Origin of the sequence: Streptosporangium sp. 'caverna' (assembly GCF_003203775.1) — a bacterium.
GTDB lineage: Bacteria > Actinomycetota > Actinomycetes > Streptosporangiales > Streptosporangiaceae > Streptosporangium > Streptosporangium subroseum.
In genome coordinates, this window is the sequence record NZ_CP029711.1 from 10,752,427 (window position 1) to 10,867,769 (window position 115,343).

Sequence of the window (115,343 nt, forward strand, 5' to 3'; positions counted from 1 at the left end):
GGGCGCCCTCCTCCATGCTGAGCTCGACGAGCTCCTCGGAGCTCACTCCCAGGTCGTTCAGGAGCTCGAAGTCACCCGCCGGCCGTACGCCCAGCTCGGGGGTGTCCTTGTCCAGTGCGACCCCGGCCAGCTCGGTGAAGAGCTCCCCGAGATCGTCGGAGAGACCGGCATGCGCGTCGGACAGGAACGTGCGGGGCTCCAGGTCGCCCTGGTAGCGGACGATCGCGAACCACTCGTCCTCCACCTCCACGCACAGCAGGGCGAGTTCGTCACCGGTGAGCCCGAGATGCTCCTGAACGGCGTCGCCGATGTCGTCGACGATCTCGACGTGGCCGAGATCGACCTCCGCGCCGTTCCATCCGCCGGAGGTGCGGACGAAGGCTGCGGAGAACACGCTGTTGCCGGATGGTCTGGAGGGCATGGCCGATCTCCCGAGGTCAGCCGAACACAGAGTCGATGGCGCGCTCGAACGGCTCGGAGAATCCCAGCCGCGCGGCGATGCTGGACAGAACGTCTTCGGGGAGCAGGTCGATGTCCCCGGAGAGGATCCCGAGCTCCATCTCGTCGAGTCCCAGGTCAGCGAAGATCGACAGGTCCCCGGCGGGGAGCGCCGTCTCCTCCTCCTGGAGGATCTCGTCGAGCTCGTCCTCGTCGGGCACCGGCACGTCGAGGTATTCCAGCGCCTGCTGCGCGAGCGGGAAGTCCCAGGACGCGGCGATGTCGGAGAGGAAGACCTCCACCCGCTCGCCAAACACCCGTAGCGCCACGAAGAACTCATCCCCCACCGCAACCAGACCAATCGTGCCGTTCATGCTCGGCTGCTGGCGCAGTGCGTGGATCAGGCCGTCGAGATCCGAGGTGAGTGCCACCGGGAGCATCTCCGCTTCCCAGCGGCCCTCCTCGCGGTAGATCACGATGGCAAAGTCCAGCGAGTCTTCGTCCGACATGCCCATCCCCACCGATGTGTTCTCTACGGATGTCAATGCTTTCAGAAGCAGCTCACGGACGTAGGCCTCTCCTACCAAATTGTGATCAAATCCGAGTGAGCGGGCGATGTCGCGCAGGTGTCGCGCAGGGTTCCCTGAACAGTAGTCCAAGGCAGAAATCGCCCGTTATCCCCTGAGCGGCCATCCGGGATACCGTGGGCGTCCATGGAGACCCTGGTCGTTGACCATCCACTCGTAGCTCACAAGCTGACCGCGCTGCGGGACGCCAACACGGACTCACCCACCTTCAGGCGGCTCGCCGACGAGCTGGTGACGTTGCTCGCCTATGAGGCGACCCGGCAGGTCCGCGTCACCAAGGTCACCGTGCAGACCCCCGTCGCCCCGGCCCAGGGCGTACGGCTGGCACAGCCGTACCCGCTGGTGGTCCCGATCCTCCGCGCCGGTCTGGGCATGCTGGACGGCATGACCCGGCTGCTGCCGACGGCCGAGGTCGGCTTCCTCGGGATGGTCCGCAACGAGTCCACGCTGAAGGCGGAGACGTACGCCACCCGGCTTCCGGAAGACCTTTCCGGCCGGCAGGTCTACGTGGTCGACCCGATGCTGGCCACCGGCGGCACCCTCGCCGCGGCGATCGAGTTTCTCTTCGAGCGGGGCGCGGACGACGTGACCGCGCTGTGCCTGCTGGCCGCCCCGGAGGGAATCGCCCACCTGGACAAGGTCTTCGCCGGAAGCGGAAAGCCGATCCGCCTGGTGACCGCGGCCCTGGACGAGCGCCTGAACGAGAACGGTTACATCGTCCCCGGGCTCGGCGACGCCGGCGATCGCCTCTACGGCGTCGTCTAAAGCACCCACTATCCCCACGTTTTCGCCAAAAGGACGAGCGTTCCGGCGATCTCTAGTTACATACTGTGCTTACCTGGGTACGAAGAGTTGCGACAACATCTCTTCTGTGTTCCCGATCCGCAGGGACCGCGGGCGCACACCAGGGAGAACCATGAGCGAGCGAAGCATCCCGGACACGGAGCCAGACCCCTACGCGGATTTCAGCGCCGCGTTGCGGGACGAGTTCTCCGAGGTCCATCCGGCGACCACGGTGGCCCGCTGCATAGAGGCGGCACACTACGGCGCGCTGGAGGTCACCGGCCATGCCCATCCGGGCCTGGTCGAGCGGATCGCCCGCAAGCATCTCGAAGTCCTCGCGCTTGTCGCGAGCGAACGAGGGTGACGAGCGGCGATCACGCAGGTGATTGAGGGTTACATCAGCCGGAGCAGGCATCCATAAGAAGTCGAGACCGGATGAGCTGATGCGCTTTACCTCGCGATTGGCGTGGGTAATGTATACGTCGGGTGCAGTGGGTAAGTGGTAGAAGGAGACCGCAATGCAGGTTAAGCAGGTCCTAAAGTACGCAGGGGTCGGTTTTGTCGTGTTTTTCCTGTTCACGCGACCAAACGATGCCGCGAACACTACGGAGAACGTCATGAACGGAATACGTAAGGGAGCCGACTCCATGGCCCAATTCGTTTCCCATATGTCGTCATGAGGCTAGTGACCCACGGGGACTCAGCTCCCTCGTCGGTCAACCGCTACCTACTCCCCCACGAACACCAAGTCATCATGGTGCGGCGCCACCCAGCCGTGCTGCTTCGTCCGGTCGCCGAGGTCTTCGGCGGCCTGATCCTTGCCGGACTGCTCAGTAAGTGGTTCGGCTCCCAAGCAGGCGAAGGCGGTGGCGGCGCGCTCGTCGTCGTCTGGTGGGCCTGGCTCCTGCTGTTGATCCGCTTCGTCTGGAAGGTCGCGGAGTGGTCGGTCGACTACTTCGTGGTCACCTCCAAGCGCATGCTGCTCACCACGGGCCTCATCACCCGCAAGGTCGACATGATGCCGCTCGGCAAGGTGACCGACATGAGCTTCCAACGCTCGCTGCTCGGTCGCATGCTGGGATACGGCGAGTTTGTGCTGGAGTCGGCCGGCCAGGACCAGGCCCTGTCACGGGTCAACTACATTCCGTATCCGGAGACCCTCTACCTGGAGGTCTGCCAGATGCTCTTCCCCGGATCCAACGATTCGGATGATTGATCCCCCTACGGCATAGGGGTTGGCAAGAGTTCCGTCTGAGGATTTTTCACCTGGGGTTACCCGATTCGACTGCTTCATGCAATCATGGCGAGAACATATTGACCATCCCCCGCCCTGAGAGATCAGATGCCGAGTCAGGGAACCATCGGTGACCGCGTCCGCGGACTGCGGTTGAGTAGGCGCATGTCCCAGGCCCAGCTGGCTGGGCCTGACCTTTCCGACAGCTACGTCTCCCTCATTGAGTCCGGCAAGCGCACGCCGACCCCCGTGGTCGCGCGCCTCCTCGCCGAACGCCTGGGTTGTACCACCGAGTTCCTTCTCCATGGGATCGAACCGCGTCAGCGGATCGACACCGAGTTGGGCCTGCGCCACGCGGAGCTGGAGCTGTACCACGGCGACCCGGCCGTCGCCGCGGAGCGGTTCGGCGAGATCGTCAAGGTCGCCGGTGAGGAAAACGCCATGCTGGCCGCGCACGCGCGGCTCGGCCGAGCCCGGTCCCTGGAGTCCCAGGGTCGGATCGGTCCCGCGGTGGAAGCGTTCGAGCGACTCCGTCGCGAGGCCGCCGCCCACCCCGAGCGTCTGGCGGACCTGCCGCTGACGGTGGCTCTGAGCCGCTGCTACCAGCGCGCCGGAGACACCCTGCGTGCCTACGACCTGGCCGTTCACGCGCTCGCACAGGTCAACCGGCTGGGCCTAGCCCAGGGCGAGATCGCCGTGGACCTGGCCGCGTCCCTCGTGGAGAGCGAGGCCGCGCGCAAGCCGAACTCGCAGGCGATGTCCTACGCCCGGCATGTCCTGTCGGTCAACGGCGTCCCGACCGAGCTCAACCGCACCGCCGAGGTCCAGGCCCTGTGGCAGGCGAGCATCACCGCCGCCGAGGGTGAGGACTCCGCGCTGGCCGTTCACCTCGCCGACGACGCGATCGCGACCGGCCGTCCGGCACGGATGGCGTTCCGGCTCGCCCTGATCGCGATGGACTGGGCTCGGCTCACCGCCTCCATCGGCGGCGAGTCGCTCGACGAGGCCCACGAGTTCGCGACCGTCGCGAGCAAGGTCTTCACCGCGTTCCCCGAGCACGTTCACGAGCACGCCAAGAGCCACGTCGTGCTCGCCTACGTCCGGCTCAGGAGCGGCGACGCGGAAGGCGCGGCCAACCTGGCCGGGTCCGCCCTCGACGTGCTGAGGGACCAGCCGGGCACCGCCTTCGGGGCGACCGCACATCTGGTCCTCGCCGAGGTCGCGCTCACGCGTGGCGACACGAATGTCGCGGCCATCCTGCAGAGTGCCAGGGAAGTCCTCGGCGATCAGCCGTACGACCTCTCCGGCCCCGACCGGGAGGTAGCGCGGGTCTGGCGCGAACTGGGTGATCTGTACGGTCGGATCGGTGCGGGTGACGAGCAGATGAGCGCATATCGCAGGGCGCTTGAAGCTGCCGGAGTGCGCGGTGCGATGGTTGGCGTGACGGTCGATTCAGCACTGGTCCGGTAAAACACCCCGGCTTCTGGAGTTCCAAATTTGTTTTTGCTCCTCCGGAATATTTAGGGTCTACCAGTCATTGAATCGTAGGATGATTGGTTTCTCCGGAGGAGGCGGACTGTGAGTCTGCGTACGGCGCAGCGCGCATCCCTCGTCGACCAAGTGATCGATCAGCTCAAAGAGCAGATCACTTCGAACTCCTGGCAGATGCACGCGAAAATCCCGACCGAGACCGTGCTGGCCGAACAGCTCGGAGTGGGCCGCAACACCGTCCGTGAGGCGGTGCGTGCGCTCACCCATGCGGGTCTGCTCGAATGCCGCCAGGGCGACGGGACATACGTCCGTGCCACGAGCGAGCTCTCCGGGGCCATGCTGCGGCGGCTGCGCACCGCCGAGCAGCTGGAGATCCTGGAAGTACGGCGCGCGCTGGAAGTGGAAGCCGCTCGGCTCGCCGCGACCAGGCGCACCGATGACGACATCGTCCGGATCGAGGCCGCCCTGGCCGAACGAGAGCGGGCCTGGGAGCGCGGCGAGCCCAACGCGTTCGTCGAGGCCGACCTCGCCTTCCACATCGCGGTCGTCCACGCCACACACAACCTGGTCCTGATCGACCTCTACGAGGACTTCTCCGCCGCTCTGCGCGCCAGCATCACCGCGGCGGGCACCTCGCTCAACAGCACCTACATTCCCCACGAGGCCATCGCCCGTGCGATCGCGGCCGGCGACGCCGCGGCGGCCGAACACGCCGGTCACGCGTGCATGGAGCACATTCTGATCGCCCTGACCGATGCGCAGGAGCTCTCGGTCTAGAGCATTCGTTTCTCATTGAAAGGGCCTCACCCCCCGCGGGGGGTGAGGCCCTTTCAATGTCCTGCCGGATTCTTTTGATGCTCTGCCCCCAGGGGAGCGGGGACTCTCAGGGCAGGCGCAGGGACATCACGAGATAGCGGAAGGCGGGGTCGGCGTCACCGGGAACCTCGGCGACGAGGGCCGGACGGCTCGGGGACTCCATGTTGAGCCGGACGAGCTCGGTCTCGATCCCGCTCAGGCCGTCCAGCAGGAACTGGGACTGGAAGGCGATCTGGATGTCGTCACCGGACAGCTCGGCGTCCACCGTCTCGGTGCCGCGGCCGAGATCGCCGCCGCCCGCCTGGATGAGCACCTGGCCCTGGCTGAACGACAGCCGGATCGGGGTGTTGCGCTCGCCGACCAGCGCGACCCGCTTGATCGCCTCGACGAACGGCGCCACGTGCAGGTCGGCCCGGATCGACCAGTCGTCGGTCAGCCGCGCGCGGTAGTCGATGAACTGCTCGTCGAGCAGCCGGACCGTGGTGCTCCGGCCGACGCTCTCGAACCCGGCGACACCCTCGCCCAGCGCCATCGACACCTCGCCACCGCGCAGCGACCTGGCCACCTCCACCAGCACCCGCGCGGGCACCATGGCGGCGGCCGTTATCTCGGGCTGCTCGGGACGCCAGCCGAACTCCCTGGCCGCGATGCGATAACGGTCGGTGGTGGCCATGGTCACGGTCTCGCCGGAGATGTCGACCCGGATGCCGGTCAGCATGGGGAGCGTCTCGTCACGGCTGGCCGCCGGAGCCACCTGGCCGACCGCGCTCGCGAAGATCCCACCGCCGATGGCACCGATCCTGGGCGGCATCGTGGGCAGGGTCGGAAAGTCTTCCACCGGCATGGTGAGCAGGCCGAACTCCGCGCTTCCGCAGGTCAGCACCGCCTCGGAGCCGCTGGTGACGATCTCCACCACCTCGGCGGGCAGGCTGCGGGTGATCTCGGCGAGGATCCGGCCCGGGATCAGCACCCGGCCGGGCTCGGCCACATCCGCCTCGATCGAGGCTCTGGCCGAGACGTCGTAGTCGAAGGCCGACAGCACGAGACCGTCGTCGGCCTCCAGGAGCAGGCCGGAGAGCACAGGCATGGCCGGGCGGCTCGGCAGCACCCGGGCGGCCCAGGCCACAGCGTCGGCCAGGACATCACGGTTAACCCGGAACTTCACCTGATCATCCCTTCGTCCTGAACGGCATCACCACATGCGGGAACCGTATTCCAACAGACGTTAGCCGGTCTGACCGACAGAACGTCAGACAGCCACACATCCCCGGCGCGAACGCGTCCTCGTGGGCGGTTTCGGCCCGGCCCCGGGCGGGATCGAGGCGGGCGAGGACAGAGCCCTGCGGGCCGGTGTCCAGCGCCGACCTCGAGGATTTTCGGCCTCGGCCTCGAAGGCGGGGGCACGACCTCGCGGGCCGGCTCCGGCGCTAGCCGCGGGCGGCGTTGAGGTAGGTGAGGACGGCGAGGACGCGGCGGTTGTCGTCGTCGGAGGGGACGAGGTCGAGCTTGCCGAAGATGCTGGCCGTGTGCTTGCCGACCGCGCTCTCGCTGAGGAAGAGTCGCTGGGAGATGGCCGCGTTGGAACGGCCTTCGGCCATCAGCTCCAGCACCTCGCGCTCGCGCGGCGTCAGCGCGGCGAGCGGCTCGTGCCTGGCGGTGCTCACCAGGAGCTTGGCGATCACCTCGGGGTCCATCGCGGTGCCGCCCCCGGCGACCCTGCGGACCGCGTCGACGAACTGCTCGGCGTTGAAGACGCGGTCCTTGAGGAGATAGCCGATCGCCCCGGAGCCGTCGGCCAGGAGCTCTCGTGCGTAGAGCTGCTCGACGTGCTGGGAGAGCACGAGCACCGGCAGCCCGGGGACCGCCTTGCGTGCGGCCAGCGCCGCCTGGAGCCCTTCGTCGGTGAACGTCGGCGGAAGCCGTACGTCCACCACGGCCACGTCGGGCCGCTTCTCCATCAGCGCGTTCAGCAGCTCGGGCCCGGACTCGACGGCCGCGACGACCTCGAAGTCGTGTGCCTGCAGCAGATGGACCAGGCCTTCTCGCAGCAGATAGAGGTCTTCGGCGATGACGACTCTGAGGCTCACCTGCAGAACCATAGGCGGGACGGGGTGGCCTCCGCCATCCAGCGCTGATGCGAGTGCCGTATGGGGATCAGCAGGGCCGTGGCGTACAGGGAGACGCCGAGGACGATATTGAAGATGATCGCCGGCCACTGCCACGGCTCGGGCAGGTAGAGCGCGTAGAACCAGCTGAAATCCTGCTGGCCGGCAAGCTTCGCGACCATCGTGACCAGCCCCTGCGGGAAGAGGGGAAGCCAGCCGATGCCCCAGCCGATCCCGACGATGATGCTCTTCCAGAGGGGCAGTTTCGGCTTCTTGTCCTCGTCGCCCCCGATGAGCAGCGCGGTCGGCAGGTCGAACGTCGCCGTGGTCGGGCCGCCCGGCGGGCTGCTGACCGCGAGCACCCCGTCGAAGGCCACCAGCCTCCTCTCGATGCCGCGCAGGCCACTGCCCAGGGAGGGGTCGGCGCCGCCGGAGCCGTCGTCGGTGACCGTGACGCGCAGCGCCCGGTCATGGCCGCTGATGTCGATCCACACGCGGTCCGCGCCACCGTGGCGGGCCGCGTTGGCGAGCAACTCGCTGATCGAGAAGTAGGCGGCCGACTCCACCGGCGACTCCGGACGCGCGTTCAGATCGACGGTGACCGTGACCTTCAGCGGGCTGTCCAGCGCGAGGGCCCGTACGGCGTCGCCGAGGCCGCGCTCGGCCAGGACCGGCGGATGGATGCCCCTGACCAGCCCGCGCAGCTCGGTGAGCGCCGTGGACGAGGCCTCCCTGACCTTGCCCAGCAGCGCCTTCGCCGCCAGCGGATCCTTCTCCATCAGCTCCTCGACCGCGCCGAGGGTCATGCCCATGGCGACGAGCCTCGCCTGTGCCCCGTCGTGCAGGTCGCGCTCGATCCGCCGCAGCTCGGCCGCCTGGGAGTCGACCGCGTCCATGCGAACCTGGTCGAGCCGCTGGACCCGGTTGGCCAGCACGGACCTCGCCGTGGGCGCCAGCAACAGGTGGTTCCACCGTCCGTACCCCCGCAGCGACCAGGGCATCGCGGCCACCGCGGCGATCGCGGCGCCCAGCCCCAGGGACATGGCGACCGGGTTCGACTGCCACGGTGTCACCAGGCAGTATCCGATCACAGCGAAGGGCAGCAGCAGGAGCGTCCCGCCGACCACCGGGTTCAGGAGCAGCCAGAGCCCGTCCCGCCAGGTGGCCGGGTCGCTGAACATCCACAGCCAGCGCTTGTTCCAGTCGGGCCATCGCGGTGTCTTGTAGAGCCGGCGCTCGTGGCGGTACCAGCCGTCGGCCTGGGGCCGGGTCGGCAGCGGCTCCGGCCGGTACGGGGCCTGCGTTTCGACACCGAGCAGGGTGCCGTTCAGCCTTCTTGCGAGCCTCGTACGGTATCTGATCAGCCAGGCCATCGGGGGGAACAGGAAGATCATCCCCAGCCCGAAGCTCAGTGCCAGGGCCACCGCGGCCAGTGTCACCAGGACGACGTCCGACAGGGCGAGCATCCCCAGGGCGAGGGCCCGTCCGATCGTCGTCGCGTGTTTCCTCATGCCCATCAGTTTCGACGATCGGACCGGATGCGCCCAGTGTCGCTGGGTGCCGTACCGCAGTGGAGGTAACTACACCCCTGCCGGGTGCCCAGGTGGATTCTCCGGCGGCGGCGCGGCTCCTACCGTCGTTGAACATGAAGGTCATCGAGGTCAGCAACCTCCGCAAGCAGTACCGTGACCAGCTCGCGGTGGACGACGTGTCGTTCACCGTCGAGGAGGGCGAGATCTTCGGCGTTCTCGGCCCCAACGGCGCCGGCAAGACGACCACCGTCGAGTGCGTCGCCGGCCTGCGCACCCCCGACTCCGGCACCGTCAGGGTGCTCGGCGGCCTCAGCGGCACGAAGCTCAAGAACCAGCTCGGCATCCAGCTCCAGAGCTCCATACTCCCAGGAAAGATCAAGGTCTGGGAGGCGCTCGACCTCTATGCCTCCTTCTACCGGGTCCCCGCGAACTGGGTCACGCTGCTGGAGCGGGTGGGGCTCGCCGACAAGCGGAACACCCCCTACGGCAAGCTCTCCGGCGGTCAGCAGCAGCGGCTCTCCATCGCCCTGGCCCTGATCGGCAATCCCCGCGTGGCGATCCTGGACGAGCTGACCACCGGCCTGGACCCGCAGGCCCGCCGGGACACCTGGAACCTCATCGAGCAGATCCGCGAGGACGGGGTGACGATCGTGCTGGTCACCCACTTCATGGAGGAGGCCGAACGGCTCTGCGACCGGCTCGCCCTGATCGACTCCGGCCGGGTGGTCGCCGTCGACAGCCCGCCGGGGCTGATCGCGATGATCGACCGGCAGCAGACCGTCACGTTCCGGCGCTCCCGCTCGTTCGACGACGCGGTGCTCAGGAACCTGGCGGAGGTGACCGGGGTGAGCCGCACCGGCGAGCAGGTCACGGTCACCGGCACCGGCAACCTGCTCCTGGCGATCGCCACTGCCCTGACCTCCGTCGGCGTCGTCCCCGCCGACCTGCGGATGGAGCAGGCGACCCTCGACGACGCCTTCCTCGCCCTCACCGGCAAGCAGATCTCCGCCTGACCTCCGCCCCGGGCCGAAGCCCGGGGCCTTCGCACCAGAAGGACTCAGATGAACAAGATGCTCTTGATCGAGGCCAAGCTCCTCCTCCGGGAGCCGGGCGGTCCGATCTTCGCGATCCTGCTCCCCCTGGCGCTCCTGCTCGGGCTGGGCAGCACCTCCGGGCTCCAGGAGACCATTCCCGAGCTGGGCGGGGAGCGGATGATCGACACCCAGTTCCCCAGCATGATGGTGCTCCTGTCCGTGGTGACGATGGCGCTGACCATACTTCCCGCCACGTTGGTGACCTATCGGGAGAACGGCGTGCTGCGCCGGCTGTCCACCACCCCGATCAGACCGGTCCGGCTGCTGGTCGCCCAGGTCGTGAACAACCTGGCGATGGCGGTCGTCGCCACGGCCCTTCTCATCGCCTTGGGCCGGCTCGTCCTCGGCTCGGCCCTGCCGAAGAACGCCCTGGCGTTCACGGGGGTGTTCGTGCTCGGCACCGCGTCGATGTTCGGCCTGGGACTGCTGATCGCCGCCGTGGCGCCCAACGCCAAGGTCGCGCCCGCCATCGGCTCGCTGCTGATGTTCCCGCTGCTCTACGTATCCGGCATGTGGACCCCCCGGGAGACGATGCCCGAACTCCTCCAGCGGATCGGCGACTTCCTGCCGATGGCTCCTTTCGGCGACGCGCTCCGCGCGACCTGGGCGGGTCACGCGCCGCAGCCGCTGCACCTGGTGGTCATGGCGGCCACCGTACTGATCACCGGGGTGGCGGCCTCGCGGCTGTTCCGGTGGGAGTGATCCGCGTGTGCCACGCTTGGACGATGCTGACACTGGCTCATGTGAGCGACACCCATCTCGACGACTCCCCCCGCAGCATCGACAGGACCCGAGCCGTCATGCGGCACCTGGACAGCCTGCCCGGCCCCCTGGACGCGGTCATCGTGACCGGGGACATCGCCGACAACGGCCTGGCCGAGGAGTACGAGACCGCGCGCGAGCTGCTGGCCTCCCGCTATCCGACGGTGATCTGCCCGGGCAACCACGACGTCCGCCAGGCGTTCAGGAAGGTCCTTCTCGACCAGGACGGCGACGGCCCGGTCAACCAGGTCCTCCGGCTCGACGGCCTCACCGTCGCCCTGTGCGACTCCAGCGTCCCCGGGCGGCCCGAGGGCTTCCTGGAGGACGAGACGATCGCCTGGCTGGAGGCCCTGCTCGCCGAGTCCCCGGGCACCCCGGCCCTCGTGGGCATGCACCATCCGCCGGTGACCCTCGGAATCCCCTACGTGGACGAGATCAGGCTGCGGAACCCGGAGCGACTGGAGGAGGTCCTGCGGCGGCACCCGCAGGTGGCGGCCGTTGTCACCGGCCACGCCCACACCGCGGCGAGCACCACTTTCGCGGGCCTGCCGCTGGTCGTCGCCCCCGGCGTCATCTCCACCCTGATGCTCACTCCGGAGCTCGCCTCACCGTCCCCCGTCGACTTCGGCCTGCCGCCCCAGATCGCCATGCACGTCTTCGAGGACGGCCGCCTCACCACCCACTTCCGCCCGATCATCTGATCGCGGGAGTCTCACCCCGCCGGACCGGCGGGGTTCAAGGACAGCCACCTCACCCCCCCACGGCCACCCGCCGTCTGATCGCGGGATCTCCCCACCGAACCGACGGGATTCTCGCGGGTCAGGGCTGCGAACCTGCCTGCCGGAGCCCGCTTCCGAGAGCCGCCGGAGCCGTTTTCCGGAGGCTGCCGGGGCCACTTTCCGGGGGCTCACATCCGGGAAGACGTCCGGGAGAGATCCTCCTTCTTCGAAGGTTTCCCCAGGTCATCGAAAATTCCCTGAGATTTGTTGAACCCTCCTCGGTTCCCGCCCCGTACTGACTGCCGAAGGCGGAATCGCCCGGCCGCCGACGCGGGGACGAGAGGGGTGACCATGAACATCTGGGGGCAAGCGGTTCCGGCCGGCACCGTACCCACCGTGGAATCCCCGCCCAGCACCCGTGGCCGCGAGGTCATGAACGGCAACCGTGCCCGTGAGGCCGCGGACTGTGGCCGTGAGGCCGTGAACAGCACACGCAGCCGTGACGCTGCGAGCCGTGGCCGCAAAGTTGTGAAATATGTCCGGTTTGTCGCAATTGCGAGCCACGCGGCGATTCAGCGTGCGGATAAGATCCAAGTTCACAATCAGGACGACCGCGCGTTCGCGCGGACCGAGGGATGCGGGCCATGATGAGACAGAGCACCTGTCCTCCTCTGCCGGCCGATCCCCTCGGAGCCAGACCTATTGTGAACGCCTCCCGCAAACCGGGTGGGCGACGGAGCTGGCTCCGTCACCTGAGCCCGGTCGACAACTCGAACGACGAGCTGATCGTCTCCGAGCTGTATCGCGAGTACCACCGGCCGCTGCTCGCCTTCGTCGTACGGCTTACGTGGGGCGATGTGCAGTGGGCCGAGGACGTGGTGCAGGAGACCATGCTCAGGGCATGGCGAAGCGCGGACCAGTTCGACTCCGAGGCTCCCTCCCTGATGCCCTGGCTGGCGACGGTGGCCAGACGTATCGTGATCGACGACCAGCGCCGCAGGGATGTGCGTCCCCACGAGGCGGATGAGGGACCTCTGGAGAGTGTGCCTATGCCCGATCAGATGGAGGGCCTCCTCCATCAGGTCGTCGTGTCGGACGCGCTCACGTCGTTGTCCCCCGCCCACCGCGAGATCCTGAACGAGACGATCCTCCGTGACCGGTCGGTGAACGAGGCCGCCGAGCTGCTCGGCATTCCCGTGGGCACCGTGAAGTCACGGGTCTACTACGCCCTTCGCGCTCTTCGCGTCGCGCTGGAGGAGCGGGGGGTGACGGCATGACCCCGGAGGTCGAACACACCGACGTGGGCGCCTACGCCCTGGGACTCCTTGAGGAGGACGACCGGCGGGCCTTCTCCGCGCACCTCGCGGACTGCCCCTCCTGTACGGCGGAGCTGACCGAGTTGTCCGGCATGGCGAATGTGCTCGCCGGCATCGACCCCGTCGAGGACGAGAAGGACCAGAAGAACGAACACACCGGCGGGGTCCCTCACGCAGAGGTGATCGACCTGCTCCGGCGGAAGAAGGCCGCTGACCGGCGCGCCCGCAGGGGGACGTTCGTCATCGGCGCCGCCGCCGCCGTCACCCTGGTGGCCGGTGGGATCACGGTGGGCTCCGTGATCTCGGGCGGCGAAGGGACCGCTCCAATCGCCCACTCCACACACAGCCCCGCGCAGGAGTCCTTCGAGGAGGGCACGCCGATCGCGGGGACGGGCGCCGACGGCGTCTCCGGCGGCCTGGTGCTGGAGGCGAAGGGCTGGGGCACCCACGCGGCTCTCGAACTCAAGGGCGTCAAGGGTCCCCTGGAGTGCGAGCTGGTCGCCGTCTCCAAGACCGGCGAGAGGCGGACCGTCACCGGATGGGCGGTGCCGGCAAAGGGATACGGGGTCCCCGGCTCTCCCAGAGCGCTCTACGTGCACGGGGGAACAGCACTCTCATCCGGGGATATCGACCACTTCGAGGTGAGCACGACCAGCGGAAAAACGTTACTCACTGTAAAAATTTGAGCGGCCATCATAGCCCTCCCATTCAGTGGGAGGGCACATTTATGACCGTTCGGCAGTGTGTAATTTTACGGATTCCCGAATTGAACCGGTATGGCCTCTCACCCCGTATAACGTGCGGAAAGCCTGACGGCTTTACCTATTCCGCACGTCAATGAGAGGTAGATCCATGTTCAAGCCCACCGTCGCACTCCCCGGCGTGGCCCTCGTCACCGTCGTGGCCGCCGCCGCCCTGGCACCGGCCGCGTCCGCGTCCGTCTCGACGTCCGCTGACGCCGCGCAGACCGCCACCGCGAGCACCGCGGACAGCTACTACGCCGCCACCCTTGTCGGCAGGAACGAGGTGCCCGTCAAGGGCGGCCCGAAGGTCGGCGACAAGAACGGCGACGCCTACGCCGTGATCCGTATCCACGGCAACGAGATCTCCTACGCCGTACGGTGGGATGGCATCGCCACCCCCACCGCGTTCCACATCCACAGCGGCAAGGCCGGTAAGAACGGCGACGTCAAGGTCCCCTTCTTCATGGAGGCACTGCCCGGCAGCGCGAAGGCCCTCGCCGGCACCGTCAAGGCCGACGGCGGCACCGTGTCCGGGATCAAGAGGAACCCGAGCAACTGGTACTTCAACGTGCACACCGGCGAGTTCCCCGGCGGCGCCGTGCGCGCCCAGCTGCGCAAGATCCGCCCGATCCAGCTGGCCGCGATCCTCGCCCAGGACACGCACGCCTCGTTCCACGCCCTGGCCAACGGCAAGAACGAGGTGCCCTCGCCCGGCAAGAAGGTCGGCGACAAGAACGGCAGCGCCGAGTGGATCGTCGGCATCCGCGGATCCAAGCTGTACTACGCCACCATCTGGGACAGGATCGCCGCTCCCACCAACGGCCACATCCACAGCGGCAAGAAGGGCGTCAACGGCCCCGTCGCGGTTGACCTGTTCGCCGACTCGAACGGCCTGCCCAAGGGCGTCACGGGAATCGCCGGCTCCGCGTCGGTGAAGTCCAGCGTCGCCGGTGGGATCAAGAAGAACCCGAAGAACTGGTACACCAACCTGCACACCTCCGAGTTCCCCGACGGTGCGGTGCGCGGCCAGCTCTACAGCTCCCACGCCGGCTGGTAAAAGATCGCATGATGGTCGCGAGCGACCAGGCCGGCCACGGGAGTCACCGGGCCGACCCCGAGACGACGCCCGCCGTACGGAGCAGAGGCTCCCTGCGGCGGGCGTCCGCATGACAGCCCCCCGGCTGTGATTCTGCACCCGTCACGCTTCGGAGAAGCCGACCGTCTCCCTCCACCGCGAGCGAGTGCGGCGCGGCGTGAACGGGCCGCCCGGGGTCGGCGACCCCGGACAGACGCTCAGGCAGCGCCCCCGTCAAGGCGCCGATCAGGCCGCGTATCGTCAGGCCGGATCCGCCCTTTGGGTCGGACACCCCGAAAAAATGTCCGGTAATGTACCGTTTCCTGATGCTGTAGATCCCACTAAGCCCTGACGATCACATCACCTTGTCATCCGTCGAGAGGACCATTCCCATGGACACCACCGCCCGGATCACGGAGCCGATCTTTCGTATCGCCACCATCGCCGACGTTCCCGCGCTGGTGGCCCTGATCGATTCGGCATATCGCGGGGAGTCGAGCCGAGCCGGCTGGACGAGCGAGGCCGATCTGCTGCACGGGCAGCGGACGGACGCCGGGAGTGTGGCCGCGGCGGTCGAGGAGCCGGACGGCCTGGTGGTGGTCATGGAGGCGGACGGTGAGGTCGTCGCCTGCTGCCAGATCCAGAGCAGGCGCGAGCACGCGTACTTCGGAATGTTCGCCGTACGTCCCACGCTGCAGGGCGGCGGCTTCGGCAGGGCGGTCCTCGCCGAGGCCGAGCGCTTCGCCCGCGACGAGTGGGGCCTGGACGAGATGCAGATGACGGTGATCTCGGCCCGCGAGGAGCTCGTGGCCTGGTACGTGCGCCGCGGCTACGCCCGCACCGGCCAGATGATCCCGTTCCCGTATGACGACGAGAGCGTCGGCGTGCCGACCCGCGAAGGACTGGAGCTCGAACTGCTGGTCAAGAAGATCGGCTGAGCAGCGGGATCACCGTCGTCGCGCCCGGCGAGCCGTAGCGGACCGGCACGCCGTGAGGTCCCTCGGTTACGGCCTCACCGCGCGCCGTCAGGCTCGGCCCTGACCGGGGTCGTGCTGGGCGCGTCGGCCATGCGGTCGAGCCAGTCGGCCAGCAGCGCGCGCTCGTTGGCCGTCAGGGTGTCGGTGCCGTCGTGACGCAGCGCCTCCCGCAGCGCGACGGCGCGGTTCGGGACGCCGGTCGCCGACGCGGGATCAGGTCCGTCGCCGGTCGTGATCGTGCGCAGCACATGGTCGCGGGCGATCGTCGACAGTTCGAGGTCCCGCTCCGCGGGCGGGGTCGCGAGCAGTGACAGGACGACCCCCACCGCGGTGGCGTGCACAAGTTGCACGGCCCGCTCCACGCTCATTCGCAACTGGCCGGCCGCCGCCACCCGCGCGATGAGCCGGTGCAGCATGACGATGGCCTCCCGGCCCGCCAGTCCTTCACCGGAGCGGGCCTCGCCGTACATCAGTATGTAGAAGGCCGGCTTCGACAGGCCGAAGCCCACGTGCAGGCCCCAGGCGCGACTCAGATCGGCCAGGGGGTCATCGGTGACGTCCAAGGCTTTTTTGCCGGTGAGATACTCCTCGAAGCCATAGGCCACGACCGCGTCGAGCAGGCCTTCCTTGTCGCCGAACAGCCGGTACAGCGTCGGCGCCCGCACTCCGGCCGCGGCGCTCACCGCCCGCGTCGACACCGCCTCCCGGCCTCCGCTGGTCAACAGGTCCGCCGCCGCGCGCAGCAGCCGTTCCCGGGTGGTCCCCATCGATGTCTGCACCGTCTCCGCCGTCACGTTCCAATGATATCTAAATTTTGGTAGCGCTGGAACCGTATCGATGATACGTTCAAAATCATATCGATGGAACGGAACCTGGGCGAGCGCCTTTCCCGACCGGCCGTGATGGCGGTCCCGGCGGCGCGGCCACCGCCGATCAGCGGTGAGGTCCCCATCGGCCGAGGCCGGATGACGCCTCGGCGGCGGCACGGAACAGTGCCCGGACACCCACGTCAAACACAGTGAGGGCCGACTCCATGAAATCCCCGGTAGATGGTTATGACTTCATCGTCGTGGGCGGCGGATCCGCCGGCTGCGTGATCGCTTCGCGCCTGTCGGAGAACGGCGGCGCACGCGTGCTCCTGCTGGAGGCCGGGAGCGAGCAGTCGCTCCCGGCCATGGCCGTCCCGTCCGCCTGGCCGACCCTGGTGCGGAGTTCGGCGAGCTGGGGCGAGTTCACCGTCGTGCAGGCCGCCACCGGAACGGCGGCGCTCCTGCCCCGCGGGCGCGGGCTCGGCGGATCGTCGGCCATCAACGCCATGGGCTTCCTGCGTGGGCACCGCTCCAGCTATGACGCGTGGGTCGCGGCCGGCGCGGAGGGTTGGGGGTTCGACGACCTGCTCCCCTACTTCAAGCGCAGCGAGAACACCGCGGGGCGCGATCTCTCCCTGCGGGGAGTCGACGGCCCCCTGAGCGTGGCGCCGGCCGCATCGCCCAACCCGGTGCTGGCGGCATGCCTGGAGGCGGCGGTGGAGACCGGATACCGCCGCGCGAGCGACATCAGCGGCGGGCTGGAGGAGGGGTTCGGCCTGACCGACCTGAACATCGTCGACGGCAGGCGCCAGAGCGCCGCCGACGCCTACCTCACCGCCTTCGCGGCGAACCGTCCCAACCTCGACATCGTGACCGACGCGCTGGTGCACAGGGTGCGGATCGAACACGGCCGCTGCACCGGGGTCGAATACAGCACGGCGGCGGATACGGTCACGGCCCACTGTTCGGGCGAGGTCGTACTGACCGCGGGCAGCATCGGCTCGGCGCAGCTGCTGATGGTCTCCGGCATCGGCCCGCAGGCCCACCTGCGGGAGGTCGGGGTCGAGGTCGTGACGGACCTCCCTGGAGTCGGGGCCAACCTGCACGATCACCCCATCGCCAACGTCGTGTACGGCGCGGCGCAGCCGATCCCCGCCGCGCGGTACAACCACGCTGAGATCGCCGGCCTGCTGCGCAGCGATCCCGCGCTGGACGCGCCCGACCTCCAGATGGTCTTCATCGACGCCCCGGGCCACGTTCCCAACCTCGAACAGGGCTACACCATCGCGGTCTCGGTGATGCTCCCCCGCAGCCGCGGCACGGTCCGGCTCGCGGGCGCCGGAGTGGACACCGCACCGGTGCTGGACCCGAACTACTACGGCGACGACCACGATCTCACCACGATGGTCACCGGCCTGCGTCTGGCCCGGGAGATCGGACGCGCGAGCGCCCTCGATCCCTGGCGCGGCCAGGAAGTCGGCCCCGGCCTGGACGACGACGCCGGCCTGCGCGCCTACGTGCGCGAGACCCTGGCCTCCTACTGCCACCCGGTCGGGACGTGCCGGATCGGCCGGGACGAGATGGCCGTCGTCGACACCGACCTGCGCGTGCACGGCGTCAGCGGGCTCCGGGTGGCCGACGGCTCCGTGATTCCCTCCATCCCGTCCGCCAACACCAACGCGACCGTCTACGCCATCGCCGAACGCGCGGCGGAGCTCATCGGGTCCTGAAGGAACGTTCCGGAGCGGCGCCGACGGCCGCCCGCGGGGTGGGTGCTCCACGACCTCTCCATCGGCCACGCCGACGACCTTGGCCTTCGCCCCAAGAGCGGCTCAGCCGAGGGCGTGACCCGTGGTGGCGTCAACGTGATCGGGAATCGGATCGTGCCGGTCACCGACGCTCACGGTGCCGGTCGGCTCGAACATCAGGATCGAGGCCCCCGTCGCCGACGACGGCCTGTGCTCGACTCCGCGGGGGACGACGAACACCGCACCCCGCGGCAGCGTGACAACACGTTCGCTCCGATCGGGACCCGCGTCGCCGTCGCGCAGGGCGATGGTCAGCTCCCCTTCGAGTGTCAGGAAGAACTCGTCGGTGTTCTCGTGGACATGCCAGACGTGCTCGCCGGCCACCTTGGCGATCCGGAGGTCGTAGTCGTTGACCCGGGTGACGATCCGCGGGCTCCAGAGGTCGTCGAAACCGGCCAGCGCGGCCTGCAGAAGGATGGGTTCATTCATCATGAGGCCATCGTGACCGGTGGCGCCCGGACAGCACGAGTGCTACGAATCGCATATGTCGCATGAATACTCTCAAAACGCCATGGATCGACCTCATCGGGTGACCATGATCGTCGATGAGGGCTCAAACCCGTTCGAGCTGGGCGTGGCGACCGAGCTGTTCGGGCTGCGCCGTCCCGAGCTCGACCGGCCCTGGTACGACTTCACGCTCTGCGCCGCGCTGCCCGCCGTCCGCATGCACTCCGGACTGTTCACGCTGTCCGATGTCGCCGGCCTCGACGCGGTCGACGAGGCCGACACCGTGATCGTGCCCAACCGGCCCGATCCGTTGGTGGAGCCGGCCCCGGCCGTACTGGACGCCATCCGGCGCGGCGCAGCGCGGGGCGCCCGGCTGGTGAGCTTCTGCACCGGCGCCTTCGCCCTCGCCGCGGCCGGCGTCCTCGACGGCCGCCGAGCCACCACGCACTGGAGCTGGGCGGAGTCGTTCGTCACCCGCTATCCCCAGGTTCGCCTCGAACCGGACGTGCTGTTCGTGGACGACGGCGATGTGCTGACCGCGGCGGGCAGCGCGGCCGCGCTGGACCTCTGCCTGCACCTGATCCGCCGCGACCACGGCGCCGAGGTGACCAACGCGGTGAGCCGTCGCCTGGTGTTCGCGGCGCATCGAGACGGCGGCCAGCGGCAGTTCGTCGAACGGCCCATCCCCGCCATACCGGATACGTCCCTGGCCCCCGTACTGACCTGGGCCCAGGAGCGGCTGGACCTGCCACTGACCATCACCGACCTGGCGGCACGCGCGGCGGTCAGCCCCGCCACCCTGCACCGGCGGTTCGGGACCCAGCTCGGCACCACCCCCCTGGCCTGGCTCACCGTCGAAAGGGTCACGCTGGCCTGCCGGCTGATCGAGCGCGGTGAGCTCCGGCTCGACACGGTGGCCCGGCTCAGCGGGCTCGGGACCGCCTCGAACCTGCGCACCCAGCTGCGCCGGCAGACCGGCCTCAGCCCGACCGCCTACCGCCGACGTTTCGGCCCGATCCCCGCGCCGGCCTCAGCCGGTGAGGCGCCGCGTCCGGACGAGAAGGAGGCCGTTCTTTCCTAGCCGAGATCGTCGTTGAGCCGGGACCGAGACGAGAACCCGGAAGATCACCTAATGCGGAGCCATGTCGACGAAGCGGCTGTAGTGGCCCTGGAAGGCCACGGTGACCGTGGCGGTGGGGCCGTTACGGTGCTTGGCCACGATCAGGTCGGCCTCGCCCGCCCGGGGCGACTCGCGCTCATACGCGTCTTCCCGGTGGAGAAGGATGACCATGTCGGCGTCCTGCTCGATGCTTCCTGACTCGCGAAGGTCGCTGACCATGGGCCTTTTGTCCGTTCGCTGCTCGGGGCCACGGTTCAGCTGCGAGATCGCGATGACCGGGACCTCCAGTTCCTTGGCCAGGAGCTTGATGGCACGGGAGATCTCGGAGACCTCGTTCTGGCGGCTCTCCGTCTTCTTCGGCGAGGACATCAGCTGCAGGTAGTCGATGATGACAAACCGCAGGTCGTTACGTTGCTTGAGACGGCGGCACTTGGCCCGGATCTCCATCATCGACATGTTGGGCGAGTCGTCGATGAACAGCGGCGCCTCGGCCACCTCGCCCATCCGCCGGGCCAGCTTGGCCCAGTCGTCGTCGGTCATCGTGCCCGAACGCATGGCGTGCAACGCCACCCGTGCCTCGGCCGACAGCAGACGCATCGTGATCTCATTACGGGACATTTCCAGCGAGAACACAACAGTCGTCATGCCGTGCTTAATAGCGGCAGATCTAGCGAAATCCAGTCCCAAAGTCGACTTACCAATGGCCGGTCTCGCGGCCACAACGATCATCTGGCCGGGGTGCAGGCCGTTGGTGAGGGCGTCGAGGTCCTGGAAGCCCGTCGGGACGCCGACCATCTGGCCGCCTCGGCCGCCGATGGCCTCCAGCTCGTCGAGGGCGCCCGGCATGATGTCGGCCAGGGGGATGTAGTCCTCGGAGGTGCGGCGCTCGGTGACCTTGTAGATCTCTGCCTGGGCGCGGTCGACGAGCTCGTCGACCTCCTCGTCCTGGCCGCCGTAGCCGTAGGAGACGATGCGGGTGCCGGCCTCGATCAGCCGACGGAGGATGGCCTGCTCGCGAACGATCCTCGCGTAGTAGCCCGCGTTCGCGGCGGTGGGCACGACGGCGGTCAGCGTGTGAAGGTAGGCGCCGCCGCCGACCCGGGCGACCTCGCCTCTCTTCTGCAGCTCGTCGAAGATGGTGACGGCGTCGGCGGGGTCGCCGCGGCCGTAGAGATCAATGATGATGTCGTAGATGATCTGATGGGCCGGACGGTAGAAGTCGTCAGATCGGATGATCTCGACCACGTCTGCGATGGCGTCCTTTGACAGGAGCATGCCACCGAGGACGGACTGCTCGGCCTCGATGTTGTTCGGCGGCGTGCGCTCGAACCCAGGCTCGAAGACCGGTGGCTCCGCGATACTCACCGCGCACCCCCCTTCCAACTCGGTCGTGCTATCAACTTGTAGCTGACCGGTCTGACAGTTTCGCGGCTCTTGGGGCCAGTAGCAACGTGGCCTGTCGATAGAGGTGTGGATAAGCTGTGCAGTTCTTCCCCAGAGGTGTGGGCACCCTGGGGACAGTTCTGTGGATAACTCTTATCCACAGGCAGCAAGGGCCGTCTGAGCAGGGAAAACGTCATCCACCGCCTGTGGAGAAAAGAAAGTTGGGGCGACACGCTGAGACTCGCCTCACATGGCATGACCCGCACCCTTCGTCCCGCTGGGGGTCCACCCAAAGGTAAGAGGCACAATTGAGCTGTGCCTCTTACCCTCGGTTCAGGTCGCCGTCACGACAGACAGATCCTCCGGCTCGCCCTTCCCGCCTTCGGCGCCCTGGTCGCCGAGCCGCTGTTCCTGTTGACGGACACCGTCATCGTCAGCCGCCTGCCCGCTCCCGCGCTCGGTGCGGTGGGAGTGGCGAGCACGGTGCTGAGCCTCCTGGTGGGACTGTGCGTGTTCCTGGCCTACGGCACGACGGCGGCCGTGGCCCGGCAGATCGGTGCGGGCAACACTCGGCAGGCGATGCGCCAGGGGGTGGACGGTCTCTGGCTGGCCGCCGGGGTCGGACTGGTGATCATCGTGGTCGTATGGCCGCTCGCACCCTGGCTCGTTCATCTGATCGGCGCCGAGGGAGAGCTCGCCCGGCAGGCCGTGACCTATCTGCGGATCAGTCTGCTGGGCGTGCCGGCCATGTTGCTGGTGCTGGCGGGGACCGGGGTCCTGCGCGGCATGCAGGACACCAGGACACCGCTGCTGGTGTCCGTGGGTTCGTTCACCCTCAACGCGGTGCTCAACGTCGTGTTCGTCCTGGGCCTGGGCTGGGGCGTCGCCGGTTCGGCCTGGGGCACGGTGATGGCCCAGTCGCTCGCCGCCGCCGTCTATCTCGCCCTGATCTTCGGGCGGCAGCGGGCGCCTCTCCGGCCTGATCTCGCGGGTATCAGGGCCGCGGGTTCGGCCGGGATCGCGCTGGTCATCCGTACGGCGTGCCTGCAGGCGGTGCTGCTCATCGCGGCGGGAGTCGCCACCAGGATGGGAGAGGACCAGATCGCGGCCCACACGATCGCCACCAGGATCTGGACCCTGCTGGCGCTGGCCCTGGACGCGATCGCCATCGCCGGGCAGGCCATCACCGGCCGGGCCCTGGGAGCGGGTGACGTGGCGGGGACCCGCGAGGCGACCTGGAGGATGGTCGTGTGGGGGATCGGCTCGGGCGTGGTGCTCGGGTTGCTCGTGGTCGTGGCCAGGCCGTTCGTTCCCGCCGTGTTCGACGCGAATCCGTTCGTGACCGGGGAGCTGCTCGACCTGCTCTGGACGGTGGCGGTCCTGCAGCCGATCGCCGGGGTGGTGTTCGTCCTGGACGGGGTGCTGATCGGCGCCGGGGACCAGCGCTATCTCGCCTGGGCGGGGGTGTGGACGACGCTCGCCTACCTGCCCGCCTCGCTCCTGGTGATCGTCTCCGGCGGCGGCCTGGTCATGCTCTGGATGGCGCTCGGCGTGTGGATGGTGGCTCGGATGATCACCCTGGGACTGCGCGCGTACGGAACCCGGTGGTTGGTGATCGGTGCGTGACCGGGAGGTGTCCACCACGTGACCGGCTAGCCCTTGTACGGCGGCGATCTCCTGCGGCACTGTAAAACGAACCTGGCGATGCGGGTGTTCTCACCACCCATCATGATTGGTCACGTCGTGCCCTTAGGCCCCTCCTCGTCGATCGTGCGCCGTATGCCGCCGAGCCACGCCATGGGGCAGTGGAACAGTGCGCGCCACGGTCTCCCCATGGCCTACGGGCCGGTGGATCTCATCGTCCTCGGCGTCGGCGTCATGATCGGCGCGGGCATTTTCAGCCTCGCCGGCCGCCAGGCCGCCACGATGGCCGGCCCAGGCGTGATCCTCTCCTTCATGATCGCTGGAATTACCAGCCTGCTGGTGGCCTTCTGCTTCGCGGAGCTGTCCTCGGCCATGCCGGCCTCGGGAAGTGCCTACACCTTCACCTACGTCATCTTCGGCGAGGTCTGGGCCTGGATCGTCGGCTGGGCGCTGCTGCTGGAGTTCCTGCTGGCCGCCGCGGCGGTGGCCCGCGCCTGGTCTCTCTACGCCGCCCAGATGCTCACCGATCTCGGTGTGCGCTTTCCCGAGCCGCTTGCCGGGATGGTCGGCCAGGCCGAGGGCTTCGATCTGTTCACGCTGCTCATTCTGGTGTTGCTGACGGCCGTGGTCGCCCTGGGCTCCCGGATCGGCCTGCGCGCCCTGTGGATCATTGTGATCGCCAAGCTGCTGGCCATCGGCGCGGTCATCGTGGTCGGCGCCATCCACTTCGACCAGCGCAACCTCGCCGCCATCCCCGTCCCGGCGGCTCCCGCCACGAAGACCGCGGACACCCTGCACTCCCCGCTGCTCGGCATCGTCTTCGGCCAGACGAGCGCCTTCGGCTGGTTCGGCATCTTCGCCGCCTCGGCTGCCATCACCTTCGCCTACATCGGGTTCGACGTCGTGGCCACCGCGGCGGAGGAGTCCAAGGACGCGCCTCGGTCGATCCCGACGGGCATCATCCGCAGCCTGATCGTCACCACGGTCATCTACATCGCGGTCGCGCTGGTGATGGTCGGCATGACCCCGTACAACAAGATCGACCCCAGCGCCCCGCTCGCCAACGCCTTCCGCCAGGTGGGCAACGGTTTCATGGTGCACATCATCAACGTCGGCGCGGTCCTCGGCCTGACCACCGTCATCCTGGTGCTGCTCGTCGGCCTGACCCGCGTCATGTTCTCCATGGCCCGTGACGGGCTCATCCCCCGCCGGCTAGCCAAGATCAACAAGACCTATCACAACCCGACCGGCGTCACCCTGCTCATCGGCGGCCTGGCGATCCTGCTGGCCGAGTTCGTGCCGGTGCTCACGCTCGAACCGCTGGTCGTGATCGGCGCCCTGTTCGTGTTCGTCGCCGTGGCCGGCGGGGTGATCAGGATGCGGCGGACGATGCCCGACCTGCCCCGGGGCTTTCGCACCCCGCTCTCCCCCGTGGTGCCGATCGCCTCGATCGCCGCCTGCCTGTGGCTCATGGTGAATCTCCAGGTCATCACCTGGCTGTACTTCATCCTCTGGATGGCCTTCGGCGTGCTGGTCTACCTCGGGTACGGCAGGCGCAACAGCGTGCTCGCCGGAGTACGGCCTCCGGCGGAGCCTCCCACCGTCATCCCCTCCGACACCGGGTTCAGGGGCAGGCACCGGCGCTGAGGCCTCGCCAAAGGCTTCACAACCGCCGGGCGGCGATCACACTCTGCAGGAACTCCCGGGTGCGGGGCTGGCCGGGGTCGTTGAAGATCTGCTCGGGGGTGCCGCGTTCGAGGAGCACCCCGCCGTCGAGGAAGCAGACGGTGTCCGCGATCTCGCGGCAGAAGCTCATCTCATGAGTGGTCAGGATCATGGTCATCCCGCCCTCCTTGAGCTCCCGGATGACCCCGAGCACCTCCGTGACCAGCTCCGGGTCCAGCGCCGAGGTGACCTCGTCCAGCAACATCAGGCGGGGCTGCGTGGCCATGGCCCGAATGATGGCGGCGCGTTGCTGCTGGCCGCCGGAGAGCTGGTCGGGGTAGGAGCCCGCCTTGGCCGCCAGACCGAACCTGGCCAGCAGGTCGCGGGCCTGCGCCTCGGCCTGCTCCCTGCCGATCTTGTGCACCTTGCGCGGGGCCAGCGTGATGTTGTCCAGCACGGTCATGTGCGGGAAGAGGTTGAACGCCTGGAACACGATGCCCATGCGCTTCCGCACATCGTCGGCGTCGGCCCGGACGTCGGTGATCTCCTTGCCGTCCAGGTGGATCGTGCCGTCGTCGGCTGTCTCCAGCAGGTTGACGCAGCGCAGCAGGGTGGACTTGCCCGAGCCGGAGGCCCCGATCAGGCAGACCACCTCGTGTGCCTCGACCGTCAGGTCGATCCCGCGCAGCACGTTGTGGCCGTGGTAGTTCTTCCACAGACCCTCGATGGTCAGCAGGCTCATGGATTCTCCTCGCCCGGCGGCTCGCCGGAACACGCTTCAAGACCGCCGCGCCCACCGGCCCGCGGAGCAGGGACGGCCCGCCTACCGGCCCGCGGGGCAGGACCGGATCGGCCGCCGGAACACGTCTCGGGACCGCTTCGCCCACCGGCCCGCGGAGCAGGGACGGCCCGCCTACCGGCCCGCGGGGCAGGACCGGATCGGCCGCCGGAACACGTCTCGGGACCGCTTCGCCCACCGGCCCGCGGATCGGGGCCGCCTCGCCTGCCGGCTCGCGAGGCAGGGTGGCCGTGCCCGCCGTCCTGCCCGGTCACTGGCCTCGCCGCTTCTGTGAGCGGGCCGCCAGGTAGTCGGTGAAGCGGGCCATGGGAATGGTGAGCAGGATGAACAGCAGCGCCGCCGCCAGGTAGGGCGTGTAGTTGAACGTGCTGGCGGCGTGGATCTGCGCCTGGCGCAGCGCCTCCAGCGGGCCGATCGTGGCGACCAGCGCGGTGTCCTTCTGCAGCGAGACGAAGTCGTTGAGCAGCGGTGGCACCACCCGGCGCACCGCCTGGGGAACCACCACGTACCGCATGGTCCTGCCGTGGCTCAGCCCGAGGGACCGGGCGGCGGCCCACTGGCTGGGGTGCACCGACTCGATGCCCGCGCGGAAGACCTCCGCCACGTACGCCCCGTAGGACAGGGTGAGCGCGATGACGCCCAGCGTCGCGAGATCCGTCGGCATGCCTTGCAGGCCGAGCGCGGGCAGGCCGAAGCCGACGAGATAGATGACCAGGATCGTGGGCACGCCGCGGAAGATGTCGGTGTAGGCCACCGCGAGAGCGCGGAGCGGAAAGAACACCGGCGCCCTGAGGTTGCGGGTCAGCGCGACCAGCAGACCCACGATCAGGATCAACGGCTCGGCGATCAGGAAGATCTTGATGTTGAGCAGGAACCCGCTCAGCACCTCCGGCAGCGCGTTCATGAACTGCTCGGAGTTGAAGAACGTCTCCTGGACCCGAGGCCAGCCGGGCGAGTTGGTGAAGACCCAGAAAAGCAGGACGATCACCAGGATCGTCGAGGCCGTCGCGATCGAGCTCGACCGTCGCGACCTCTGCCTGCGGAGCCGCTCCCGCTCCACCTGCCGTTCGCTCTTCACCCAGTCGGTGGGTATCGCCATCTGCCCGTCACTCTTCATCGACCGCCGCCGTACGGCGAGCCGGACACGCTCTCCCCCGGCACGGGGCCGGAGGCCGGTGGCTGCTCGCCGGTCACTTCAGCTCCGGCGCACCCGCGGCCGAGCCGAGCCACTCGGTTTCGATCTTGGCGAGCTCACCGGAGGCGGTCAGCTTGCCGATCGCCTCGTTGACGCAGCTCACCAGCGGGCTGCCCTTCTCGAAGACCGCGCCGAAGACCTCGGGCGCGCCGGAGGCGGTACCGAACTGGCCGACGATCTTGGAGCCCTCGACCTGAGCCGCGGTCACGTAGAACGCGGTGGGCAGGTCCACCACCACGGCGTCGACCTGCTTGTTCTTCAGCGCGTTCACCGCGTCGATCTGCTCGTTGTAGACGTTCAGCTCGGTCGTGGGCTTGATGACGTCCTTGACCGCCTGCAGGGAGGTGGTGCCGACCTGAACGCCGATCTTGGCGTCCTTCAGGCTCGCCAGGTCCGTCGCAGAGGCGATCTTGGAGCCGTCCAGCGCGACCACGGCCTGCTTGACCGTGTAGTAGCCGTCGCTGAAGTCGACGACCTTGGCCCGGTCAGGAGTGACGGAGACCTGGTTGAAGTCGAGGTCGAACTGCTTGGCGCCGGGGGCGAACGCGGAGTCGAACTTCACCGTGGCCCAGGTGATCTCGTTGTTTCCGAAGCCGAGCTGCTTGGCGATCGCGTACGCCACCGCGCTCTCGAAGCCCTTGCCGTTGGCCGGGGTATCGTCCTTGAACCACGGCTCGTAGGCGGGCTTGTCGGTGCCGATGGTCAGCTTGCCCGCCGTCTTCAGCGTGAGCTGGTCCTTGGCACAGGTGGCCGGGGCGGAGGCGGTCGTCTGGGTCGCGGTTTCCGAGGCCGGCGCACAGGCTACCGCGGCCACAGTGAGGGCGCCCAGCGCGAGCAGCATCGAAGGACGGACCATGAAAAACCTCCAGAGCGAAGCAACAACCCCCGAATTGTACGTATCCGCCGTGACTAGGAAGGACGCGGTCTCACCACACGGACACGGGCTCGCGCACGAAGGACATGGTCTCGCCGCAGACACGGGCTCGCGCACGAAGGACATGGTCTCGCCGCAGACACGGGCTTACGCACGAAGGACATGGTCTCGCCGCAGACACGGGCTTACGCACGAAGGACATGGTCTCGCCGCAGACACAGGCTTACGCACGAACGCCGGGAAGAGCGTGGTGTCGCCACTGCCACGGGCTCACACCACGGACATCGGAGATGACGCGGCCTCGCCACGAACCCGGCTCACCCACGGACACCGGGAAGGGCACGGTGTCCCCCCACACGGACAAGGGCTCCTCCCGGGTGGGGAGGAGCCCTTGTCTCATGGGGCCTGTCAGGCCGCGACGACCTCGATGTCGAGGGCGGCGGAGACCTCCGGGTGCAGCTTGACGCTGACCCGGTGAGAGCCGAGGCTCTTGATCGCGGAGGCGATCTCGATGCGACGGCGGTCGAGCAGCGGGCCGCCGGCGGCCTTGACGGCCTCGGCGACGTCGCTCGTGGTGATGGAGCCGAAGAGACGACCGGAGTCGCCCGCCTTCGTCTTCAGGACCACCTTCAGGGACTTGAGCTGGCCGGCGACTTCCTTGGCGGTGCCGACGTCGCGGATCTCGCGGGCGTCGCGGGCCTTCTTGATCGAGGTGATCTGCTTCTCGCCGCCACGCGTCCACAGGATCGCGAAGCCACGGGGGAGCAGGTAGTTGCGGCCGTAGCCGCTCTTGACCTCAACGATGTCACCGGGGGCACCGAGGCCCGTGACCTCACTGGTGAGAATGAGCTTCATTTGTCCGGACCTCCTTAGCGCGCGGTGCTCATGTACGGCAGGAGCGCCATCTCACGAGCGTTCTTGATAGCGGTCGCCACGTCACGCTGGTGCTGGGTGCAGTTGCCCGTCACCCGGCGCGCACGGATCTTGCCGCGGTCGGAGATGAACTTCCGAAGCAGCGCCGTGTCCTTGTAGTCGACGTAGGAGATCTTGTCGTGGCAGAACAGGCAAACCTTCTTCTTAGGCTTGCGCAATGCCGGCTTGGCCATCGTGGTGCTCCTTTCAGAGCCCCGCCGTCAGGCGGGAATGGTCGCTGCGGATATGGACTGGGGTTTCAGAATGCGATCTTCGACGGTCTCGGGGGACCGCTACCTAGAAGGGCGGTTCGTCGCTGAAGTCGCCGCCGCCGAAGTTGCCGCCACCCTGCTGGCCACCCTGTTGCGGGGCGCCCTGCGGCTGACCCCCGCCACCGTAGTTACCGCCACCGCCGCCGTTGAAGCCGCCACCTTGCGGTGCGGCGGGCGCCGAGGAGGCCCACGGGTCGTTGGAGGGGCCGCCGCCGAAGCCACCGCCACCGCCCTGACGGGCAGTTTTGTTGACCTTGGCGGTCGCGTTCTTCAGGGAGGGGCCGACCTCGTCGACCTCGACCTCGTAAACCGTGCGCTTCTCGCCCTCTTTGGTGTCGTAAGACCGCTGGCGCAGCCGTCCCTGAACGATGACCCGCATGCCGCGCTGGAGGCTCTCGGCGACGTTCTCCGCCGCCTGCCGCCAAACGTTGCAGGTCAGGAACAGGCCTTCGCCGTCCTTCCACTCGTTGGTCGTCTTGTCGAGGAACCTCGGAGTGGATGCGATGCGGAACCGTGCCACTGCTTGCCCCGTGGGGGTGAAGCGCAGCTCCGGATCGTCGACGAGGTTGCCGACGATGGTGATCGTGGTGTCGCCTGCTGCCATGGCTAGCGCTGCCCTTCCTGCGGCCTTCGCTGGTTATCGGCTCAGAGTACGGCTGCCGCCCGACAAAATGTCGGAGGTTTAGTGCACGTCCGGACGCAGGACCTTGGTGCGCAGAATTCCCTCGTTGAGGTTCATCTGCCGGTCGAGCTCCTTGACCGTGGCGGGCTCCGCAGTCAGGTCGATGACGGCATAGATGCCTTCGGGCTTCTTGTCGATGTCGTAGGACAGCCGACGACGACCCCACACATCGACCTTCTCCACGCTGCCGCCGTCATTGCGGATCACCGTGAGGAACTGGTCGAGGGAAGGGGCAACCGTACGCTCATCGAGCGAAGAGTCGAGAATGACCATTACTTCGTAACGACGCATGCTGACTTCCAACCTCCTCTGGACTTTTGCGGTCACGACACCGTGCCGTGACAGGAGGACGCTGACGTGTGCACCGCGAACGCCTATTTCGGCATTCGTGGTGGTGGGTGGGCTATAACACACCCATTCAACGCAGCCTTGACAGCCTACCAGTCCGGCAAGGGTTGGAGGGTCGGCTCGGCGGGCACCTCACCACGAGAGGAAAAAGGGGTGGTGGACATGCCGGATGCATCCCGATCCACCAGGCGCGGACCGTTCCGATTCGCACTGAACAGTGGTGGGCGGCCTCATCTGATCGAGGACGTCCTGAGCGTCGGCACCCTCATCTGCGGGCTGGTCGCCTTCGCGACCGGGTTCATGCCGGGCATGCACGTGCTCGCGTCATGGGCTGGAGCGGTGGGGTTCGTCGGAGGTCTCTACTCGCAGTACATCTCCGCGACGACACGCGAGCGCGCAATGAACATCGTGGGCATCGTGGCCTCGTTCGTGGGTGTGGCCTTCGGCATCCACCACGGAGGTTTCCTCCCGTAGAGCCCCGAACCGCCGAAGACCACCCCACACCGAGGGGCCGGATGACTAGCCGTTCAGCCGCAGGTCAACGCCCAGCAGGACGAGGAACCAGAGGAAGACGGCCAGCAGGGCCTCGGCGATGTCCTTCAAGAGTGCGGGGGTGATGTAGTCGTAGACCCAGGCCACATAGAGGCCGACCAGAATGTAGATCAGACCTATCAGGCTGATCCCTCTGCGGTAGCGAGGCACTTTGACTCCTTGTGTTCAGCCCGCGGGGGGCGGGCAACGGGGCGCGCCCTGCGACTGCCCCTGGTCGGGGTCTTGAAACGGCTACTCTCGAACACATGCCGCGTATCGGAGCTCATGTCGATCAGGACGACCCGCTGGCCCACGCCAGAGCCCGTGACGCCGAGGTCGTGCAGTTCTTCCTCGGCAATCCGCAGGACTGGAAGGGCCCGGTCATCGGTGAGAAGACCAGGGAGATCAAGGATTCCGGCGTGGACGTCTACGTCCACGCGCCCTATGTGATCAATGTGGCGACCGCCAACAACCGGATCCGCATCCCCAGCCGCAAGCTGCTGAGCTCGAACCTCGCGGCGGCGGCGGAGCTCGGAGCCAAAGGTCTGATCGTCCACGGCGGGCACGTCGGCGCCGGCGACGACCCGCAGAAGGGCTTCGACAACTGGCGCAAGGTGTTCGAGCGCATGGAGGAGCACGAGGTCCCGGTGCTCATCGAGAACACCGCGGGCGGCGGCAACGCGATGGCCCGCAAGCTGGAGCGCATCGCCCGGCTGTGGGAGGCGCTCGACGGTTTCGACGTGGGCTTCTGCCTGGACACCTGCCACGCCCACGCGGGCGGCGAGGGACTGGACGACGTGGTCGAGCGGATCATGGCGATCACCGGCAGGATCGACCTCATCCACTGCAACGACTCGCGTGACGCCTTCGACTCCGGCGCGGACCGGCACGCGAGCCTCGGCGCGGGTCAGATCGACACCGAGCTCATCCTCGGCGTGTGCAGGAGCGCGAACGCACCGATCGTGGTGGAGACGCCGTCCGAGAGCCAGGTCCAGGACATCGCCTTCCTCAGGAAGCACCTGTAGAGGAAGGCAGCTGTAGCCGGAGACGGGACGGCGGGCGGAGCCGCGATCTCCAGCCGCCGTCCACGGCCGGCGGAGCTCTGCGGCCGTCCACGGCCGCCAATAATCCACAGCCTGTGGATAACTCCCTGGATTACTTATCCACGAATGTGGGTAAGGCCGCTACCCGACCCAGGCGCCGTCCGTGAAGACCAGCGTGTTGAGCGCCATCAACGGACCCACCACGAGGGCGTAGACGACGATGATCCATCGTCTCCACGGCGAGGGTGGAGTGCTGGCCTTGGCGATGAGCAGGAAGAGCGGCCACCACAGCAGCGCCGAGCGCGGGATCGACAGGTAGTAGGCGGAGCAGACCAGCGCGCCCACCTGAAGCCCCACGTAGACGAACTCGCTCCATCGCCGCAGGTAGAGCAGCACCAGCACGAGCCCGATCCCGACGACCGCTCCGGCGATCTCCAGACGGAACGCCCACGCGAACCGGCCCTCTCCCAGAGCCGAGTTCCAGGTCGTGATCAACGACTCCCACGGCCACACTAGGTGCCGTCCCCATCCGGCCTCCTGCGCGTGGTTCCACGCCAGCCAGTCGCCGCTCCTGGCGTGGTGGTAGGCGGAGTAGAGCACCAGTGGCACGAACGGCAGCACCAGCCATCCCGCCTGCCGTACGGCGTGCCGCTTGGTGAAGAACTCCACGATCAGCGCGAGGGCCAGGAACAGACCGGTGATCCGCATGCAGGAGGCCCCGGCCGCGAGCGCGGCGGCGAGCGCCCAGCGCCCTTGGCGCGCCGCCAGCCAGGCGGGGATCGCGAAGGCCAGGAACAGGGACTCGCTGTATCCGGCGAACAGGAAGACCGACATCGGCCAGAGCAGCAGTGCCAGCACCGCGCGCCAGCCGGTCCCCGGCGGTCCCTCGAACTCGGCCAGCCTGGCCAGCGCCACCATCGCCACGGCACCGGCCACGAAGGAGATCAGCAGCCCGGCGAGTATCCAGTTGCCCACGAACGGATGCACCGCGCGGAGCATCAGGGGCATCCCCGGGAAGAAGGCCGGCAGGCCCTTGTCCGGTTCACCGCTCGGATCGCCGCCGTAACCGTGCTCGGCGATGGTGATGAGGAGGTCGGCGTCCCAGTGCTTCCAGCGCTCCAGAAACGGGACGACGGTGTCTCCGTCCACCATCGCCGTGGCCCCCACGACGGCGAGGACGATGATGCCCAGCCGAGAACTCAGCCAGAGCAGCAACGCCTCCGTCACGGTGTCGCGCCGCGACTTGACCGCGGTGTCGGGGGGATGCTCGAGGGAGGTGATCATACGGCGAAATTGTGCTCGACCGACCCGCCCCGCGGCCAGTTGGAAACGGCATCGATCATCAGGCGAGCGCGATTCGGAACCGGTCGGGGGCTCCGTCGAAGACGCCGCCGGACTGGTCGTCGATCCCGCTCTGCCTGATCACGTCCTTCTCGGGTCTCAGGATGTCCCGCACGACGAAGGCCATCATGATCAGGATGGTGATCGCACGGCCCCACACCGCGGTGAAGTAGGTGTCGCCGGAGATGCCCAGGGCCTCGTCGCCGGGTTGGAGGGCGACCAGATAGAGCCAGATCGCGAAGAAGTACCAGCACTCGGCGATCTGCCAGAGCACGATCGCCTTCCAGTTGGGCCGGGCCAGCACGGCGAAGGGGATCAGCCAGAGCACGTACTGCGGCGACCACACCTTGTTCGTCAGCATGAACGCGGCGAGGGTGAGGAAGCAGATCTGCATCAGCCGGGGCCGGGTCTTGGCGGTCATCACCAGCACGGCGATCGCCAGGCAGAACGCGCCGAGCGACAGGATGCCCAGGAGGTCGAGCCGGTCGGAGTCACCGAGGAACGGCCACTGCTTCTGGTTGAAGAAATACCAGAGCGAACCCCAGTCGGCCGGGCGCTCCTGGCTGAAGACGTAGAACCGTTTCCAGCCGTCGAAGGCGAAAATCATGATCGGCACGTTGACGAGCAGCCAGGCGCCCGCCGTGCCGCCGACGGTCTTGAGGAAGGGCACCCACTTACCCGTGCGCAGCGTCAGCAGGAACAGCGGGCCGAGGAACATCAGGGGGTAGAACTTGGTGGCGATCGCCAGGCCGAGCAGGATGCCCGCGAGCCACTGCCTCTGCTTCGACCAGGCGAGCAGCGCGCCCAGCGCGAGGGCGTTGCTCGCCAGGTCCCAGTTGATGTAGGCGGTGAGGATCAGCGCGGGGGCCAGGGCGTACCAGAGCGCGTCCCAGCGCCGGGTCGGCCCGGCCAGCGCGGCCATCAGCAGCACGCCGACGATCAGGCAGATGGCCATGAGGATCACGGTCAGGTCGTAGAACGCCGTCCCGGGATCGCTCATGGGGGTGACGATCCGGCGGAAGAACTCCATGATCCCGCCGATGCCGACGGGGTATTCGACCGGGTAGCCGAAGTAGGGGATCTTGCCCTCGTTGAGCTTCTCGTTTATCCACAGCGGATAGATGTCGGTGTAGCAGAACTGCGTGAACCGCAGGGTCCCGTCGTTCCATGCCCCGTCGATCCGGCACGGCCACTTCCAGAACCAGGCCAGCACGGCCCCCAGCCCGGCGAACAGGGCCAGGGGCACATACGGGATCACCCGAACGCCGAACTCGGGAAGTGGGCTCCGCGTCGACTCGAGGCTCTTCATCAGGGACGCTGTCCGGATGGCTGCGGGTTCGGCCCGGTCGCCGCACCGGGGGCGGCGCCGCCGCCGAACTCCCCGTTGGGAGACCCGTCACCGCCGCCGCCCCGGTTGTCGCACGAGCCGTCTCCGGGCAGGCACTCCTCGCCCGGAGGCCGGTCCATCTGGTCGCCACCGTCGCCGCTGCCGTCACCGGTGCCGAAGCCGCCGTCATCGGGCCATTCGTTGCCGCCGCCGCCGTCGCCGCCGTCGGGGGTGAACGGGTCCTCGGCCGTCGGCGTCGGGCTGGGCGTCGGCTTGGGCGTGACCAGGTTGTTCGTGACGCCGGTGTGCGACGGCGGCGGGAACTGCTCGACCTTGTCCTTGGCGGTCACGATCTGCATGTAGTCGTGCCAGATCTGGGTCGGGGTGCCACCACCGCCGATGAAGGAGGGCATGGGCTCCTCCTTCCACAGGACGCCCTTGATCTTCGCGTTCGGAAGACCGTGCTTGTCGACCTTGAGCGCGCGCTTTCCGGTCTTGTCGTAGGGCACGTCCTTGAACATGCCGACGGCGGTGACGAGCTGGGGCGTGAAGCCGACGAACCAGGCGTCCTTGTTGTTGTCGTTCGTACCCGTCTTGCCCGCCACCGGCCGCACGCCGAAGTTGGCGGCGGTGCCGGTGCCGCTCTTGACCACTTCCTGGAGCGCGACGACCGCGTCGGCCGCCGCGTCGGCGCTGATCACCTGACGCTCGACGGCCTGCTCGGGCAGCACGACCAGGCCGGTCTTGGCGTCGACCACCTTGATGACGGTGTGCCAGTCGACGTGCTTGCCCGCGTTGGCGAAGATCGAGTAACCGGCGGCCTGCTCGACCGCGGTCACCGAGGCGCTTCCGATGGTGACCTGGAACTTCTGCTCGTCGACCGCGTAGTCCACGCCGTTCTTGCCCTGGTAGGAGGGGTTTCTCTTGGCCTCCTCGCCGACCCCGGCCTCCTTGGCGATCCTCGCGACCTCCTTGAGACCGACCTTGTCACCCATCTGGACGAAGACGGTGTTCACCGAGTCGGCCAGGGCCTTCTCCGTGGTGATCGGCCCGTACGGCGCAGCGTGCGAGTTCTTGATCGTGGTGGTGCCCGGCATGTCGATCGTCGACATGCCGTCGACGTAGCTGTTCAGCGACCAGCCGTTCTCCAGCCAGGCGGCGAGCACGTAGGGCTTGAAGGCGGACGCGGCCTGCTTGGTAGAGGTGAACGCGCGGTTGTTGTAGTCCTGGGTGTAGTCGTCGCCGCTGTAGAAGGCGACCACCCGGCCGTTCTTGGGGTTCACCGAGGCCACGGTGGCGTGGATGGTGGGGTCCAGGCTGGCGGTGCGGGCGTTCACCGCGCTCTTGGCGGTCTCCATCATCTTCTTGTCGAAGGTCGTGTAAATCTTCAGGCCCTTGGTCTTCAGATCATCCTGGCTGATGCCGCGCTTTTCGAGTTCCCTGAAGACGATGTTGAGCATGTAGCCCTTGAGGCCGTCGTAGCTCTTGTCGGTCTTGATCTTGGCGAACTTCAGGTCCTCGAACTTGGCGCCGGCGTACTTGCCGTAGGCGGTGGGGTTCGACTCCACCATGTATTTGAGCGCGGCGTTGTAGCGCTCCTTGGTGGCGGCGAAGTTGCCGCTCTGCTCCTGGATGTCGAAGGTGCTCGGGTTCTGGATCCTGCCCGCGAGGTAGGCGCCCTCCGGCGGGGTCAGCTTGCCGATGGGCTTACCGAAGAAGGCCTGCGCGGCGGCCCCGATGCCGTTGGCGCCGCGGCCGAAGTAGATGGCGTTCAGATACCGCTTGAGGATCTCGTCCTTCGACAGCGTCTTGTTGATCTTGACGGCGACGAAGATCTCCTTGATCTTCCGCTGGATCGACACCTCTTTGCTGAGGCCGTCGTAGTAGCCGCGGGCCATCTGCTGGGTGATCGTCGAGGCGCCCTGGACCTGGGCGCCGGTCGCGGTGCTCCAGAACGACCGCATCATGCCCGTGAGGTCGATGCCGCTGTCGGTGCGGAAGTCGCGGTTCTCCAGGGCGATCACCGCGTCCACGACCCCGGCGGGAACCTGGTTGATCTCCACCGGAGTGCGCTTGACGCCCAGGCGCGCGATCGCGGTCTTGCCGTCGGCGTAGTAGATGACGCTGCCCTGGTCGTCCACGTCGGCCTGGACACCCGTGGGGACGGGCGTGTTGGCGTAGGCCACCGCGATCATTCCGAAGACGCCCGCGGCGAGGACCACGAAGCTGGCCATCACGATCTTCCAGCTGGGAACGAAGCGCCTCCATCCCCTCTTGTCCGGCTCGTCCTCGTCCTCGCCGTCGCCGGGACCACCTCCCGCGGGACCTCCCGGGCCCCCGGAGCCCATGGGAGTGCCCGCACCGCGCACACCGCGGGCGCGTCTGCTCCGGCCGGTCTCGCCCGGACCCGAACCCGGGGGGCGTCCGCCGGCCGCCTGGGCGGCGAGCATCGCCTGGGTGTCCTCGAAGGCGGCCTCGGCGCGGCGGCCGGTCGGGTCGGTGTCACGCTGGCGCGTCCCGCCGGGCTGGTGCATCGCCGTGGTCTGGGACGTCGCGGCGGTCTGAGGCGGTGTCTGGCCGGGCTGGGGCGGACCGGCCTGGCGTGCCCCGCCGTGCGGGGGCATCTGACCGGGCTGAGCCGGCGGTCCGGCCTGACCCGCTCCGCCGGGATAGGGCATCGCGGCGGGCCGGGGCGTCCCGGAGGTCTGGGGCGGCGGGCCGGGCTGGCGCGCTCCGCCGTACTGGGGCATCTGGCCGGGCTGAGGCGCCCCGCCGCGCGAGGGCGTCTGCCCGGGCTGGGGCGGCGGTCCGGCCTGGCCCGCGCTGGGATACGGCATGGCGGCGGGCCGGGGCGTTCCGCCCTGCTGGGGCGGGCCGGATCGAGGATCGGGGCCCGGGCCCTGCGGAGGCCGTCCCTGCGCCTGCGCCTGGGGTCCGGGCCAGCCCGCGTCACCGGTTTGGGAGGGTTGAGGCGGGGGCACTGCTTGGGGAGCGGCCCCTGGGTTCGAGCGACGGCGCCTCCCCTGGCGAGCCGATCCGTCGGCGCGCTCTGGGCGCTCGTTCGGCTCCGGGTCATTGCTGTGGCTGTAACTCACGCGTCCTCGTTCGGTCATCGGGGTCTACGACGGCGTGCTGGCGGGAGATTACCTCCTGATCGCGGAAGCGCTCATCGCCTTGGCTCACTAGTAGCCGACCTATACGGGTGGATCTCCGTTCCCGAGGACGAACGAGGTCGTCAGGTGGTTCCCAGAACAACCTTGGCAGACCTCTCCCGCGTAGAGGCGGGATTCCTCGTATTGGAAAGCGGTCTCGTGCGCGCGAGGGCTACGCCCTACCACCGATCGCTGTGACCACATAAGCGCCAGACTACGGCTTTTTACTGTTTGCCCCCAACCTCTTGGGAAAGTCGTTGATTGCAGGCATATGTTGAGTGGACGTATCCTGCAGATGTATCGGCTCGATACATCGACACGAGAGGTGGTGGTTTCCGGTGGCCAGTGGACGCAGCGGCGTGCTGGAGCTGGCCGTGCTCGGGTCGCTGCACGAGACCCCGTTACACGGCTACGAGCTGCGCAAACGGCTCAACACCATACTCGGCATGTTTCGGGCGTTCTCCTACGGCTCGCTCTACCCGTGCCTCCGTCAGCTACTCAACGACGGACTCATCATGGAAGACGGGGCGGGCGCGCATGCCTCCGACCCGCCCGGTGCCCCCGCCGAGAGCCCTTTAGCGCTCCCCGGCCGCCGATCAAAGATCGTCTACAAGCTGACGGCGGAGGGCAAGGAACGTCTCCAGGAGTTGCTCACCCAGGCCGGGCCGTCCGCCTGGGAAGACGAGAGCTTCGGTGTTCACTTCGCCTTTTTCCGGCACACCGAGGCCGAAGTACGGCTGCGCATCCTCGAAGGACGCCGCAGCCGGCTGGAAGAACGACTCGACGGTGTGCGTACGGCCCTCGCCCGTACCCGGGAGCGGCTGGACAGCTACACCCTCGAGCTTCAGCGTCACGGTCTGGAGTCGGTCGAACGCGAAGTGCGCTGGTTGAACGAGTTGATCGCCACCGAACGCCGGGCATCTCCGGCGGGCGAAGAGCCGCAACCCGCGCAAGAAGGAACATCCCGGGCGTCCACGCCCGGGGAAGAGAAACCGGGGCCGCAGGTCGCCCCGGAAGACAACTGATCCACTAGAAGAACTAAAGGGGAGCGAGTGCCATGGGTTCGGTGCGCGTAGCCATTGTCGGTGTAGGCAACTGTGCCACGTCGCTCATTCAGGGCGTGCACTACTACAAGGACGCCGACCCCGGCACGCGGGTGCCGGGCCTGATGCACGTCAAGTTCGGCGACTACCACGTGGGCGACGTCGAGTTCGTCGCGGCGTTCGACGTCGATGCCAAGAAGGTCGGGCGTGACCTCTCCGAGGCGATCGTGGCCTCGGAGAACAACACCATCAAGATCTGTGACGTTCCGCCGCTGGGCATCACCGTCCAGCGCGGTCACACCTTCGACGGTCTCGGCGAGTACTACCGCGAGATGATCGAGGAGTCCGACGAGGCCCCGGTGGACGTCGTCAAGGTCCTCAAGGACAACCAGGTCGACGTCCTGGTCTCCTACCTGCCCGTGGGATCGGAAGAAGCCGACCGCTTCTACGCCCAGTGCGCGATCGACGCCAAGGTCGCGTTCGTCAACGCGCTGCCGGTGTTCATCGCCTCCGACCCCACGTGGGCGCAGAAGTTCACCGACGCCGGCGTCCCGATCATCGGTGACGACATCAAGTCCCAGGTCGGCGCGACCATCACGCACCGCGTGATGGCCAAGCTGTTCGAGGACCGCGGCGTGGAGCTGCTCCGCACCTACCAGCTGAACTTCGGCGGCAACATGGACTTCATGAACATGCTGGAGCGCAAGCGCCTCATGTCCAAGAAGATCTCCAAGACCCAGTCCGTCACCTCGCAGATCCCGCACGAGATGCAGAAGGCCGACGTGCACATCGGCCCGTCGGACCACGTGCCGTGGCTCGACGACCGCAAGTGGGCCTACGTCCGCCTGGAGGGCAAGTCCTTCGGCGACACCCCGCTGAACCTGGAGTACAAGCTGGAGGTCTGGGACTCCCCCAACTCCGCCGGCATCATCATCGACGCGGTCCGCGCCGCCAAGATCGCTCTGGACCGGGGCATCGCCGGCCCGATCCTGTCGGCCTCCTCCTACTTCATGAAGTCGCCGCCGGAGCAGTACTCGGACGACGAGGCCCGTGACTACGTGGAGAAGTACATCCGCGGCGAGGTCGAGCGCTGAACCACGACCGGCCTGGATCGCGACCAGGCTGAGCGATGAACGACAAGAGCCTCCGCCCTGCACGGGCGGAGGCTCTTCGCGATGTCCGGGTCCCGCGGGCTCAGCGGGCGGCCGGAGGGAGATCCGCGGGGTCGGCGACCGGCCAGCCGAGCGGATCGGACCCGAGCCCGACGAGCTGGCGGACCTGCTCGCCGCACCACGGTGAGATCTCCAGGCTGTGATCGAGCACCCCGTCGGAGAACTCCTTCCACGGCATCCAGCGCACGTCCCCGACCTCGTCGGGGTTGGGCGCGGCATCGGCCTCGACGAGCACCCGGTAGACCGGGCACAGCTCCCGCTCGACGATCCCGTTGTCCATGACCGCACGGTAGGAGAAGCGCGGCAGCAGCAGATCGACGCCGTCGACCTTCAGGCCCAGCTCGTGGGAGAGCCTTCGGATCACCGCGTCCGGGAGCGGCTCGCCGGGCAGCGGGTGCCCGCAGCAGCTGTTGGTCCACACCCCCGGCCAGGTGATTTTGTGTGATGCCCGGCGGCTGAGGAGCACCTGCCCCTGCCCGTCGAACACATAGCTGGAAAAGGCCAGATGGAGGGGCGTGTCAGGGCCGTGCACCATGGCCTTGGCCGCCGTGCCGATCGCGTTTCCCTCGGCGTCGACAAGCACAACGTGTTCATCAGCTGTCACTCGATCGAGAGTACGTGATCATGCCGATCAGCGCACCCGATCACGGATACGCGGGGTGAATGTCGCAGGCATGTCTCAGGGATGTTCCCTATGCCTGAGTCAGGGTCATCACGCGTAGGCTAAGCGCGTGTCATTCGTATCCGATCTACGCGTCGTCCTGGAAGGCCGCGACTTCCGGCGGCTGTTCGGGACCCGTCTGGTCTCGCAGTCCTCCGACGGGATCTTCCAGTTCGCGGTGGCCGGATTCGCCTTCTTCAGCCCGGAGAAGAGCACGAGCGCCGTCGAGATCGCCACCGGCCTGGCCGTGCTGCTCCTCCCGTACTCGATCCTCGGCCCCTTCGTCGGCGTGTTCATCGACCGCTGGTCCCGGCGGCAGATCCTGGTCATCGCACCACTGGTGCGCGGGGCACTGCTGCTGGCGGCCGCCGCGCTCGTCGCCGCGGACGCCCCCGACGCGGTCTTCTACGCCGCCGCGCTCGGCGTGCTCGGGGTGAACCGGTTCTTCCTCTCCGCGCTCGGAGCCTCGCTCCCGCACGTCGTCCCGGCCGACCGGCTGATGGTGGCCAACGCGGTCACCCCCACCTCCGGCACCGTGATGACCTTCGTGGGCGTGGGCGTGGGCTACCTGCTACGGACGATCTTCGGTTCCGACCACCGGGGCACGGCGGTGCTGCTGGTCGCCTCCGGCCTCATCTTCGGGCTCAGCGCGCTGATCGCCAGGACCATGGACAGGGAGCTCCTCGGGCCCGCCTACGACCCGAACCGGCCGCAGGCCCGCGAGGCCGTACGCCACGTGCTGAGCGGCCTGGCCGACGGCGCGCGGCACCTCGTCCACCGCCGGGCCGCCGCCGCCGCGATGGGGGCGCTGGCCACCCACCGGTTCATGTACGGCATGTGCACGGCGATGCTGATGATGCTCTCGCGCTACTACTTCGCCGAGAACGCCGAGGACGCGCTGACCGTGGTCAGCATCGTGGTCGCCACCTCCGCGGTGGGCTACTTCATGGCCATCCTGATCACGCCGTGGGCGACCGAGCGTTTCGGCATCGAGACCTGGGTCACGGCCATGCTCGTCACCGCGGGAGTCCTGACACTGGCGCTCTGCGTGTCGTTCCATCAGTGGGGCTTCGCGGCCGCCGGCTTCGTGCTCGGCATCACCGGGCAGAGCATCAAGATCTGCGCGGACACGGCCGTGCAGCGGGACGTCGAGGACGCCTATCTCGGCCGGGCCTTCTCCATCTACGACATGCTCTTCAACGGCACCTACGTGCTGGCCGCGGCCCTGGCGGCGCTCCTGATGCCGCAGGACGGCAGGTCACTGCTGGTGATGGGGCTCATCACCGCCGGTTACCTGGGCGGCGCGGTGCTCTACCGGATGATCACGCCGAACCGAGCGCTCGCGCCGCTGCCGTCATCGCCGTCGTGATCATTCGCAGGTCCTCGCCGATCGAGTAGGGCGGCATCGTGTAGAGCAGCCGCCCGAACGGGCGCAGCCAGACGCCGTGCCGCATGACGATTTCCTGAATTTTCGTGACGTCGATGGGGTCGTGAGCCTCGATGACCCCGATCGCACCGAGCACCCGCACGTCCTTCACCCCGGGAGCCCCTACGGCCTCCGCCAGCCCCTCCGTGAGGCCGGCCTCGATCCGCTTGACCTCCTCACGCCACGGACGCTCCTGGAGAAGCTCCAGGGAGGCGCTCGCGACGGCCGTGGCCAGCGGGTTGCCCATGAAGGTCGGCCCGTGCATGAGCACGCCGATGCCCCGCGCCACCCGCTCCGTGCAGAGCGTCGCGGCCAGCGACATGTAGCCGCCGGTCAGCGCCTTGCCCAGGCACATGATGTCCGGCCTCACCCCGGCGTGGTCGCAGCCGAACAGCTCGCCGGTCCTGCCGAACCCGGTGGCGATCTCGTCGGCGATCAGCAGGATGCCGTGTTCGTCGGCGAGCTCGCGGAGCCTGCGCAGGTAGGACGGGTGGTAGAAGTGCATGCCGCCCGCCCCCTGGACGACCGGCTCCACGATGATCGCCGCCAGCTCGTGGGCGTGCCGGGCGACCATCTCGTCCAGCCGGGCCGCATAACCCTCGTCGAACTCGGCCGGCGGCCGTTCGGCGAACACGTGCTGCGGCAGCACACCCGAGAACAGGTGGTGCATGCCGTTGACCGGGTCGCAGACGGACATCGCCCCGAAGGTGTCGCCGTGGTAGCCGCCCCTGACCGTGAACAGGCGGCTCCTGCCCGTGAACTGGAACGCCATCTTGATCGCGACCTCTACGGCCACCGAGCCGGAGTCGGCGATGAACACCTTCGGCAGCCCCGTCATGGTGGCCAGGGTGTGAGCCAGCCGTACGGCGGGGGAGTGGGTGAGCCCGCCGAACATGACGTGCGCCATGTCCCCCAGCTGGTCGGTCAGCGCCCGGTTGAGCCTGGGGTGGTTGTAGCCGTGGATCGCCGCCCACCAGGACGACATCCCGTCGACCAGCTCCCGCCCGTCCGCGAGCGTCAGCCGTACGCCGTCGGCCCCGGAGACCACGTGCACCGGCGCCTCCTGCGGCACCGGTGCGTAGGGGTGCCACACGTGCTCGCGGTCCAGGTCGGAAATGGTGTTCAGGAGCCGATTCCGTTCTCTCGGGCCCACTCGCGAAGGGCCTCGGCGGCGGCCTCCTTGCCGATCACACCCCGGTCCAGGCGCATCTCCAGGAGAAACTTGTAGGCGAGCCCGATCACCGGGCCCGGCGGGACGCCGAGCTGCTCCTGGATCTCGTTGCCGTCGAGCTCGGGACGGATCTTGCCGAGCTCCTCCTCGTCGGCCAGCCGGGCGATGCGCTCCTGGAGCTGGTCGTAGGTCCGGGACAGGGCCTGGGCCTTGCGCGTGTTGCGGGTGGTGCAGTCGGCGCGGGTCAGCCTGTGCAGGCGCTCCAGCAGGTGCCCCGCGTCCCGGACGTAGCGGCGGACGGCCGAGTCGGTCCACTCGCCCGTGCCGTACCCGTGAAAACGCAGGTGGAGCTCCACCAGGCGGGACACGTCGGCCACCACGTCCTTGGGGAACTTCAGCTCCGTCATGCGCTTCTTGGCGAGCTGGGCGCCGACCACCTCGTGATGGTGGAAGGAGACCCGGCCGCCGGACTCGTGACGGCGGGTCTTGGGCTTGCCCACGTCATGCAGGAGCGCGGCCCAGCGCAGAACCCTGTCGGGACCGCTCTCCTCCAGGTCGATCGCCTGCTCCAGCACGATCAGCGAGTGCTCGTAGACGTCCTTGTGCCGATGGTGCTCGTCGATCTCCAGGCGGAGCTTGGGCAGCTCGGGAAGGACATGGGCGGCGAGCCCGGACTCGACGAGGATCCTGAGCCCCTCGCGGGGGTGGTCGCCGCAGATGAGCTTGTCCAGCTCCTCGCGGATCCGCTCGGCGGAGACGATCTCGATCCGGTCGTCCATCGCGGTCATCGCGGTGAACGCCGCCGGGTCCACGGCGAAGCCGAGCTGGCTGGCGAACCGGGCGGCGCGGAGCATCCGCAGCGGGTCGTCGTCGAAGGACCGCTCCGGGGGACCGGGCGTGCGCAGCACCTTGGCGTGCAGGTCGTCGAGGCCACCGTGCGGGTCCACGAACTCGCGGGACGGCAGGCGCAGCGCCATCGCGTTGACCGCGAAGTCGCGCCGGGCCAGGTCGCCCTCCAGCGTGTCGCCGTAGACGACATCGGGCTTGCGCGACTTGGGGTCGTACGACTCGCTGCGGTAGGTGGTGATCTCCAGCAGCCAGCCGCCCTTGCGCACGCCGACCGTGCCGAAGTCGATGCCGATCGTCCAGATGGAGTCGGCCCAGTCGCGGATGAGCTCCAGGACCGTCTCCGGGCGGGCGTCCGTGGTCAGGTCGAGATCGTTGCCGATCCTGCCCAGGAACACGTCTCGGACGGAGCCGCCCACGAGGGCGATCTGGTAGCCCCTGGCGGCGAAGAGTTCGCCGAGTTCATCAGCCACGGGAGCGATCTTCCGGAACAGCTCGCTCATGCCGTGGCGCTGATTCTCAGTCAGATTTGAAAGGGACAAGCCGGGTAGGTCCTTTGGTTACGGAACATGTTCCCCTGCGGGGATACACCTGAAGCGATCACCAGGTTACGGTCAGTCAGGAGATTCTCGGGGGCCGTGCGTCGAGGCAAGGAGCACACACATGAAGGACGCCCTCGCGATCCACCGCTGGCTCCTGGCCCACCAGATCCATCATGAGATCGTACGCCTTCCACGCGCGATGACGTGTGCCGATGAGCTTCCCGAGGTGCTGTCCGCGAGCCCCGCGACCTGCGTGGAGGTCACGGTCTTCGAGGTCACGACGCGAATCGGCCGCGAGCCCGCCGCGGTCGTCGCCTCGGTCGGCTCCCCTCCCCGGCCCGACATGATCGGGGGCATTCTGGGCGCCCGGCGGGTCCGTCCGGCCTCGGCCTTCACTGTGAACTCCGCCACCGACTACGCCTCCGGCCTGGTCTGCCCGCTCCTCCTCCCCAGCGAGCTGACCGTACTGGTGGACGAGCGCCTCGGAGCGACCTCGGAGCTGGTTTACACCCCTACCGGAGAGCGCCGCACAGCGCTCCTGATTCGCGGCGATCACCTGGTCACCCTCATCTCGGGCAAGCCCGTCGACCTGGCGAGGCCACGCTCCCGAAGAGAGCCGGTGACCTTTCCCCTCGCCGGATAGGCCATAGCATTGCGGGCGTGCGCCGTACTCCATCCCTGGCCGGCACGTGATCCGCAAGGCCACGCTGCTCGCCGTGCTCACCACCACGCTGCTCCTGTCCGCGGCCGTGGTTCTTCCTGGTGCGGTAAACGCCCAGGCGGCGGCGGGCCGTGCGAATCCGCAGATCGTGCTGGAGTCGACCGGCCCCGACGTCCCCCGCGAGCCGACCACCCAGATCAAGATCTCCGGTTCCCTGGTCAACACCGGTACCCAGCCCCTGGACGGCATGCGGATCCGGATGCAGTACTCGTCTCAGCCGTTCGCCCGGCGCGCCGACATGGAGGCCTACCAGGCCGGCACCCTCCAGCCGGCCGCCTGGCGCGACGAGCGCTACCAGCAGTCGATCGCGCCCTCCGGGAAGCTGCCGTGGGAGTTCGTCTTCACCCCGCAGATGCTGGGCATCTCCCGCTTCGGCGTCTACCCGGTCACGATCGCGGTCTTCAACGGGCTGGAACAGCAGGTCGCCGCCCAGCGCACCCTCCTGACCTACATGCCCAAGGACCTCCAGGTGCCCCGCACCAAGCTCGCCATGGTCCTGCCGATCGTCGACCAGCCACACCGGGCCGACGACTACACCTTCATGGACGAGAACCTGCCCGCGTTCCTGGCCGCCGGCAAGCGCCTCGGTGACCTGCTGAAGATCGCACAGGACACCGCCTCGGCCAAGGGCATCACCTGGGTGGTCGACCCCGGCCTGCTCGACGACGCGCAGAAGACGGGCAGGGCGCACACGGTCCTGTCGAAGGACACGACCCGGCGGCTCCCAGCGGACCCCGAGGCCGTCACCTGGCTGGCCAACCTGCGCACGGCTCTCCAGGACCATCCGGTCGTGGCCACCCCCTACGCCGACCCCGACGTGACGGCCCTGGCCCACAACGGCGTCGACGACTTCACCAGGATCGCGATCGCGCAGGCCGGCAGCGTCGCCAAGGAGATTCTCGGGCGCGATGTGATCACCGACGTCAACTGGCCGGTGAACGGGATGGTCGACTACGACGGGCTGGACCTGCTGGCCACCGGCGGCGTCGACACCGTGCTGCTCAACGTGCTAAACCTGCCGCCGGTGATGGAGCCGGCCACCACCCCTGACGCCTTCTCGACGGTGCAGAGCGTGAACGGCCCGGTGACCGCCATGGTCGCCGACCCGGGCCTGAGCGAGGCCCTCGGGGCCGTCACCTCCACCCCCGGCGCGGCGCTGCTGGGCCGCCAGCGTTTCATCGCGGAGACCGCGATGATCGCTTCGGAGCCCGTCACCACCACCAGGACCGTGATCGCCGCCCCGCCCCGGCGCTGGGACCCGGATCCGGCCTACGTGAGCGACCTCGTGAAGACGGCCGCCGCCCTGCCGTGGCTCTCTCCCGCCACGCTCGACACCGCGAAGCCGGGCAAGGGCGTTCCGACGCCCAGGTCCGGCCTCACCTACACCGACCAGGACCGGCGCAAGGAGCTCGGCAAGCCGTACATGACGGTCGTCAAGCGGACCAACGCCCGCGCCGGCCTGACCGCCGCGGTCACCACGGCCGAGGACTACGAGGGGTTCGACCAGGCGCTGCTCCGGCTCGTCTCCTCCGCCTGGCGCGGCAGGCCCGGGACCGCGGCGCCGTACGCCGAGCGGGTCGGCGCCACGGTCGACGACCGGGTCGGGAAGGTCACGATCACCGGCACCGAGCAGTCCAGGCTCCGCACCCTGGCGGGCGCCAACGGCGAGGTGCCGATCAGCGTCCACAACGGGCTGACGGGCACGGGCAGCCGGGTCTCGGTCAAGCTCAAGGTGACCCCCAACCAGCGCGACCTGCTGAAAATCGAGAAGTACAAGGACAGCGAGGACGACCTGATCGTGATCGAGGGCGGTCACAATCGGATCATCCGGGTCCCGATGACCTCCACGGGCAGCGGCCAGACCACCGTGACGGTCCAGCTCACCACCTCCGACGGCCGCAAGTACGGCAAGCCGGTCGAGCTCACCGTGCGGACCACCGGCTACGCCGGGATCGCCCTGTTCATCGTGGGGGCGGCGCTCGTGGTGATGCTGGCCGCCGTCGTCATGCGCATCCTGCGCCGCCGTGGGGGTCGCCGCGCCGCGGCGGCCCGCTCGCCGAGGCGCGAGAGCGCGCCGGCCGGCACCGAGTCCTGAGCACCTAGCAGAGGAAAACGCATGAGCAGGGTCCTGCGTGCGAGCGCGATCATGGCAGCCGGGACGATGGTCTCGCGCGTCACGGGTTTCGTCCGTACGGCGGTGCTCGCGGCGGCCATCGGCACCTTCGCGCTCGGCGACGCCTACAACGTGGCCTACACGATCCCGCTCATCCTGTTCGACTTCCTCATCGGCGGGATCCTGAGCAGCGTCGTGGTACCGATGATCATTCGGCGCCAGAAGAGCGATCCCGACGGAGGCCGCGCCTACGAGCAGCGGCTGATGACACTCGGCGTCATCGCGCTGACGGTGGTGGCGGTGGTCGCGGTCCTGCTGGCCGGGCCGCTGATCAGCCTCTACAGCACCGACTGGAACGCCAGGAAGACCGAGGTCGCGGTCACGCTGGCCCACTACATCCTGCCCCAGATCGCCTTCTTCGGCATCGGGGCGATCGCCGGGGCGATCCTCAACACCCGCGACAGGTTCGCCGCCCCGATGTGGGCGCCGGTGCTGAACAACATCGTGATGATCGGTGTCGCGGTCGTCTACTACGTGAAGCTGGGCGGCGCGGGCACGGACGTCAACACGGTGACCGACTCCGACCTGCTGCTGCTGGGCCTCGGCACCACGGCGGGCATCGTGGCGCAGGGCCTGGTCCTGGTCGTCTCGCTGCACCGGGTGGGCTTCCGGTTCCGGCCCCGGCTGGACCTGCGCAACGCCGGGCTCGGCGAGATGGGCCGGACCGCGGTCTGGACCTTCGCCTACGTCGGGATCAGCCAGATCGGCTTCCTGATCACCACCAGGCTCGCGACCGGCGCGGGCGAGCAGGTGCCGGGCGCGGGCAACTCCGCCTACTCCTACGCCTACCAGTTCTTCCAGCTCCCCTACGGGATCATCGCGGTCTCGGTGATCACCGCGATGCTGCCCAGGATGAGCAGGGCCGTGGCCGAGGGACGGCTGGAGTCGATCAGGGAGGAGTTCTCCTCGGGCGTCCGGCTGGTGTCGGCACTGCTGGTGCCGGCGGGGCTGCTGCTGATGGTGCTGGGCCCCGCCGTGACCGTGCTGATCTTCTCGTGGGGCAACATGACCGTCGACTCGGCGGTCTACATCGGCAACGTGCTGCAGATCTTCGGGCTGGCGCTGGTCCCGTTCTCGATCTTCCAGCTCCTGCTGCGCGTCTTCTACTCCTTCGGCGACACCCGCACGCCGGTCTTCCTCGCCCTCGGCAACGTGGCGGTGAACGCCACGCTCAGCCTCGTGGCCTACTACACCCTCCCGCCGCGTTACATCGTGATGGGTTTGGCCCTGGCGTTCACCATCGCCTACGTGGTGGGCACCGCGGGCGCCTGGGTCCTCGCGGGCCGCCGCGTACAGGGCCTCGGGGGACGCGAGGTGGCCCATGGGCTGTCACGGATGTACGTGGCCGCGGTTCCGGCCGCGGCGGTCGCGCTCGGAGTTCTGTGGCTCACTCAGGAGCTGACCGACCTGAACGCGCTGAGTGCGGCCATCATGCTGGCGGCGGGCGGAGGTCTCGGTATGGTTCTTTACCTGGTGATCGCTCACCGGATGCGCATCCCCGAGGTGAGTTCGATCGTTGGAATGGTTGCAGGACGGGTAGGCCGGTAACCCCAAGACTTGTCCCAAGCGTCTGACAAGGCGAACACGGGCGGAACCGGCGCGGGACTACCATGGTGCGACGCGTGTGGTGACATGCGGCTAATGGAAGCAGGAGGGCGTGGGCGGATCCACCCGGCATCATGCGATGTGTCCTAATTTGCCGACCTGGCCTGGTGCTGTCGTGTTCTCAGTTGCGGAGCGTTCATGAGTCCCTCCGCCGTCGAGCCCGGCACGAAGCTGGCTGAGCGCTTCCGACTGGAAGATCGCGTCCACGAGGCGGGCGGAGCCACGCTGTGGAAGGCCATCGACGAGGTGCTCGCCCGGCCCGTCGCCGTCCACACCTTCGACGACGACTTCCCCCGCCTGGTCGAGGTGGTCACGGCCGCGCGCGTGGCCAGCAGGCTGACCGACCCCAGGCTGACCCAGGTCTTCGACGCCACCGAGGACGACGGTCACTCCTACGTCGTCAGCGAGTGGGTGAGCGGCGAGGACTTCAGCGACATGATCGCGGGCGGCCCGCTCGACCCCGAGCGGGCGGCCTCACTGGTCGCCGAGGCCGCCGAGGCTATGGCCCACGCCCACGAGGCGAACCTCGCGCACCTCTGCCTGACCCCCGAACACCTGGTGTGGACGGCGGGCGGCACGGTCAAGCTGCTCGGCCTGGGCATCGACGCCGTCCTGACCGACGTGACGAGCGACGATCCCGCCCGCACGGATACCGAGGGTCTCGGCCGCCTGCTGTACGCCGGGCTGACCGGCCACTGGCCGGGCGACGAGCAGGACAGCGGCGGCCTTCCCGTCGCCCCCATGGACGACGGGCACTTCTGCACGCCGCGCCAGGTCACCGCGGGCGTTCCCGGATATCTCGACACCATCGTCTGCAGGGCGATGCTGCCGGAGAGCAAGCGGGGGCTCGACCCGCTGACGACACCCGCGGAGCTCGCCGAGGCCCTGGCCTCGGTTTCCCGGCCCGCGCCCCTGCCCATGCCGACGCCGATGCCCATGACGCCGCTCCCGGTGGCGTCCTCACGCTCCGAGGGCCTGGACACCGCCGCGCCCTCGCGCGACGGCATGTCCTCCCCCACGCAGCACCAGCATCAGCACCAGCAGCGTCAGACGGGCGGCGGGCTGCTCAGCAAGATCGCCATGACCGTGGTCGTGCTGCTGGCGATGACGGCCGTCGGCCTGGGCGCCTGGACGCTCGGACGCAGCTTCGGCAATTCCGGGGGCCCCTCCGCCGGCGATGCCACCGCTTCCGCCACCCCCACCGCTCCCGCCGCGGCCACCGGCACCCGCGAGGTGAAGCCCAAGTCGGTCTCCGGCTTCGACCCGCTGGGCGACGGCCCGGAGGGCGACGCGCACACCCAGAACGCGATCGACGGCAAGAGTTCCACCGACTGGCACACCGAGACGTACAACGACACCCCCGACTTCGGCGGGTTGAAGGACGGTGCCGGCCTCCTGCTCGACATGGGCGAGCCCGTCCCGATCAGGCAGGTCTCGATCGAGTTCGGTGGCACCCCCGGTGGCACCGCGGAGCTCAGGCTGGGAAACGCGAAGGACCTCAACGAGCTGGCCGTGACCGGAAAGCCCACCGACGCCGTGGGCAAGAAGGACTTCAGCTTCGGAACCGCGCAGAAGAGCCGCTACGTCCTGATCTGGTTCACCAAGTTGCCCCCCTTCGACCGGGGGTTCCGTGGTTCGGTGCTCGATGTGAAGATCCTCGCGACCAAGTGAAACCAGTGCGGTTTGATCTGTTTTACCCGACTTTTTGCAGATCGTTGAAGATTTCGTGGCACCATCTATCACGTAGTGGTGTTCTCCCCGGACCGGTATAGCAGGACTCTCCTTGTGAATTCCCCACCTGAGACCCCGCCAGCGGCGGAACAGCAGGCAGCTCGGGCACTCGTGTCCGACGCCGATCTGCTGACTCGGCACATCGCCGGGGATCCGCACGCCTTCAGTGAAATAGTCAAGCGACATAGAGACCGCATGTGGGCGGTCGCCCTGCGCACGCTGGGCGACCCCGACGAGGCGGCCGACGCCGTACAGGACGCTTTCGTCTCGGCCTATCGCAAGGCCGACAGCTTTCGCGGCGAGGCGGCCGTCACCACGTGGCTGCATCGCATCGTGGTGAACGCCTGCCTCGACCGCATGCGCAGAAAATCAGTACGCCCGGTCGCCGACGACGAGCTCGTGGAGGCCGCGGAACGCGACGCCCCGGTGCTCGACCAGACAGCCGAGCGCGAGGTCTCCATGGAGGTCTCGGCCGCTCTGAAGCTGCTGCCGTCGGATCAGCGGGCCGCACTGGTGCTCGTGGACATGATGGGCTACTCCGTGGACGACGCGGCCCAGGTCCTGGACGTGCCGAGCGGCACGGTGAAGAGCAGATGCGCGCGTGGACGCGCGAAACTCGCTCCAATTCTTTCGCATCTACGGAACCGATCCGACCTGTCTCGCGTCTCATCCGCGAAGGGAGCAGAACTTCGTGACGTGTGATTCGCACTATGATCTGGAGCTCTTGGCCGAACTGGCCGAGGGTCTTCTCGACGCCGCCACGGCCTTGCAGGTACGCGAGCATCTCGCGGTCTGCGATCCCTGTGGTGAAAGCCTCGCCGACCTCGCAGCGGTCCGAGAGGTGCTCGCGGCGACGGCCACACCGGCGATGCCTATGGGAGTCGCGCTCAGGATCGACCGCGCGCTGGCCGCCGAGGCCGACAGCTTCCGTGGAGGTGGAGTAGGCCTGGTGGAAGCACCGGCCTGGGACGACATGATGCGGGACGCGCCCTGGGAGACGACGTCTCTCCCCCAGCCGGCGTGGAAGACGACATCCGCTCCTGAACCGGAGTGGGAGACGACCCCGGAGCCCGAGCTGGAGCCGGTCGTACGACTGGGGGTCGTCGGCGACGACGGCACCATCGTTCCGGCCAGGCGGCGCAAGGCCACACGACGGCGCCGGTGGGCGATGCCCGCCGCGGCGGTGGGCGTGGCGGCGGCGGTGATCGGTGCGGCCGTGATGACGACCAGCACGCTCTCCGCGACCGGTACGGACGGTTCTCCGGCGGTCGCCCTGCCTCCATCGGTCGACAACCTGCAGTACACGCTGTCGGACAGCAACTGGAACTACACCGACGCCGAGCTCCGCGGTTCGCTGCTGGACTACATCGGACCGGTGCAGGCACAGGACGGCCTGTCCGAAGACTCCAAGCTCGCCCAGTGTGTGAAGGCGGTCTCGAAGAAGGTCGGCACCTCGCCCTTCGCCGTGGACCAGGGCTTCTACAACGGGCAAGAGGCGAACATCCTGGTCTTCTGGCGTGACAAGGCCAAGGACACGGTGGACGTCCACGTCGTGGGTCCGGAGTGCGACAACGTGCGCAAGCCCGCTCTCGCGCACTGGAAATAACCGGCTTGTAGGTAACCCGTAGGGAAAGACCTCGTTCGATCCTGGGAAGGCCCGGCACGGATTCGTCCGTGCCGGGCCTTCGCCGCGTTACGGGGAATCACCGGCGCCTAGGATCTGTTGACGCCACTGGCAATGACATAGGGAAGGGCACAGCAGTGATGGACGTCCGGAATGTGATCATCATCGGATCGGGTCCCGCCGGTTATACCTCGGCTGTGTACTCCGCCCGCGCCGACCTCAACCCCCTGGTCTTCGAGGGGTCGGTCACCGCCGGCGGCGCGCTGATGAACACCACAGAGGTGGAGAACTTCCCCGGCTTCCCCGACGGCATCATGGGCCCCGACCTCATGGACGGTCTGCGCAAGCAGGCCGAGCGGTTCGGCGCCGAGCTGATCGCCGACGACGTGGTCGAGGTGGACCTGACCGTCACGCCGAAGGTCGTCAAGACCGCCACCGACACCTACTACGCCAAGGCCGTCATCCTGGCCATGGGCTCCGGCTACCGCGAGCTGGGCGTGCCCAACGAGAAGCGCCTGTCCGGCCACGGCGTCTCCTGGTGTGCCACCTGTGACGGCTTCTTCTTCCGCAACCAGAACATCGTGGTCGTCGGCGGCGGCGACACCGCCATGGAGGAGGCCACCTTCCTCACCCGGTTCGCCTCCTCGGTGACCATCGTGCACCGCCGCGACGAGCTGCGCGCCAGCAAGATCATGCAGGATCGCGCGTTCGCGAACGAGAAGATCCGCTTCATCTGGGACAGCGAGGTCGTCGACATCCTGGGCGAGGCCAAGATCAGTGCGGTGCGCCTGCGCAACCTCAAGACCGGTGAGGAGAGCGAGCTCGAGGCCAGCGGCCTGTTCGTGGCGATCGGCCACGACCCCCGCACCGAGCTCGTCAAGGGCCAGGTCGACCTCGACGACGAGGGCTACATCAAGGTCGCCTCCCCCACCACGCGCACCAACCTGGACGGCGTCTTCGCCGCGGGCGACGTGGTCGACCACACCTACCGTCAGGCGATCACCGCCGCGGGCACCGGCTCCGCCGCTGCGCTCGACTCCGAGCGCTGGCTGTCCGACCACGAAAACTGATTCGAACCGCATCACCGCACAACAGAGGGAGAGCAGGAACCTTGGGCGCAATCGAGCACGTGACCGACGCCAGCTTCGACGCCGACGTCCTGAAGAATGACAAGATCGTGATCGTCGACTTCTGGGCCGAGTGGTGTGGCCCGTGTCGGCAGGTCGCCCCGATCCTCGAAGAGATCGCGAACGAGCAGGCCGAGAAGCTCACCGTCGTCAAGCTGAACGTCGACGAGAATCCGGCGACCGCCGGCAAATACGGCGTACTCCAGATTCCGACTCTGAACGTCTATAAGAACGGAGAGGTTGTGAAGCAGATCATCGGCGCCAAGCCGAAGGCCATGCTGCTTCGCGAGCTCGAGGGCATCATCTAGGCCCCCTGCGGCTGATCGCACCCCACGGCGCTGCCGTACCACCCGCTTCCGAGCGGCAACACCCACCCAAGTGAGAGCCCCCTCGCCACCCACGGCAGGGGGCTTTCACATGTTCTGACGGGCTTTCTCGGGGTCAGGGCAGAACGGCTCCCGCCGGTTTCCGCCCGTCACCTCACGACCGGGTCCTCACGGGTTCCGCGATCGGAGCCCGAACCTCTTCTTGCCCCCGGCTACCTCACGGCCGGGTCGTAGGGGCTCTTCTTTTCCCCTACGGCTCTCGCACGGTTGCGCCCGATCACCTCGCGGTCGGGATGGGCCCTCACGGGTTTCGCCGTTCTCCCACGCTCGACGGGATCCGGCCGCCGCCTTCTGCGGGCTCCAGATCGCCTCAGACGGGTCGCAGCGCCCTCTCCGGGCTCATGGAGCCCAGGAGCCTCTCCAGCGCCACCTCGACGTCCTCACGCCACGAGACGGCATTCTTGAGCTCAAGGCGGAGGCGGGGGAAGCGCAAATGCGGCCGGACCGTCTTGAACCCCACCGAGAGCAGGTAGTCGGCGGGCATCAGACAGCCCCCCGGCTGCTCCCATTTCAGGTCGCCGAAGGCCTCGATCGCCCGCACCCCGCGGCGGGTCAGATCCTTGGCCACGCCCTGGACCAGCATCCGGCCCAGGCCGCCGCCGGAGAACTCCGGGATGATGTGCGCGGTCATCAGCAGCACGGCGTCGGCGCTGACCGGCGAGGTCGGGAAGGCGACCGAACGCGGCACGTAGTGCGGCGGCGCGTAGAGCACGAAGCCGGCCGCCACCCCGTCCACGTAGACGATCTTCCCGCAGCTTCCCCACTCCAGGAGGGTGGAGGAGATCCAGGCCTCTTTCTCCAGCTCAGGATCACCCGCCTCGACAGCTCGATCCGCGCCTACGGGATCCAGCTCCCAGAAGACGCACCGGCGACAGCGGCGCGGCAGGTCGTCGAGATTGTCCAGGGTGACATTTGCCAGCCGACGCGACACCTGTTGGCCCCAATCCTGGCGAGACGAGTGCAAGCCATGGCGAAAAACGCGTGAAAACCGCGTCTCCAGCTGGCATCGTAACCCAGGGCGGGTACTGATTTCAGAGGGTCCCATCCCCACACGCAGACGACTACAGCCACTGTCATACTCTGGTTTCTCTGGCATGAGCACCGTGTGCTCCACATGAGCTAGGAGGTGGACCGTGCCGCAAGAATCAGATCACGGTCAGACCATCGCGACCCAAGGGTCACGAATCGACGCCTACGTGGACCGGTACGCAGCACGAGCTACCGGAATGGTCGCCTCCGAGGTTCGAGCACTTTTCGCCGTCGCGTCGAGGCCGGAAGTCGTCTCGCTGGCCGGCGGCATGCCGTATGTCACCGCGCTTCCCCTCGACGTCGTGGGCGAGCTCGTCGCCGATCTGATCGCGAAGCGCGGCCCGGTCGCGCTCCAGTACGGCTCAGGCCAGGGTGACCCGCACCTGCGCGAGCAGATCTGCGACGTCATGCGCCTGGAGGGGATCGAGGCCAACTCCAACGACGTCGTCGTGACCGTCGGCTCCCAGCAGGCTCTCGACCTGATCACGCGCATCTTCATCGACCCCGGCGACGTCGTGCTCGCCGAGGGCCCCTCCTACGTGGGCGCGCTGGGCACCTTCGCCGCCTACCAGGCCAAGGTCGTCCACATAGCCATGGACACCGAGGGGATCATCCCCGAGTCCCTGGCCCAGACCATCTACGCGCTGCAGACCGCGGGCAACCGGATCAAGTTCCTGTACACGATCCCCACGTTCCAGAACCCCGCCGGAGTGACGCTCAACACGGCGCGCAGGCACCAGGTGCTGGAGATCTGCCAGCGATCGGGCGTGCTGATCGTCGAGGACAACCCGTACGGCCTGCTCGGCTTCGACGGCGAGCCCATGCGGGCGCTGCGCGCCGACAACGCCGACGACGTCGTCTATCTCGGCTCGTTCTCCAAGACCCTCGCCCCCGGCTTCCGGGTCGGCTGGGCACTCGCCCCGCACGCCATCCGCGACAAACTGGTGCTGGCGATGGAATCAGCGGTCCTGTCGCACTCCTCCTTCACCCAGCTCGCCGTCGGGCAGTATCTCGCCACCCAGCCCTGGCGCGAGCAGATCAAGACCTTCCAGGAGCTCTACCGCGAGCGGCGCGACACCATGATCAGTTCGCTTGAGGCCTTCATGCCCGCCGACTTCACCTGGACCCGCCCCGGTGGCGGGTTCTTCGTCTGGGCCACGCTTCCCGAGGGGCTCGACTCCAAGGCGCTCCTGCCCCGCGCGGTCGCCGAGAGAGTGGCGTTCGTACCGGGCACCGGATTCTTCGCCGACGGCAGCGGCGCACGCCACATGCGGCTGTCCTACTGCTATCCGGAGCCCGATCGCATCCGGGAGGGCGTTCGCCGCCTGGCCGGGGTGATCGAGCAGGAGCTCCGCGTGCGCGACACGTTCGGAGCCAGCTCGTCTCCCGACCACATCGGAGTCGACACCCCGGGCCCCGACCTCGCGTAACCCTCTCCAGTGGACGCCCCGGGACGCGGGGCGTCTTCAGGAGGGCGCGGCGTCTCAGGAGGGCGCGGCGTCTCAGGACGTGAGCGCTCGGGGCCGCAAGCCTCTCGGAACGCGGATCATTCGTGACACAGGTGCTCAGAGCCACCTGCGCCTCAAGACACAGGGACAGAGAACATCCCGAGACTCAAGCACCATGAAGCACCAGGCGCCTCGAGACGCCGGCCGCTCGGAATGCGGGCGGCCCGGGATGCAGGTGGCCCAAGACGCAAGCAGTTCGGAACACGAACGCCCCGGGATGCAGACGTCCCAAGGCGCAGGCAGTTCGGAACACAAACGCCCCGGGATGCAGACGTCCCAAGGCGCAGGCAGTCCGGAACGCGAACGCCACGAGATACAGGCGTCCCGAGACGCAGGCAGTCCGGGGTGCGAGCCGCGAAACGCGGATTCTCCAGGACCTGGATGCTGCGGAACGCGGGCCCCCGGGGCGCAGAGCGTCTCGGGGAGACGCTTCGTGACGCAGGCCCTGAGACACGGGGCACCTCGAAACGCAGGCGCCTTGAGGCACAGGTGCCCGGGACGCGGGTGCCCGGGGCGCGGGCGCATGGGGCGCGGGCGCATGGGGCGCGGGTGCCCGGGGCACGGGCGCATGGGGCACGGGCGCATGGCGCGACACGGGATCGCCCGGCCCGCGCACACCGGTGCGACGCTGTACCGTACGGTGACTTCCTGTGCCGTTGTGCGGTGATCGATCCCGGTCCTCACGGGAAGATCGAACCGCGCGCGGTGAGCGACCGGACAGGCTCGGAGCGGGCCTTAACGAGAGGTAACTTCGGATGAGTGATCTGGGCCACGTGCTCGTCCTGGCGGGCGGACTGTCCTACGAGCGGGAGGTCTCCCTGCGTTCGGGCCGCCGGGTGAGCGAGGCGTTGCAGGGGGCGGGGGTCTCCGTGGAGACCCGTGACACCGATGCCTCGCTGGTCCCCTCGGTGCTCGCGAATCCGCCGGACGCGGTTTTTGTCACGCTTCACGGTGGGGCAGGCGAGGACGGCGCCATCCGCTCGGTGCTCGAACTCCTCTCCATCCCCTACGTCGGCGCCGACCCCGATGCCTGCAGGGTGGCTTTCGACAAACCCACCGCCAAGACGGTCGTCCGCTCCGTCGGCCTGCGTACGCCCGACTCGGTGACGCTTCCCAAGGAGACCTTCCACGACCTCGGCGCCTCCGCCGTGCTGACCCGCATCGTGGAGCGCCTCGGCCTCCCCCTGTTCGTCAAGCCGTCCCGCGGTGGCTCGGCCCTCGGCGCCTCGATCGTCCGAGTCGCCGAAGAGCTCCCGGCCGCCATGGTCGGCTGCTTCGCCTACGGTGACACCGCGCTGATCGAACGCTGCATCAAGGGCGTCGAGATCTCCGTCTCCGTGATCGACCTTGGCGAGGGCCCGGTGGCCCTGCCTCCCGTGGAGATCGTCCCCGACGACGGCACCTACGACTACGCGGCCCGTTACACCGCCGGCCACACCGAGTTCTTCGCCCCGGCCCGCCTTTCTCCCGAGGTCTCCGCCGCCTGCTCCGAAATGGCCGTGACCGCCCACACCGCCCTCGGCCTCCGTGACATCTCCCGCACCGACCTCATCGTCGACGAGGACGGCCTGCCCCACTTCCTCGAAGTCAACGTCGCTCCCGGCATGACCGAGACCTCCCTCTTCCCCATGGCAGCCGAAGCCGCCGGCGAGGATTTCGGCACCCTCTGCCGAGTGCTCCTGGAACAAGCCGCAGCCCGCGGCGCCTGACCCGGCCACCCAAACTGGCTCCTCGGCGGCACCACCGCCAGGCCGCCCCGCCTGGCTCCTCGGGGCGCGGTGTCAGGGAGTGGCAGCCGACCTCCCTGGGGCGTCGACGCCTGGCCGCTCAGCCTCACTTCCCCGAGATGCCGGTCTCCGGGATTCGGTGTCCTGCCGTCCGCTGCGGCGTCCCGGACGCCAGTGCCCGGCCGTACGGAACGCCACCCGGCTTTCTCGTCAACCGGTGCGGAAACAGATCATCTCTCCCGTCCCTTGGCGCGGAACCACTCCCCTGACGCGGAACCGGCGCCTCCCACCCTCAGCACAGAACAGCCTCCGGCTCTCCCTCCGGCCGCCCGGCGCACGACCGCCACCGTCTCTCCCCTGTCCGGCCGGGCGCCGGTCGGACAGGGGAGGCTCGTGCACCTCCCCAAGCCGTGCCCCCTTACGCTGGCCGTGTGCTGACCTCCACTCCTTTTCCTAAAAGTTTCGCCAGCGACAACCACTCGGGTGTGCACCCCGCCGTTCTCGCGGCCATCCTCGAAGCCAACACCGGAGACGCCCCCGCCTACGGCGGAGACGCCTGGACCGAGACGATGGAAGATGTCTTCCGCGCCGAGTTCGGCGCCCAGGCGACCACCTATGCCATGTTCAACGGCACCGGTGCGAACGTCGTGGGCCTGAGCCTCCTTCTGCGGCCCTATGACGCCGTGCTCTGCCCGGCTACCGCCCATATCAACACCAACGAGTGCGGTGCCGCTGAGCGCCTGCTGAGCACCAAGCTGATTCCTCTCCCCACGGAGAACGGCAAAATCACCGTGGACGACATCCGGGGCCAGCTCTCCGTGATGGGCAACGTGCAACACTCCCAGCCCCGTGTTGTCTCCATCTCCCAGGTGACCGAGTGCGGCACCTGTTACACCGCAGACGAGATCGCCGAACTCGCGGAGTTCATCCACGCGCATGGGCTCTTCCTGCACATGGACGGCGCCCGGCTGGCCAACGCCGCTGCCGAGCTCGGCTGCTCGATGCGCTCCCTGACCACCGACGTGGGCGTGGACCTGCTCAGCTTCGGCGGCACCAAGAACGGCGCTATGGGCGCCGAAGCGCTCGTCGTCCTCCGTTCCGACCTGGACGTCGCAACGCTGTTCCTCCGCAAGCAGGGCATGCAGCTCGCTTCCAAGATGCGCTTCGTCTCCGCTCAGCTGACCGCGCTCCTCACCGATGACCTCTGGCGCGAGAACGCTGCCCACGCCAACGCCATGGCCCACCGTCTGGCCGACGGCGTAGCCGACCTCCCCGGTGTCTCCCTGCACTACCCCGTGCAGTCCAACGCCGTCTTCCCGGTTCTTCCCGAGAAGGTCATCCCGGAGCTGCAGCAGCGCTATCTCTTCCACGTCTGGGACGCGACCGAGAACGTGGTCCGCTGGGTGACCGCCTTCGACACCACTCCCGAGCACGTCGACACGTTCATCGCAGACATCCGTCTCGCCGTGCGTGAAGCGGCCGACGCCTGACGACCACCGTTTCACGTGAAACATGTGTGCCCCTCCATCGGTAGGGGGCCGTGTTTCACGTGAAACACGGCCCCCTTCCCTTCGGTGCTGGTGCGGGGTTCCTCAATGGAGGTCGCGAATACGCGGTCGAGAACCCGAGGCCCTCAGGGTGGTCTTCCACTCGCGGCGTCCCGGAGCGATGACGACCCGTACTCTCCATGAGGAACCTCGCACCAGCTGGGCCCCTGGAGGAGCCGTGCGGGAGAGCAACTCCTCGACGCGTCTGCCGATGCGGGCGCCAAGGCAGCCGGCCCGTAGAGATCCCCCTATTTCATAGAGGGCCGACTCTGTTCGAGGAAGACTCCGATGGCTCCCGTCATGTGGGCGTCGGCAAGACGTGATCCATAGAGATCTCTGCTCCCAGCAGAGCCTCGGCTTCATCAGAGAAAAACTCGGGTAGAAGAGAGCCTCCGGCCCCGTCATGCGGGCGTCGGCACGACGCGCCCCATAGAGGTCTCTGCTTCCAGCAGAGTTGTCGGCTCTGTTAGAGGAAGAGCCCGGTAGAGAGAGCCTCCGGCCCCGTCATGCGGGCGGCAGCAAGACGTGACCCGTAGAGATCTCTGCTCCCAGCAGAGCGTCGGCTCCGTCAGAGGAAGAATCCGAGTAGAGAGAGCCTCCGGCCCGTCATGCGGGCGTCAGCACGATGGCACCCCATAGAACATCCCTGTGTCCAGAGAGTGCCGACTCTGTCGGAGGCGGTAGCTCCCGAGGGTCTCGCCGGGACGAGCCTCGACACGGCATGCCTCCACGGGGATTCCCGCATCCGTAGAGCCGGTCCTGCGCCCAGCTTGTCTCGCATCTCCAGCGGGGACATCGAGGGTTCTCTGTATCTGTAGAACCAGGTCTGAGGAGAAAGCGGCCCTTGAAAGACGGTCAATGCGGGGGCTGAACGCGGCGTGGCCCATGGAGATCCTCTGACCGTAGCCGGGCCTGTAGAGAAAACGGCTCCGCAAGTCGGCAGATGCAGGCGCCACCGCGACCGGGCAGGTGGGACCACGGCGATCTCGATCCCGCGGAGCAAAAGGTGGATCACCATTGCGGGCGCCGTCGCGACTGGGCGGACGAGACCACGGCGATCTCGATCTCACGGAGTACGGGGTGATCACCGTTGCGGGTGCCGTCGCGACTGGGTGGACGAGACGACAGCGATCTAGATCCACGGAGCACATGGCAGATCATCACGGCGGGCGCCTCCATGGCCGGCTCAAGCGCGGCGTCGGAAGAACGTCACCTATGTGACGGAACCTATGTGACGGAAACGAGAAGCGGCCCCTGTGTTTCACGTGAAACACAGGGGCCGCTCAGGCAGAGAAAGCTATTCCTCCACCAGCTGCATGGATCCCGGGGCCATCGTGCTGATGATGCGCTCCAGATCATCGATGGTGGCGAACTCCACCACGATGCGCCCCTTGCGACGGCCGAAGTCCACCTTCACCCGGGTCTCGAAACGATCGGAGAGACGGTCGGCGAGGTGCCGGAGGGCCGGCTCTTCGGCCGGCTTCGCCCTCGGAGCGCGCATGGTGGGTTCGGGCGCGGCCTTGGCGTCGCCCACGGCGACGATCTCCTCGACCGCACGGACCGACAGCAGCTCGGCCACGATCCTATGGGCGAGGTGCTCCTGAGCTCTGGGATCGGCCAGCGTGAGCAGAGCCCGGGCGTGTCCGGCGCTGATCGTGCCGGCCGAGACACTGAGCTGCACCTTGGAAGGGAGATTGAGGAGCCGCAGGGTGTTCGTCACGTGGGAGCGGGAACGGCCGACCCTGGTGGCGAGCTGCTCGTGGGTGGCGCCGAAGTCGTCCAGCAGCTGCCGGTAGGCCGCGGCCTCCTCCAGTGCGTTGAGCTGTTCGCGCTGGAGGTTCTCGATCAACGCGTCGAGAAGGAGCTTGTCCTCCTGCGTGCTCCGTACGATCGCGGGGATCTCGGAGAGGCCGGCGAGCTTGCAGGCTCGCCAGCGGCGCTCTCCCATGACCAGCTCGTAAGTCTCCTCGCCGGTCGCACGGACCACGATGGGCTGGAGCAGGCCGACCTCACTGATCGACGTCGCGAGATCTTTCAGGGCCTCTTCGTCGAAGATGTCTCTGGGCTGGCGCGGATTCGGCTCGATCCTCTCGATCGGGATCTCGAGGAAGTACGCGCCATCCACCGGCTTCAGGCCCGGCTGATGGTGCTGCGGAGCGGACTCCTCCGCGACCATCGTCGCGGTCGCCGACGGCGCCGCGCTCCGTACCACGGGCGGACTCGTCGGGATGAGTGCCGCCAGACCCCTGCCGCCCATACCTCTCGGCTGCTTACTCACTGCCGCTCCTCCGGCTCAAGGATTTCCGCCCAGTCGTTTCCGCGACGATGACGGCCGCGGACCTTTCAACGCTCACACGGCCGCGCCGCGATACGCCATCTCACGGGCGGCGTCCATATAGGCCATCGCGCCGCTGGAGCCAGGGTCATAGGTCATGACCGACTGACCGTAGCTCGGGGCCTCCGAGACGCGGACGCTCCGAGGGATCAGCGTGCTCAACACCGTGTCGCCGAAGTGGGACCGGACCTCTTCGGCGACCTGGGAGGCCAGCCGGGTCCGTCCGTCATACATCGTCATCAGGATGGTGGACAGATCAAGCGAGGGGTTCAAATGGGCGCGAACCAGGTCCACGTTCCTGAGCAACTGGCCGAGACCTTCCAGCGCGTAGTACTCGCACTGGATGGGGACCAGCAACTCGTTCGCGGCCATCAACGCGTTGACCGTAAGCAGGCCGAGCGAGGGCGGGCAGTCGATGAAGACATAGTCGAAATCAATCGCCGTGTACGCGGCCAGCGCGCGCTGAAGACGAGCTTCCCGCGCGACCATGGACACCAGCTCGATCTCCGCGCCGGCCAGGTCGATCGTGGCGGGGGCGCAGTAGAGGCCCGGCATGTCCGGGACCTCCTTCACGACCTCCTCCAGGGACACGTCCTCCACAAGAACCTTGTACATGTCGGGCACATCGCCACGGTGCTCGATGGACAGCGCCGTCGAGGCATTGCCCTGTGGGTCGAGATCGACCACGAGCACTCGCTGGCCGTGCATCGACAGCGCCGCCGCCAGGTTCACCGACGTCGTGGTCTTGCCCACGCCGCCCTTCTGGTTGGCGACGGTGAATATGCGAGTCTTGGGCGGCCGCGGCCAGTCTCCATCGCGGGTCCCAGCGGAGCCTCCGGAGGCAGCCGCGGTCTTCTGGGGCGATGTTTCACGTGAAACCACTGAGCTGAGTGCCTCTCGTACCAGCGGCGAGTCGCCGGGATTAAGGGGGGTCTGGGTCACGATCGTCCTTTCAACCGGCCTGACTGCGGCGGGAGCCGGTACCGGCCAGCCCAGACCGGAAGGGCGGCCATATGTCAGAACGGCGGGATTCTCGGGCCAGCCGAGGCCACACGCCGCGCTGACGATCGCACTTACACGGTCATTCACTGGCCTTGTACTCGCTTTGCTCGGTTTATCTACTGGCCTCGTGCTTGCTTCGCTCGCGAGGCGCGATCTTTCCGGCGAGAGGGCTGGCGTGCTCCCTCAGGAGCCCGACCGGCGACCACCCGGATGAGAGTTGCAGGCGGCTCGACCTTACCGTGCCCGACCGATACAAGCTCAGCCGTTTCCACCCCACTCGACCTCAATTGCGCCTCTGCGTCCGCCAATTCCTCCGCCGCCCGCTCCCCCTTCATCGCAAGTAGCTCGCCGCCCTCTCGCAGCAACGGCAGCGACCACTTCAGCAACCGCCCGAGCGGAGCCACCGCTCGGGCCGAGGCCACGTCGAAGTCGAGCTTGCCCGCGAACTCCTCGGCCCGGCCTCGCAGCACCTCGACATTGCCGAGTTTCAGCGTATCCACGCACTCCTGGAGGAACACCGTCCGGCGCAGGAGCGGCTCCAGGAGGGTGACGGTGATGTCCGGTCGTACGATCGCCAGGACGATGCCCGGCAGCCCCGCACCCGAGCCGATGTCCACCAGCCGCACGTCCGCGGGGACGATCTCGGAAACCACCGCGCAGTTAAGCAAATGGCGGTCCCAGATTCGCGGCACCTCACGCGGCCCGAGCAATCCGCGCACCACTCCTGGGCCGGCCAGTAGCTCCGCGAAGGCCTCCGCCCGGGACCATGCGGCCCCGGTGAACACCTCTCGCGCAACTTCGGGCGGCTCGGGCATCTGGTCGGTCACTCGACCTCACTCTTCCTTGGAAAAACTGTCTGGGTCAGGCCGGTCTAAGGCTAACGGGCTGCCCCACAGCGACACACAAAGCAGGGCACGAAAAAGGCCGTCGTCCCTGGAAAACCAGGGACGACGGCCGATTTGTGCCCGGTGTGCCGCTATGCGGGCAGGACCACCACGAAACGACGGGGCTCCTCGCCTTCGGATTCGCTGCGCAGGCCCGCCGCCGCGACGGCGTCGTGCACGACTTTGCGCTCGAACGGAGTCATCGGCTGCAGAGACTTGGGCTCGCCGTTGCGCTTGACGTCTTCGGCGATCTTACGTCCGAGCTCGCTCAGTTCGGCCCTGCGACGCTCACGAAAGCCACCGATGTCCAACATGAGACGGGACCGCTCGCCCGTCTGCCGGTGTACCGCGAGGCGGGTCAGCTCCTGGATCGCTTCCAGCACCTCGCCGTTGGAGCCTACGAGGTCGCCGCCCTTGATATCCACAACCGACACCACGGCGCGGTCACCCTCGACATCCATGTCGATGTCACCGTCGATATCGGCGATGTCGAGCAGACCCTCGACGTAGTCCGCCGCGATCTCGCCTTCCTGCTCCAGCGCAGCGAGATCCGGAGCCGCCTTCACGGTCTCCTTTTCGGCCTCGGCCTCGGTCACGTCCGGCCACTCCTTCGTGCTGTCGGGATGGGTCGTCAGGACTTCTTGCTACCGGTCCGCTTACTGCGGGGCTGGCGGGTCGGCTGCTGGCGGATCGGCTTGGGCTCCGGTTCCACGGGCGGCGCCGGGGGCTCCGGCGGCGGCTTCCTGACCTTGCTCAGCAGGCTCGGCTTGGGCTCAGGAGTCGTCACGTTTCCCTTGGCGTCGACCACGGGGGAGGGGTTGCGGCTGTAGAACCAGTGTTGCTGACTCAGGGTCCACAGGTTGGTGGTGACCCAGTAAAGGATCAGGCCGAGGGGGAAGTTCAGCGAGAAGAACGCGAACAGCGGCGAGACGTACATCAGCAGCTTCTGCTGCTTCGCCATCGGGTTGTCCGGCATCTGCGCTATCGAGCGGCCCACGCTCTGCCGGACGGTGAGGAACGTGGTCAGCGAGCTGATCGCCACGAAGAACGCGAGCACGATCTTCGTCTGGATCGGGTTCGCGCCGAACGCCTCGATCTCCGGGCCGGTGCTCCAGAAGGTCGCCGGCAGCGGGGCGCCGAAGATGTGCGCATGCCTGGCACTGTCGACGAACTGCTGCGTCATGCCGAACTTGAGCTGACCGTGCGCCATGGCGTTGAGCACGGTGAACATCGAGATGAAGATCGGGAACTGGGCCACGACCGGCAGACAGCCACCGAGCGGGTTGGCTCCCTGCCCCTGGTACAGCGCCATGACCTCCTGGTTCATGCGCTGCTTGTCGTTCTTGTATCGCTTGCGGATCTCTGCGACCTGTGGGCCCAGCTCCTGCATCTTCTTCGACGAGCGCATCTGCTTGAGGAAGAGGGGGAAGATCAGCAGCCGCATCAGAACCGTCAGCGTGACGATGGTCAGCGCCCACGTCAGCCCGCTGTCCGGGCTGAGGACGCTGCTGTAGCCCTGATGAATCCAGATGATGACTTGGGCGACTGCTGTATATAGCCAGTTCAGCCAGGACAGCTCCACCGAGCTAGCTCCCTTGCGTTTCGTCGGACCGGCCCGGGCGTGGGGGCACCGGGTCAAAACCTCCGGGATGGAATGGGTGGCAACGCCCGATTCTCCGGATCGTCAACCATGTGCCGCGCAGCGCACCATGGACGGTCAACGCCTCAAGACCGTAAGCACTACACGAAGGATGGAAACGGCAACGGGGACCCAGCAGAGGACTCACGTAGGCCCGGTAGAACCGGACAGGAGCCATCAGGACCCTGGCAGCCGGAGAAATCCCGGCGGTCTGCTGCGCCGTCATCATCGCCCATCCATGCGAGTCTTGGGAGACTCTCGCCGCCTGAGTAAACGATCCAACGCGGCGTCAAGCTCGGCGGCAAGGCGCTCGCTCCGCGCGGACGCGGCCGGTGGATTGGCGCGTACAACCAGCAGGCTACCTCTCGGAAGCCTGTCGAGACGGTCTCGCATGAGGTGTCTCAACTGACGTTTAACTCGATTTCGTATAACAGCGCCTCCCACGGCGCGGCTCACCACGAATCCGATCAATGGGGGTTCATCCGCATTCGGACGCATGCTGAGGTGCGCGACCAGTGTGGGGCGGCCTGCTCGGCTTCCCTTTCTGACCGCGTTGGCGAACTCGTCGCCCCGGCGCATGCGGGACACGGACGGCAACACGAGAGACCTTGATTTGACCCTGGGCAGACACGACTGTCGCCCGCCGACATCACGGCCGGCGGGCAACGGTGCGTGGCTGCCTTGGCCCGGCGAACCGGGCGCAACGGATGCGTCAGGCGGACAGCTCGACGCGGCCCTTGCGCCGACGGGCGGCCAGAATGGCACGACCGGCGCGAGTGCGCATGCGGAGACGGAAGCCGTGAGTCTTCGCGCGACGGCGGTTGTTCGGCTGGAAAGTACGCTTGGTCACGAGTGGGCTCCAGGCTTAAGCGCATCCCCAGCACATGGGGACGCTCGACAGTGGCTGGCTTACCGGAAGCGGGGCATGCGAAATAGCCGTCGCGTGGCAAGCCGACCTTCGTACGTTAGGGGTCACGCGTGTCCCAGGTCAAACCGGAGAGCACGCCTATATAGGTTATCCACCTTTCCACAGGCTACTTTTCCACCGACGCCTCGCCATCCACAGGATGTGCACGCAGTGTCCCTCGTGCTGCCACTAGGCTGTGGACAACGTCTTGTCCACAGCTGGGGACAGGGCTACTGTCGTCCCTTCCAGACCTTCTCTCTACTGCGAGAATGCGCCAGGGCCGCAGGTATCAGACTGTGCACACCTTGTGGATTCGATGTGGATTTCGAACAGTGCCCCCGGCGGGGCCACGGGGACGCCGGCATGTGGACAACAGCGGAATCCGGCACGCCCGGCGGCCATCGGTGTGGATAAACAGATCGCGGTGAACTCAGGCGGGACCGCGTCGGGAGGAGGAGAGCCGGACCATGGATGGAATGGATCTCAGCGCGGTATGGGCACGGGCGTTGGAGAACTCCCTCAACGAGAGCGTCCCCTCCCAGCAGCGTGTCTGGCTCAGTATGACCCGGCCCTTCGGCCTCATGAACGACACCGTGGTCCTGGCCGCCCCCACCGATTTCGCCAGAGATGTCCTGGAAAATAAGCTTCGTCCGCTTATCAGCCACGCACTCTCCAAGGAGTTCGGCCGCCCGATGCGGGTCGCGGTCATGGTGGACCCCGCCGCGGCCGGTTCGGAGCCCGGGCTCGCCCCTCGCCAGGAGCCTTATCCCCAGGCACCGCAGACGGGTTATACACAGGGCAACGGACCGCAGCAGAGTTATACACAGTCGGTAACTCCCCAGCACCACAACGGTTCTGGCCTGCAGCACCCCTATCCGACCCCCGGGCCCGCCGCTCCTCCGTCCACCGAATATCCACAGCATCAACCACAGGGCCAGCCGTTCTCCTACCCGTACCAGCACGTGGAGGAGCCCCCTCAGCCCTACCTCCCCGCGGAGCCCTCCCCACAGCCACCGCAGGGGGAGCCGAACTCCGGGTACGGCCGCGGCGGCTACACCCCGCAGCCCTCTCCTCCGCGTCCCGAGCCGGACACCTTCGACCGCGGCGCGCAGAACCCGGGCCCCAGCCACGTGCAGAACAGGTGGGACAGCCGCGGCAGCCGTACGCAGGGAGAGCCCGCCCGGCTGAACCCGAAGTACACCTTTGACACCTTTGTTATCGGCTCCAGCAACCGGTTCGCCCACGCGGCGGCGGTCGCGGTGGCCGAGGCGCCGGCCAAGGCGTACAACCCGCTGTTCATCTACGGTGACTCGGGCCTGGGCAAGACCCACCTGCTGCACGCGATCGGCCACTACGCGCAGAGCCTCTACGACGGCGCGCGGGTGAGATACGTGAGCTCGGAGGAGTTCACCAACGACTTCATCAACTCCATCCGCGACCACAAGGCGGACGGCTTCCGCAGCCGCTACCGGGCGGTGGACATCCTGCTTGTGGACGACATCCAGTTCCTGGAGGGCAAGGAGCAGACGCAGGAGGAGTTCTTCCACACCTTCAACACGCTGCACAACGCCAACAAGCAGATCGTCATCTCCAGCGACCGGGCGCCCAAGCAGCTGGTCACGCTGGAAGACCGGCTCCGCAACCGGTTCGAGTGGGGCCTGATCACCGACGTCCAGCCGCCCGAGCTGGAGACGCGTATCGCGATCCTGCGCAAGAAGGCGATCCAGGAGGGCCTGGCCGCCCCGCCCGAGGTGCTCGAATACATCGCCAGCCGCATCTCCACCAACATCCGTGAGCTCGAGGGCGCCCTGATCCGGGTGACCGCGTTCGCCAGCCTCAATCGGCAGTCGGTGGACCTGCAGCTCGCCGAGGTCGTGCTCAAGGACCTGATCACCGAGGACGCCGGCTCCGAGATCACCGTCGCCACGATCATGGCCTCCACCGCGGCCTACTTCGGGCTGTCGATCGACGATCTGTGCGGCGGGTCACGCTCGCGCGTCCTGGTCACCGCCCGCCAGATCGCGATGTATCTGTGCAGGGAACTCACCGACATGTCGCTGCCGAAGATCGGCCAGCAGTTCGGCGGCCGCGACCACACCACGGTCATGCACGCCGACCGCAAGATCCGCTCCCTGATGGCAGAGCGTCGCTCGATCTACAACCAGGTCAACGAACTCACCACCAGGATCAAGCAGCAGTCGCGCAATGGATGAGGATTTCCCTCGCGTGATGCACAGGCTGTGGAAAACCTTGTGGATCATTGGCACGGCCGTGGCAAAAGAGCGCCATCGGAGCGCCCAGCCATGATCATCCAGGAGGTCACCGTCCCGAACCCCGTTCGGGACGTGGGGATAACTCTGGGGAGAACTTGGGGACAACTTGGGGACAACTCGTGGATAACCTGTGGGGACCCTGTGAAGAGAGTTTTCCCCAGGGACAAAACGACCTCTTACCCGGTGGACAACCTGGGGAAACCTCGTGGATAACCGGTGGACAGAGGACCCAAGATCTGGGGATGGCCTGTGTGTACAACTCGGTTCTCCCCAGGCCCAAGAGTTCTCCACACCGTTCACCCACAGGCCCGGTGGATGAAAAAACAGGGTCTGAGCTGCGGAAACAACGGCTTTCCACAGTATCCACCGCCCCTAATGCGATGACCACTTGTATCTCTCAATAGGAAACCCAAGAGCCATAAGAGGGTTCCGGGAGAGCGCAGGTGCGGGACAGTGAACACTTGAACCCCAGGCACCGAGCGAACGGCGCTCGATACACAGGAGGCAGATCCACGTGATGTTCCGGGTCGACCGAGACGTGCTCGCTGAGGCGGTCGCATGGACGGCGCGCAGTCTGCCTGCGCGCCCCTCCGTGCCGGTGCTGGCCGGCATGCGTCTCGAAGTCACCGAAGACGGGCAGCTCAAGCTCTCCGGCTTCGACTACGAGGTCTCCGCCGAGGTGACCCTCGAACTGCAGACGGGCGAGGCAGGCGTCGTGCTCGTCTCCGGCAGGCTGCTCGCCGAGATCACCAGGGCGCTGCCCGCACAACCGGTGGAATTCGTTGTGGAGGGCGCGAAGGCCGTCGTCACCTGCGGCAGCGCACGGTTCACCCTTCTCACCATGCCTGTGGAGGACTACCCGTCCCTGCCGGCCATGCCCCCGGCCGCGGGACGGATCGGCAGCGACGTGTTCGCCTCGGCCGTCGGCCAGGTCGCCGTGGCCGCCGGTAAGGACGACACCCTGCCGATGCTCACCGGTGTGCGCGTGGAGATCGAGGGCGACACGGTCACCCTGGCGGCGACCGACCGCTACCGCCTCGCCGTACGAGAGCTGAAGTGGCAGCCGGACCAGCCCGACTTCTCCGCGATCGCCATGATCCCCGGCAGGACCCTCGCCGACACGGCCAAGGCCCTGGGCAACACCGGCGCCGAGATCGAGATCGCGATGAGCTCGGTCGGCGGCACCGGCGAAGGCATGATCGGTTTCTCCAGCGCCGGCCGCCGCACCACCACCCGGCTGCTCGACCCCGAGTTCCCCAAATACCGCTCGCTGCTGCCGACCGAGTTCTCCGCCCGCGCCGACCTGCCGACGAGCGTCTTCGTCGAGGCCGTCAAGCGCGTGGCCCTGGTCGCCGAGCGCAACACCCCCGTCCGGCTGGCCTTCCGCGGCGACGAGGTCGTCCTGGAGGCGGGCAGCGGCGACGAGGCCCAGGCGGTCGAGGTGCTCGCGGTCGACTTCGAGGGCGACGACATCAACATCGCCTTCAACCACCAGTTCCTGCTGGAGGGGCTCGGCGCGATCGACTCCGACGTGGCGCGCCTGCAGATGACCACGTCCACCAAGCCCGCCATCCTCACCGGTGGCAAGCCTGTGGACGACGGCGGGGTTCCCGACTACCGCTACCTGATCATGCCCATCCGCCTCTCCAGCTGATTCGGCACGCTGGGCGGCGAGCCGGACCGGGACGCGGAGGCGAGGCATGGGAGCCAGGGGATGACCATGATCAAAGCCTGTCTCAACGGAAACAGGAGGCCCGGCGACCACCCTGCCCTCCCTGTGACACCCCTGGAGCTCGCTGAAGCGGCCCGTGAGGCCCGTGAGGCGGGTGCGGACGCCGTGCACATGCATCCGCGCGACGCGACGGGCAGGGAGTCGCTCAGCGCCGTCCACATCGGCGCGGCCGTCCGCGCGGTGCGGCAGGCGTGTCCCGGGTTTCCCGTCGGGGTCAGCACGGGCCTGTGGATATCCGGCGGAGACGTCGAGGCGCGGCGCGAGGCCGTACGGGGCTGGGCCGCGCTGGAGCCGCAGGACCGGCCGGATTTCGCGTCGGTGAACCTCGCCGAAGAGGGCTTCTCCGACCTGTGGCAGGATCTGCGGCGGCTCGGAGTGGGTGTGGAGGCCGGTGTCTGGTCTGTGGACGACGCCGACGCGCTCGCCGCGACCGGGCTGGAGTGCCTGCGGGTGCTCGTCGAGATCATCGGCGGCTCCGCGGACACGTCCGTGTCCCGGGCACACGCGGTGCTCGCCCGCCTCGACCACCTGGGCGTTCCCGGCCCGAGGCTCCTCCACGGAGAGGGAGCCCCGACCTGGATACTTGTGGACGAGGCGGGGCAGTTGGGTCTGGCCACGCGCATCGGCCTGGAGGATGTCCTCCACAGCCCTGTGGGCGATCCGGTTGACGGAAACGCCGAGCTGGTACGGCTCGCGCGGGCACGCCTGACGTAGGTGGATGATGGAACCCTGAAGGGGGTGCTCGTATGCAGATCGGCATGGTTGGACTGGGCAAAATGGGCGGCAAAATGGCAGAGCGCCTGCGCCGCGGTGGCCACGACGTCGTCGGTTACGACCGCGATCCCGCGGTCAGTGACGTCTCAAGCCTGAAGGAGCTCATGGAGCGTCTTCAGGAGCCGCGCGCGGTGTGGGTCATGGTGCCCTCGGGTCCGCCGACCCACGCGACGATCGAGGAGCTCGGCAACCTGATGTCGCCCGGCGACATCCTCGTCGACGGCGGCAACTCGCACTACGTGGACGACCAGAGGCACGGCGCCTACCTCGGGACCAAGCAGATCGGCTTCGTCGACTGCGGCGTGAGCGGAGGCGTCTGGGGCCTGCAGAACGGCTACGCCCTGATGGTCGGTGGCTCGAAGGAGAACGTCGACCGGATGATGCCGGTCTTCGACACCCTCAAGCCCGAGCAGGACGGTTTTGTCCACGCCGGCGAGATCGGCGCGGGTCACTTCGCCAAGATGGTCCACAACGGCATCGAGTACGGCATGATGCAGTCCTTCGCCGAGGGCTGGGAGCTGCTTGAGGCCTCCGACATCGTGACCGACGTGCCCGGCGCCTTCAAGAGCTGGCGGACCGGCACGGTCATCCGCTCCTGGCTGCTCGACCTGCTGGTCCGCGCGCTCGACGAGGACCCGGCCCTAGAAGAGCTCGAGGGATACGCGCAGGACTCGGGCGAGGGCCGCTGGACGGTGCAGGCGGCCGTGGACCACGCGGTCCCGCTGCCGGTCATCACCGCCGCGCTGTACGCCAGGTTCGCCTCCCGCCAGGACGACTCGCCGGCCATGAAGGTCGTCGCGGCCCTGCGCAACCAGTTCGGCGGGCACGCCGTCACCTCCAAGGAGGGCTCGGTGGCCAAGGGCGCCGACTCCCCCGGCGCCGATGTCGTCCCGCCCGTGGAGGCCCAGAAGTAATCCCACGTTCGTACGGCTTGCGCCCATACCTTTTCCACAGGGGCAAGCCGTACAAACGTGGCGAGGCCCCAGTGACGGGCGTGGCCGACTAATCTTCCTGAGGTGCATGTCGCCAGCCTCTCCCTGACCGACTTCCGTTCCTACGAATCCGTTGACCTCGGTCTGGAGCCGGGGGTCACCGCCTTCGTCGGGCCCAACGGGCAGGGCAAGACCAACCTGGTCGAGGCCCTGGGCTACGTGGCGACACAGTCCAGCCACCGGGTCGCCAACGACGGCCCGCTGGTGCGGCAGGGCGCGGCGCGGGCGATCATCCGGTCGGTGGTGATGCGCGAGGACCGGCGGGCGCTGATCGAGCTGGAGCTCAACCCGGGGAAGGCCAACCGGGCCAGGCTGAACCGCTCGCCCGTGGCCCGCCCGCGCGACGTCATCGGCCTGCTGCGCACGGTCCTGTTCGCTCCCGAGGACCTGTCCATGGTCAAGGGCGACCCCTCGGAGCGACGCCGGTTCCTGGACGATCTCCTGGTGGCCAGGACTCCCCGGTTCGCGGGGGTTCGCGCCGACTACGACCGGGTGCTCAAGCAGCGCGGGGCCCTGCTGCGCACGGCCGCGCAGGCGCGGAGGGGTAGCCGGAGCGGGCGAAGGGCCGAGAGCGACGCGGCGTTCGCCGCGGCCGGGGCGGGAGACCCGTTGAGCACCCTTGAGGTCTGGGACGCCCACCTGGCCAGGCACGGCGCGGAGCTGCTCGCGGCCAGGCTGGAGCTGGTGGAGGTCCTGCGGCCGCTGGTCGCGGCCTCCTACGCGTCCCTCGCACCCGACTCGGCCCCCGCCGACCTGGAGTATCGCGGCACGTTGTCCACAGGCCTGGGGACGGGCGGCCCCGACGGTTCCGGTGACGCCGGCGGCGCCGACCGTGCCGCTCTGGAGGAGCGGATGCGGGCCGCCCTGCTGGAGGTCCGGAGCTCCGAGCTCGAACGCGGCATCACCCTGGTCGGCCCGCACCGCGACGATCTGTTCCTCGGCCTGGGAGACCTGCCCGCGCGCGGCTACGCCAGCCACGGCGAGTCGTGGTCGTTCGCGCTGGCGCTCCGGCTTGCCGCCTACGACCTCCTGAAGGCCGACGGCGGCGACCCGGTGCTGATCCTCGACGACGTCTTCGCCGAGCTGGACAACCGGCGCCGGCGCCGGTTGGCCGAGATGGTCGCCCCCGCCGAGCAGGTGCTGATCACCGCGGCGGTCCCCGATGACGTGCCGGCCGAGCTGGCCGGATCCCGGTTCGACGTGGCGGAAGGCGGCGTGACCCGTGTCCGATAAGACACCGTCCGAGCTCAGGTTGGTCAGGAGCCCGGTGCCCGGATCGGCCCAGGGCTCCAAGCCCGGCTCGGCTCAGGGCCCGGAGCGGGGATCTTCCCGGGGGTCCGAAGCGGGATCGACCCGGAGCCCGGCGCCCGGATCGGCCCAGGGTCCGAAACTGGAACTGGTCAGGAGCTCCGAGCCGGGATCGGCCAAGGCCCCCGTCCCGGACCCGGAGCAGGGATCCGGGTCCGGGACAGGATCGGGATCGGGATCGGGATCGGCCAAGAGTGCGGCGGCCAAGGGCGCGGCGATGGCCAGGGAGAAACTGGCCCAGGCCAAATCGGACGCGGCCAAACGGGGTCAGCTGCCCCGCCGCGAGCCCCGGCGCAAGGCGTACGGACCGCGCAGGGACTCGGGGGATCCCCAGCTTTTCGGCCGGGCCATCGCGGACCTTCTGGCCGACCGCGGCTGGGAGCAGCCCGCCGCGGTGGGCGGGGTGTTCGGCCGCTGGCACGAGATCGTCGGCCCCGACATGGCGGCCCACACCACGCCGGAGACCTTCGCCGACGGCGAGGTTCTTGTGGTCGCCGACTCCACGGCCTGGGCGACCCAGGTGAGATTGCTCGCCAGGACGCTGGTCAGAAGGTTGAATGAGGAGCTTGGGGACGGAACGGTACAGCGCGTGAAGGTGCGCGGCCCCCAGAACGGCCCCCGTCCCAGCGGTGGTCTGAGGGTCACCGGAAGTCGCGGCCCGGGCGACACATACGGCTGATCGATCACGCAGAAACGGATCAGCGGCCCCTCTGGCGCGGCGACCCCCGTCCCCGTAGGGGGATGTTTGAGATGATGATCGTCGCGCGACAGAGGCTTCTAGAGGCCGTCAATGCCACACGATGTGTTCCGAGCCGCTAGAATGAAATTGAATTCCGGACACGTCCGTTTGCGTGTCACCCCGGCGTGTGCGCCGATCCCTGGGTGAGCGCATCGGGGCATTCATGACGGTGACGGGCACGGCGGGGCCATGTGTTCCCGCGCCGCGTGTCCGCGGCAGGAGGATTTCGCACTTGTCCTACGACGCTAGCTCAATCACCGTTCTCGAAGGGCTTGAGGCGGTCCGTAAGCGCCCAGGCATGTACATCGGTTCGACCGGAGAGCGTGGTCTCCACCACCTCGTCTACGAGGTTGTGGACAACTCCGTCGACGAGGCCCTGGCAGGACACGCCGACAGGATCGAGATCACGCTGCTCGCAGACAACGGTGTGCGAGTTGTGGACAACGGCCGAGGCATTCCCGTAGGCATCGTCCCCGGCGAGAACCGGCCGGCCGTCGAGGTCGTCCTGACCGTGCTGCACGCGGGTGGAAAGTTCGACGACAAGTCCTACGCGGTCTCCGGCGGTCTGCACGGCGTCGGCGTCTCGGTGGTCAACGCCCTGTCCAAGAGACTCGACGTGGAGATCCGCACCGAGGGTCACTACTGGCGGCAGAACTATGCCGACACCCGGCCGGTCGCACCCCTGGCCAAGGGGGAGAAGACCGACGAGACCGGCACCTCCATCACCTTCTGGGCCGACGAGACCATCTTCGAGACCACGACGTGGCACTTCGAGACGCTCACGCGCCGCTTCCAGGAGATGGCCTTCCTCAACAAGGGCCTGACGATCTCCATCAAGGACGAGCGGCCCGATTTCATCAACGGCGAGCCCAAAGAGATCACCTACCGCTATGAAGGCGGCCTCTCCGACTTCGTCAAGCACCTCAACGCCAAGAAGGAGCCCGCTCACCTCTCGGTGATCGACTTCGAGGAGAACGGCGAGGGCATCGCGGTCGAGATCGCCATGCAGTGGAACAACTCCTACAGCGAGTCGGTCTACACCTTCGCCAACACGATCAACACCGCCGAGGGCGGCACCCACGAGGAGGGCTTCCGCGCGGCGTTGACGTCGATCGTCAACCGCTACGCGCGCGAGCAGAAGTTCCTCAAGGAGGGCAAGGACGACAACCTGGCCGGTGAGGACATCCGCGAGGGTCTCACCGCGATCATCTCGGTGAAGCTGGCCGACCCGCAGTTCGAGGGCCAGACCAAGACCAAGCTGGGCAACACCGAGGCCAAGTCGTTCGTCCAGAAGGCCTGCAACGACCATCTTCGCGACTGGTTCGAGCGCAACCCGGGCGAGGCCAAGGACATCATCAGCAAGTCCCTGCAGGCCTCCCGCGCCCGCCTCGCGGCCCGCCAGGCCCGCGACCTGACCCGGCGCAAGTCGCTGCTGGAGTCCGGGTCGGGCCTGCCCGGCAAGCTCGCCGACTGCCAGTGGAGCGACCCGGAGAAGTGCGAGCTGTACATCGTCGAGGGTGACTCGGCGGGTGGCTCGGCCAAGGGCGGCCGCGACTCCAAGTTCCAGGCGATCCTCCCGATCCGCGGCAAGATCCTCAACGTCGAGAAGGCGCGGATCGACAGGGTCCTCCAGAACAACGAGGTCCAGGCGCTGATCACCGCCATGGGCACCGGTGTGCACGACGAGTTCGACATCGCCAAGCTGCGGTATCACAAGCTCATCCTGATGGCCGACGCCGACGTCGACGGCCAGCACATCACGACCCTGCTGCTGACCCTGCTGTTCCGCTTCATGAGGCCGTTGATCGAGGCCGGGCACGTCTACCTCTCGCAGCCGCCGCTCTACAAGATCAAGTGGGACCGGAGAGGCGACGACGCCTCCTACGCCTACTCCGACCGGGAGCGTGACGCGGTCATCCAGGCCGGCATCGAGTCGGGCAAGCCCGACCCCCGGCCCCGTGACAACGTGCAGCGCTTCAAGGGTCTGGGCGAGATGAACGCCTCCCAGCTCTGGGAGACCACCATGAACCCCGACACCCGCCTGCTCCTGCAGGTCACCCTTGATGACGCCGCTCAGGCCGACGAGCTGTTCAGCGTGCTCATGGGTGAGGACGTCGAAGCCCGCCGCTCCTTCATCATCAGGAACGCCCGGGACGTCCGATTCCTCGACGTGTAGCGGTAGCCGTACCAGAAAAGGATTTTGACCTGTGACGGAAGTGAACACTCCGCCTGGACCTCCGATCGATCGCGTCGAACCGGTGGACATCCAGTCCGAGATGCAGCGCAGCTACATGGACTACGCGATGTCGGTCATCGTCTCGCGTGCCCTGCCGGACGTCCGGGACGGTTTCAAGCCGGTCCACCGCCGGGTCCTGTACGCCATGTACGACGGCGGCTACCGGCCTGACCGCGGTTATTTCAAGTGCTCCCGCGTCGTCGGCGACGTCATGGGCTCCTACCACCCGCACGGTGACTCCTCCATCTACGGCACCGTCGTGCGAATGGCCCAGCCCTGGTCGCTGCGCTACCCGCTGGTCGACGGGCAGGGCAACTTCGGCTCGCCGGGCAACGACCCGCCGGCGGCGATGCGATACACCGAGTGCAAGCTCGCGCCGATCGCCATGGAGATGCTGCGCGACATCGACAAGGACACCGTCGATCTCGTTCCCAACTACGACGGGCGCTCCCAGGAGCCCGTGGTCCTGCCGGCGAGGTTCCCGAACCTGCTGGTCAACGGATCCGCCGGCATCGCGGTCGGCATGGCCACCAGCATCCCGCCGCACAACCTGCGGGAGGTGTCCGAGGGGGTCAAGTGGTGCCTGCAGAACCCCGAGGCCACCGACGAGGAGCTCCTCGAAGCGCTGATCGCCAGGGTCAAGGGGCCCGACTTCCCCACCGGCGCGCTGATCGTCGGCCGCCGGGGCATCGACGACGCCTACCGGACCGGCCGCGGTTCGATCACCATGCGGGCGATCGTGGAGGTCGAGGAGGACGCCAAGGGTCGCCAGTGCCTGGTGATCACCAAGCTGCCCTACCAGGTCAACCCGGACAACCTCGCGCTGACGATCGCCGAGTCCGTGAAGGACGGCCGGATCACCGGCATCGCCGACGTCCGTGACGAGAGCTCCTCCCGGGTGGGCCAGCGTCTGGTGATCGTGCTCAAGCGCGACGCGGTCGCCAAGGTCGTGCTGAACAACCTCTACAAGCACACCCAGCTGCAGACCACCTTCGGCGCCAACATGCTGGCCCTGGTCGACGGCGTCCCGAGGACGCTCCGGCTCGACCAGTTCGTCCGCCACTACGTCTCGCACCAGATCGAGGTCGTGGTCCGCCGGACGCAGTATCTGCTGCGCAAGGCCGAGGAGCGGGCGCACATCCTGCGTGCGCTGCTGCGGGCACTCGACCGGATGGACGAGGTCATCGCCCTGATCCGGCGGTCGCCATCGGCGTCCGCGGCCCAGGGCGGCCTGATGACGCTGCTGGAGATCGACGAGATCCAGGCGCAGGCCATCCTCGACATGCAGCTGCGCAAGCTGGCGGCCCTGGAGCGCCAGCAGATCACCGACGAGTATGACGCGCTGATGGCGCACATCATCGACTACCAGGACATCCTGGCCTCGCCCGAGCGGCAGCGGACGATCGTCTTCGACGAGCTTTCCGAGATCGTGGCGAAGTTCGGTGACGAGCGTCAGACGGAGATCATCGCCTACGAGGGCGACATGTCCATCGAGGATCTCCTCGCCGAAGAGGACATGGTCGTCACGATCACCCGCGGTGGCTACGCCAAGCGCACCAACACCGACCTCTACCGGGCGCAGAAGCGCGGCGGCAAGGGCGTGCGCGGGGCGCAGCTGCGCCAGGACGACATCGTCGACCACTTCTTCGTCACGACGACCCACCACTGGCTGCTGTTCTTCACGAACAAGGGCCGGGTCTACCGGGTCAAGGCCTACGAGCTGCCCGACTCCGGCCGGGACGCCCGTGGTCAGCACCTGGCGAACCTGCTGGCCATGCAGCCGGACGAGATCGTCATGGAGGTCCTGGACCTTCGCGACTACGAGGTCGCTCCCTACCTCGTGCTGGCCACCCGAAGCGGTCTGGTGAAGAAAACTCGCCTTTCCGAATACGACTCGCCGCGCACGGGTGGCCTAATCGCCATCAACTTGCGCGAAGATGACGAGGTGATCGCCGCCAGGCTGGTATCGGAGGAGGACGACCTCCTCCTGGTCTCTCGCGGAGCTCAGTCCATTCGCTTCACGGCCTCCGACGAGGCGCTGCGGCCGATGGGCCGGGCGACCAGCGGTGTGATCGGCATGCGTTTCCTCGACGGAGACGAGCTGCTGGCCATGAACCGGATGGCAGACGGCGACCATGTGCTGATCGCGACCGAGGGCGGCTATGCCAAGCGCACCCCCGCTGAGCAATATCCTTTGCAGGGACGAGGCGGAAAGGGCGTCCTGACGGCCAAGATCGTCAGCGCTCGTGGCAAGCTGGTTGGCGCGGCCATGGTCAGGCCCGAGGACGAGGTCTTTGCGATCACGTCCGCCGGCGGGGTTATCCGGACCAGTGCAGGAGAGATCAAGCAGTCCGGCCGCCAGACCATGGGGGTGCGTCTGATGAATCTCGCGGAGGGGGACAGCGTCGTGGCTCTCGCCCGAAATGCCGAGGCTTTGGAAGCAGAGACTTTGGAAACTGAGGAAAACGGGGAAGGGGAGTAGCCCGTGAATGCTCAGTCCAATTCCGGTCCACGTCCGGCCTCGTCATCGACACGCGACCAGGTGACGGAGAAGATGGACAAGACCGCTGAAACGAACGTCGTCGAGGTGGTCGAGTCACCGGCCGACGGTAGTGCGCCCACGCCGGGGACCGATGATTCGGTAACCGACGAGCCCAAGGGCAGGCAGAGCGTGACGGCGATCGAGGACAACAAAAAGCAGGGCGAGTCCACGGTGCGGATCCGCCCGGCGGAGCCGAGCCGTACTCCCTGGTCGCCAGGGGGGCTTTCGTCTCCCAAGCCTCCTCCGGAGGGGGCGGACAAGAAGGCGACTTCGGACTCGGCTCCTCGGCCGCCGCGCAAGGCACACCTGGTGCTGCGCCGCATCGAGCCGTGGTCGGCCATGAAGTTCAGCTTCGTGGTCTCGCTGGTCTGCTTTGTGGTGCTGTTCATCGCGGTCGCGGTTCTTTACATGGTTCTGTCTGGGCTTGGGGTGTTCGAGAACATCATCCAGACGGTCAACCAGCTGACGACGGCCGACGGCAAGTCCACCAGCGGTGTGGACGTCGCCTCCTGGTTCGAGCCGGTCCGCATCCTTGGCTACACCGCCCTGATCGGTGCGGTGAACGTGGTGCTGATCACCGCCATGTCGACCCTTGGTGCGGTGATCTACAACATCGCCTCCGACCTGGTCGGCGGCGTGGAGGTCACTTTCAGCGAGGCCGAGTAGGCAACCTGCCGCCATGTCCCCGGTTTGAGAGCCGGGGACATGGCGCGAGCGGGCGTCAGAACAGGGTAAGCTTTTCCCTGTTCGAGTGAACGGATTCGTCCTCGCCAAGCGAGTGCGGCACCGTTCATTGTGTGTCGAGGGGCTATAGCTCAGACGGTTAGAGCGCTTCCCTGATAAGGAAGAGGTCCCAGGTTCAAGTCCTGGTAGCCCCACACAGCTCAGAGGCCATTTCCCACTAAGGGAAGTGGCCTTTTTGATCTTCCAGGTGACTAAGGTCGTATCTCGTCCGAAGGCCACGAGCTACGGCCGCGGCACCGAGCCTCCCCGTCCCGAGGTCCGCTCGGAGGATGAGCGGTTGTGGGGCCCTGGGGGATTAGGCGATGAAGCACCGCGCACTGTTGTGCTGGATGGGTGCCATCCTTCTGTCCACCCTTCCTAACTGGGCTTCGTTACCGGTAGATACAGAGATCTACATCTGCGCTTATCTGAACACCGAAGACGGATACACCGGTCGTGATGTGCTCGGTCTGGGCTTCGGCGCGATGGCCGCTCTTCTTCCCCCTGCTTTGACAGCGCTGGCCGTGGCCGCATGGCGATCACTGCCCCAGAGGCGCCGACTCCTGGCCTGGATAGGAGTGGGCGGAGCGCTCGCGACAGCCGCTTACTACGCCCTATCGACCATTGCGTTCTTCTCCCCCTACTGCCCTGAGGGCTCGCAGGGGCCTGGGTTCGTGCTCCCGCTCTACGGTGCCATTGCTGCGCTCGTCCTGATCGCCGGCGTGCCACGAGCCGAAGACAAGCCCAACGCGGAGGCCGAGACGCGGTCATGAACAGCGTTCAAGCCCGCGGGAAGATCTGATCCATCGCCTCGGCGCCTTCCAGTAGCACCGGGCGGAGCTTGCGGTAGATCTTCTCCTTCACCGCCGTGCCCCTGCGGCCGACCAGCGGGGGATGTTCTCCAGTGTCATGCCGGGGTCGGAGAGCAGCGAGACGAAGCTGCGTCGCATCTGCCGAGGCGTCCACTCGTCCTCGTTGAGGTCGGTCCTCTTGAGGATCACCCGGAAGGCCCGGCGGACGTTGGCCGGGTCCAGCTCGGTCCCGTGTTTGCTCGCGAAGAGCACATGGTCCGGAGGGGCTCTGTGGCGAGGTGGGGGCATCGCTGCATCACCACCGCTTCCGGCCCGTTTCGACGCCGTGGCAGGTCAGGAATAGCCACCGGGTATGGCGGCGCCGAGGATGGGGCGGTGAAGGTGTTGCGGAGTGATCATGACGCCGGTGATGCGGGTGGCGAGTGCCAGGGCCGCCGGGATGGGGTTGTCGATGGAGTCGTCGGCGGCCGGATCGATGCCCAGCTCACGGAGGTGACGATTGAGCCGGTCGGGATCCGCGCCCTGTCTGTCGATGGGAAACCCCGGGTTGATGTCGGTGATGAGGTGGCCGTCGATGGCATAGGTGACGTGGTGCTGGGCGTAGTCATGCCGCTGCACCGCCACGGCCTCTCCGCCGTTGCGTGACAAGGCGCTCACAACCTCCCATTGCGCGCCGCTCCAGCCGCAGTCCTCGATCGCGACGGTCCAGTCCCCGATTCGCCTCACGGTGATGACCTGGGGCCCTTCCGGATAGGAGAAGTCCCCGTCTTCGATCGGCCGGATGTCCTCGTCCGCGGCGCCGAGCCGGCGCAGCACCTCGTGCTCGTGGAGCCCACGAACGAAAACGATCGTGTAGATGTCCCCGATTGGGCTGTCATCCTCCCCCTGCCATGCGTAATCCTCCGGCGATGCGCCGGGGGTTCTCGCGGTGGCGCGGATCATCTCGAACGTTCTCGCCTGCTCGAGGATCTCGGGATTGGCGGCGAAGAAGGCCTCGGTAATTTCTGGTGCTATCCCGCCACGCTCACTGACCAGGTAGCCGTTCGCTCTCGCCCAGTCCTGGATTCGAGTGCGGCCGAGCTCGGGCGCCCGGTAGGTGACGCGAAGGGGGGTGAAGTCGGCGTCGGACATGATCAGAAACTACCAATAGGGTTGATGTCCTGTTTGCCCGTCCAGGCATTGTGCTTCTCTCGGCAGGTGGACCTGGGGCGATATAACGCTCTTCCAAGGGCGTAGTCCTTCGCCGGCCGCCTCCACTCGGTGATCGCTGGAACGCCTTCACGGTGATGGGCAAGGACTCTGCCGTCCTGTTTCGCCGGCCATGTGGATCGTTGAGAAGTGGATCATTGCTCCCTGGCCGCCGCCCCCAGAAGCGTCATGTCCAGGACATTCCTGGCGAAGCCGATACCGGTGATGATGCTCGCCAGAGCGAACGCGCTCGCGATGCGATCATCGGGAATGGGGTCGTCGAACGTGCGTTGGCCGAGCCCGACATCACGCATCTGGTGCACCCAGCGGTCGGGATCGCTACCTGAGCGGAGATGCGGCACCAAGGGATCGAAGCGCATGATCATACCGCCGTCGATCGTGTGGATGAAGTGGTCCGAGGCGTAGTCGTGCCGGTTGACCGACACGACTTCGGTTCCTCGTGAGACGCGCTCCCGCACACCGGGGTCGAGGGCTACTCTCCAGCCGGAAGGCTCGATGAGTACGGTCCAGTCGTCCACCTTCACGGCGCCGACGTACCTCGCGTCGCCGTCGAATTCCAGCATGCTCTCGTTCGCGTACTCGTCCAGCTCGTCGAAGGTCATCTCCTCGATCGTGTCCGTGTCCACGCCCAGACGGGTGAGCGCCTCATGAGGGGAGAGGCCCCGGATGAAGGACACGCCGAAGATGTCGTGCAGCGGACTTTCATCTCTGGAAAGCCAGCCGAACTTGCGGATGTCCGACACGGTTACCCCTTGATCAATTACGGGTCATCATGACAGGCACCGCCGACAGGGCGGTCACCCTTCCAGAAATGACCAACGTTCCTGCCTGGTGATCGAGTGGGGCCCGTCATCAGGGATTACTGGATTGAGCACGTCGGGCGGCGGTGAGCATGTGGCCGCTCACCCCGAGAAGCGACGGAACGGATTCCACCGCGCGCTGGGCGTCGAGTATGAGCGTCCGGCGCTCGGGGTCGTCGAGCCAGTCGTTGACGTCTCCGTACAGCCAGAAGGCGCCCTCCAGTCCGTACCGCTCGACTTCGGGAAGCCCGGCGTCGGTGAACTCATCCGGAACCTCATCGGGGTCGTGGAAGTAAGCGGTGAAGCCAGACCTCGGAGAGAGCATGAGCCCGTCCGCGGCGGCGGCGTGTGCTGCCGCACGGAATCCGTCCTGCAGGTAGAAGCCCTGGTAGATGCCATCGTGGATGGCCGAGTAGCGGCTGATGGTCGCCGCGGCCACCAGGCCGCCGGGCCGTACCGCACGACGGGCCTCGGCCAGTGCCCGGCCCCGGTCGGCGCGCTCGGCCAGATGGTAGAGCGGGCCGAGAAGCAGGACCGCGTCGGCGCTCCCGTCCGGCACCGGGAGTTCCCTGGCGTCCCCCAGCCGCGCCGTCACTCCGGCCAGTGCCGCCGCTCGCTCCACGTGCAACGGAATCGGGTCCAGCAGTTCCACCTCGTACCCGTCGGCGGACAGCCACTCGGCATGCACACCGGTGCCGCCGCCCACGTCCAGCACCCGCGCCGGAGCCGGCGGCAGTACCCGGCGCAGCACGTCCTGCGTCCGCCAGAACTCCAGCCGGCCACGCCCCTCACGGAGCCGGTCGTGTTCCCTGTCCTGTTCGTAGTAGGCGAGCAGTTCCCGTGTCACTGTCATACCTGATCATGTCGAGAGTCCTGCGCCGCAGACAAATAAGTTTTGGTGGATCGCCAGAGCTTCGGAGTACTACCGCGCGACCCTGTGGTCGTCCGCTGCCCGGCCTTCATCACGACCGCCAAAACGGGCGTCCGGGGTGAAGACGTCGGCGTCCTCCTGCCACGGCACGGTGTCGTGTGGCTTTGTCAGTGACAACCGACTCCATCGGTAGGTCTGCTCTGGCTCCACTCGGCGATCTGAGAGTCATGATCCGAAGGCGAGAAGTGAATCCACCCTGAGGAACTGCGCCCACGTTTTGGGAGTCGGAGTGGTTCCCGAGACCAGGAGGACGGCCAGGGGTTCGGTGGACGGACACTGTTTTCTCCGGGCCGCCGGAAAATCATTGGGCCGCCTGACGGGTGCCGCCGTAGTCTTGCCCGATGGCCTCCCCTTCTGAAGATCTCGCGCGCGCGTACGAAGCCGTCGGCGATCTGATCGCCGAGATCCGCCCCGAGCAGTGGAAGGCGCCGACGCCGTGCACGGAATGGAACGTGCGCGAGGTGGTCGACCACCTTGTCGGCATGGATCTGGTGTTCGTGGCCTTGATCGAGAGCGGCCCGATGCCCGACCGCGGAGCGGACCGCCTCGGTGACGACCCGGTCGGAGCCTGGCGAGCCTCCAGCGCTTCGCTGCGGGCCGCGTTCTCCCGCCCCGGGGTACTCGAGCGGAGTTATGCCGGCCCCATGGGGAGTGCCACGGGCGCCGAGCGCCTGCAGATCCGCCTGTACGATCTGCTCGCTCACGGATGGGATCTGGCCCAGGCCACCGGAATCCCTGTCCGGGTGCCCGAAGACCTTGCCGAGCGGTCCCTGGCGTTCGCCCTGGTCCAGCTCTCCCCCCAGCCCCGAACGGGACGATTCGCCGAGCCGCAACTTGTCGAGGAGAGCGCTCCGGCCATCGATCGGCTTGCCGCGTTTCTCGGTCGATCGGTTCTACCGCAGCGGTGAGACCGGTCGCGGGGTCGGACGGTTCCCCGCGTCGTGATCACCGGAGGGTTGGTGGGGCGCAGGGCGAACTTCGGACCGTTCAGGAAGTCGCTACAGCAAGATCGCGCAGCCCTGATGGCGGAGCGCCGTAATCCAGTCGGGGAGCCGATCCAGCTTGGTCCATCGCAGGTCGAGCTTCTCCAGCCGGGGCAGGGCGCCGAGGCTGTCGGGCAGTTCGCGCAGACGGCTGGCACGCAGGTCGAGGTGGACGAGGTGAGCCAGCCGCCCGACCGCCTCGGGAAGCCTCTGCAGGGGGTTGTCGCGCAGGTCGAGGTGGCGCAACCGCTGCAGCTCGCCGATGGTGTCGGGCAGGGTGGTGAGCTGGTTGTTCATCAGATGGAGCTCGCGCAGCCGGGACAGCCGGCCGATCGTGTCGGGCAGGGCGGTGAGGCGGTTGTTGTACAGACGTAGTTCGCGCAGCGCTGCCATGTCGCCGATCGCCTGAGGCAACGTGGTGAGCCGATTGTCGGTGAGGTTGAGATAGTCGAGCTGGTTCAGCCGGCCCAGGGACGCGGGTACCGAGGTGAAGCCGTTGTCGCTGAGATAGAGGTAGTCGGTGAGATGCGGCAGGTCGCCGATCGTTTCCGGCACGTGGCGGAGCCGGTTGTGGCCGAGGTCGAGCATGCGCAGTTCGACCAGGTCGCCGATGGTGTCGGGGATTTCAGTGATCTCGTTCTCGGCGAGATTGAGGGAGCGCAGACCGGTCAGACGCCAGAGCGTGTCAGGTACCGAGGTGAGGGAGTTGCCGCCCAGGCTGAGATGCCGCAGCGCAGCGGCTTGACCGAGTGCCGGGGGGATGTCGGTGAGCTGGTTGCCGTAGACCAGGAGGGTGTCCAGCAGCGGCAGCGCGGCGATATGCGCGGGCAGGTGGGTCAGCGCGTTGCCATCGAGGTCGATGCGGCGCAGCGCGGTCATCTCGCTGATCGAGGCGGGCAGCTCGATCAGCCCGGCGTGGGGCGCGACCAGAGCGACCACCGTACCGTCAGCGATGTGCAGAGCCCCGTCAGGTAGCTGCGCAAGGTCGGTCACGGCAGCCGACTCTACTGGCTGGTGAGATTGCCGATCGGATGGCCTTCTTCCGGAGAGATTGGCCCGGCCGCGCACGTCCAGGTCGCCGACCGCACCAGCTCCATCGTTCGGTACGGCCCACGCCAGCCCAGAGGTTGCCAAATGGATTCTCAGGAACACCCGCTCCCGTGGCTCCCGCCTTACAGAACCCACACGATGGGACTCAGGTGATCATCATCCTGGACACAGGGCAGACACGGCCTTTCTCGCGGCGATCACATTGATGGGGTGACACCGGGTACAGATCATGTGCGCAGTGCGTGTGTTTTCTCTACGCTGTGCTCAAAGGAGGTGACATCGTGGCAACGCCGAGCATCGGTCCGGAGACCGGTCTGATCAGCGACTTCCGCTATGTCACCCCGCTTTACAGCAAGGGGCAGGCAGCGGACCTGATCGATGTTCCTCGTCAGACCTTCCGTAACTGGGCTGTCGGGTATGTCTACAAGCGCATCAATGAGCCGGTCGTCACCGCCGAGCCGCTGGTGACCACGGCTGGAGCCCACGGGCCAACGGTGCCGTTTGTCGGGCTCGCCGAGGCGTATATGCTCGCCGCTTTCCGTAGCGCGAACGTGCCGATGCAGCGCATTCGCCCGGCGATCCGCTGGCTGGAGGAGAACATCGGCCTGGAACAGGCCCTGGCCAGTGAGCGCCTCATGACCGATGGGGCCGAGGTCCTGTGGGACTTCAAAGAGCACACCGACGATCCCGCTGAGCGCGATGCGGTGGATGGGCTGATCGTAGCGCGCAGCGGGCAGCAGGTCTTCCGCCCTGTTGTGCATGAATATCTGCAACGTGTCACCTACCAAGACGGCTGGATGAGGGTGATTCATCTCCCGGGATATGAGCGGGTGGATGTCACCGTGGATCCATGGATCAACGGTGGGCAGCCGACTCTGACGCGGCGAGGCATTCGAGTGGCCGACGTGCTCAACCGCTTGCGGGCGGGAGAAGACACGCGTGACGTCGCCGAGGACTACGACCTGCGGTTGAACGAGGTCGAGGCGCTTCTCCCACAGGCCGCGTGAGGTCCGGGGAGTGGCAGGTGAGGCAGAGGCGTCCGGACTGACCTTCTTCCTTGATCGTGGGTTGGGTTCGCGCATCGTGCCCAATGCTCTCCGTGAGGCCGGGTGGGTCTTGGAGACCATGGATGAGCGGTACGGCAAGGACGAATCCCAGCGGATCGCCGATACGCAGTGGATTGAGGAAGCGACGATCCGGGGCGACGTCCTGCTCTGCAAGGACCTGGCCATCACCCACAACCTCGTTGAGGCCCGCGTCATCTACATGAGCGGCGCGCGCATCTTCGCTCTTGCGAAAGCCGATGTTGTGGGCAAAGAGATGGCCGAACTCTTTCTCGTCAATGAGGCTCGGATCATCGACACGCTCAAGCGGGTGACCGAGCCGTTCGTCTTCGCCGTCAGCCGCAACGGACTACGCCGGACCCGCGTCAGATACCCGGTGAGTGGCGCGGATCTCTAGGCAGTCAATCGAGCAACCACGTACAAGGCTGGGCGAGGGTGAACTTTCGTGGAAGACGTGCGCGGGTGGGAGCAGATTCCAGGTCCTTGCTGAAGGTCGCGATAAATGGTGAACGTCATGCCAGAAACTGTCGAGCGCCACGCAGTCTGGTCCGAAGCCGCTGCTGAGTCATGCCGCATTCCAAGCGCACATCGATCGGGCCGGGCACGTTGGTGTCCGCCCGCCGTCCCGAAGGCAACCGGTCCGCGTCGAGTCCATCGCGTCGGGCGATGAGCAGCCCCAGCTCGTATCGGCTTACCGCATCGGTTCCGGCGACATGGTGGATGCCGTGATACTCGGATGCGGCGAGTTCGAGGAGCGCCGCGGCGAGATCGACGACGTGCACGGCACATCGCACGTCGTCGGTGAACAGCATTCCTTCTGCCCTGCCGGTGGCCAGTGAATGCACCAGCGCCTCGTGCGGAGAATCGCCGTCACCGATGATCAGGGATGTCCGGGCTATCACCGCGGTCGGCGCGATCGCGCTCACCGCTGTCTCGGCAGCGGCCTTGGCGGCACCGTACGGGCTGATCGGGTCGGGGACGCACGTCTCGTCGTAGCGAGCCGCGGCACCGGAGAAGACCGCGTCGCTGGACACCTGGACCAGGCGCCCACCGGCCGTGGAGGCGGCGAGAGCGACGTTCGCGGCTCCCATCGCCGTGGTGGCCCAGTCTGTCTGCCGGTACGCAGCGTTGATGACCGCCTCTGGCTGAAATGCGCTGATCAGCGCGTCGACGTCCTCTCGCCGGCGCACATCGAGCGGCAACCACTCAACACCCGCGGTCTCTCCTGGCCGGGTCAGGTAGGTCGCGGCCACCTCATGCTCGGCCACCAAACACTGCCGAGCGAGTTCGCCGCCGAGAAAGCCACTGCCACCGACGATGAGGATTCTCATGGCCGGTCACCATAGTTGATGGTCGCTCCGGAGCGGCCGCCGCGTTCGCGTCCCGGGACACGGTGCTCATAATCACCGGCACCTCGGAGCCGGTTGATCACCAACTGGTGCCCGGATCGGCTTAACGCTGACAGGGCCGATTCATCCGTCTCAGCGGTGACGTGCACGCTAAACGGTGATGACGACCTTTCCTTTTGCCGTGCCCTCGGCCAGATAGCGGATGGCTTCCGGGACCTCGCCCAGCGAGTACGTTCTGTCGATGACCGGCGTGAGCTTCCCCGTTTCCAGGAGCTCCCTCAGGGCGGCCATCAAGTCCTTCTTGCTCGGCGTCGACGAGCTCACCTTCGGCAGTTGACCCATGAACGGGGAGAGCGCCATCAGCTTGAAGAAGTGCGGCAGGCTTCCCAGCCAGCGGCTGCCCACATCGCCGAAGCGGTCGTGACCGATGAGCACGTAGGTCCCCTCGGGCGTAAGGGCGCGTCGGCAATCCGAAAACGAATGGTTTCCGAGAATGTCGAAGATCATGTCGTAGCGTTCGCCACCCCGGGTGAAGTCTTTCCGGGTGTAGTCGATGACGAGGTCTGCGCCGAGCGAGCGCACCATGTCCAGTTTCGCCTGGTGGTCGACGCCGGTCACCTTCGCTCCGTACGCTTTGGCGAGCTGTACGGCGAAGGATCCCACACCGCCGCCGGCACCGTTGACCAGCACACTTTGGCCCGGCCGCAGCCGCCCCTCCGGAAGGTTCTGCAGGGCGATGAGCCCGGAGGTGGGCACGGCGGCGGCTTGTTCGAAGGTGACGTTGCCGGGCTTCAACGCCAGGGCGTCCTGTGGGACGGACACGTACTCGGCGAAGGCGCCGCCGTTTCTCCACTGGTTGCCACTGAGCGTCTCGCCGAACACCTCGTCGCCTGGCTGAAACCGCGTCACGTCCTTGCCCGTCGAATCCACCCGGCCGGCCACATCCGTTCCTGGAACGCGGATCTTCGGTCTGCGGAGCCCGGACCCCATGAGGCGTAGGACGTACGGCCGGCCGCTCACGACGTGCCAGACATCCGGGTGGACGGAAGCCGCGTGAACGCGGACCAGGACCTCATCGTCCTTGACCACCGGCCTGTCGATCTCTCGGAGTTCCAAACTATGAGGTGAGCCGTACGCGTTCTGGACGACCGCCTTCATGATGTTCTCCTGCGCCGCCGTGGCTCTGGGCAATTCAGGACATTATAATCTGCGACCTCATTGGCCGGAGGGGCTGAGAGGCCGAGAGTATTTCGGACGGCGGTCTATGTGGATATTCTCCGTTACCGATTTCAGGGTGTGGTTCTCGTTGAGGACTTCGAGTGGCGGAAAATAGCCGATCGCCGAGGACTTCGACAGCCTTCGATATGGCTGATGACCTGCTGATCTGCCGTGGATCGAGTGGTGAGAACAAATCGCCTCAGCCGTTCGTTCTTGATCGTCGATAAGAACGGTTCGGCCGTCGAGTTTTCGTGGCGGATGCCGGTTCGGTTGACCGATCGGCGGATATTCAGGTTCTTGAGGAGCAGCCCGTATTTGTCCGCAACGCGATGCCTGAGGCCTCACGTATGAATCATCACCGGTAAAGGAAATCGGCGATGAGCTCGTCGAGGTGGCGCAGGGCGGTGGTCACGCGTGCCGGGTCGTTGAAGAAGGGGTCGTCGGGAACGGGTAGGGACGAGGCCAGCGCCCAGCCGCGGCCCCGTGCCCAGGTGGCTTCGTCGACGTCGAGCGCCGCGCGGAAGGCGCTCCGAGCCTCGGCGGGCAGGAATATCCAGGCGGGTATCAGGTCGCACGCCGGGTCGCCCACGGCCAGCGTTCCGAAGTCGATGACGGCGCTCAACCTGCCGTCGACGGCCAGGAGGTTGCCGGTTCCGAGGTCGCCGTGGATCCACACCGGCGGGCCGTCCCACGCGGGCGCCGCCAATGCCGCCTCCCATACGGCCGTCACCGCGTCGGTGTCGACCAGGTCCTTCAGCGCCTCGATCTTGGGACGGACGCGCGCCTCGGAGGCCAGGGAGTCGCGTTCGTCGCCCATGGGCACGCCGCGGAAGGCGTTACTCCACTCGGGCCCCGGTCCGTCCGCGGTATCGATCTTCTGCAGGGCGGCGACGAACTCGGCGAGATCGGTCGCCGCTTGGACCGGATCGGCGAGGCGGTCGGTGGTCGCCGTCTCACCCTCCAGCCACCGGTAGACCGACCAGGGGAAGGGGTAGCCCTCGGCGGGCCTGCCCAGCGCGAGAGGTTCGGGGATGGAGAGCGGCAGATGCGGGGCCAGCCGCGGCAGCCACCGGTGCTCCCGCTCCACCTGGCCGACCCACCGGGGGTAGCGGGGCAGCCGCACGGACATGCCCGTACCCAGCCGGAACGTCGCGTTGTCCATCCCGGACAGCGGGACCGCTGAGATGGGCAGATCCGCCCACCGCGGGAACTGCGCCGCGAGCAACCGGCGTACAAGGGTCGCGTCGACGAGCACCTCGTTGGAACTGCCTGTGGACATACATCTCTCCTTGGTGAAAGAGCGGGCTTTTATGGGCGGGGAGCCGGTTGTACGGGAGCGGCCGAGCCGGTCGCGAGCCGCCCCGGGGGACGAGCCACCGCGAAGGAACGAGAAGCGGCGCCTCTCGCCCATGCGGTGGGGGGCTTCAGCTCCGCCGCGCATGGGCGAGAGGCGTCGCGTGCGGGCCCGCCGGGGCCGGGCGCAGGACCGGTGCGAGCAGGGTCAGCAGCACCATCACGCCGGTGACCATCGCGAACGCGGCGGGGTAGGAGATGCCGCCCGCGACCCACCCGGTGACGGCGGGGGCGGTCAGTCCCGACAGGTACGTGATCGTCGCGATGCCCGCCACACCCTCCCCCGGCGTCGGCCCCGCGTTGCCCGCCGCCGCGAACACCAGCGGGACGATCACAGCGACGCCCAGTCCGAGCAGGGCGAATCCGGCGATGCAGAGCGCGGGCGTGCGGGCCGCGACCACGATGGCGCCGCCCACGGCCGCCACGATCCCACCCGCTCTGACGGCCGTCACGGGCCCGAGCCGGTGGATGACCCGGTCACCGACCAGCCGGGCGCCCGCCATGCAGAGCATGAAGGTCATGTAGCCGGCGGCGGCCACTCCCGGGCCTGCGGCGGCGACCTCCGTGAGGTAGACGGCGGCCCAGTTCGAGCTCGCGCCCTCGGCGAACGTGCCGCAGAACCCGACGAGGCCGATGACCAGGATCGCGCGCGTCGGCAGGGCGAAGCGCCGTGGCGCGGGCACGCCGGCGGGCGAGCTGTCGGGCAGCAGGCCGCGCCCGGCCACGGCGCCCAGGCTGAGAAGCACGAGCGCGGTCACCCCGAGGTGGAGTCTGGCGTCGATCCCCGTCTGCGCGGCCAGGGCCCCGATGCCGCCTCCCGCCAGGCTGCCCACGCACCACAGGCCGTGCAGCCCGGAGATGATGGAGCGCCCCAGCTGCCGCTCAAGCACCACGGCCTGGGCGTTCATCACCACATCGCACATGCCCGCCGCCGCGCCGTACAGCAGGAACGCGGCGAACAGCCAGGCCGGCGCCGGTGCGAGCGCGGGCAGGGCGAGGGCGCCGCACCACAGCGCGAGCAGGACCCGGGTGGCGGCGCGCCCGCCGAAGCGATACGCCAGGCGGCTGGCCAGTGGCATGCCGATGAAGGCGCCGATCGACGGGCAGAGCAGCGCGAGACCGAGGGTGCCGGGACCGAGGTGCAGGTGGTCCTGGATCCAGGGAATGCGGGTGGCCAGGCTGCCGGCGACGGCGCCATGGGCGACGAACACGGCGGCGATGGCGCGGTGGTGGCTCATGTTCTGGAAACTATCAGGCAGGCTCCCTGATGGAAAGATGTATTAGGCAGGCTTCCTGATTAATATGGGAGACGTGAAGACCGCGACCCCGGCCATGGCCCGCGCCATCAACGATCGGCTCGCCCTGGACCTGCTGCTTGAGCGCGGGCCGCTGACCGCGCCTCAGCTCCGCACGTTGACCGGCCTGTCGAGGCCCACCGTGTCCGACCTGATCGAGCGGCTCAGGGACGGCGGGCTCATCGAGGTGACCGGCGAGAGCGGCGAGGACCGGCGGGGCCCCAACGCGCGCCTGTACGACATCGTGGCGAACCGCGCCCACGTGGCCGGGGTGGACGTGCGCCGCGCCGCCGTCGACGTCACGATCGCCGACATCACCGGACGGGCGGTCGGCTCGGCCGTACGGGAGATCCCCGGTCCGGAAGGGCCGCAGGACCTCGCGATTCTGATGGAGAGCGCGATCAGGGAGGCCGCCGCGGGCCGCGTGCTGGACACGGTCGTCATCGGCGCGCCCGGCCTGGTGGATCCTCGGAACGGCGAGCTGGTGTCGGACAACGTTCCCGGCTGGCGGCCGGGCCTGATGGCCTCGGTACGGCAGAGCATGGGCGTGCCGGTGGTCCTGGAGAACGAGGTGAACCTCGCCGCCATCGCCGAGCTCCGTACGGGCGCCGCGATGGGGCGCGATGACTTCGTCCTGCTCTGGCTGGACGAGGGCGTCGGCGCGGCGGTCGTCCTCGGCGGACGGCTGCGCCGGGGCGTGTCGGGCGGCGCGGGCGAGGTCGGTTTCCTGGAGATGGACGGCATGTCGTTCTGCGACCAGGTGGAAGCCAAGGCCGCGCGGCACCTCGACAGCGAGGAACTGGCCGCGCGGATCGCCAGGGGCGCCTTCGCCCTCGTCACGATCCTGGATCCCGGGCTCGTCGTCCTCGGGGGCACGACGGGGCGTGCGGGCGGTGACGCGCTCGCCGCGCTGGTCGCCGAACGCGTGGGCGAGCTCTCCCCTGCTCCCGCCGAGATCCGCGCCAGCACGGTGGTGGGCAACGCGGTGCTCCAGGGAGCCGTCCTGACAGCCCTCGACCTGGCCCGCGACAACGTCTTCGGCTGAGGCGCGTCCCGTGGATCCGTGGCGGCTCGGCACGGATCCGTCAGATGGAATGCCGATGGAGTCACGGTGAGAGAGAGTGGCGAGCGGTGAACCGGGGACTGCCGCGTGCCGCTTCGTCGTTGGTGAAAGGGGGCATCCGAGCGGTGAACCGAGAACTGCCGCGCCGTTCCATCACCGGTGGGAGGAAGTGCTTGAGCGGTGAACCGGGGACCGCCTCGCTCCGCTCCATCACCGGTGGGAGGGAGCGCTTGAGCCGTGAGTCGAGGACCGCGGCGCTCCGCTCCGTCACCCGGTTCTGCGGTTCCTTTCCCACTCGTCTTTCAGCTTGAGAAACTCGGATTCGGAGCTGGCGAACTTCGTGACACCCTTTTTCGGATCGGTCGTCACGAACCAGAGCCAGGAACCGTCGGCCGGCTTCAGCGCGGCCTTGATGGCGTCGGCGCCCGGGTTGCCGATCGGACCGGGCGGCAGTCCGGGGCGCATGTAGGTGTTGTAGGGCGAGGTGCTCCTGAGATCCTTGTTCGAGGCGTTGAGGCCGTACTTGTTCAGGCCGTACATGACCGTGCTGTCCATCTCCAGCTTCCTCTCGGGCTTGAGGTCCAGCCGGTTGTAGATGACCCGCGCCACCTTGCCCATGTCCTGCTTGCTGCCGGACTCGGCCTGGACGATGCTGGCGATCGTCATGATCTCGTGCGACGTGCGACCGAGCGCCTCGGCCTTCCCCTGAAGATCCTCCTTGTCCGCGGTCTGGTTGAAGCGGTCGACCATCGCGGACAGGATCTCGGCGGGCCCCATCTCGGGGGTGATCTCGTAGGTGGCCGGGAAGGCATAGCCCTCCAGCTTGCCCTTGGCGTAACTCGGCAGGCCCAGTCCCTTGCCACTCCTGGCGACCTGCTGGAACTCCCTCAGCGGCTTGCCGGTTTTTTTGGAGAGCTGCACCAGGGTGTCGGACAGGCGCAGTCCTTCATTAATGGTGATTTTCTCCCGCAGCCGTTTGTTCGGGTCGGGAAGTGTCTCGACGGAGCCCTGCCCGGTGGGGTTCTTGGGGGCCGCCACCTGAGAGGACAGTCCTCCGACCACGAGCGTGGACCCGACCGCCATCACGGTGACGGCCGCTGCCGCTGCCAGGGTGAGGCCGCGGCGATGGGAGCGGCGCGCGTCGACCTGGAGGAACCGGCCCGGCGGGGGCGGCGACTCCTCACGGGCCATGTCGGAAAGGGTCTCGCGCAGCAGATCTTCGATGCTCATCTGAACTCCCTCACGGTGCTCAGTTCGGGTGCGATCTTCTTCAGGCGCTCCAGTGAGCGATAGATCTGGCTGCGGACCGACCCCACCCCGATACCGAGCATCCGCGCGATCTCGGTCTCGGACAGGTCCTCGAAGTAACGCAGCACGAGCACGGTCCGCTGCCGGGGCGTCAGCTGGGCGAGAGCCGTGCGCATCACCAGGCGAAGGTCCGCGACCTCGGCGTGCCCGTCTCCGGCCTGGTCGGGCAGCCACTCGGTGGACACCTCCGCGATGCGGGAACGGCGCCGCCACCAGCTCACCTGCTCGTGGTACATGACGCGGCGGACGTAACCCTCGATGGCCGCCGGGTCGCGAAGGCCGCGCCACTTCGCGGCCGTCTTCGTCAGCGCCGACTGCACCAGATCCTCGGCGGTGTGCCGGTCGCCGGTCAGCAGGTACGCGGTACGGAACAGCGCACCCGATCGATCGACGACGAACTTCTGGAAGTCCGCCTCAAATCCTGGATCCACGTGACCTCCTCGCTGTGTCACCCAGCAAGGACGCGGGCGGGGCGTCAATCTATGTCGGCACGGCCGAACCGATCTGTATCAGGGTGCCCGGCTCGCGTTCGGCACGACGGTGACCGGAGACCTCCGGCAGCGGGCGGCGGAGAGCACGCGCCTTGACAACGTTCGCTGAGAGGGCCTGTAATGATCTGCGTGTCGCGCGTCGTTGGCCGGGAGGACGACGGTGGCATTGGGGGATGATGTCGTGACTTCACGATTCACAGGCCGCGCCTAACCGCATCGCGCCCGCGCGCCGTTCTCGCGCCCGGTGGTGCTGAGCACCGCCGCCGCATGCGAGCTCTTCTCGAATCCGACGGGCCGGTAACCGGCTGACGGCTCACCGCCCCGTTCACTCATCGAGCTTTCATGCCCGCAGCCGGGTCGGCGTGCGGTGACTTCGCGCTGCCCGTACCGCAGTCATCCACCACCACCTCGCACACCCGCGACCTCACTCACGCATGGAGCAGGCAGAGCATGCCCAACGACTTCAACCAGCAGATCATCAAAGAGTTCCGTTCCAACGCCGGCCGGGTCGGCGGCCCCTTCGAAGGAGGCCGGTTGCTCCTCCTGACGACCACCGGGGCCAGGACCGGCGTGCGCCATACCACCCCGCTCGGCTATCTGCCGGACGGCGAACGAATGCTGATCATCGCCTCCGCCATGGGCGCACCGGCCCATCCGGCCTGGTACCACAACCTCCTCGCCGATCCGCGCGTCACCGTGGAGGACGGGGTCTTCACCTACCAGGCTCAGGCGGTCGTCCTGGAAGGCGAGGAACGGGACCGACTCTTCGCCCGCGCGGTGGAGGCGGATCCCGGGTGGGCCGACTACCAGGCCAGGACGGAGCGGATCATTCCCGTCGTCGCCCTCAACCCCATCGACGGCGGACCTCCCGCCGGACCGGCGGGCGACTCCCTCAAGGCGATCCACGACGCGTTCCGCAGGGAGCTCACCCTCATCCGCAGGGAGCTCGCCGAATCAGGACCGGGCCTGGGCGCGCAGCTACGCGTCAACTGCCTGACCCTGTGCCAGGGGCTTCACCACCATCACCTCGGCGAGGACGGTGGGATGTTCCCCGCCCTGGAGAGACACCACCCCGAAATGGCCCCGGCCCTGGAACGGCTCCGCCACGAGCATGAGGCGGTCGGACGGCTTCTGACCCGGTTGAAAGCCCTGATCTCCGGTGACGGGACCGACCCCGGCACGCTCCTGGCGGAGGTCGACCGGCTCACAGCGGAGCTGGAAGCCCACCTGGACCACGAAGAGCGGCAGCTGGTCCCGATTCTGAACGCGATGACCATCTGAACCATCCGGCACCGGCCGTTCCGGTAGCACCGTGCCACGCGCCGATGACCGCTCTCATCACCGTGCCTGCCGTATCGGCGGGCTTCAACTACGCCGGGCAGGTGGCGGGCCAGACCCCGTCACCTGCCCGGCGGAAGGGATCACACCGTGAACGTCACGCACATTCCCACCACACCCGACGACAGCGCCGCGGTCATGGCGGAGCTGGGGGCACTGCACTCCCGTCCCCCCGTCCTGCCCGCCGACGCCGACCTCACGCCCGTCCTGCCACACACCGGCGGCGTCGCCGGTGAATGGGTCACCGCTTCCGGTCACTCGGCCGAGGCGGGGGTGACGCTCTACGTCCACGGGGGAGGATTCGAGTACAAGAACCCCCACATGGAAAGGATCATGGCTTATCGCCTGTCCCAGGCGACCGGCCGGCCCGTCCTGGCGGTGGACTACCGTCTCGCCCCCGCCCACCCGTATCCGGCCGCGCTCGACGACGTGGTGAGCGCCTATCGAAGCCTGCTGGACCAGGACGTGCCCGCCTCGCGGATCGTCCTGTCGGGTGAGTCCGCCGGTGCCACGCTGGTGCTGTCGGCGCTTCTGGTACTCAAGCAGGAGGGCTATCCCCTGCCCGCGGCGGCACTGGCCATCTCCCCGCAGACGGATCTCACCCTGTCCAGCCCGTCCATCGACGCGGGCGACGGCCAGGACTTCATCAACCGGGCCATACTCGACCACGTCCGCACCCAGTATCTGGCCGGGGCGCGACCGGACCGTGCACCGCAGTCTCCCCTCCACGGCGAGCTCCGGGGTCTGCCGCCGATTCTGCTCGCGGTGGGTTCGAAAGAGGTGCTTCTCGACGACGCGCGACGCTTCGCCGAAGCCGTCTCCGCGGCCGGAGGAGACGTCTGTCTCGACATCTACGACGGCATGCCGCACGCGTTCCACGCGATCGTGCTCCCCGCGACCCCGCTTCCCGTCGCCACCACCCTGCTGCACCGCATCACCGAGTGGATCAGCCGATAGTCCCGAAAATCAGTCGCTCCCATCCGAACGGAGATGACAGGGTGTCTCCGTGTTCGAGGCGGATGAGGTACTGAGGGTGCTGGCGCTGTTGCGTCATGCCGGATGCGAGGTCTGGATCGGTGGCGGGTGGGGCATCGACGCTCTGGTGGGCGAGGCCACCCGAGAGCATCGCGACCTTGACCTGATGCATCGCATCGAGCAGGAACCTCTGCTGATCAGGACGCTGGAGGCGGCCGGGTTCGTCGAGCAGCCCGACGCCCTGCCGGGGCGTCCCGTCCGCTTCGTCATGGCTGATCCCAGCGGTCACGAGCTGGACCTGCATCCGTTGCTCTTCAACCCGGACGGTTCCGCCGTCCAGCACGCCGATACGGAAGGCGGCACCTTCCCCTACCCCGCCGACTCCTTTGTCGGGGGCGTGATCGGAGGCGTTCGGGTGCCCTGCCTGTCTGCCGCCCAGCAGGTCTATTTCCACCAGGGATACGATCCCGGCGATCGGGACCGGCATGACATGGCCCGGCTCCGCGAGGCATTCGGGATCGCGACCCATTTCTGACCCGTCCGGCCGATGCCGTCGCGTTGAGCCGCCATGCCCGTGACAGGGCAGGCTCCGATCCGGGAGCCATAGCAGCTCACCGGTTCGCATACCGAGATCATTCAAACTGGTTGCTCCAGGGCTGGATCCTGTCATGGCCTGCCACGATTGCCGCATGAGCGAAATAGTTCTTGAGGTCGCCGACCTCCGCCGGCTGTGCACTCTGTTTCTGGACGCGGTGGAGCGACGCCATGGTGCCCGAATCGATCTCTCATCACTGGCCGTCGACTACTACTGGGACCTTCCTCTCCGAGCCGCCTTCGACATGGCGAACGATCCGGCTTCGCGCGTGGGGGCCGGACAGGTGAGCGATGATCTGTCCGAACTGCACCACCTGCTGGATCGCTCCACGAATGAGGGCATGATCCTCTGGCATGACGTGGCGCACCTCTGCGGACTACTACGGGCGATGGCCTTCGCCGACCTTCCCGATGACTGAGCCGGCAGCAGGGGTTGGGCAGGGCGGCTGAAATCGGCTCTTGAGTCTCCAGCCGCTGGAAGGTCCACACTGCCGAATATGGACGACGAGCCCGTACTGCTGACGATCGGCCGGCTGGCGACTCGCACCGGGTTGCCGGTGCGCACCATCCGCTACTGGTCAGACGTCGGAGCGCTCCCACCCGCCGGGCGCAGCGACGGCGGCTATCGCCTCTACGACGCCGAGTCCGTGGCCCGGCTGGAACTGGTGGCCACCCTGCGCGAGCTCGGTCTGAGCTTGCAGGACGTACGGCGTGTACTGGCCAAAGAGATCACCGTCGCAGACGTCGCCACCGCGCACGTGGAGGCCATCGATGTGCAGATCCGTACCCTGCGGCTGCGCCGTGCCGTTCTGAGCACCGTCGCCAAACGTCGCACGCCCACCGAGGAGATGACCCTGATGAACAGACTGGCCAGGTTGTCCGCACAGGAGCGCAGGCAGATCATCGATGACTTCCTGAGTGAGGTCATCGGCGACGTCGACAACGCCAGGGGGATGCGCGCCCAGCTGCGCGATACCGCACCCAACCTGCCCGACGACCCCACGTCCGAGCAGGTCGATGCCTGGATCGAGCTGGCCGAGCTGGTGCAGGACCCCGGATTCCGCCAGGGCGTGCGCCTCCTGGCCGACTACACGGTGCGGCTGGGGACGAACGAGTCCGGGGCGCCCAGGGACGGCGGCCTCAACCGGCGCCTCATCCGGTATGCCGCCGTCGCGATCGAACGCGAGGTGGCGCCCGAATCGGCTGAGGCCGCCGAGATTCTGGAGCAGATCCTCGAAGAGGGTCCCGATGCCGGGCACTGGGCGGATCTGCTGCGCGATCAAGGGATCTTCAGCGATCCGCGGGCGCTTCGCTACTGGGAGCTCCTTGGGGTGATCAACGGCTGGCCTCCCTATCCCGAGGGGGTGACCAGCCTCGAACACCTCACCGCCGGAATGCGCGTCCATGACTGGATCATCGCGGCGCTTCGAGCTCATGGACGATCTCCTGGCACGTCTCCGGAATGAACCGGTCCTCGGCCGCCGGCCGCGGATTTGCCGTGCATCAGAGCCGAGCGGGACGACGCCGGCGTGCTTGTTCGGCCGCGCTCCCTCCTCGCCGAGGCCGAAGCGGGCGACCGGTATCTGAGGGCCGGGCAGGACGTGCTCCCTCGTCGCGGGCTGCGAGAAGATCTTCACCGGTGCAGTGGGGTCAACCCCGGCGCGATACCCACGTGTTCCGATGGTCGCAACAGTTCCCTATCCTTGCCGGCTGGTCGGTCAGAGACGGAGGCGGTGATGGGATCCAGCAGGCCATCCGTTACCGAGCGGGTCCTGAGCATTCTGGGCGCGTTCTCTCCCGGGCGGACCGTGATGTCGCTGGCGGAGATCAGCCGGCAGACCGGGCTGCCCGCGGCCACCGCGCACCGGCTGCTGGGCGAGCTGACCCGGTGGGGTGCGCTGGAACGGGACGACGACGGCCTCTACCGGGTCGGCCTGCGACTCTGGGAGGTCGGGGCGCTGGCCCCTCGCGGCCTGGGCCTGCGGGAGGCCGCGATGCCGTTCCTCGAGGACCTCTATGAGGCGACCCACGAGAATGTCCAGCTCGCGGTGCTGGACGGGCTCGAAGTCCTCTATGTCGAGCGGATCGCGGGCCGGGACGCGGTGCATGTCTTCACCCAGATCGGCCTCCGGTTCCCCGCCCACGCGACCGGCGTCGGCCTCGCCCTGCTCGCTCACGCGCACCCGGACGTGCAGGAACGTGCGATCACCGGGCCCCTGAGGCGGTTCACGCCCAAGACGCTCGGCTCGGGCGGGCAGCTCCGGCGGGCGCTGGCCGAGATTCGCAGGACCGGAGTGGCCATCAGCGACGGCCAGGTCGAGCTGCACGCGCTGTCGGTCGCCGCACCCGTCTTCGGACCGGCGGACATCGCGGTGGCGGCCGTGTCCATCGTCGTTCCGGCCGACGGTTTCGACTGGCGGGTGCTGGTCCCGGCCGTCAGGGCCAGTGCCCGGGGCATCTCCCGCGCGCTCGGCGCACCCCGGGCGCTGCGCTCACCCGACTCGGCGATCCACCGCAGCGACTGAATTCGATCTTCCATCAGACGGAATCGCCATGGTGGCCCTCCCCGCGCGTAGGCGAAAGTCATGCCACGTCCGAGGATGGAGCACTCATGGTTTTCCCCCGTAACCAGTGGTATGTCGCCGCCTATGGCGAAGAGGTCGGCGACGGGCTGCTCGCCCGCACGATCTGTGGCGAGCCGATCGTCTTCTACCGGACCCGGGCCGGGGACGCTGTCGCCCTGGCCGACCGGTGCGTGCACCGCCGTTTCCCGCTCTCGGAGGGCCATCGGGACGGTGACCGGTTGGTGTGCGGTTACCACGGTTTCACGTACGAGCCCGACGGGAGCTGCGTGGCCGTCCCCGCCCAGAAGAGGATTCCGCGTACGGCGCGGGTCCCCGTCTACCCGGTGGTCGAGCAGGACTCCCTGGTCTGGGTATGGATCGGCGACGAGGACGCGGACCCGACGGCGATTCCGCGCGCCCCGTGGCTCGCCGCCGACGGCTGGGTCGTCGTCCGCGGGATGGAGCCGCTGGAGGCCCGGTACGAGCTGCTCGTCGACAACCTGATGGACCTGTCGCACGAGACCTACCTGCACGGCGGCTACATCGGGACCCCGGAGGTGGCGGAGACCCCGATCACGACCTCGGTCGACGAGGAGGCCGGCGTCGTCCGGGTCAGCCGCCGGATGAAGGACGTCGAATGCCCGCCCTTCTATGCGAACTCCACCGGTATCAAGGGCCGGATCGATCGCTGGCAGGACATCGAGTACCAGCCGCCGTGCCTCTACCTCCTGCACAGCCGCATCGCCCCGACCGGCCTCGAACCCGCACCGGACGGTGACGACAGCGCCGCCTTCCACGCGGAGATCGTGTACGGGATCACCCCGTCGACCGAGACCACGACCTTCGACTTCTGGATGGTCGCCCGGGACTTCGCCCTCGACGATCCGGAGGTGACGACATACCTCGCGGAGAGCAACCGCACCGTGGTCATGCAGGACGTGGTCGCCCTCAACCTCCTGGAGAAGGTCATCGCCACCGAGCCCGAGGGCTATCAGGAACTCAGCATCAACATCGACACCGGCGGGCTCGCCGCGCGCCGGCTGCTCCAGCGGATGACGGACGGATCGTGAGCGATGCCCTGCTTCGGGTCGTCTGGTCGCCCGGGTCCGACCACCTGACCGGGGTCTGCCACTGCGGGGCCGAATACCGTGCCGACGGCCCGATAGAGGTCTGGCAGTGGCTGCTGGCCCATCCCGATCACGAGGCGGGCATCGAGGCCGCCGACCACGGAGCGAGCGTCGAGGCCCTCGGCCACGGGGCGAGTGCCGAATCCTCCGATCACGGGGTGGGCGTCGAAGCCTCCGGCCACCGGGCGAGTGTCGAGGTCTCCGATCGTGAGGCGAGCGTCGAAGCTCCCGGCCACGGGGCGAGCACCGAAGCGAGAATCGATTGAACATCGAGACGAAGGTCGTCGTGGCGGGCAAGGACGTGATCGCCGACGGCGTGGTGAGCCTGACCCTCCGAGCGGTTGACGATGCGCCCCTTCCCCGTTGGCAGCCCGGCGCCCACATCGATCTGCTGCTCGGCGACACCGGTCTCGTCCGGCAGTACTCGCTGTGCGGAGACCCGGCCGACACGACCGGCTGGCGGGTGGCGGTGCTCCGCGAGCCGGACGGCCGTGGTGGTTCCGCGTGGATCCATGACCGGCTCGCCGTGGGGGCACAGCTGTCGGCGTGCGGTCCCCGTAACCACTTCCCGTTCACCGGGGCACCGCGCTGCCTGTTCATCGCCGGGGGCATCGGGATCACCCCGCTCCTGCCCATGGTGGCGGCCGCCGACCGGGCGGGGACGGAGTGGCGGCTGGTCTACGGCGGGCGGCGCCGCGCGTCCATGGCCTTCCTCGACGAGCTCGCCCGGTACGGCGACCGGGTGATCGTCCGGCCGCAGGACGAGACCGGCCTGCTCGACCTCGACGGTCTCCTCCGGGAGCCACCCGAGCTGGTCTACTCCTGCGGGCCGGAGCCGCTGCTCGCCGCGGTGGAGGAGCGCTGTACGGGTGGAACGCTACGTGTCGAGCGGTTCACCCCCAAGCCGGTCGAAGGCCTGGAGACCGCCTTCGAGGTAGAGCTCGCACAGAGCGGACTCACCGTCGGCGTGCCGCCGGGCACCTCCGTCCTGGACGCCGTGACGGCCGCCGGAGTGCAGGTCCTGTCCTCCTGCAGGGAGGGCACGTGCGGAACCTGTGAGACCGGTGTGCTCGACGGGGTGCCCGAACACCGTGACTCGATCCTCACCGAGGAGGAGCGGGCGACGGCCGACTACATGATGATCTGCGTCTCGCGTAGCCGTACTCCCCGTCTCGTCCTGGACCTGTGAACGAGCCGGCCGGGCTCTTGCCCGGGATTCCACCGGATCCGCCGGTGGGGTCCCGGGCGTCGGCACCCGCCGGACTCCGTCAACTCTGCTGAGGCGAGGGGGCCGTTCCACCACTGCGGGCGATGTCCACGTGGGCGCCCGCGCCGTTCGCCGGAGATGACCGGACCTCGGATCGGGCCCATGACTCATCCTGGCCGAGGTCACCTGAGGATCGAGCCCATGGATCGTCCTGGGCGGGGTCACCCGACACGGAGTCGGGCGATGCGGCGCCGTCCGGTGATCGGTGCAGGAGCATCCGCAGGCGAACGCGGGACCTCCCCGCGATCCGCTGGATGGTGAACTCATCGCACAACTGGCTCATCAACCACAGACCGAAGCCCCGTACGGTGCCCGTGGGGCGTTTCCGGGGGATGTGCCGGACGTCCAGATGACCTGCGGCGTCGGTGATGTCCACGGTCAGGTAGGTCTCGTCCTGCGAGATGCTCAGCGTGCCGTCGCCGCCGCCGTGCTCCAGGACGTTGATGACCGCCTCGTTGACGGCGAGAAGCAGATCGTCCAACCGTTCGCCCCGCATGCCGGCCTGGGCCGCGTGCTGGAAGAGACGCTCGCGCAGAGCGGTGAGATCCTCGTCGATCGGCCATTGCTGACCGTGGTCGCCGGTCACGACACCCCCTTGACGTCGCCTTGTCTGGCAGTTACCGGGGGGCGAGCCGACTCGCTCCAGAATCAGGGCGTTGCTGACGAGTTACACGATGCTAGACACCTGCCCGCTCATTGCCAACTTACGACGACACAGGGCCACCAGATATTCGTTCTGTGGCCTGTGCGGTGAACGTGTGGGCGTTGAGCGGGGCAGGAGAGGTCCGAATGGTCCTGGAATCTGGAGTATGACATCTCGTGTGCACCGGTGGGTCGCCGCGGTCATCCGTGAGGGGACCTTCACGATGACGACTGGCGCGACCGGAAGACCTTGACGGCGTCGAGGACGGTGGGCTGGATGCCAAAGGCGGAGGCGAGCCCGGTCAGGTGGAAAAGTTTTTCCAGGCGGGGCTGCAGGTTGGTCAGGGCGATGCTGCCGCCGCGGTCCTGAGTGATCTTGCGAATGGTCAGGAAGACCTGGATTCCGGTGGAGTCGCAGAAGCTCAGATCGGTCAGATCTATGACGAGATTGCAGACCCCCGGTCCGATGGCCTCCTGCAGGTCGTGCTGGAGCCGTTCGGCATTGGTGTAGTCGAGCTCGCCGACCAGAGCCAGGAGGGACACTTTCTCCTGTTCCAGGGGGTTGTCTTCCAAGGGGTTGTTGGATACGGCGGTCACAAGGACGGCAGCACTCACAGGTGTACCTCTACAGATGGTTGAGGGCAGGGGCCGGTACGGAAGGGTTATCGGACGGACCTGGACCAGAGGCGGCAGGCATCCATCCGATCACGGCCGTTTCAAAGCTGACCGTTTCAAGGCCGACCGACCAAGGCCGACTGCTCGTGGCAGAGGTGGTGATGGCAGTCGCGTGATAGGAGGGGGTAATGAGCACTTAAGCATACTGGGAGGAGAAAACAGGCTCTTGAGCATGCTGCGAGGAATCCGCGTGCCGCCCCGGACGCTGCCTTTCCCGCTTGGCCCGCTCGCGCGGCCGCGGATCGGCGCCGTTGTGATTACTCTCAGCTTACGATCACCCAAATTCCTGCTCGGAGACCTTTACGGTACATCTGAGGAGTGGTTGACCGCTCTCCCACCAGGTGAGGTGCTGCTCACGCCTGTCAGGAGCAGATCTGTCCAGCCGCACATATCGATGATCCGCCGAGTATGCGGCTTCAGGGCATAAACGATGAATCTGCGCTCGCCGCCCAGCCGGCATCCTGTCTCGACCAGAACCCGCAGGCCGCCCACGTCGATGAAACTCACATCGCCGAGATCGGCGTGCAGGTCACCGCTGGTCTGTTCCGAGACCACGGCCAGCGCCTGGATCAGGACGGGGCGGGTCGTGGCGTCGATGTCTCCCTCGCAGCGCAAACCGGCCGACGGCCCGGTGAAAAAGATGCGTAGTGAACCGTTGCCGACCCCACCGACCATTGCGATCACCTTCTCGGCGCGCATGGAACCCAGTCAACGCCCTGCCCGGCCAGCGCGGCCCTGTCGGCTGATCGCCATGATGTACCGGTGGCGACACCGGAACCTGGCTACATCATCCAACATGGCGGAGTCTTCTGATAGGCCGCTGTCCCCGGCATCACGTCACCCGATGTTCTCCATATTCCCGCAAAACGCGATCCGGAAGCGACGAGCGACACGCTTTCTCCAGCACCTCGGCGTCGGCCGGTTCTTCCGCGGCCGCTCTGCCACCGGTCGGCGGGCTTTCCGTAATCCGTCCCCGGCCGATGAGGCTCAGGGGAATGAATTTCGCAAGGGATCGGCTGACCGATTCGCCGCCATCCGGCGGCCCGACCAAGGAGGCCCCATGCAGATTGACGTCAAACTCTCCCCCGGCGGCGATTTCTTCGAGGCGGAGGTGGACGGCAAGCAGGCGGGACGACTGGACCTCATCCGGCGTGGCACCGTCATCGTCTATCCCCACACCGAGGTCAACCCGGAATTCGAGGGCAACGGGGTGGGCGCCGAGCTCGTCCGCACGGCGCTGGACGCGGCCCGCGCCGAAGGAGCGAAGGTCGTGCCGAGCTGCTGGTTCGTGAAGGGCTGGATCGATCGGCACCCCGACTACGCCGACCTTGTCGAAGGCCACTGACTGATCTCCGTTCTCCCCCTTAACGATAGGATTCGGGCGTCTCGGGGGAGATCGTGAGCGGAAATGTCGGTAATACCTCGAGTGCTCGTGCCAGCGGTGATCCTGGCGGCGGTCGTGCTCAGTCCCCTGTCCGCGGCCGAGGCCGCCTGCGTTCCCGGAAGCGGGCCCAAGCTGGCCGGCAGGAACCTCAGCCGGGCCGTCCTGCCCGCCGACCTGACCTGTGCGGATCTTCGCAACGCGAGGCTGGACGGTGCGATCGTGCGGAGCCCGCTCACGGGAGCCGACCTCAGGGGCGCCTCGCTCAAGGGGACATACCTCAGCGCCGTGGAGATGGCGGGCGCGGACCTGCGCAAGGCCGATCTCTCCGAGGCCGATTTCTCCTCCGCGAACGCCCGCGGCGCGGACCTTCGCGGGGCGATCCTCGACGATGCCTCCTTCTACAGCGCCCACCTGGAGGGGGCCGACCTCAGCGGGGCCACGATGGTCCGGGCCAGGTTCTACCAGGCCCAGTTCGACGACGCGAAGCTCGTCGGGGTCGACATGCGCGACGTGGACGCCTACGGCTCGGACATGCGCCGCGCGAACCTCACCCGGGTGAAGGCCGGCAAGGCCCGGCTCCGCGACTCGACGTTCGTCAAGACCGTGTTCCGGGACGCCGACCTGGCCGGGGCGGAGCTCTACTCCACGGCCATGGAGGGGGCGACCTTCAAGGGGGCCGACCTCAGCCAGGCCAACCTGCGTGACGCGACCGGCGCGGAGCTCGCGGGCAGCACGGGCGTGCCCAAGGAACTGCCCGTTCCCGACCCGGAGTGCGAGCCGGGCAGCGGGCAGCAGTACGCGGGCTGGGACCTGACCAGGGTCAAGGATTTCCCCGACGATCTGAGCTGTGCCGACCTGACGGGCGCCAAGCTGGACGGGGTCGATCTGAGTTCCGTACGGCTCGACCGCGCGATCCTCCGCAAGGCCTCGCTCACCGGTGCGAAGGTTCACTTTCTCAAGGGAGCCGACCTCAGGGAGGCCCGTCTCGGCCAGGCCGAGCTCAGCAGCGTCGAACTGGCGGGCGCGGACCTGAGCGGCGCCTACCTGTCCAGGGCGACGCTCGACAGCGGAGACATCGGCGGCGCCAAGTTCGTCGGCGCCGACCTCACCGACGCCGGCCTCTCCTACCTCAAGGCCGGCCAGGCCGACTTCACCCGTGCCCGGATGGACCGGGTCGAGATGCGTAGCAGCCAGCTCTTCGACGTGGACTTCAAGAACGCCAGGCTGGTCGGCGCCGACCTGTCCCACACCGAGCTCAAGGGCGCCACGTTCGAGGGCGCAGACGTCACCGACATGGTGACCGAATACGCCAAAGATGCCGATCTCTCGGGCTCGACGAGCAAACTGGCGATCGGCTGGGTCATCACTTTCGGGGTGTTCGGCCTGATCGTGGTCGCCGTGGTGTTCCGGGCGGTCAGGATCAAGCTGAGGCGCCGTCGAGCCGGCCGGCGGTCCGCCGCCGAGTCCAGGGCCGCCTTCGAGACCGGCAGGCGGCGCGCGGAGGAAGAGGTGACCCGGCTGGGTGAGGAGATCGACCTCCTGGACGGGAAGGGCGAGGACGGGATCGACTGGCACGCGGTCCTCGACGCCTACGACGCCGCCAAGACGGCGCTCGCGACCGCCCAGGACGATGAAGATCTGAAGGTGGTCGGGGACATCGTGGAGAGGGGACGCGACGCGCTGACCCGGCCTCAGAAGCGGGCCTGACGGAGGCTTGAGAGGGGCTTGAGGGGCGGCCTGAGGGGGGCTTGAGGGGCGACCTGAGGGGGCCCGTCCCAGCTGTTCCCCATGACTGATACCGACCGGGTCTGAGCCATTTGGGGTTCTGCCTGATCGGGCCGGAGCGGTAGACGGGCTGGTCACGGCGCCACCGGTGCGCGGATGGACGGTGATGCCCGTCTATCAGCGCCCTTGCGCGGGCAGAGCTGACCATTACTCGGGTTATCTTGAGAACGAGAACGGTTTCGAGGCCGAACTCGCGGCGATCGTGAGCGTCTAAGCACGAGCCGTACGGCATGATGATGACAATCAGCCGGTTGGCGGAGATTGGCCACGTCGGCTCGTCGCGCGGATCGGATCATGGCCCGGTCCCTTGCTAGGCTGCAGGGAACCGTTGGAACCGGGCGTTGTCTCACCCCGGCAGGTGAGACCGTCGAGAAGTGGGGTCACACCATGAAGAAGTTGCTCGTTCTGACGCTCGTCGCCCTCGGGGGGCTGCTGGTCTGGCGCAAGGTGCAGGCTGACCGTGCCGAGCTTGACCTGTGGACCGAGGCCACCGGTAGCGAGAACTGATCAACGCGGCTACCGATTTGGGTGCTTTTATGGTCCTTGCTCACGATGGGGAGGTAACCCCCATCAGGCTCGCCTGTCTGGATCTGGCAGGCACCACGATCGGTGATATCGCCATGGTCGAACGGGCGTTCGCCGAGGCGATCGCCACGCAGGGCATCGTGCCCGGGACCGGTGCGTATGCGCGTGCCATGGTGCACGTGCACCGGTCCCGGGGCTGTCCCAAGATCGAAGTGTTCCGGGGCATCTTCCCGGACAACGAGGCCCAGGCCCAGGCGGCCAACCTGACCTTCGAGCGTTCCTACGAGGGTGCCATCGGGCGCGCGGGTCTGACCCCGATGCCCGGGACCGTCGAGACGCTGGAGAGGCTTCGCGGCGCGGGTATCAAGATCTGCCTTATCACCGGCTTCAGCCGGGTCACGCTCAGCCGCGTGCTGAGCGCCCTGAGCTGGTCCGACAAGGTCGATCTCGCTCTCTGCCCGGAAGACGCGGGCCGAGGCCGTCCCATGCCCAACATGGTTCTCACCGCGGTCCTGCGCCTCGGTATCGAGGATGTCCGCCACGTCGCGGTGGCCGGTGACTCCGAGAGCGACATGCTCTGCGGCCGTCGTTCCGGCGCATCGGTGGTCGCCGGGATCATGACCGGGGTCCACAGCAGGGAACGCCTCCTCAAGGGCGGCGCCACTCACCTCCTGGACTCCATCGCCGATCTCCCCGATCTCCTGCTGGGCAGCGTGCGAGTGGAGACCCCCGTGGGCGCCTCCGCCGGCTGAGGCCCGCCCTGTCCTGAGGGCCGGTTCTGAGGGCACTCCCGTCCTGAGCGCAGCTCGTACGAACCACCTCGTTAAGGTGATGTTCCGTGACATCCGCCTTCAGCGAGCCCTTCGATCTCGCATCCCTGCCCAAGGCCCTGTTCGCCTTCCCCGGCCCGCTGCGCGACATGCTCGTCACGGCGGTCCTCGACGGCCGCAAGACTGCCACGACCGGTCTGGTCGCCGATTACGAGCATGGGGACGAGGCGCTGCCCGAGATCGGCGAGCGGTCGGTGGTGGTGGACTCCGCCGACCGCCCGGTGGCCGTCATCGAGATAACGAGCGTGCGCGTTGTGCCGCTGGGCGAGGTGGACGTCGCCCATGCGATGGACGAGGGCGAGGGCCACACGACGATCGCGCAGTGGCGTGCGGACCACGAGGAGTTCTGGCACGGTCAGGAGATGCGCTCGGCGCTGGGCGACCCGACCTTCACCGTGGACGACACCACCCCGGTGACCCTGGAACGTTTCCACGTCATCGCCGACCTCCGTACAGCCTGAGACCGATCTCGGTGGGGCCTGAGAACCGACTTCCGTACGGCGCGGGGATCGAGGGCCGTACGGTTCCCGAGAGCTGAGCGCCGGCCGGGACCCGTTCGCGTTGGCAGGGCCCGTAGCCAGCGGTGCTGAACGCCTCAAATCCACCGAACAACACCGTTTCGGACGAGAGATGATCAAGAAAAGAATCTCGTCCGCTCGGCACCTGAGTCGCGAAGCACCGAGCGGCGGGGCTTAAGTGGCGCAGAGGCGGTTCCTGTTGCTACGGTGTACGACTGAAGCAGGTCGTGTGGGGCGTCACCCCAGGCCAACGACTTGATCTCGGGGCCTTAGCTCAGTTGGCAGAGCGCCTGCTTTGCAAGCAGGAAGTCAGGAGTTCGAATCTCCTAGGCTCCACTCCCCTCGCGGACATAGAAAAGCCCAGGTCAGGCATGGTTGCCGCAACCTGGGCTTTGATCTTCATCCGGCACTTTTCGGCTTCCGCGCCCGTTGCGTGCCTGATCCTCCCGCCAGGGCTCCACGGGCGAGGTCGTCGAGCTTCCGAGCCACCTCCCGCTGCCGCTCGTAGGTCGAGTGCTGGTAGATCATCGCCGCCCGTGTGCTGGAGTGGCACATGCGCTCCATCGGCCCCCGGATCGACGCCCCGGCGTTCGCGGCGAGGTTGTTACCGGTGTGCCGCAGGTCGTGAGTGCGCCGTGAGGCGCAGTGTTCGAGTGGAAGTGGAGACCCCTTTCGCCGCGATCCCATCGCAGCGAGACGGTGGAGCTGAGGGCAGCCTGAACCGGGTGATGCCGGGAGGGCAGGAGCAGCCCCGACAGAGCCGGGACGTGTCAGTACTGCCAGATGGTACGGGTCCGGCAAGCGGGATGGAGAGGAGTACGCGAGGAACCGGCGTGTGACATCCCCTTGATACGGCACCGGCTCGAAACCTGGTGGATCGGGGCCGGAACGGCGCGCACCCGCCCGAGTATGGGAGGGAACTCCCGCGGTGGTGGACATGAGTCACCGGGGAGGCTGCGAGGAATGTCTGCGGCGCACTCGCAATGCACGGCACGCGCGCCGACGCCGAAGCGCTCTGTGTGCCGGCCCTTACAGCGTCCGGCAGTTGGCGTTCACCGTTTCTCCACCGGGACGGGCTGGAGCTCTACCTCGCCTCCACCGGCCGGGTGACCACACTGACTTCGTGGCTGACGTGTTTGTAGTCCTGGGAATCATCGGCTTTACGCTCGCGATGCTGGGCCTGACCTGGGGGCTTGATCGCATATGAGCGGAAGCATCCTCTTGCTCATAGTTTCCATTGCGGTGTTCATTTACCTGGGCATCGCGCTCTTCAAGGCGGAGTGGTTCTAGTGGCCTTCGTGTGGACGATCGTCGCACTGGTCGTCGTGCTGGCGTTGTGCTGGCGGTTCCTCGGCGCCTACATGGTCGCGGTGTACGAGGGCCGGGTCAGGTGGCTGGCCAAGGTCGAGCGGCCGATCTACCGAGTGGTCGGAGCAGACCCGAAGGTCGAACAGACCTGGAACCGCTACACCGTATCGGTGATCATTTTCTCGGCGGTCGCGCTGCTGATCAGTTACGGCATCTTCCGACTGCAGGAGTATCTGCCGTTCAACCCCCAGCACATGCCCGGGGTCAGGCCGGATACGGCCTGGAACACGGCCGTGTCGTTCGTGACCAACACGAACTGGCAGTCGTACTCCGGCGAGACGACGATGTCCTACCTGTCGCAGATGGGTGCCCTGGCGGTGCAGAACTTCCTGTCCGCCGCGGTGGGTATGGCGGTCGCGGTCGCGTTGGTTCGCGGCTTCGCTCGCAAGGGATCGAAGACGATCGGGAACTTCTGGGTCGATCTGGTGCGCGGCACGATCTACGTGCTGCTGCCGGTCGCGCTCGTCGCCGCGGTCGTGTTCATCTGGCAGGGCGCGATGCAGACGCTGGCCGGACCGGCACAGGTTCACAACGTGCTCAACGGAGCGAGCCAGACGCTGCCTCGCGGCCCTATCGCCTCCCAAGAGGTGATCAAGGAGTTGGGCACCAACGGTGGCGGGTTCTTCAACGCCAACGGTGCCGGACCCTTCGAGAACCCGACCGGATTGACGAACTTCCTGTCCATCGTGCTGATCCTGTGCATCCCCGTCGCGTTCACCTACGTCTTCGGCAAGATGGTGTTCAACCTCCGCCAGGGCGTGGCCGTCCTCGCGGTGATGACGATCCTGTTCGGCGGCTGGCTCACGATGACCGGCGTCGCCGAGCAGCAGGGCAACCCCGCGCTCGCCGCTGCCGGAGTGACATCGCAGCCCGCCGGCAACATGGAGGGCAAGGAGACCCGGTTCGGCGCGCCGTCGTCATCCCTGTACAACGTGACCTCGACGCAGACCTCCACGGGCAGCGTCGACTCCGCGGCCGACTCCTACACGCCGATCGGCGGGATGGCGATGCTCACCGGGATGATGCTGGGCGAGGTCAGTCCCGGCGGCGTCGGAACGGGCCTGTACTCGATGCTGCTGTTCGCGGTGATCACGGTGTTCATCGGCGGGTTGATGGTCGGGCGAACGCCGGAGTATCTCGGTAAGAAGATCCAGGCCAAGGAGGTGAAACTCGCCGCCCTGGGAGTGCTGGTCATGCCGATCACGGTGCTGGTGCTCACCGCGATCGCCGTGTTGGTCGAGGCCGGGAAAGCCGGCCCGCTCAACGCCGGACCGCACGGGTTCTCCGAGATCCTCTACGCCTACACCTCGCAGACGAACAACAACGGATCCGGGTTCGGCGGGCTGAGCGCGAACACCCCCTTCTACAACATCACCGGGACCATCGGCCTGCTGCTCGGCCGGTTCGCGATCATCGTCCCGGTCCTCGCTCTGGCGGGAAGCCTCGCGGCGAAGAACGTCGTACCCACGTCGCCGGGAACCTTCCGCACCGACAAGCCGATGTTCGTCGGCCTGCTCACCGGTGTGGTCCTCATCGTCGGCGCCTTGACCTTCCTCCCCGCGGTCGCTCTGGGGCCGATCGTGGAGCAGCTCAGTCACGGGATGTTCTTCTGATGTCCTCTCTGGTGCCACGGGAGCAGGCCCCTTTGCAGCCTGACGCGTTTATGCCTGATTGGGAAAGGAAATCGTGATGCCGGACATCAAGGTCCTCGACGCGGATCGCTCCGGCGCCCCCGGCCAGCCGGGTGTGCCGGGCGGACGCGGCGTGGTGAGCCGGCGCAGGCTGTTCGACGGACAGATCATGCGCGTGGCCGCCGTGGAGGCGCTGCGCAAACTCGATCCCCGAGTCCAGGTCAAGAACCCGGTCATGTTCGTGGTGCTCATCGGCACCGTGATCACGCTGCTGGAGGCGATCGCCCACCCGAGCGTCTTCTCCTGGTCGGTGATGGTCTGGCTGCTGCTGACGGTTCTGTTCGCCAACTTCGCCGAGGCGATGGCCGAAGGGCGCGGCAAGGCGCAGGCGGACGCGTTGCGCAAGACGCGCACCACGACCGACGCGCGGCGGCTCCGGCCCGACGGCACCGAGGAACGGGTGCCCGCCGGCGAACTGTCGACCGGCCACATGGTGGTCTGCGAGGCAGGCGATGTCATCCCGTCCGACGGGGAGATCGTCGAGGGAGCGGCCTCGATCGATGAGTCCGCCATCACCGGCGAGTCCGCTCCGGTGATCCGGGAGTCCGGCGGTGACCGGTCCGCGGTGACCGGTGGCACCCAGGTGCTTTCCGACCGGATCGTGGTGCGCATCACCGCTGAGCCGGGGCAGACGTTCCTCGATCGTATGATCAGCCTGGTCGAGGGAGCGAAGCGGCAGAAGACGCCGAATGAGATCGCGTTGACGATCCTGCTCTCCGCACTGACCCTCATCTTTATCCCGGTCGTGGTCGCACTGCAGCCCTTCGCCCAGTTCGCCGGCGGTGAGGTGTCGGTGATCGTGCTCATAGCGCTGATCGTCTGCCTGATCCCGACCACCATCGGGGCGTTGCTGTCCGCGATCGGCATCGCCGGCATGGACCGGCTGGTGCAGCACAACGTGCTTGCCATGAGCGGCCGCGCGGTCGAGGCCGCCGGCGACGTCCAGACGCTGCTGCTGGACAAGACCGGCACCATCACCATGGGTAACCGGATGGCCTCGGAGTTCTACGCGGTTGGCGGATATGGCGAGCACGACCTCGCCGAAGCAGCCCAGCTGGCCTCTCTCGCCGACGAGACCCCTGAGGGACGCTCGATCGTCGTGCTCGCCAAGGAGCGTTTCGGGCTGCGCGAGCGTGACCTGGCACCAGGTCATGTGTTCGTACGCTTCAGTGCTACGACTCGCATGTCCGGCCTGGACACAGATGATCGGCGGATCCGTAAGGGGGCGGCCGACGCCGTCAAACGGTGGGTGACCGAGCAGGGCGGCACGCTGCCCGACGAGCTCGACCCGATCGTCGAACGGATCTCTCGTGCGGGCTCCACCCCTCTCGTGGTGGCCGACCGGGCCCGCGTCCTGGGGGTCATCGAGCTCAAGGACGTCGTCAAGCAGGGCATCGCCGAACGCTTCGCGGAACTGCGCGAAATCGGCATCCGCACGGTCATGGTCACTGGCGACAACCCACTGACCGCCGCCGCGATCGCGCAGGAAGCCGGGGTCGACGACTATCTCGCGGAGGCGACGCCGGACGCGAAGATGCGGCTGATCAAGGCTGAGCAGGAGGGCGGCAAGCTGGTCGCGATGACCGGCGACGGCACCAACGACGCGCCCGCGCTCGCGCAGGCCGACGTCGGCGTGGCGATGAACACGGGGACCACGGCCGCCAAGGAGGCCGGCAACATGGTCGACCTCGACTCCAACCCGACCAAGCTCATCGAGATCGTCGAGATCGGCAAGCAGTTGCTCATGACCCGGGGCGCGCTTACCACCTTCTCGATCGCCAACGACGTGGCCAAGTATTTCGCGATCATCCCCGCGCTGTTCGTCAGCACCTACCCGCAACTGGACGCCCTGGACATCATGGGGCTGCACAGTCCGCAGAGCGCGGTGCTCTCCGCAGTGATCTTCAACGCGCTGGTGATCATCGCGCTGATCCCGCTCGCGCTGCGTGGCGTGCGGTTCCGCCCGTCCGGAGCGACGGCGATCCTGCGCAGGAACGTGCTCATCTACGGCCTCGGCGGGCTGATAGTCCCGTTCGTAGGCATCAAGCTGATCGACCTGATCCTCACTGCGCTCGGAGCATTCTGATGTTGCTGGACCTGCGACGGGCGGTCACCGTCTCGATCATCTTCTTCGTCATGCTGGGCTTGGCCTACCCGCTGGTCGAGACCGGCATCGGACAAGCGCTGTTCAACCACCAGGCCAACGGCTCGCTCACCGCTCTCGGCTCGACGCACATCGGGCAGGAGTGGAGCGGACCGCAGTGGTTCCAGGGCCGCGCAGACGGTTACGACCCGACCGCCACCGGCGGGTCCAACCTCGGGCCCCGGTCGAAGGAGCTGCTGGACAAGTACAAGGAGCGGATCGCCTCGCTGGAGAAGCAGGGCCTCACCCCGCACCAGCACCTGGTGTCCGCGTCGGGCAGCGGCGTCGACCCGGATATCAGCCCCGACGCCGCGTACGCACAGATCCCCGCGGTGGCGAAGGCTCGCGGCCTGTCGGCCGATCAGCTGCGTACGCTGGTGGAACGCCACGTGCAGGGACCGCAGTATGGATTCCTCGGCGCTTCTCACGTCAACGTGCTGGAGCTGAACAAGGATCTTTCGACGGTGAAATGACGACTCAGCGCTCCAACGACGACTCTTATGCCGACGCGTTCGTCGTTCAGGCCGTCGACGAGATGGGAGCCGGCGTCCACATGGGCGGACGGCTCCTGATCTACCTCGGTGCGGCGGCCGGCGTCGGCAAGACCTACGCCATGCTCGACGAGGGTCACCTCTGTCGTCTGCGCGGCCTCGACGTGGTCGTCGCGCTGGTCGAGACGCACGGCCGGCCCGCGACCGAGGCCCACCTGGCCGACCTGGAAGTAGTGCCACGCAAGATCGTCGAATATCGGGGTGCACGATTCGAGGAGATGGACCTGGAGGCCGTGCTCGCCCGCCGGCCCCAGGTCGCCCTGATCGACGAACTCGCGCACACCAACGTTCCCGGCTCGGGGCGCAACGAAAAACGCTGGCAGGACGTACGCGACCTGCTCGCCGCCGAGATCGACGTGATCACCACCATCAATGTTCAACACATCGAAAGCCTCGCGGACGTGGTAGAGCGGATCACCGGTATCGCAGTCCGGGAACGGGTCCCCGACGCCGTCATCCGCAGCGCGGATGAGATCGAACTCGTCGACTCCTCACCCAGACGACTGCGCCGTCGCCTGCTGTACGGGGACGTCATCTCGCCGGACCGGGCCCGTGAGGCACTGCGCGGGTTTTTCACGACCGAAACCCTTACCGCGCTGCGCGAACTGACGCTACGGTTCGTCGCCGACGAGATGCCAGGCGATCCCTACGGGCAGTACGGCCGCATCCCCGCGCAAGCGCGGTGGGAAACCGCCGAACGCGTACTCGTCGGGGTAAGCACCGGGCCCGAAAACGACGTGATGTTGCGCCGCGCTGCCCGTCTCGCTGCTCGCCTCAAGGCCGACCTGAGCGTCGCCCACATCGTGGTCGGCGACGCCGACCCGTTCGACGTGAAGATCGATGCGCTGCGCCGTCTGGCGGATGATCTCGGCGCGGACTGGACCGACCTGTCCGGTGAGGACCCCGCCGCCGCTCTCGTGAACTTCGCGGGACAGCGCCAGATCACTCAGATCGTGGTCGGGCCGGGCCGACGCAGTTTTTGGCTCAAGATGCTCGGCTCCGGCTCGACGATCCGGCGCCTCGGCAGACTCGCAGGTGACGCAGGCATTGACGTACATGTCGTCGGCCGCGCCATGCCTTCGCCGGCGAGTACTCCAGATGCGGGCAAGCGGGACCTGGCTCATCAGCTCAGGCGACTGGGCGCGGACAGCGGCCCCTCAACGAAGTGGTCGGACTTCGAGGGGCCGCTGTCCGTACCCAGTCACCTGAAGGGCGATGATGGACAACGCATCGCATGGGGGGAGGGTCGCGACACGAATAGCGCTAGAAAGCTCAGCATCGCCGGGGCGGC

General features: G+C 67.6%; 110 protein-coding genes and 2 tRNA genes (2 of these 112 only partly in view). 67 read left to right on the plus strand and 45 right to left on the minus strand.

Features of this window, described 5'->3' with window-relative positions; translation table 11 throughout:
- Positions 1-421, minus strand: partial view of a tRNA adenosine deaminase-associated protein gene (locus DKM19_RS46440; protein WP_110704971.1) — the 5' portion only. Its footprint begins 71 nt before the window's first position; 421 of the gene's 492 nt are visible here — the first part of the coding sequence; the start codon lies at positions 419-421; the stop codon falls past the left edge of the window.
- 16 nt (positions 422-437) lie between these two features.
- Positions 438-947: a tRNA adenosine deaminase-associated protein gene (locus tag DKM19_RS46445; RefSeq protein ID WP_204358542.1), complete on the minus strand. Its 510-nt coding sequence runs from the start codon at positions 945-947 to the stop codon at positions 438-440.
- Positions 948-1,151: 204 nt separating this feature from the next.
- Here DKM19_RS46445 and upp point away from each other — a divergent pair, with 204 nt between their 5' ends.
- The 5 genes from upp to DKM19_RS46470 all read left to right on the plus strand — a co-directional run bounded on the left by upp (position 1,152) and on the right by DKM19_RS46470 (position 5,310).
- Positions 1,152-1,790, plus strand: a complete 639-nt coding sequence (upp, locus tag DKM19_RS46450; protein ID WP_110704973.1) for a uracil phosphoribosyltransferase — start codon at positions 1,152-1,154, stop codon at positions 1,788-1,790.
- 151 nt (positions 1,791-1,941) lie between these two features.
- Complete coding sequence (locus tag DKM19_RS46455) at positions 1,942-2,172, plus strand: hypothetical protein (RefSeq protein WP_089209100.1); 231 nt, start codon at positions 1,942-1,944, stop codon at positions 2,170-2,172.
- Positions 2,173-2,484: 312 nt separating this feature from the next.
- Positions 2,485-3,024 (plus strand): PH domain-containing protein, encoded by a 540-nt coding sequence (locus DKM19_RS46460; protein ID WP_089209101.1) that lies wholly within the window; start codon positions 2,485-2,487, stop codon positions 3,022-3,024.
- A 126-nt stretch (positions 3,025-3,150) separates the two neighbouring features.
- Complete coding sequence (locus DKM19_RS46465; protein WP_110704974.1) at positions 3,151-4,512, plus strand: helix-turn-helix domain-containing protein; 1,362 nt, start codon at positions 3,151-3,153, stop codon at positions 4,510-4,512.
- A gap of 108 nt (positions 4,513-4,620) precedes the next feature.
- Positions 4,621-5,310 (plus strand): FadR/GntR family transcriptional regulator, encoded by a 690-nt coding sequence (locus tag DKM19_RS46470; protein WP_110704975.1) that lies wholly within the window; start codon positions 4,621-4,623, stop codon positions 5,308-5,310.
- 106 nt (positions 5,311-5,416) lie between these two features.
- On the opposite strand, the gene dnaN (DKM19_RS46475) is transcribed toward DKM19_RS46470, so the two are convergent.
- The 3 genes from dnaN (DKM19_RS46475) to DKM19_RS46485 form a co-directional block, all read right to left on the minus strand.
- Entirely contained in the window at positions 5,417-6,514 is a 1,098-nt protein-coding gene (dnaN, locus tag DKM19_RS46475; protein ID WP_110704976.1) for a DNA polymerase III subunit beta, read from the minus strand.
- 262 nt (positions 6,515-6,776) lie between these two features.
- On the minus strand, positions 6,777-7,436 hold the full coding sequence (locus DKM19_RS46480) for a response regulator transcription factor (RefSeq protein ID WP_239513965.1): 660 nt from the start codon (positions 7,434-7,436) through the stop codon (positions 6,777-6,779).
- Positions 7,433-8,965, minus strand: coding sequence for a histidine kinase (locus DKM19_RS46485; protein WP_110706473.1), 1,533 nt, complete (start codon positions 8,963-8,965; stop codon positions 7,433-7,435). The genes DKM19_RS46480 and DKM19_RS46485 overlap by 4 nt, the downstream gene beginning before the upstream one ends.
- Before the next feature lie 134 nt (positions 8,966-9,099).
- Here DKM19_RS46485 and DKM19_RS46490 point away from each other — a divergent pair, with 134 nt between their 5' ends.
- The 7 genes from DKM19_RS46490 (at position 9,100) to DKM19_RS46520 (ending at position 15,633) form a co-directional block, all read left to right on the plus strand.
- Entirely contained in the window at positions 9,100-9,999 is a 900-nt protein-coding gene (locus tag DKM19_RS46490; protein ID WP_110704978.1) for an ABC transporter ATP-binding protein, read from the plus strand.
- 48 nt (positions 10,000-10,047) lie between these two features.
- On the plus strand, positions 10,048-10,782 hold the full coding sequence (locus tag DKM19_RS46495; RefSeq protein ID WP_110704979.1) for an ABC transporter permease: 735 nt from the start codon (positions 10,048-10,050) through the stop codon (positions 10,780-10,782).
- A gap of 41 nt (positions 10,783-10,823) precedes the next feature.
- Positions 10,824-11,543, plus strand: a complete 720-nt coding sequence (locus DKM19_RS46500) for a phosphodiesterase (protein ID WP_239513966.1) — start codon at positions 10,824-10,826, stop codon at positions 11,541-11,543.
- Positions 11,544-12,346: 803 nt separating this feature from the next.
- The gene (locus DKM19_RS46505; RefSeq protein ID WP_239514546.1) at positions 12,347-12,838 is read left to right on the plus strand and encodes a sigma-70 family RNA polymerase sigma factor; all 492 of its coding nucleotides are present in this window, start codon (positions 12,347-12,349) and stop codon (positions 12,836-12,838) included.
- A complete protein-coding gene (locus DKM19_RS46510) occupies positions 12,835-13,563 on the plus strand; it encodes an anti-sigma factor (protein WP_110704981.1) in 729 nt (242 codons plus the stop codon). Before DKM19_RS46505 ends, DKM19_RS46510 begins: the two co-directional genes overlap by 4 nt.
- Positions 13,564-13,729: 166 nt before the next feature.
- Positions 13,730-14,677: a CHRD domain-containing protein gene (locus DKM19_RS46515; protein WP_162642292.1), complete on the plus strand. Its 948-nt coding sequence runs from the start codon at positions 13,730-13,732 to the stop codon at positions 14,675-14,677.
- A 410-nt stretch (positions 14,678-15,087) separates the two neighbouring features.
- Positions 15,088-15,633, plus strand: coding sequence for a GNAT family N-acetyltransferase (locus DKM19_RS46520; protein ID WP_110704983.1), 546 nt, complete (start codon positions 15,088-15,090; stop codon positions 15,631-15,633).
- Positions 15,634-15,707: 74 nt separating this feature from the next.
- Here the strand turns inward: DKM19_RS46520 and DKM19_RS46525 are convergent, their stop codons facing one another.
- Complete coding sequence (locus tag DKM19_RS46525; protein ID WP_110704984.1) at positions 15,708-16,439, minus strand: TetR/AcrR family transcriptional regulator; 732 nt, start codon at positions 16,437-16,439, stop codon at positions 15,708-15,710.
- 266 nt (positions 16,440-16,705) lie between these two features.
- On the opposite strand from DKM19_RS46525, the gene DKM19_RS46530 reads away from it, so the two are divergent.
- Positions 16,706-18,211, plus strand: coding sequence for a GMC family oxidoreductase (locus tag DKM19_RS46530; RefSeq protein WP_110704985.1), 1,506 nt, complete (start codon positions 16,706-16,708; stop codon positions 18,209-18,211).
- A gap of 102 nt (positions 18,212-18,313) precedes the next feature.
- Here the strand turns inward: DKM19_RS46530 and DKM19_RS46535 are convergent, their stop codons facing one another.
- A complete protein-coding gene (locus DKM19_RS46535; RefSeq protein ID WP_110704986.1) occupies positions 18,314-18,721 on the minus strand; it encodes a cupin domain-containing protein in 408 nt (135 codons plus the stop codon).
- A 97-nt stretch (positions 18,722-18,818) separates the two neighbouring features.
- On the opposite strand from DKM19_RS46535, the gene DKM19_RS46540 reads away from it, so the two are divergent.
- On the plus strand, positions 18,819-19,817 hold the full coding sequence (locus DKM19_RS46540; RefSeq protein ID WP_204358543.1) for a helix-turn-helix domain-containing protein: 999 nt from the start codon (positions 18,819-18,821) through the stop codon (positions 19,815-19,817).
- 48 nt (positions 19,818-19,865) lie between these two features.
- Here the strand turns inward: DKM19_RS46540 and dnaB are convergent, their stop codons facing one another.
- Positions 19,866-21,221, minus strand: coding sequence for a replicative DNA helicase (gene dnaB, locus DKM19_RS46545; protein ID WP_089209113.1), 1,356 nt, complete (start codon positions 21,219-21,221; stop codon positions 19,866-19,868).
- A gap of 333 nt (positions 21,222-21,554) precedes the next feature.
- Here dnaB and DKM19_RS46550 point away from each other — a divergent pair, with 333 nt between their 5' ends.
- Both DKM19_RS46550 and DKM19_RS46555 read left to right on the plus strand, forming a co-directional pair.
- On the plus strand, positions 21,555-22,865 hold the full coding sequence (locus DKM19_RS46550) for an MATE family efflux transporter (protein WP_110704988.1): 1,311 nt from the start codon (positions 21,555-21,557) through the stop codon (positions 22,863-22,865).
- Between the two features lie 153 nt (positions 22,866-23,018).
- On the plus strand, positions 23,019-24,530 hold the full coding sequence (locus DKM19_RS46555) for an APC family permease (protein WP_239513967.1): 1,512 nt from the start codon (positions 23,019-23,021) through the stop codon (positions 24,528-24,530).
- 16 nt (positions 24,531-24,546) lie between these two features.
- Here DKM19_RS46555 and DKM19_RS46560 read toward each other — a convergent pair whose 3' ends face one another.
- The 7 genes from DKM19_RS46560 to rpsF all read right to left on the minus strand — a co-directional run bounded on the left by DKM19_RS46560 (position 24,547) and on the right by rpsF (position 29,573).
- The gene (locus DKM19_RS46560) at positions 24,547-25,290 is read right to left on the minus strand and encodes an amino acid ABC transporter ATP-binding protein (protein WP_204358544.1); all 744 of its coding nucleotides are present in this window, start codon (positions 25,288-25,290) and stop codon (positions 24,547-24,549) included.
- 307 nt (positions 25,291-25,597) lie between these two features.
- Positions 25,598-26,446, minus strand: a complete 849-nt coding sequence (locus DKM19_RS46565) for an amino acid ABC transporter permease (RefSeq protein ID WP_110706477.1) — start codon at positions 26,444-26,446, stop codon at positions 25,598-25,600.
- Positions 26,447-26,537: 91 nt separating this feature from the next.
- A complete protein-coding gene (locus DKM19_RS46570) occupies positions 26,538-27,398 on the minus strand; it encodes an ABC transporter substrate-binding protein (protein ID WP_110704989.1) in 861 nt (286 codons plus the stop codon).
- Between the two features lie 426 nt (positions 27,399-27,824).
- The gene (gene rplI, locus DKM19_RS46575; RefSeq protein WP_110704990.1) at positions 27,825-28,271 is read right to left on the minus strand and encodes a 50S ribosomal protein L9; all 447 of its coding nucleotides are present in this window, start codon (positions 28,269-28,271) and stop codon (positions 27,825-27,827) included.
- Between the two features lie 14 nt (positions 28,272-28,285).
- Complete coding sequence (gene rpsR, locus DKM19_RS46580; protein ID WP_012895699.1) at positions 28,286-28,522, minus strand: 30S ribosomal protein S18; 237 nt, start codon at positions 28,520-28,522, stop codon at positions 28,286-28,288.
- A 103-nt stretch (positions 28,523-28,625) separates the two neighbouring features.
- Complete coding sequence (locus tag DKM19_RS46585) at positions 28,626-29,204, minus strand: single-stranded DNA-binding protein (protein ID WP_110704991.1); 579 nt, start codon at positions 29,202-29,204, stop codon at positions 28,626-28,628.
- 78 nt (positions 29,205-29,282) lie between these two features.
- Positions 29,283-29,573, minus strand: a complete 291-nt coding sequence (gene rpsF / locus DKM19_RS46590; RefSeq protein ID WP_110704992.1) for a 30S ribosomal protein S6 — start codon at positions 29,571-29,573, stop codon at positions 29,283-29,285.
- Between the two features lie 219 nt (positions 29,574-29,792).
- On the opposite strand from rpsF, the gene DKM19_RS46595 reads away from it, so the two are divergent.
- Positions 29,793-30,104 (plus strand): hypothetical protein, encoded by a 312-nt coding sequence (locus DKM19_RS46595; RefSeq protein ID WP_110706478.1) that lies wholly within the window; start codon positions 29,793-29,795, stop codon positions 30,102-30,104.
- Between the two features lie 45 nt (positions 30,105-30,149).
- On the opposite strand, the gene DKM19_RS46600 is transcribed toward DKM19_RS46595, so the two are convergent.
- Positions 30,150-30,332: a hypothetical protein gene (locus tag DKM19_RS46600; RefSeq protein WP_089209120.1), complete on the minus strand. Its 183-nt coding sequence runs from the start codon at positions 30,330-30,332 to the stop codon at positions 30,150-30,152.
- A 95-nt stretch (positions 30,333-30,427) separates the two neighbouring features.
- Between DKM19_RS46600 and DKM19_RS46605 the strand changes: the two genes are divergently transcribed.
- A complete protein-coding gene (locus DKM19_RS46605) occupies positions 30,428-31,186 on the plus strand; it encodes a deoxyribonuclease IV (protein WP_110704993.1) in 759 nt (252 codons plus the stop codon).
- Positions 31,187-31,345: 159 nt separating this feature from the next.
- Here DKM19_RS46605 and DKM19_RS46610 read toward each other — a convergent pair whose 3' ends face one another.
- The 3 genes from DKM19_RS46610 to DKM19_RS46620 are packed head-to-tail and all read right to left on the minus strand — an operon-like array spanning position 31,346 to position 36,709.
- Positions 31,346-32,488: a mannosyltransferase family protein gene (locus tag DKM19_RS46610; protein ID WP_110704994.1), complete on the minus strand. Its 1,143-nt coding sequence runs from the start codon at positions 32,486-32,488 to the stop codon at positions 31,346-31,348.
- Between the two features lie 58 nt (positions 32,489-32,546).
- Entirely contained in the window at positions 32,547-33,854 is a 1,308-nt protein-coding gene (locus tag DKM19_RS46615; protein ID WP_110704995.1) for a glycosyltransferase family 87 protein, read from the minus strand.
- Complete coding sequence (locus DKM19_RS46620; protein WP_110704996.1) at positions 33,854-36,709, minus strand: transglycosylase domain-containing protein; 2,856 nt, start codon at positions 36,707-36,709, stop codon at positions 33,854-33,856. The genes DKM19_RS46615 and DKM19_RS46620 overlap by 1 nt, the downstream gene beginning before the upstream one ends.
- A 653-nt stretch (positions 36,710-37,362) precedes the next feature.
- Between DKM19_RS46620 and DKM19_RS46625 the strand changes: the two genes are divergently transcribed.
- Both DKM19_RS46625 and DKM19_RS46630 read left to right on the plus strand, forming a co-directional pair.
- On the plus strand, positions 37,363-38,049 hold the full coding sequence (locus DKM19_RS46625) for a PadR family transcriptional regulator (protein WP_110704997.1): 687 nt from the start codon (positions 37,363-37,365) through the stop codon (positions 38,047-38,049).
- A 32-nt stretch (positions 38,050-38,081) separates the two neighbouring features.
- Positions 38,082-39,161, plus strand: a complete 1,080-nt coding sequence (locus DKM19_RS46630; protein WP_110704998.1) for an inositol-3-phosphate synthase — start codon at positions 38,082-38,084, stop codon at positions 39,159-39,161.
- A gap of 100 nt (positions 39,162-39,261) precedes the next feature.
- On the opposite strand, the gene idi is transcribed toward DKM19_RS46630, so the two are convergent.
- A complete protein-coding gene (gene idi, locus DKM19_RS46635; protein ID WP_110704999.1) occupies positions 39,262-39,843 on the minus strand; it encodes an isopentenyl-diphosphate Delta-isomerase in 582 nt (193 codons plus the stop codon).
- Positions 39,844-39,970: 127 nt separating this feature from the next.
- Between idi and DKM19_RS46640 the strand changes: the two genes are divergently transcribed.
- On the plus strand, positions 39,971-41,269 hold the full coding sequence (locus DKM19_RS46640) for an MFS transporter (protein WP_110705000.1): 1,299 nt from the start codon (positions 39,971-39,973) through the stop codon (positions 41,267-41,269).
- Here the strand turns inward: DKM19_RS46640 and DKM19_RS46645 are convergent.
- Together DKM19_RS46645 and DKM19_RS46650 are read right to left on the minus strand one after the other, a co-directional pair.
- On the minus strand, positions 41,223-42,479 hold the full coding sequence (locus DKM19_RS46645; RefSeq protein ID WP_239513968.1) for an adenosylmethionine--8-amino-7-oxononanoate transaminase: 1,257 nt from the start codon (positions 42,477-42,479) through the stop codon (positions 41,223-41,225). The two genes, DKM19_RS46640 and DKM19_RS46645, sit on opposite strands and share 47 nt — an antisense overlap.
- The gene (locus tag DKM19_RS46650; protein ID WP_204358545.1) at positions 42,449-43,846 is read right to left on the minus strand and encodes a CCA tRNA nucleotidyltransferase; all 1,398 of its coding nucleotides are present in this window, start codon (positions 43,844-43,846) and stop codon (positions 42,449-42,451) included. The genes DKM19_RS46645 and DKM19_RS46650 overlap by 31 nt, the downstream gene beginning before the upstream one ends.
- Before the next feature lie 160 nt (positions 43,847-44,006).
- Here DKM19_RS46650 and DKM19_RS46655 point away from each other — a divergent pair, with 160 nt between their 5' ends.
- The 8 genes from DKM19_RS46655 (at position 44,007) to trxA (ending at position 53,174) form a co-directional block, all read left to right on the plus strand.
- Positions 44,007-44,528: an aminoacyl-tRNA deacylase gene (locus DKM19_RS46655; RefSeq protein ID WP_110705002.1), complete on the plus strand. Its 522-nt coding sequence runs from the start codon at positions 44,007-44,009 to the stop codon at positions 44,526-44,528.
- 46 nt (positions 44,529-44,574) lie between these two features.
- Complete coding sequence (locus DKM19_RS46660) at positions 44,575-46,701, plus strand: DUF6049 family protein (RefSeq protein ID WP_110705003.1); 2,127 nt, start codon at positions 44,575-44,577, stop codon at positions 46,699-46,701.
- A gap of 21 nt (positions 46,702-46,722) precedes the next feature.
- Entirely contained in the window at positions 46,723-48,327 is a 1,605-nt protein-coding gene (murJ, locus tag DKM19_RS46665; RefSeq protein WP_110705004.1) for a murein biosynthesis integral membrane protein MurJ, read from the plus strand.
- A 195-nt stretch (positions 48,328-48,522) separates the two neighbouring features.
- Positions 48,523-50,055, plus strand: a complete 1,533-nt coding sequence (locus tag DKM19_RS51420; protein WP_110705005.1) for a protein kinase family protein — start codon at positions 48,523-48,525, stop codon at positions 50,053-50,055.
- A gap of 114 nt (positions 50,056-50,169) precedes the next feature.
- Positions 50,170-50,817 carry an RNA polymerase sigma factor SigM gene (sigM, locus tag DKM19_RS46675; RefSeq protein WP_110706480.1) on the plus strand — a complete coding sequence of 216 codons (648 nt, stop codon included), beginning with the start codon at positions 50,170-50,172 and terminating at the stop codon, positions 50,815-50,817.
- Positions 50,807-51,721, plus strand: coding sequence for a zf-HC2 domain-containing protein (locus DKM19_RS46680; RefSeq protein ID WP_162642294.1), 915 nt, complete (start codon positions 50,807-50,809; stop codon positions 51,719-51,721). The genes sigM and DKM19_RS46680 overlap by 11 nt, the downstream gene beginning before the upstream one ends.
- A 155-nt stretch (positions 51,722-51,876) precedes the next feature.
- Entirely contained in the window at positions 51,877-52,809 is a 933-nt protein-coding gene (gene trxB, locus DKM19_RS46685) for a thioredoxin-disulfide reductase (RefSeq protein WP_110705007.1), read from the plus strand.
- Between the two features lie 41 nt (positions 52,810-52,850).
- Positions 52,851-53,174 carry a thioredoxin gene (trxA, locus tag DKM19_RS46690; RefSeq protein WP_089212777.1) on the plus strand — a complete coding sequence of 108 codons (324 nt, stop codon included), beginning with the start codon at positions 52,851-52,853 and terminating at the stop codon, positions 53,172-53,174.
- 388 nt (positions 53,175-53,562) lie between these two features.
- On the opposite strand, the gene DKM19_RS46695 is transcribed toward trxA, so the two are convergent.
- A complete protein-coding gene (locus tag DKM19_RS46695) occupies positions 53,563-54,183 on the minus strand; it encodes a GNAT family N-acetyltransferase (protein WP_110705008.1) in 621 nt (206 codons plus the stop codon).
- 295 nt (positions 54,184-54,478) lie between these two features.
- Between DKM19_RS46695 and DKM19_RS46700 the strand changes: the two genes are divergently transcribed.
- The 3 genes from DKM19_RS46700 (at position 54,479) to DKM19_RS46715 (ending at position 59,006) form a co-directional block, all read left to right on the plus strand.
- Entirely contained in the window at positions 54,479-55,711 is a 1,233-nt protein-coding gene (locus DKM19_RS46700) for a PLP-dependent aminotransferase family protein (RefSeq protein ID WP_239514548.1), read from the plus strand.
- An 833-nt stretch (positions 55,712-56,544) separates the two neighbouring features.
- Entirely contained in the window at positions 56,545-57,498 is a 954-nt protein-coding gene (locus DKM19_RS46710) for a D-alanine--D-alanine ligase (RefSeq protein WP_110705011.1), read from the plus strand.
- 449 nt (positions 57,499-57,947) lie between these two features.
- Positions 57,948-59,006 carry a low specificity L-threonine aldolase gene (locus DKM19_RS46715; RefSeq protein ID WP_110705012.1) on the plus strand — a complete coding sequence of 353 codons (1,059 nt, stop codon included), beginning with the start codon at positions 57,948-57,950 and terminating at the stop codon, positions 59,004-59,006.
- A 1,354-nt stretch (positions 59,007-60,360) separates the two neighbouring features.
- Here the strand turns inward: DKM19_RS46715 and DKM19_RS46720 are convergent.
- The 8 genes from DKM19_RS46720 to rpmH all read right to left on the minus strand — a co-directional run bounded on the left by DKM19_RS46720 (position 60,361) and on the right by rpmH (position 65,773).
- Positions 60,361-61,341: a ParB/RepB/Spo0J family partition protein gene (locus DKM19_RS46720; protein WP_110705013.1), complete on the minus strand. Its 981-nt coding sequence runs from the start codon at positions 61,339-61,341 to the stop codon at positions 60,361-60,363.
- Positions 61,342-61,413: 72 nt separating this feature from the next.
- Positions 61,414-62,340, minus strand: coding sequence for a ParA family protein (locus tag DKM19_RS46725; RefSeq protein ID WP_089212782.1), 927 nt, complete (start codon positions 62,338-62,340; stop codon positions 61,414-61,416).
- A 176-nt stretch (positions 62,341-62,516) separates the two neighbouring features.
- Positions 62,517-63,215: a 16S rRNA (guanine(527)-N(7))-methyltransferase RsmG gene (gene rsmG / locus DKM19_RS46730; protein ID WP_110706481.1), complete on the minus strand. Its 699-nt coding sequence runs from the start codon at positions 63,213-63,215 to the stop codon at positions 62,517-62,519.
- Between the two features lie 161 nt (positions 63,216-63,376).
- Complete coding sequence (locus DKM19_RS46735) at positions 63,377-63,880, minus strand: R3H domain-containing nucleic acid-binding protein (RefSeq protein WP_089212783.1); 504 nt, start codon at positions 63,878-63,880, stop codon at positions 63,377-63,379.
- A gap of 35 nt (positions 63,881-63,915) precedes the next feature.
- Complete coding sequence (gene yidC, locus DKM19_RS46740; protein ID WP_110705014.1) at positions 63,916-64,866, minus strand: membrane protein insertase YidC; 951 nt, start codon at positions 64,864-64,866, stop codon at positions 63,916-63,918.
- Positions 64,867-64,870: 4 nt separating this feature from the next.
- A complete protein-coding gene (yidD, locus tag DKM19_RS46745) occupies positions 64,871-65,149 on the minus strand; it encodes a membrane protein insertion efficiency factor YidD (RefSeq protein ID WP_089212801.1) in 279 nt (92 codons plus the stop codon).
- The gene (rnpA, locus tag DKM19_RS46750; RefSeq protein ID WP_369987516.1) at positions 65,149-65,688 is read right to left on the minus strand and encodes a ribonuclease P protein component; all 540 of its coding nucleotides are present in this window, start codon (positions 65,686-65,688) and stop codon (positions 65,149-65,151) included. Before rnpA ends, yidD begins: the two co-directional genes overlap by 1 nt.
- Positions 65,636-65,773: a 50S ribosomal protein L34 gene (rpmH, locus tag DKM19_RS46755; protein ID WP_089212786.1), complete on the minus strand. Its 138-nt coding sequence runs from the start codon at positions 65,771-65,773 to the stop codon at positions 65,636-65,638. Before rpmH ends, rnpA begins: the two co-directional genes overlap by 53 nt.
- A 524-nt stretch (positions 65,774-66,297) precedes the next feature.
- Here rpmH and dnaA point away from each other — a divergent pair.
- From dnaA to DKM19_RS46810, 11 genes are all read left to right on the plus strand, one after another.
- Positions 66,298-68,043, plus strand: coding sequence for a chromosomal replication initiator protein DnaA (gene dnaA, locus DKM19_RS46760; RefSeq protein WP_110705016.1), 1,746 nt, complete (start codon positions 66,298-66,300; stop codon positions 68,041-68,043).
- Positions 68,044-68,617: 574 nt separating this feature from the next.
- On the plus strand, positions 68,618-69,757 hold the full coding sequence (gene dnaN, locus DKM19_RS46765) for a DNA polymerase III subunit beta (protein WP_110705017.1): 1,140 nt from the start codon (positions 68,618-68,620) through the stop codon (positions 69,755-69,757).
- Between the two features lie 60 nt (positions 69,758-69,817).
- On the plus strand, positions 69,818-70,549 hold the full coding sequence (locus tag DKM19_RS46770; protein ID WP_110705018.1) for a 3-keto-5-aminohexanoate cleavage protein: 732 nt from the start codon (positions 69,818-69,820) through the stop codon (positions 70,547-70,549).
- 32 nt (positions 70,550-70,581) lie between these two features.
- Positions 70,582-71,523 (plus strand): phosphogluconate dehydrogenase (NAD(+)-dependent, decarboxylating), encoded by a 942-nt coding sequence (gene gnd / locus DKM19_RS46775; protein ID WP_089212789.1) that lies wholly within the window; start codon positions 70,582-70,584, stop codon positions 71,521-71,523.
- Between the two features lie 102 nt (positions 71,524-71,625).
- Entirely contained in the window at positions 71,626-72,834 is a 1,209-nt protein-coding gene (gene recF / locus DKM19_RS46780; protein WP_110705019.1) for a DNA replication/repair protein RecF, read from the plus strand.
- On the plus strand, positions 72,824-73,588 hold the full coding sequence (locus DKM19_RS52385; protein ID WP_239513971.1) for a DciA family protein: 765 nt from the start codon (positions 72,824-72,826) through the stop codon (positions 73,586-73,588). The genes recF and DKM19_RS52385 overlap by 11 nt, the downstream gene beginning before the upstream one ends.
- 292 nt (positions 73,589-73,880) lie before the next feature.
- Positions 73,881-75,824 carry a DNA topoisomerase (ATP-hydrolyzing) subunit B gene (gyrB, locus tag DKM19_RS46790; RefSeq protein ID WP_110705020.1) on the plus strand — a complete coding sequence of 648 codons (1,944 nt, stop codon included), beginning with the start codon at positions 73,881-73,883 and terminating at the stop codon, positions 75,822-75,824.
- A gap of 31 nt (positions 75,825-75,855) precedes the next feature.
- Positions 75,856-78,366: a DNA gyrase subunit A gene (gene gyrA / locus DKM19_RS46795; protein WP_110705021.1), complete on the plus strand. Its 2,511-nt coding sequence runs from the start codon at positions 75,856-75,858 to the stop codon at positions 78,364-78,366.
- Positions 78,367-78,438: 72 nt separating this feature from the next.
- Positions 78,439-79,092 (plus strand): DUF3566 domain-containing protein, encoded by a 654-nt coding sequence (locus DKM19_RS46800; protein WP_110706482.1) that lies wholly within the window; start codon positions 78,439-78,441, stop codon positions 79,090-79,092.
- 138 nt (positions 79,093-79,230) lie between these two features.
- Positions 79,231-79,304, plus strand: a tRNA-Ile gene (locus tag DKM19_RS46805).
- Between the two features lie 168 nt (positions 79,305-79,472).
- A complete protein-coding gene (locus DKM19_RS46810) occupies positions 79,473-79,922 on the plus strand; it encodes a hypothetical protein (protein WP_110705022.1) in 450 nt (149 codons plus the stop codon).
- 87 nt (positions 79,923-80,009) lie between these two features.
- Here the strand turns inward: DKM19_RS46810 and DKM19_RS46815 are convergent, their stop codons facing one another.
- From DKM19_RS46815 to DKM19_RS46830, 4 genes are all read right to left on the minus strand, one after another.
- Positions 80,010-80,249, minus strand: a complete 240-nt coding sequence (locus tag DKM19_RS46815) for a phage integrase family protein (protein ID WP_162642296.1) — start codon at positions 80,247-80,249, stop codon at positions 80,010-80,012.
- A gap of 45 nt (positions 80,250-80,294) precedes the next feature.
- Entirely contained in the window at positions 80,295-81,092 is a 798-nt protein-coding gene (locus tag DKM19_RS46820; RefSeq protein WP_110705023.1) for a DUF6461 domain-containing protein, read from the minus strand.
- A 212-nt stretch (positions 81,093-81,304) separates the two neighbouring features.
- On the minus strand, positions 81,305-81,913 hold the full coding sequence (locus DKM19_RS46825) for a DUF6461 domain-containing protein (protein WP_110705024.1): 609 nt from the start codon (positions 81,911-81,913) through the stop codon (positions 81,305-81,307).
- A gap of 109 nt (positions 81,914-82,022) precedes the next feature.
- The gene (locus DKM19_RS46830; RefSeq protein ID WP_204358547.1) at positions 82,023-82,823 is read right to left on the minus strand and encodes a bifunctional 2-polyprenyl-6-hydroxyphenol methylase/3-demethylubiquinol 3-O-methyltransferase UbiG; all 801 of its coding nucleotides are present in this window, start codon (positions 82,821-82,823) and stop codon (positions 82,023-82,025) included.
- A gap of 419 nt (positions 82,824-83,242) precedes the next feature.
- Here DKM19_RS46830 and DKM19_RS46835 point away from each other — a divergent pair, with 419 nt between their 5' ends.
- Positions 83,243-83,809, plus strand: coding sequence for a TIGR03086 family metal-binding protein (locus DKM19_RS46835; protein WP_110705025.1), 567 nt, complete (start codon positions 83,243-83,245; stop codon positions 83,807-83,809).
- Positions 83,810-83,899: 90 nt separating this feature from the next.
- On the opposite strand, the gene DKM19_RS46840 is transcribed toward DKM19_RS46835, so the two are convergent.
- Positions 83,900-84,877, minus strand: coding sequence for a leucine-rich repeat domain-containing protein (locus DKM19_RS46840; RefSeq protein WP_239513972.1), 978 nt, complete (start codon positions 84,875-84,877; stop codon positions 83,900-83,902).
- A 338-nt stretch (positions 84,878-85,215) separates the two neighbouring features.
- Here DKM19_RS46840 and DKM19_RS46845 point away from each other — a divergent pair, with 338 nt between their 5' ends.
- Together DKM19_RS46845 and DKM19_RS46850 are read left to right on the plus strand one after the other, a co-directional pair.
- Positions 85,216-85,941 carry a DUF433 domain-containing protein gene (locus DKM19_RS46845; protein WP_110705026.1) on the plus strand — a complete coding sequence of 242 codons (726 nt, stop codon included), beginning with the start codon at positions 85,216-85,218 and terminating at the stop codon, positions 85,939-85,941.
- Between the two features lie 10 nt (positions 85,942-85,951).
- Entirely contained in the window at positions 85,952-86,395 is a 444-nt protein-coding gene (locus tag DKM19_RS46850) for a hypothetical protein (protein ID WP_369987525.1), read from the plus strand.
- A gap of 115 nt (positions 86,396-86,510) precedes the next feature.
- Here DKM19_RS46850 and DKM19_RS46855 read toward each other — a convergent pair whose 3' ends face one another.
- The 4 genes from DKM19_RS46855 to DKM19_RS46870 all read right to left on the minus strand — a co-directional run bounded on the left by DKM19_RS46855 (position 86,511) and on the right by DKM19_RS46870 (position 91,156).
- Complete coding sequence (locus DKM19_RS46855) at positions 86,511-87,329, minus strand: sugar nucleotide-binding protein (protein ID WP_110705028.1); 819 nt, start codon at positions 87,327-87,329, stop codon at positions 86,511-86,513.
- Positions 87,330-87,497: 168 nt separating this feature from the next.
- Complete coding sequence (locus tag DKM19_RS46860) at positions 87,498-88,505, minus strand: NAD(P)-dependent alcohol dehydrogenase (RefSeq protein ID WP_110705029.1); 1,008 nt, start codon at positions 88,503-88,505, stop codon at positions 87,498-87,500.
- A gap of 415 nt (positions 88,506-88,920) precedes the next feature.
- Complete coding sequence (locus tag DKM19_RS46865; protein WP_110705030.1) at positions 88,921-89,844, minus strand: aminoglycoside phosphotransferase family protein; 924 nt, start codon at positions 89,842-89,844, stop codon at positions 88,921-88,923.
- A gap of 145 nt (positions 89,845-89,989) precedes the next feature.
- The gene (locus DKM19_RS46870; RefSeq protein ID WP_110705031.1) at positions 89,990-91,156 is read right to left on the minus strand and encodes an MFS transporter; all 1,167 of its coding nucleotides are present in this window, start codon (positions 91,154-91,156) and stop codon (positions 89,990-89,992) included.
- A gap of 73 nt (positions 91,157-91,229) precedes the next feature.
- Here DKM19_RS46870 and DKM19_RS46875 point away from each other — a divergent pair, with 73 nt between their 5' ends.
- The gene (locus tag DKM19_RS46875; protein WP_239513973.1) at positions 91,230-92,258 is read left to right on the plus strand and encodes an ROK family transcriptional regulator; all 1,029 of its coding nucleotides are present in this window, start codon (positions 91,230-91,232) and stop codon (positions 92,256-92,258) included.
- A 285-nt stretch (positions 92,259-92,543) separates the two neighbouring features.
- Here the strand turns inward: DKM19_RS46875 and mltG are convergent, their stop codons facing one another.
- The gene (gene mltG / locus DKM19_RS46885) at positions 92,544-93,506 is read right to left on the minus strand and encodes an endolytic transglycosylase MltG (RefSeq protein WP_110705034.1); all 963 of its coding nucleotides are present in this window, start codon (positions 93,504-93,506) and stop codon (positions 92,544-92,546) included.
- Complete coding sequence (locus DKM19_RS46890) at positions 93,503-94,015, minus strand: SigE family RNA polymerase sigma factor (RefSeq protein ID WP_110705035.1); 513 nt, start codon at positions 94,013-94,015, stop codon at positions 93,503-93,505. The genes mltG and DKM19_RS46890 overlap by 4 nt, the downstream gene beginning before the upstream one ends.
- A 402-nt stretch (positions 94,016-94,417) precedes the next feature.
- On the opposite strand from DKM19_RS46890, the gene DKM19_RS46895 reads away from it, so the two are divergent.
- From DKM19_RS46895 to DKM19_RS46935, 9 genes are all read left to right on the plus strand, one after another.
- Positions 94,418-95,356, plus strand: coding sequence for a nitroreductase/quinone reductase family protein (locus DKM19_RS46895; RefSeq protein ID WP_369987530.1), 939 nt, complete (start codon positions 94,418-94,420; stop codon positions 95,354-95,356).
- A gap of 147 nt (positions 95,357-95,503) precedes the next feature.
- Positions 95,504-96,370: an alpha/beta hydrolase gene (locus DKM19_RS46900; RefSeq protein ID WP_239513974.1), complete on the plus strand. Its 867-nt coding sequence runs from the start codon at positions 95,504-95,506 to the stop codon at positions 96,368-96,370.
- Between the two features lie 49 nt (positions 96,371-96,419).
- The gene (locus DKM19_RS46905; protein ID WP_110705037.1) at positions 96,420-96,923 is read left to right on the plus strand and encodes a nucleotidyltransferase domain-containing protein; all 504 of its coding nucleotides are present in this window, start codon (positions 96,420-96,422) and stop codon (positions 96,921-96,923) included.
- A gap of 154 nt (positions 96,924-97,077) precedes the next feature.
- Positions 97,078-97,401: a hypothetical protein gene (locus DKM19_RS46910; protein WP_110705038.1), complete on the plus strand. Its 324-nt coding sequence runs from the start codon at positions 97,078-97,080 to the stop codon at positions 97,399-97,401.
- Between the two features lie 78 nt (positions 97,402-97,479).
- Positions 97,480-98,448 carry a MerR family transcriptional regulator gene (locus tag DKM19_RS46915; RefSeq protein ID WP_110705039.1) on the plus strand — a complete coding sequence of 323 codons (969 nt, stop codon included), beginning with the start codon at positions 97,480-97,482 and terminating at the stop codon, positions 98,446-98,448.
- A 270-nt stretch (positions 98,449-98,718) separates the two neighbouring features.
- Positions 98,719-99,507 carry an IclR family transcriptional regulator gene (locus DKM19_RS46920; RefSeq protein ID WP_089213617.1) on the plus strand — a complete coding sequence of 263 codons (789 nt, stop codon included), beginning with the start codon at positions 98,719-98,721 and terminating at the stop codon, positions 99,505-99,507.
- An 86-nt stretch (positions 99,508-99,593) separates the two neighbouring features.
- Positions 99,594-100,616: an aromatic ring-hydroxylating dioxygenase subunit alpha gene (locus tag DKM19_RS46925; RefSeq protein WP_110705040.1), complete on the plus strand. Its 1,023-nt coding sequence runs from the start codon at positions 99,594-99,596 to the stop codon at positions 100,614-100,616.
- A complete protein-coding gene (locus DKM19_RS46930; RefSeq protein WP_110705041.1) occupies positions 100,613-100,939 on the plus strand; it encodes a hypothetical protein in 327 nt (108 codons plus the stop codon). Before DKM19_RS46925 ends, DKM19_RS46930 begins: the two co-directional genes overlap by 4 nt.
- Positions 100,936-101,862, plus strand: coding sequence for a PDR/VanB family oxidoreductase (locus DKM19_RS46935; RefSeq protein WP_110705042.1), 927 nt, complete (start codon positions 100,936-100,938; stop codon positions 101,860-101,862). The genes DKM19_RS46930 and DKM19_RS46935 overlap by 4 nt, the downstream gene beginning before the upstream one ends.
- A 79-nt stretch (positions 101,863-101,941) precedes the next feature.
- On the opposite strand, the gene DKM19_RS46940 is transcribed toward DKM19_RS46935, so the two are convergent.
- From DKM19_RS46940 to DKM19_RS46950, 3 genes are all read right to left on the minus strand, one after another.
- Positions 101,942-102,526: an ATP-binding protein gene (locus tag DKM19_RS46940; RefSeq protein ID WP_162642298.1), complete on the minus strand. Its 585-nt coding sequence runs from the start codon at positions 102,524-102,526 to the stop codon at positions 101,942-101,944.
- 275 nt (positions 102,527-102,801) lie between these two features.
- Entirely contained in the window at positions 102,802-103,197 is a 396-nt protein-coding gene (locus tag DKM19_RS46945; RefSeq protein ID WP_110705044.1) for an STAS domain-containing protein, read from the minus strand.
- Between the two features lie 360 nt (positions 103,198-103,557).
- The gene (locus tag DKM19_RS46950; RefSeq protein ID WP_110705045.1) at positions 103,558-103,956 is read right to left on the minus strand and encodes an STAS domain-containing protein; all 399 of its coding nucleotides are present in this window, start codon (positions 103,954-103,956) and stop codon (positions 103,558-103,560) included.
- 361 nt (positions 103,957-104,317) lie between these two features.
- On the opposite strand from DKM19_RS46950, the gene DKM19_RS46955 reads away from it, so the two are divergent.
- The 11 genes from DKM19_RS46955 to DKM19_RS47000 all read left to right on the plus strand — a co-directional run.
- Positions 104,318-104,602, plus strand: coding sequence for a GNAT family N-acetyltransferase (locus tag DKM19_RS46955; RefSeq protein ID WP_089213610.1), 285 nt, complete (start codon positions 104,318-104,320; stop codon positions 104,600-104,602).
- An 87-nt stretch (positions 104,603-104,689) separates the two neighbouring features.
- Positions 104,690-106,348, plus strand: coding sequence for a pentapeptide repeat-containing protein (locus tag DKM19_RS46960; RefSeq protein WP_162642300.1), 1,659 nt, complete (start codon positions 104,690-104,692; stop codon positions 106,346-106,348).
- Positions 106,349-106,813: 465 nt separating this feature from the next.
- Positions 106,814-106,933, plus strand: a complete 120-nt coding sequence (locus DKM19_RS52390; protein WP_218825808.1) for a DLW-39 family protein — start codon at positions 106,814-106,816, stop codon at positions 106,931-106,933.
- A gap of 29 nt (positions 106,934-106,962) precedes the next feature.
- Entirely contained in the window at positions 106,963-107,703 is a 741-nt protein-coding gene (locus DKM19_RS46965) for an HAD family hydrolase (RefSeq protein WP_110705047.1), read from the plus strand.
- A gap of 86 nt (positions 107,704-107,789) precedes the next feature.
- A complete protein-coding gene (locus DKM19_RS46970) occupies positions 107,790-108,242 on the plus strand; it encodes an ASCH domain-containing protein (protein WP_239513975.1) in 453 nt (150 codons plus the stop codon).
- A gap of 320 nt (positions 108,243-108,562) precedes the next feature.
- Positions 108,563-108,635 (plus strand) — tRNA-Ala (locus tag DKM19_RS46975).
- A gap of 867 nt (positions 108,636-109,502) precedes the next feature.
- Positions 109,503-109,589 (plus strand): potassium-transporting ATPase subunit F, encoded by an 87-nt coding sequence (locus tag DKM19_RS53200; protein WP_110705048.1) that lies wholly within the window; start codon positions 109,503-109,505, stop codon positions 109,587-109,589.
- The gene (gene kdpA, locus DKM19_RS46985; protein ID WP_110705049.1) at positions 109,580-111,280 is read left to right on the plus strand and encodes a potassium-transporting ATPase subunit KdpA; all 1,701 of its coding nucleotides are present in this window, start codon (positions 109,580-109,582) and stop codon (positions 111,278-111,280) included. The genes DKM19_RS53200 and kdpA overlap by 10 nt, the downstream gene beginning before the upstream one ends.
- Before the next feature lie 76 nt (positions 111,281-111,356).
- Positions 111,357-113,444 carry a potassium-transporting ATPase subunit KdpB gene (kdpB, locus tag DKM19_RS46990; RefSeq protein ID WP_110705050.1) on the plus strand — a complete coding sequence of 696 codons (2,088 nt, stop codon included), beginning with the start codon at positions 111,357-111,359 and terminating at the stop codon, positions 113,442-113,444.
- Positions 113,444-113,974 carry a potassium-transporting ATPase subunit C gene (locus DKM19_RS46995; protein WP_110705051.1) on the plus strand — a complete coding sequence of 177 codons (531 nt, stop codon included), beginning with the start codon at positions 113,444-113,446 and terminating at the stop codon, positions 113,972-113,974. The genes kdpB and DKM19_RS46995 overlap by 1 nt, the downstream gene beginning before the upstream one ends.
- Positions 113,971-115,343 carry the 5' portion of an ATP-binding protein gene (locus DKM19_RS47000; RefSeq protein WP_110705052.1) on the plus strand. The gene runs 1,453 nt beyond the window's last position, so only the first 1,373 of its 2,826 coding nucleotides appear in the window; the start codon lies at positions 113,971-113,973; the stop codon falls past the right edge of the window. Before DKM19_RS46995 ends, DKM19_RS47000 begins: the two co-directional genes overlap by 4 nt.

Coding starts and splice junctions, on each gene's coding strand:
- DKM19_RS46445 (WP_204358542.1), bottom strand. CDS start 947: ATGTCGGACGAAGACTCGCTGGACTTTGCCATCGTGATCTACCGCGAG.
- upp (WP_110704973.1), top strand. CDS start 1,152: ATGGAGACCCTGGTCGTTGACCATCCACTCGTAGCTCACAAGCTGACC.
- DKM19_RS46455 (WP_089209100.1), top strand. CDS start 1,942: ATGAGCGAGCGAAGCATCCCGGACACGGAGCCAGACCCCTACGCGGAT.
- DKM19_RS46460 (WP_089209101.1), top strand. CDS start 2,485: ATGAGGCTAGTGACCCACGGGGACTCAGCTCCCTCGTCGGTCAACCGC.
- DKM19_RS46465 (WP_110704974.1), top strand. CDS start 3,151: ATGCCGAGTCAGGGAACCATCGGTGACCGCGTCCGCGGACTGCGGTTG.
- DKM19_RS46485 (WP_110706473.1), bottom strand. CDS start 8,965: ATGAGGAAACACGCGACGACGATCGGACGGGCCCTCGCCCTGGGGATG.
- DKM19_RS46490 (WP_110704978.1), top strand. CDS start 9,100: ATGAAGGTCATCGAGGTCAGCAACCTCCGCAAGCAGTACCGTGACCAG.
- DKM19_RS46495 (WP_110704979.1), top strand. CDS start 10,048: ATGAACAAGATGCTCTTGATCGAGGCCAAGCTCCTCCTCCGGGAGCCG.
- DKM19_RS46510 (WP_110704981.1), top strand. CDS start 12,835: ATGACCCCGGAGGTCGAACACACCGACGTGGGCGCCTACGCCCTGGGA.
- DKM19_RS46515 (WP_162642292.1), top strand. CDS start 13,730: ATGTTCAAGCCCACCGTCGCACTCCCCGGCGTGGCCCTCGTCACCGTC.
- DKM19_RS46520 (WP_110704983.1), top strand. CDS start 15,088: ATGGACACCACCGCCCGGATCACGGAGCCGATCTTTCGTATCGCCACC.
- DKM19_RS46525 (WP_110704984.1), bottom strand. CDS start 16,439: ATGGGGACCACCCGGGAACGGCTGCTGCGCGCGGCGGCGGACCTGTTG.
- DKM19_RS46530 (WP_110704985.1), top strand. CDS start 16,706: ATGAAATCCCCGGTAGATGGTTATGACTTCATCGTCGTGGGCGGCGGA.
- DKM19_RS46535 (WP_110704986.1), bottom strand. CDS start 18,721: ATGATGAATGAACCCATCCTTCTGCAGGCCGCGCTGGCCGGTTTCGAC.
- DKM19_RS46555 (WP_239513967.1), top strand. CDS start 23,019: ATGCCGCCGAGCCACGCCATGGGGCAGTGGAACAGTGCGCGCCACGGT.
- DKM19_RS46560 (WP_204358544.1), bottom strand. CDS start 25,290: ATGAGCCTGCTGACCATCGAGGGTCTGTGGAAGAACTACCACGGCCAC.
- DKM19_RS46565 (WP_110706477.1), bottom strand. CDS start 26,446: ATGGCGATACCCACCGACTGGGTGAAGAGCGAACGGCAGGTGGAGCGG.
- DKM19_RS46570 (WP_110704989.1), bottom strand. CDS start 27,398: ATGGTCCGTCCTTCGATGCTGCTCGCGCTGGGCGCCCTCACTGTGGCC.
- rplI (WP_110704990.1), bottom strand. CDS start 28,271: ATGAAGCTCATTCTCACCAGTGAGGTCACGGGCCTCGGTGCCCCCGGT.
- rpsR (WP_012895699.1), bottom strand. CDS start 28,522: ATGGCCAAGCCGGCATTGCGCAAGCCTAAGAAGAAGGTTTGCCTGTTC.
- DKM19_RS46585 (WP_110704991.1), bottom strand. CDS start 29,204: ATGGCAGCAGGCGACACCACGATCACCATCGTCGGCAACCTCGTCGAC.
- rpsF (WP_110704992.1), bottom strand. CDS start 29,573: ATGCGTCGTTACGAAGTAATGGTCATTCTCGACTCTTCGCTCGATGAG.
- DKM19_RS46595 (WP_110706478.1), top strand. CDS start 29,793: ATGCCGGATGCATCCCGATCCACCAGGCGCGGACCGTTCCGATTCGCA.
- DKM19_RS46605 (WP_110704993.1), top strand. CDS start 30,428: ATGCCGCGTATCGGAGCTCATGTCGATCAGGACGACCCGCTGGCCCAC.
- DKM19_RS46610 (WP_110704994.1), bottom strand. CDS start 32,488: ATGATCACCTCCCTCGAGCATCCCCCCGACACCGCGGTCAAGTCGCGG.
- DKM19_RS46615 (WP_110704995.1), bottom strand. CDS start 33,854: ATGAAGAGCCTCGAGTCGACGCGGAGCCCACTTCCCGAGTTCGGCGTT.
- DKM19_RS46620 (WP_110704996.1), bottom strand. CDS start 36,709: ATGCCGTATCCCAGCGCGGGCCAGGCCGGACCGCCGCCCCAGCCCGGG.
- DKM19_RS46630 (WP_110704998.1), top strand. CDS start 38,082: ATGGGTTCGGTGCGCGTAGCCATTGTCGGTGTAGGCAACTGTGCCACG.
- DKM19_RS46650 (WP_204358545.1), bottom strand. CDS start 43,846: ATGAGCGAGCTGTTCCGGAAGATCGCTCCCGTGGCTGATGAACTCGGC.
- DKM19_RS46655 (WP_110705002.1), top strand. CDS start 44,007: ATGAAGGACGCCCTCGCGATCCACCGCTGGCTCCTGGCCCACCAGATC.
- murJ (WP_110705004.1), top strand. CDS start 46,723: ATGAGCAGGGTCCTGCGTGCGAGCGCGATCATGGCAGCCGGGACGATG.
- DKM19_RS51420 (WP_110705005.1), top strand. CDS start 48,523: ATGAGTCCCTCCGCCGTCGAGCCCGGCACGAAGCTGGCTGAGCGCTTC.
- DKM19_RS46700 (WP_239514548.1), top strand. CDS start 54,479: ATGGTCGCCTCCGAGGTTCGAGCACTTTTCGCCGTCGCGTCGAGGCCG.
- DKM19_RS46710 (WP_110705011.1), top strand. CDS start 56,545: ATGAGTGATCTGGGCCACGTGCTCGTCCTGGCGGGCGGACTGTCCTAC.
- rsmG (WP_110706481.1), bottom strand. CDS start 63,215: ATGCCCGAGCCGCCCGAAGTTGCGCGAGAGGTGTTCACCGGGGCCGCA.
- yidD (WP_089212801.1), bottom strand. CDS start 65,149: ATGACGGCGCAGCAGACCGCCGGGATTTCTCCGGCTGCCAGGGTCCTG.
- dnaA (WP_110705016.1), top strand. CDS start 66,298: ATGGATGGAATGGATCTCAGCGCGGTATGGGCACGGGCGTTGGAGAAC.
- DKM19_RS46770 (WP_110705018.1), top strand. CDS start 69,818: ATGACCATGATCAAAGCCTGTCTCAACGGAAACAGGAGGCCCGGCGAC.
- gnd (WP_089212789.1), top strand. CDS start 70,582: ATGCAGATCGGCATGGTTGGACTGGGCAAAATGGGCGGCAAAATGGCA.
- DKM19_RS46800 (WP_110706482.1), top strand. CDS start 78,439: ATGGACAAGACCGCTGAAACGAACGTCGTCGAGGTGGTCGAGTCACCG.
- DKM19_RS46810 (WP_110705022.1), top strand. CDS start 79,473: ATGAAGCACCGCGCACTGTTGTGCTGGATGGGTGCCATCCTTCTGTCC.
- DKM19_RS46815 (WP_162642296.1), bottom strand. CDS start 80,249: ATGCCCCCACCTCGCCACAGAGCCCCTCCGGACCATGTGCTCTTCGCG.
- DKM19_RS46820 (WP_110705023.1), bottom strand. CDS start 81,092: ATGTCCGACGCCGACTTCACCCCCCTTCGCGTCACCTACCGGGCGCCC.
- DKM19_RS46830 (WP_204358547.1), bottom strand. CDS start 82,823: ATGACAGTGACACGGGAACTGCTCGCCTACTACGAACAGGACAGGGAA.
- DKM19_RS46835 (WP_110705025.1), top strand. CDS start 83,243: ATGGCCTCCCCTTCTGAAGATCTCGCGCGCGCGTACGAAGCCGTCGGC.
- DKM19_RS46855 (WP_110705028.1), bottom strand. CDS start 87,329: ATGAGAATCCTCATCGTCGGTGGCAGTGGCTTTCTCGGCGGCGAACTC.
- DKM19_RS46860 (WP_110705029.1), bottom strand. CDS start 88,505: ATGAAGGCGGTCGTCCAGAACGCGTACGGCTCACCTCATAGTTTGGAA.
- DKM19_RS46865 (WP_110705030.1), bottom strand. CDS start 89,844: ATGTCCACAGGCAGTTCCAACGAGGTGCTCGTCGACGCGACCCTTGTA.
- DKM19_RS46870 (WP_110705031.1), bottom strand. CDS start 91,156: ATGAGCCACCACCGCGCCATCGCCGCCGTGTTCGTCGCCCATGGCGCC.
- mltG (WP_110705034.1), bottom strand. CDS start 93,506: ATGAGCATCGAAGATCTGCTGCGCGAGACCCTTTCCGACATGGCCCGT.
- DKM19_RS46895 (WP_369987530.1), top strand. CDS start 94,418: ATGCCCGCAGCCGGGTCGGCGTGCGGTGACTTCGCGCTGCCCGTACCG.
- DKM19_RS46910 (WP_110705038.1), top strand. CDS start 97,078: ATGAGCGAAATAGTTCTTGAGGTCGCCGACCTCCGCCGGCTGTGCACT.
- DKM19_RS46915 (WP_110705039.1), top strand. CDS start 97,480: ATGGACGACGAGCCCGTACTGCTGACGATCGGCCGGCTGGCGACTCGC.
- DKM19_RS46920 (WP_089213617.1), top strand. CDS start 98,719: ATGGGATCCAGCAGGCCATCCGTTACCGAGCGGGTCCTGAGCATTCTG.
- DKM19_RS46925 (WP_110705040.1), top strand. CDS start 99,594: ATGGTTTTCCCCCGTAACCAGTGGTATGTCGCCGCCTATGGCGAAGAG.
- DKM19_RS46950 (WP_110705045.1), bottom strand. CDS start 103,956: ATGCGCGCCGAGAAGGTGATCGCAATGGTCGGTGGGGTCGGCAACGGT.
- DKM19_RS46955 (WP_089213610.1), top strand. CDS start 104,318: ATGCAGATTGACGTCAAACTCTCCCCCGGCGGCGATTTCTTCGAGGCG.
- DKM19_RS52390 (WP_218825808.1), top strand. CDS start 106,814: ATGAAGAAGTTGCTCGTTCTGACGCTCGTCGCCCTCGGGGGGCTGCTG.
- DKM19_RS46965 (WP_110705047.1), top strand. CDS start 106,963: ATGGTCCTTGCTCACGATGGGGAGGTAACCCCCATCAGGCTCGCCTGT.
- DKM19_RS53200 (WP_110705048.1), top strand. CDS start 109,503: ATGAGCGGAAGCATCCTCTTGCTCATAGTTTCCATTGCGGTGTTCATT.
- kdpB (WP_110705050.1), top strand. CDS start 111,357: ATGCCGGACATCAAGGTCCTCGACGCGGATCGCTCCGGCGCCCCCGGC.
- DKM19_RS46995 (WP_110705051.1), top strand. CDS start 113,444: ATGTTGCTGGACCTGCGACGGGCGGTCACCGTCTCGATCATCTTCTTC.